The sequence below is a fragment of the Agrobacterium sp. LAD9 genome, assembly GCF_003031125.1.
Classification (GTDB): Bacteria; Pseudomonadota; Alphaproteobacteria; order Rhizobiales; family Rhizobiaceae; genus Agrobacterium; species Agrobacterium radiobacter.
This window is the reverse complement of record NZ_PHGS01000002.1, coordinates 226,078-336,930: the sequence shown is the minus strand read 5'-3', so window position 1 is coordinate 336,930 and position 110,853 is coordinate 226,078. Positions and strand designations below refer to the sequence as shown.

Below are 110,853 nucleotides of genomic sequence, written 5' to 3'. Positions count from 1 at the left end.
TTATCAGAGAGAACCTTCACCCGCTCGGCATAAAGCGCATCGAAACGCGCATCCGTCAAAACGCTCCAGTGCGAGGATTGCAGATCGTGCAGTCGGTCGAGCTGATTTTCGCTTTCGAAGGACGGGGAACAGTCCGGCATGGACTGGAAACGGGTCATCACGTCCCGCAGGCCGGCCTTGACGTAAGGCTCCAGCATGCTGCGATAGCTGCGCAGGAAATCGGATTGCGTCTCATCGAGGCCGGCAAAACGCAACCGTCCCGCCAGGCTTCCGCCTGCCGACCTGCGCGCTTGATCTGATGGCAAGTCCTGCCCCAACCGACGTCCCCAATAACATGACGGCCGGTAAAACCCGGCCAAATTGGCCAAGGTTCAGAACGCCAGCACCCTAAAGGGGATTTTTGAACGAACATACCCATCGCGGACGATGCGGCATCGACGCTTGCCAGACCTTCTTGAACCAAGAAACGAAAATACCGGATCGGCACCGGTACGGCAGTGCGGCGTCATGCCTGGAAGGGGAGAGAACCCCATTCCGCCGTGGAAATACCATCAATCTTTATGGTTAATTCCTTGCTTGAAAGTTAAGAAACACAGGCGTCGGCGTCAAACGGTAAAATTTGTAAAAGCTTTTAGCCAATGCCGCCCTCACTTTGCCGCAAACGGGCAAAAACGAAAAGGAATCGGACGCTGCGGGCGGTTTTTCCCGCCTGCGCGCTGGACAAGCATGTCCGGCTTCCCCTAAAACAAATCAACAGGATATTCGCTCAACGGTGATGCTTTAAAGAGACCTTTACGATCAAGGAGATGCCAACTTGCCATGGATGGAGAAAGGCCGCAGTTCAAGGCGCCATCCGCAAGTGCTGATCGGTCTCGTGGTCGCGAGCCTGCTCGTCATGATCGGCTTTCAGGCGCCCTCCGGCATAAAGCCCCTTTCCAAAACCAGCCGCCTCGAGCGATTGCAGAGCGTCGATCCGGGCCGTTCCATTTCTCTTCGCGAAAAAGCTTGCGATAGCGGCAACGATGTCGGCTGCAGGACCGGCGATGCCGGTTCGGGCCTTCGCTACAGCGAGTTCGCTTCATTCACCCTGAACATCAGGGATCACGCCGAAGTCTCGCTCGCTGCTGTTGCCATCGTGCCACAAACTTCCCGAGACTTTGCCAGCGTGGTTCCACGCGCGCCTCCGCATATTATGTATTAGTCATTCCGGCGGTCATCATCATCGGGTTCATTGCGAACCTTGAGGGATCGGAGGCGTCGGAAACCCGCCGTAGGCTCCCATTCCAGAGAGAAAACCGCCGCCGCATATGACACTTGCAATCATTCTCCCATTTATTGTCGCATTGCCCTTCGTTGGCGCGCTCCTGACGGCTTTCATGCCGCGCGAGGGTGTAGCCGCAGCCCCCGCCTCCGTCGCGGGCGCAGTCGCCCTTTTCGGGCTTGTCAGCAGCATCTTTCTTTATACGAGCGTCAGTGGCGGCGCGGTTCTTAAATATGATGTGGAATGGCTGCCCCAGCTCGGCCTGAACTTTACCCTGCGGCTGGACGGGTTCGCCTGGATTTTCTCAATGCTGATTACCGGCATCGGCCTGCTGGTGGTGCTGTACGCCCGTTACTACATGTCGGCTGAAGATCCGATCCCGCGTTTTTTCGCCTTCTTCCTCGCCTTCATGGGCTCAATGCTCGGCGTGGTCCTCTCTGGCAACGTCATCCTGCTGTCGATCTTCTGGGAAATGACGAGTATCTTCTCGTTCCTGCTGATCGGCTACTGGCACCAGAATGCCGGCGCTCGCGACGGTGCGCGCATGGCGCTGACCGTGACCGGCATCGGCGGCTTCAGCCTTCTGGCTGGGCTGCTGATCCTCGGCCATATGGCGGGAAGCTACGATCTCGACAAGATCATCGAGGCTGGTGCCGCCATTCGCGCCCATTCCCTCTATTTGCCGGCGCTTATCCTCATTCTCGGCGGCGCGCTGACCAAGAGCGCGCAGTTTCCATTTCATTTCTGGCTGCCCAACGCCATGGCGGCGCCCACACCCGTTTCCGCCTATCTGCACTCCGCCACCATGGTGAAAGCAGGGGTATTTCTGCTCGCACGGTTCTGGCCGGTACTGGCAGGCACGCCGGAATGGTTCTGGCTGGTGGGTGCGGCCGGCATCATCACGCTGCTGCTCGGCGCTTATTTCGCCATGTTCCAGCAGGATCTGAAGGGGCTGCTGGCCTATTCCACCATCAGCCACCTCGGCCTCATCACCACGCTGCTCAGCCTCGGCAGCCCGCTTGCGGCGGTTGCGGCCATCTTCCACATGGTCAACCACGCCACCTTCAAGGCTTCGCTTTTCATGGCGGCCGGCATTATCGACCATGAGACCGGCACCCGCGACATGCGGCGGCTGAGCGGGCTTTATACCTATATGCCCGCGACCGCGACGCTCGCCATGGCGGCGAGTGCGGCCATGGCCGGCGTGCCTTTGTTCAACGGCTTCCTCTCCAAGGAAATGTTCTTTGCCGAGGCCGTCGAAACCCATGCCGACTCGCTGCTCGACCGCGCGCTACCCTATGTCGCGACGCTGTCGGGCGCATTCGCCGTCGCCTATTCGCTGCGCTTCATCCACACTGTCTTCTTCGGTCCCAAGCCCGTTGACCTGCCGAACCCCAATCCGCACGAGCCGCCGCGCTGGATGCGTTTCCCGATCGAGTTCCTGGTTTTCGCCTGCCTGATCGTCGGCATCGTTCCGAGCCTGTCCATCGGCCCGTTCCTGCATTCGGCCGTGCTTTCCGTTCTCGGCCCGCAGACACCCGTCTACAGCCTGTCGATCTGGCACGGTTTCAACCTGCCGCTCATCATGAGTATTGCGGCGCTGATCGGTGGCGTTACCATCTATGTCCTGCTTGGCGGTTATTTCTCGCGCTGCGACGACGGCCCGCCGGTCTTCCGGCATTTGCGGGGACAGCGCATCTTCGAGCGCATTCTCGTCACCGTGTCCTGGAAATGGGCGCGGTGGCTGGAAAGCACGCTCGGCACGCGGCGTCTGCAGCCGCAGCTGAGGCTTCTGATCCTTGTCGCGCTTCTTGCCGGTTTCTCGCCGCTCTTCCTCTCGGAATTCTCCCTGTCGCTGCCGCGCGTGACGACCTTCGATCCGATCTTCGCCATCCTCTGGCTGATCGGCATGATAGCGGCCATGGGTGCCGCCTGGCAGGCGAAATATCACCGCCTCGCCGCCCTCGTGATGCTTGGCGTCTCGGGGCTCGTCACCTGCCTTACCTTCGTCTGGCTTTCCGCACCGGATCTCGCCATCACCCAGCTGCTGGTGGAAATCGTCACCACGGTTCTCATCCTGCTTGGCCTCAGATGGCTGCCAAAACGCTTTGAGAAGGTCGACAGCAGCAATGAATTCCCGGCGCAGCTTCGCCGCGCCCGTGACTTCCTGCTGGCGGCCGCAAGCGGCATTGGCATGTCCGTCATCGCCTATGCCGTGATGACCCTGCCCGTGCCGAACGCGATTGCGACCTATTTCCTGGAGCGCGCCTATACGGAAGGCGGCGGCACCAATGTCGTCAACGTCATCCTTGTCGACTTCCGCGGCTTCGATACATTCGGCGAAATCGCTGTTCTGGCGATCGTGGCGCTTACCGTCTTTGCGCTGCTTCGCCGTTTCCGCCCTGCCCATGAAAGCATCGGGGTGCCGGAACAGCAGCAGATGCAGAACGCCTTCGATGCGGAAAGACCCGACCGCAGCAATGGGGACACGGTTCGCGACTATCTCTACGTGCCATCAATCGTGATGCAGTGGATGTTCCCTGTCATCATCACCTTCTCGATCTTCCTGTTCATGCGCGGCCACGATATGCCGGGCGGCGGCTTTGCGGCCGGCATCACCATGGCGATTGGCTTCCTGCTGCAATATCTCGCTGGCGGCGCACGCTGGGCGGAAGACCGCATCCGCATCCTGCCGTTGCGCTGGATGGGCTTCGGCCTTCTGATGGCGGCGGCGACGGGTATCGGCTCGTGGTATTTCGGCTACCCGTTCCTGACCTCCTATTTCCAATATACGGAGATCCCCTATATCGGCAAAATGCCGACAGCTTCGGCCTTGCTGTTCGACCTCGGCGTCTTCTCGCTGGTCGTCGGCTCCACCGTTCTTATCCTGATAGCACTGGCACACCAATCGTTGCGTAACTACCGCGTTCGCACGTCTGAAGCCGCAAAAGCGGAGGACGTGTAATGGAACTCATTCTTGCAATCGGCATCGGCATCATGACCGGCTCCGGCGTCTGGCTGGTGCTTCGCCCACGAACCTACCAGGTCATTGTCGGGCTCTCGCTGCTGTCCTATGCCGTCAATCTCTTCATCTTCGGTGTCGGCGGCATCAAGACCAATGCGCCGCCGGTGCTGGTGAACGGTGTCGACAGCTCAACGCTGGCCGACCCCGTGCCGCAGGCGCTGGTGCTGACGGCCATCGTCATCGGCTTTGCCACCACCGCATTGTTCCTCGTCGTGCTGCTCGCCGCCCGCGGCCTCACCGGCACCGACCATGTGGACGGGAGGGAGTCGAAATGATGTCGTTCCCCTTCCACATCGTCATCGCCCCCATTCTGGTGCCGCTGATCACCGCAGCCCTGCTGCTGTTCTTCGACGAGCGCCAGCGCGTGGCAAAAGCCGCCATCAGCCTCACCTCCACCGTGCTGTTGCTGGTGGTCGCGATCCTGCTGTTCCGCGAGGTGAACTCGACGGTCAATACCGAGATCGCCGCCGTGGTTTCGAGCGGCGTCTACCTGCTCGGCAATTGGCCGGCCCCCTTCGGCATCGTGCTCGTCGCCGACCGTCTTTCCGGCCTGATGGTGCTGTTGACGGCGCTGCTTGCCATTCCGTCTTTGATTTATTCCATGGCCAAGTGGCACAAGTCCGGTGCGCATTTCCATTCGCTGTTCCAGATGATGCTGATGGGCGTCAATGGCGCGTTCCTGACAGGCGACCTCTTCAATCTCTTCGTTTTCTTCGAAGTGATGCTGGCGGCCTCTTATGGGTTGTTGCTGCACGGTTCCGGCCAGCAGCGCGTCAAGGCGGGGCTGCATTATATCGCCATCAACCTCGTTGCGGCGCTGTTCTTCCTGATCGGCGTCAGCCTCATCTATGGCGTTACCGGCACGCTGAACATGGGTGACCTCGCCCATCGTATCGAAGGCCTCAATTCCGACCAGCGTATGCTGCTGGAAACCGGAGCGGCGGTTCTGGGCGTCGCGTTCCTGGTCAAGGCCGGCATGTGGCCGCTGAATTTCTGGCTGCCTTCCGCCTATGGCGCGGCGTCGGCCCCGGTCGGCGGGCTGTTTGCGATCATGAGCAAGGTGGGCATTTATGTCATCGCCCGCCTGTCCTTCCTGCTTTTCGGGCAGACGGCCGGCGAATCCGCCGGTTTCGGCCATGATGCCCTGCTTGTCGGCGGCATCGCCACCATCATCTTCGGGGCCATCGGCGTTCTTGCGTCGCAGGCGCTGGGGCGGCTCGCCGGCTTTTCGGTTCTCGTCTCATCGGGAACGCTTCTTGCCGCCATGGGCACCGGCAATCCGACGGTTGCGGCCGGTGCGCTCTATTACATGGTCAGTTCCACCCTCACCATCAGCGCCTTCTTCATGCTGATCGAGCTGGTGGAACGCGGGCAGGATGCGGGCGCGAACGTTCTTGCCGTGACCATGGAGGCCTATGGCGAGGGCGAAGACGAGGATGAGGAGGAAGAAGTCGGCGTGACCATGCCCGCCACCATGGCAGTGCTCGGCGCGTGTTTTGCCGCCTGCGGCATTCTTCTCGCCGGCCTGCCGCCGCTCTCAGGCTTCATCGCCAAATTCTCGATGCTGACCGCCATTCTCAACCCTTCCGGGCTTGGCGCCAATGACAGCGTTTCCACGCTTTCCTGGTGGCTTGTCTTCCTGATCGTCTTTGCCGGTTTCGCCTCGCTGATCTCGATGACGCGCGCCGGCATCCGCACCTTCTGGGCCTCCATCGAAGGAACCGTGCCGCGCGTGCTCGTCATCGAAATCGCGCCGATCATGCTGCTGCTCGGCCTGACGCTTGCCATGACCGTGCAGGCAGGACCAGTGATGCGTTACATGCAGGAAACGGCGCGTATTCTCGATCTGCCGGCAAGCTATATTCAGGGTGTCATTTCCGCCCCGAGAGCGGGAACGAACCCGGAGGCGGAACCATGATGAGCCGTATCCTGCCTTATCCGCTGCTGACGATCTCGCTGATCTTCTTCTGGATGACGATCAACAGCTTTTCGCCGGGGCACCTGCTGCTTGGCACCTGTGTCGCGCTTATCGCCTCCTGGGCGATGGCGTCGCTGAGGCCAGCCAAGCCGCGCATCCGCAACTGGCACAGGCTGGTGCAGCTGATCTTCATCGTGCTTTATGATATCGTCAGGTCCAACCTCTCGGTCGTGAGGATCATCCTGTTCGAGCGCGAAAAGAACCGCAAATCCGGCTTCCTCGCGGTGCCGCTCGATATTCGCGACCCCATGGCGCTGGCCGTTCTCGCGACGATCCTGACCTCGACGCCGGGAAGCGCATGGCTCGAATACAATTCCAGCCAGGGCACGCTTCTGATTCACGTTCTCGATGATGTGGATGAGGCCGCCTGGATAAGCCTCATCAAGAACCGTTATGAAAAACTGCTGATGGAGATATTCGAATGAGTTCGATTATCCTTTTCTGGTCCTTTTCGCTGGCACAGTTCATGCTCGCCATCGCAATGACGATATCAGTCTATCGCATCGCCATCGGCCCGCGCGCGCAGGACCGCGTGCTGGGCGTGGATACGCTTTATGTCAACGCCATGCTGCTTCTCCTGACCTTCGGTCTGCGCACCGGCAACGACATCTATTTCGAGGCATCGCTGCTGATCGCCATTCTGGGCTTCGTCTCCACCGTCGCCCTTTCCAAATTCCTGATGCGCGGCGAGGTGATCGAATGAACGAGGTACACGAATTTCCGCTCTGGGCCGCCATTGCCGTGGCCTTCTTCGTGCTGCTCGGCGCCTCGCTGACGCTGATCGGCACCATCGGCTTTGCCAGGCTCAACAGCTTCTATGAGCGCCTGCACGCGCCAACCCTCGGCACCAGCTGGGGCACCGGCGGCATCGTCATGGCCTCGATCATCTATTTCTCAGTGTCCGGCGACCGCTTCGCCTTCCACGAAATCTTCATCGGCATTTTCATGACGGTGACGACCCCGGTTTCCCTGATGCTGCTCGGCCGGGCGGCACTTTATCGGGACCGGGCGGAGCAGAATTCGGATAACCGGGAGCATTTGTAATTCGCCCAGATCAAGACCATTTCGGAGCGATGACCTTGCGAAAAGTGAGGGAAATTCTTCTGCTTCGGTCTGTCCTAACTCCATTCACGATATCCGATTTGCGAGCCGGAATTTCATGAGTCCAGCCGTAGCGGCCGGAATCTCTCAGCAAGACGCCGGAGCGAGGTTGAAGCAAAACACCGCACGCGGCTGGTCCGCGCACATCGCGGAAAACCATCTCACATGCGGATAGAAGGCTTATCGACACGATCGTATCGTCAAAGCAGGGAGCACAGTCGATGTGTGCGCCGATGCCCTGGCCCGGAAGATACTCGTTCGCAATCACCTGGTCCGGCAAATTTCGGCAATATCCTTCCGTAACCAATCGCTCAGCGAAGATACCGAGCCACTGTGGCAATGGCCCGAGATAGGCATCTGGGGTAACAGTGCGCGCTTTATAGTCGTAGCGATAACCGAAATGCTGCACACGGCGCTTCAACTCAGTGCTCCAAGCACCGTTATCCAATATGGCTGCGAGGGTGGCTTCCTCTTCGGGGGAGACGAAAGCGTCGAAATACATGACGCCTGGCGGCAAAGTGGATGCACCGACATGATTCATTTGCGAGCGCCCTCCATCGACTTGAAATAAACAAGCTCGGCAGATGGCTACATCGGAACCGTCAAAAGCATATGATAGGGAGAGCCGATGACCGGAGGGCCCCGCCTTGTGAATGGGCAAGCCACCACATAACCAATTCACTAGATAATTGATTTGAGAGAAATGGTGCCCGGAGGCGGATTTGAACCACCGACACGCGGATTTTCAATCCTAATGTCTGTCTCATAGCCCATTTCCAAGTTTGTTGACACGCATCGAATTTACGACAGCTCACCGCATCAAAACACAGCAAAATCATATCGTTGTCAACAATTACGCGCCTCTTGCGTGTTTCACCGAGCTGGATCAGGCTAGTTGTCACCTGCCCTTGTCAACCAATTTGGAAGCGGTATAGGAGCGGTATAGATTTTGGGTGACGGTATAGAGTAAGGTGTAGGCGGTATGGCGACTGAGAAGCTGGTGATCACGGACAAGGAGATCGGGCGCGCGAAGAAGATGGCGGAGGCTGGAGAGACACCTGACCGCAAGCCCTTCATTTTCACCGACGAGAAGTTCACAGGCCTGCGCTTGATGGTTCAGGCTAAGAAGGCGTCCTGGATCGTGCGCTGGGGCGACAACTCCGTGACGATCGGATACGTCCACCCAGTAGGTGACCGCACGATCACGGCACCAAAGACCGTCCGCGACCTTGCGGCGACAGTCATGGGGATCCTCAAGGACGATCCGGCGAAGGCGAGGCCATTCCTCGATGCGCACTGGTCCGGACAGAGCAAGAGTGCCGCGCTGCAGGCCGTCCACAAGACCGCTGACACATGGACGCTACGCGAGTGCGTCGAGCAGACAATCGCCGGAAAGACGGCCTCTGACGCAAAGAACCGGATCACCGACAACACTGTGAAAGATTACCGCGGAACTTTTGGGCGGGAGTGCTTCCAGAAGATTCTGGACAAGCCAGCAGTTCTCGTCACGCGCGGCGACATCGAGTCCGTCCGTGACTGGGTGAAAAAGAATGTTGGCGCATCTCCCGCGACTAAAGTCATCACCTATACTCGTGCTGTCTTCACCTACTGCGCTCGCAATCACGCAGGGCAAAGCGGCCTCGAGAAAGTGGATTCGTGGTGGATGTTCTTGAATGCTCCCTACGAAATCAAACCGCGCAGCCGACGGCCCGACGTTGAGGCAATCGTGAAGACGATGATCATCGCTGAGGAATACCTCGGCAAGCGGTTGCCCGGCCGTGCGGTAGACAAATCGGGCGTGAATCCAGGCACTCTGGCAGGCCTTTGGTGGCTAGTCCTGACATGCCAGCGTGCGACGGCAGGGATGTCGTTGCTAGCTCATGACGTGGTCACGGATCCGGAGTCGAACGAGTTCCTGCTCGCTGTGTGGGCTGAGGACATTATGAAAGCGGGGATGGCACACGTCCTGCCCATCCCAGACCGTGCATGGTCGCATGTCAACGCACTCATCAAGCAAGGCAAGCACGCGAACACGGAGGGTCACGACTGGGCCTTTCCTTCCGAGAAAGTGGAAGGGGTGCATGCGACGGCATCCGGCGTTTACAGAATCCTGTACCGCCTAGCTGGTCGCGATAAAGCGCACAAGCCACGCGGAGACCTCAAGGGCAAGAAAGTGCCGAAGGCAAAGGAAGCTCGGCGCGACCTGCTGGCCGAGGTCGGAATCGATTGGTGGAGCCTTCACGATCTTCGCAGGACGATCACGGCCGTTCTCGACGAGCATGGTTTGCCCGGCGGCGCGACCGTGATCCTGGCACACGACATTCATGAAAAGGAAGCTCTTGCCGTGACGGCATCCGAACGCGAACGCGAAGACTTCCAACGCCTTCGCACCGCCCGGATCACCAAAATGGCCTACGGCGGCAGTCAGTACATCAAGCTGAAGAAGGAAGCGATGAAGATCTGGACGGACGTCGTTCTCGACGAATACGAACGCCAGAAGGCAGAGAAATCAGCCCTTCTCGAAGCCGCCGAGTAATCACCGCCCTATGCCAGTGCCCGATGATCCAAACTCGTCGGGCACTGGGTGTCAGTTTTAGTGTTTCACCGATGTCTCGTCGGCATCGTCCTCATCGCAACCAGCTTGCAGCTCCTGCATCATGTCGAGACCGGCACCATAATCCGCCAAGAAATGCGCCATGGCCTCCTCCGCGCTGTCGAACAGAAACCCGACCGGATTCCCGGACCACTCCACGACATCGACAATATACTTGTGCCGCACGCAGCGCACGCGCGCACTCTCGCCGGCATCGATAAGCCTCCCTTCACGACCGCAACATTCGCATGTGACCAACGACTTCGCACGAGCCTCCTCCCGGATCCGCATCTCAGAGCGCCACGGATGCGGGAGCTTGCGCTCCGGAGGCAGATGATCGTCGAGCGGGACATCGCCGCTAACGTACGTCGCCGACAGCTTCAGAGCACCGTCGGCGCGCTCTGCCGATACGATCTCGAAGCACCACTCTTCCGGCAGCGCCTTGGCCTCTTCAATGGCTGCGTCGAGGATGTGCTGCCAGCCATGTGCGACGGAAATATTCGACATTGTCCACCTTTAGGTCGGTTATTTTCAACATCAATCGTCTGGATCATGATCCGTAGTGTGGTGTTTGGGCCGCGGTCGCACCGGATCCATGTTCTTCAGCAACTCCACAGTCTCCGCCCCATAACCTGACATCACTGCGCGACCTGTCGCGAGCAAGTTCTCGATGCTGTCGGCGTCGTTGTTCCAAGACCACGGATCCGCCCAGCGACCATCGTCTTCGCGGAACTCCCCCATGACGGGCGCATGCTTGTCGCACACGGTCTTGGCGAACCCCGACAGCCGCAGCCGACCCGGCTCTCCACAGATCTCGCACATCGACAAGCTGCGCAGCCGCACCTCTTCGCGGAGCCGTTCGACTTCGGATCGGCAGCCGCGCTGGTCGTAGTCGCAGGCAATGTGCACGACAAGGCAGCCGAACTTCTCCTTCGCACCCACAACTTGAGCGCGCCACACCTCCGGATACGAACGAACTCGCTCGGCAGCGTGCTGGAGCAGTCCGAGCCATCCCATGCCGACGGCGAAGTTGGCGTCGGTCGAGATCGCATCGGCGTTGTCGTGTCTGAGCCGTGCGAGTGCCGTTCCGCTCGCTTCGGCGAGCGCGGTTCGGATCCTCTGCCACGCCTCGTATCCTGCCAGCTCGCGGAGACATCCATGGTCTTCCGCAGACAGCTCCGTCAAATATGCGAACTCGTCGGCGATGTAGGCGTCCCACTCCGCGTCAACGAAATGCGTGTGGTCGGCAGCATAGGTCTGCGCAACTTCCGTGATGCGATCCAGATAAGCACCGCGGAGCCATGCCTTCCGTTCGTCTGTAATCATGCGCTCATCCTTTTCCCGAGCCTCACCCATCCCTCGTCCGTCCGCGCCATCGATTTCTCCCGGTGCAAATACAGCAGCCGGGTCCACACACGGACGCAGTCATGCTCTGGATGATAAACGGTCCCGCCGAGTTGCCAGAATGCCGGCGAGGATCCGGTCTGGAACAGGGTCAAGCTCCAAGGCTGCAGCATGGGCGCCGCGAACATCTCCTCGTCCGACGGCTCCGATTCGCGGCACATGCGGAATTCCCTCGGCGGCAGGAGAGCGCCGCCTGGAGAGGTGAGTTCCAGCAGTCGGCGGCCGAGATGGAAGAGCGTTCCCGTATACCGAACGAGGTGCCAGCCGACGCGGCGGCAGGTCTCGTCATCGTCGGTCCAGTCGATGGACAGCGCGCGCTCGATGTCCGGATCGCGCAGGATTGCTTCGCAGAGCAGGCTCTCGCGATCCATCGATACGATGGAGACACGGCGGGGTACGCCAAGGCTGTTGCGGCGACGTCGAAGTGCTGGTGCTGTCATGCCCATTCCGGCGGCTCCGTGGGTACAAATGCATCGACATCCGGGTCGTAGACGATCCAGCCGTCGGCGGTCTGTCGATAGTCCCGCGGTTCAGGCTCTTCCGGGATCGCCATCGCTCCGTTCTGCCACGCGTGGTCGTCGCACGTCACAGTCATGTAACCGCGACGGTCGCGGTACCGTCCACGCTTCCCGCAAAGTTCGCACGTGTGCAGAGACCGTGCTTCCGCCAGCCGATGGGCATCAGTGACGGCTTTGACCGATGACAGCGTTTCGCCATAAGATCCATCGTAAATGCGTAGCGTGCCCCATTTTTCCTTGACCTGCCGGAGCTCGTAGACACCGCCTTCCGGCATCTCTCTGTCAACGACGGCGAAATAGTCGTCTAGGATCGACGCCCAGCCCTCATGACACTCAAAGAGGAATCCCGGCCGCAAGAGCCGCGGATATTCCGCTTTCAGATCTTTCCACGTCTTCATCGTCATCTCCATCGAGCTGGCGGCTCGCTCGGCACCATTGCATCCGTGATTTCATCGTATCGGTACCAGTCGTCGCGGACCTGCATGTAGCCGTGCATCGGCCCCTGCTGCCGGGTTCCCCAAGAGCGTTGGTCTTCGCTGGCGTGCTCATCGCAGAGAGTGCGCCACCACGCGTATTTGCCCGGCGGCGGTCTTCGCAGGAACCCGGGGGAGCCGCAGACTTCACACGTCGACGACGATTTGATTTCAGCCTTCGCCTTGGCCAGACGCGCAGCGGTGACTTCGGTGTCGGACCAGATACGCAGCGTGCCGAATTTCTCTTTCAGCTCGTGAACGGTCGGGGATGGATCGTGCGGTAGTGCCTCGACGACGAAATCGCGGACGAGGCCGAGCCAGCCGATACCGACGTCCACGTATTTCGCCGTATCGAAAACACCCGGGAAATCCGCGAGAAGATCGTCGAGCTTGATCCGGGGGAAATCATGCACCGGCATCGGCGTTCTCCATTTCGCATTCATCGCACGTGATCTCCTTGCGCGCCCCGCGGTCGCGGCCGTGGTTGGATCCGCACGACATGCAGGTCGTCAGCGACCGCGTGACAAAACCTTGCACCAGACGATCCAGACGGAGGCGTTCGGCGGGATCGAGGTCGCCGTCGGCGAGACGGACGTGCAGCCACCCGCGGTCGGACGTCATCTCGGTGACGGCAATGTTCGGGAAATGCTTCATCAGCACCAGGCGCAAGTCGGTCACGAGATCGAACCATCCGAGCGGAAGGCGGTCACAGCTCATTGAGGCGCTCCTGTACTTCTTCGAGGATTCGGTAGACGACCTTCTTGTCAGCGGGCGTGATGTCGTCGGAAACGCGCGCGTCCACGACGACGAGGCCATCGGCACGTTCGACGATGCTGAAAACGCGGCAGGCATGGTGGAAGTCGGCCAGCTCCGCGAAGAGGTCATCGACGATCGGTTGGAGGTCGGCGCGAAGCTGGAGGTGCGCGGCGGCGGGGACGGCGGATCCGAAGTGCTCGACGAGGCGGCGGTACCAAGTTTCCTCAGACATCGGTCATTCCTTTCGTGAGTTCGCGGAACGTGCGCGGCGTGAAGGCGACATCGGGCAAGTCCACTCCGACATCACGAGATCGCCCTTCGGCCGGCAGCCGACCATGCGCGTGTCCGAAGAAGTGCCAGGATCCCTTGCCGCGCCCCTGCCAGCATCGCTGCGCGTAGTGCGACAGGACGATGTGCTGCCCCTCGTCCTTGACGAACATGATCGCCTCAGGACGCGCAGACCATTCGAGGCCGGCAAGGGTCGGATGTAGATCGCCGTCGCGGCGGACGTCGTGGTTCCCATAGACGAGGAACTTGCGCCCGCAGAGACGGCTGAAGATCGAACGGATGCGTTCTGGATTGTTAAGCCCGAGGCCGAAGTCTCCGACGTGATAGACCACGTCATCGTCGGAAACGACTGCGTTCCAGCGCTCGATCATGGCCTCATCGTGCTGCTCAATGGATTCGAACGGGCGGGGCTGCATCGAGAGGATGCGACCATGGTTGAAGTGAGTGTCGGCGATATAGAACTTGCGGACGAAGGACATGCTGGACTCCAAGAAGATGGCAAACGAAAGCGACTCCGCGCGAGGCGGTCATGCGGCTATTCGGGCTATCTTCAGTCCAGTCATGGTCGGCGTTTCCCTCGATTTCCGGAGTCATATCAGGACCCGGAGTCGTTGTGAGCCCCGCCGATGCAAGAAGGCGCCGGCGAGGTTAATGGAAAGCGATCGACATCATGGATATGTCCGTGATCAATATCCGCCGAGACGAAGCCATCTCAGATCCAACTCCTCATCGTAGCCGGCAGCCTTGAAGTGCTTGCGCAGCGCGGTGTGAAGTTCTTCCCTAGTTTTCCAAGCGAGCGAGAATTTCGCCGTAGTCACTCGCTCGATCTCTTCGATGACGATCCCCGAATAGCGCTTGAGTTCGGCCGCCGCGTCCCACGCCGCTTTGCGTTCAATCTGTTCCGGGGTGAAGCTCGGCTCCTTATGGGGAGCAGCAACTGTCGCGGACGTTGCCCCCCGCTGACCGCGCGGGTTGAACCCGCCTCCAGCGTAGACAGCATCTACAGTCGTCTTGGGCAGCATGGCCGTCTCGTCATCGATCATCGACGGCATGAAACGCTCGTCGCGGGTCATCATCCGGATGGCTGCGCCTTCCATGCGGTTGGGCCAGCCGTCAGCCAGAGCGTTCGCCCATGACGAGCGCCATACCATCCACTCGGGCTGACGAAAGCCAGATGCGATCTTCTCCACAGATGCCACAAGGATACCATCCATGACTTCATCGGCGGCTGCGATGTTCGGCCAACGCCCTTCGCGAATACCTCGCGCGATGGATTCGAACTGGCAACGCGTATCGTCGGTCGGCCGGCTCAGAGTGTAGCACCTGAAATTCCTGACCATCATCTTCCCTTCCTCTCTGGCCTCGTCGGAAAGGAGGAAGCGCAACTTGGGGCGGATCTCGCTGAGGTCGGCGGGACGCTGTATTGTCTTCGGAACGGCTCTCTCATTGCGTCTCATGCTACGTACTCCACTCGATCAACATACTTTTCGATGCTGTTCATGATTGTTTCGATATCGGCTGCGGTCGCGGGCTTCTTGAATTCCATGAAATCAAGATTGCCTTTGATCCACCAACGGACCTTGATCACTTTCGTCCCGTCACCCTGCCAGCCGCGGTAGCGATCGATGACTTCGAGCACCATGTCGTCGATCGTCCTCATCGAGAGCGTGTCGTCGAGGTCGATCCAGATCTCGGAAGCGACGTCGAAGCTGATTGTCTCGGGAGCCGCTGGCGAATCCATCTCGGCAACTGGCTGTTGCACGACTACCGGCTTCGCATTGTCGCCCCACACACGTTCGCGCCGCGCGGTCTCCCCAACGTTGGCAATCTCCTTGCGTTCGGCTTTCGAGCGCAGGACGAGGTCAGGATTGTCGGCTTCCTCCATCGCCCACGCCCAAGCGGCTGCGTCGGCGCCACGCTTGGCGATCTCCTGACGCAGCCGATCCCCACGATATCGGCGGGAAGCGTAGCCTTCTGACAGGGGCTGCTCATCCAGCATTTCCTGTAGGCAGGCCGTCCAGAGACCGAACAGGACGCTGTGCGAGAGATCCGTGAAATCCGCAACGAAGTATCCAGAGGCTTTCAGCCAGATGTCCTGACGGACGCGGAACTCGGGAGCATCGACACCGCCGAACTGGCGAATGCCGGCGGCATCGAACAGGATCCGCGACTGATGATGGGATGAAGGATTCAGGGTCAGAACGAACTGCACCTCGATGATCGGGTTGCCGCGGGTCTTGGCAGGCTCCGCGTTGATCGACAGGGTGAAAGCTTGGACATCCTTAAACTGGTCGACCGCGATATCGAGGACCCGCTCTTTCAGCTTGCCGCCGCGGACACGGCCATCCTTCTCGCGCGGGAAGCAGACCCAGTCTGCGACCTGATCGACGGATGCGGTCACGGTCACCGTGTTGTCGCCGCCCTTGATCCAACGGCGGCCGGTGGCCTTCAGCTCGGCGACGAGGGCCTTGTAGAGCCGGGCGACAAACTTTGATCGCATTGCTGGCAGAGCCGCGACCTCGACGTAGGCGTATTCCGTCTGCGCTGTCAGCGCGGTTTTGATCGGAGCTGGAAGCGCGAAGTGGACGATATCTTCGGCATCCCGGCGCTCGATCCACGACACCAGGAGCGGAACCTGTTCATACACACCAAAGCTGACGGCGTTCCGGAGTAGACGGGACAGGCTGTCCTTGACGGCGTCGCGTCGCGCCTCAGAGCCGAGGTATCGGAGAATGTGGCGCATCGGGACTGCATGAGTCTCGTCCTGCAACTCAGCGTCCGCATGCAATGCCACCGTCATCAGAAGCTCGTGGAGCATGCCGTCGTCCGACGTTAGCGTGGACTCGCGGTCGTATGTCACGCCGAGGAGCAGCTCGAGGGGCCGCGGCGTCTCCGGGGCAACAACCGTAAGTGCTGCCGGCTTGTCGAGAGCCTTGACGATGTCGCCCCTGTTCACTGGTCGAAAATTGCGTCTGTGAAAATTCATCTGTCGTCCTCCGCTACAATTATGGTTGTCGCCGGCGGAGCGTGACGCAAGGTCTTAGACCCAAGAATTTCTGATTTGGGTTCAGAAGGGGAATATCTCGTAGTGACGTTATGAACCCACGTTTTCTTGATTTGGGTCGAAAACATAAGTCATTAGAATTTCTCCACTATCATCCGTTAGTGACGTTCTCGACCCATCGGAATCGGCGTTTGGGTTCAAGAGCCACGCGAAAACCGGGATTCTTGGGTTTAAGACGTGTCGGGCGCGGGGGTCGTTTTGGGATTCTTGGGTTTAAAACATTGTGGACGTTCGCCGTGTCCAGCGGGGCTAAAGGCTCGTCTGTTTTGTCAACAATGGCACAATCCTAGAAGAGTATGCGTACGCGGGTGCGCGCGGGCGCACGACCTTGGAGTTGATCCTGACGGATCTCGTGGGCGCTACACTACCGTTTCGCTCGAACAGCTCCGCAGTTTCATTAAGAGCGTTGTGCCGAGCGTTTTGTGGCTTGCAAGTCCAACGCCGATCTTGGTCTCGTAGTGACGGAGAGAGGCCATGCCGAGAACCAGGAGTACCGAGCCGCGGCTAGTGCGGCAGCAGGAGCGTCAGCGAAAGTACCGGGCGAAGCTGCGTGCCGTCGGCCGCCCAGAGGCGAGCCAAGTTGACATCGCAGTGGCCGCTTCTACCGCCCGAGCGGTGCGGTGGCTTATTTCCCGGGTGAAGTCGGGGAAGATCGGCAACAGCGATCCTCGACGTCATCTTCTCGATAGGATCGTTACAGATGCGACCAAGCTTCTTGTCGATTCCGGATGTTCGGCGGACGAAGCTACGGCGAAGATTTCCGCTCGTTTCCAGAGTGAACGAAAGCCTCGTCTTCCCCCCATTACTTCTTAAAAAAGAATCGGATTCTTCGGCGTTTCAGCGGGAGGCACATAGTGACGCGCACACCATCATCCCCACGGCTCAAGTTCCGTGTCCCTATGAAGCGGGATCCGCGTAGCCGGCAAGCAGCCGAAGCCCTGCTCGTCCTCGGCGCTGTCGCCGCTGAAGATGCGGACTATGCGAAGCAACGGAACGGACGAGGATTTAACAAGGCAGACTCCACCAAAGGCCATGCTCTTGCGAAAGTCAGCCTCGCGGCGGCTCTCGGAGATGAGCAGCTCTTCGCCGAGATTCTTCGAATGTCGGCTCGATATCGGCGTCAAGCATCGCTCTTAGCGCAAGGCACTTTGCTCTGACACGAGACAAGTTGCGGATATCCAATTCCGACCTGCGGGTTCGCCGGCGATTGAATCTTTCAGCCACTTCGCTGGATGATGGGTTAATCCGGGAGAGTGATCATGGCCGAGAAGAACGCCGACATCCACACACTTGCACCACGTCTGAGCTATGTCGAAGACCAGGCGCAATGGCTTATGGACAACCGCAGTTCCGGCGGCGAAGGCGGTGAGGATCCCTCTCCAAAGCTCCGAAAACTGTGGTTCGGTCTCCTCGATGGCACATACACTACGGGCTACGACGAACCTTGGAACGCTCAATCTATCTATGAGGCCGAAGGCATATCGATGCACGTCGGTCTTTATGGTTTCGATACTCAAGCGGCAATCAATTGCCTGGATGGCGCGGGATTTTACGGTCACGTCTTCCGTGCAAACGATGTTCGCTGGACACAGACCGTTACCACTGGCGCTCGCCCGCTGGTCGAAGACGTATTCAGTGCAGGCAGCACTGACTTCGTCACCGCCTTCCGCACGAAGTCCACGTCTCTATGCCGTGCGATCTGGCACACCGACGCAGACTCGATCGGCACCAGCCGCGAGACATCGATCATCGGGCGGCTTGAGAAACTCGAGGAGGACGTTCAAGACCTCCGAGACGACCTAACCGCCCTTGAGACCTACGTGGACACGCAAGTCGCCCGCCTCGATCAGCGCATCAACGAATTGTCGTGACATGACCGACCTCACCCCGCGACAGGCCATCTACGCATTCCTCGGCGGCGACCCCGTCGAGCCGCAGGTCCTGCGCGCGGCGGTGGCCCAATACGTCTGTGCGTACGATTCCATCACCGACCTCGCCTCGGACGCCGTCAACGATCCCGGGTGTCAGTCATCCGTCGACGAACTCGCCTCGGAAATCCTGATGCAGCAGGTCATGCTTGAGGAGTATCTGGTGCTCACCACCGCCGCGACCGCGCTGCCTGATCTCGTCCGCAGCCGTCGCGCTGCCGTCAGAAGCGCGCCATGAATCCCCTTGCGTCAACGACGGCCGGCACCAATCATCATCGTACCGCGGAATTCTTCTGTCGGTTTCCTTCGACTTGGCCCCTGGCTGCGCCTGTCCCGCGCGCCGGGGCTTCTTTTTTCATGAGGTAGGACATGGCCAGGAAGGGTGACTTCGATTTCGAATTCGATCTCAAAGGATTCGAGCGCAGCCTGACTAGGATCGAAAAGAAGGTGCTGCCGCAGGCGCAAGCAGGATTCCTCAACGGGTTGGCCTTCGGCGCGCGCCGCAGCCTCCTGTCATATGCCGAAAAGGCGATCGAGGGGTCTCCGAACTCCTGGACGAAACGAGGATTCGTCGTGAAGAAGGCGACGACAACAGATCCCGAATACAGTGTCGAGATCCTGCCCGAGCAGGCCAAGTATATGACCTACCTCGTCAGCGGCGGCGAGCGGCGTGCTGGTGATCCCGGTGCGACGAAATACGACGTCCGCGTCGATAGCGCGCCGGAATCGAAGAACAGATTTGGCAACGCCCAGAGGCACTACCTCGGCAGGATTTCCAAGAAGGCGAAGCGCGAGAAGGACAAGCGACTGAAGCTCAAGGCCCGCCGTGACAAGCTGCGCGCATCCGGGAAGTCCGTGGAAGTCGCAACCTGGGCAGCGAACGCGAAGTCCACAGACACGGGCGTCTTCTTCGGACGCATCCGGAACACGCGCGGATACTGGCAGAGACCTCAGCAGCGTGGGGGCAAGCTGAAGCTTCTGGTGCGCTTCGCCGAAGCCGCAAAGTATGACCCGACATTCAAATGGGACGCCACCATCGAATCCTACATCCGCGCAGCCGATTTGAATAAGATGTATTCGGCCGAAATCACCCGCGCCCTGCGCAAGCTCAACGGCGACTGATCTCGCCGGCTGTGTTTACGGGCTCGAAACGGTCCCACATTATTCCATGGAGATATCCATAGAATAAAGGTGACGAGATGGCGGGTCCGCGACAGGGAATGGGATTCATAGAGCTATTCGCTGGCGCTGGCGGCATGGGTCTGGGTTTGGAGGCCGCCGGCATGGACCACATGCTCTCCTTCGAACTCGAGGAAGAGCCTCACAGCGTTCTCGTGCATGCAGGGAAGGAAGCGATCCGCCTTGATCTCAAGGATGTCGCCGAAGCGTGTTTTGCGATGAAAGAGCAGCCTGACCTCATCGTGGGCGGCCCACCCTGCCAGGATTTTTCGAAAGCGGGCTTAAGGATCCCGGGTGAACGCGCGGAGATGACGCAGATCTTCGCGCAGATTATCTGCGTGCTGCGACCGCAGTGGTTCATGTTCGAAAATGTTCCTGAAGCGGCCAAGTCCTCCGAGTATCGATATGCCCGAGGCTTATGGAAACGCCATGGCTATGGCTTAACGGAGGTCATCGAAGACGCCAGCTTGCACGGCGTGCCTCAGCGGCGAAATCGCTTCTTCTGCATCGGCAGGCTCAATGAGCGCGACGGCTTTTTGAAGTCCGCCATCGTCGCCGCCCGCTCGAAGAAGCCGACCGTCATGCGCGATATTCTGAACCCGCGAGAGTACCCCGAAGACAAGGAACTGCTCGACAGAGGCTACTTCTTCGCGCGACCGTGGAGCGGAAAAAAAGACGTGCCAGGCGGACGCGGCGTGCTCTCCATAGATGAGACCTGCTACACGCTCACGCACACTACGCACGAAGGGCCGGGGCCGTCTTATGTAGCGCATCCGAAAGACGCGATACCAGCTCGCGAAGCATTGCTGCTCGCTCCTTCGCAGGTGGCGAGAGTCCAAGGCTTCGCGGCGGACTACGACTTCCGCAGAAAGAAATTCGCATATGCGCGGGAAGGACTGTCAAAAAAGGCGGTAGCGCTGATGATCGCAAACGCAGTGCCCGTGACACTTGCACAGGCACTCGGCAAGTGCATCTCCGATCGGCATCACGGCCATTCGATCCCGACCTTGGACAAGGGCTTCACCGCGTTCCTGCTGCTGCCAGATCCCGAGACAGGCAAGAAGCGGTCGCCTGCGGCCGTCTACAATATCCGCACGAGAGTCAACGCCGCGCGGCGCATGCTCGAAGGGAGGATGTATGCCAACATCGCGTTGGAAATCCAGGCCCTGGAAGCGAGCGACGGCTTCGACGCCCTCAGCGTCCGCGAGCAGTCAGATCTTCGCGCAGCCCTTCGGCTCCATCATGAATATTGCGCAACCCTGCCAGCATCGCCGTATGCGCCCACGCCGCAGCCTGTACCCGATTTCGGACGGACTGACCGACGCAAGCCCAAGAAGCTTCGTATCCGCCGGAAAAAGAAGGGCGATGCGCTGCTGCCGACGACGGAGCGCAAAGTGCTACCGCTCGGCCCTGCAAAGTCGTTGAACCTGAACGCGGGTGGAGACAAATTCGAGCGCTCCTCAGGCATCCCGGACGACATCTTCAAGCTACTGCTCGAAGGATACGACGACGAAGCTTGATCCCTTCGCCGCCGGCACAAACAATCTTCCTACGACAAAGGAGGATTGTCATGCACGCAGCCATCAACATCGAACGCTTCCCCGCCTGGGCCATTCGCGCCAACGTTCAATCGGCGCCAAGGATCGACTGGCTTCAGATCGGGCTCGAGCACGATATCCGCAAGATGGTCGACCTCTGGCAGCGGTACCTGTTCGAGCAGGTGACGACGCAGTGCGATCTTCTCGCGCTGCCGGACGACAATGGGGTCATGTGGCAGCTCTATCGCCGCCTCGTTGCCAACGAGCTGCGTCAGGATCTCGTCCGCGTCCGTGATGGCTATGTCTCAATCGAGAAGAGTCACCTGCACGAGCTCCGGGAGGGCTTCGCGCTGCTCGCGGAATTCCTCGAAGATGACCATCCGCCCCATCTGCATGTTTGGGATGAGGACGCCTGGGATTACGTCCGTCGGGTCGATGCGCCTGCACCAGTCGTGGATCGCCGGGAAGCCAGAGCGCTGTATGCTCAGATCGATCGCATCAACGGATTGGCGGCCGACAACGTAGTATTTCTGCGGGGAGACGTCTAATGGCTCCTCGCAAGTCGAAATCCACACCTGAACTCGGCGTCGTCGCCGAACCTGCTTCGCCGCAGCCGGCCATTCACTTCGTTCCGAACCCGATCACGATCGCTGGGCAGACACCACGCACAAGAGACCAGATCGCGCTACGTGATGCCGTCAGGAAGGCGCTGACGGAAGTCGAAATCCTCGTCGCCGACTTCATTGCGGAGAAGAAGCTCGAACGGCTTTCTGATGCCGATATAGACGAGTTGTTCGTGGTCGAGCTTCCGATCCAGTTGCGGTATCGGACCGATGGCGGCAGGATCCGGGTGTCCTATGAAGCCGCCATCGTCGACCGTCAGGCGTAAGCGAGCTACCTAACAGGGATCGCCCCGAACTCCGGTAGCAACTCCACCTGCGGCCAAGAGGAGAGCTTCACTACCGTATAGCGATCCACCTGCTCTGGGTGCGGCACTGGCTCGACGACCAGTGTATTCGTGAAGCGGACAGTCCATTCTTGATTGCCTCTGCAGAAAGCGTCCGCTTCCCGCTTTGCCGTCTCCAACGCATCTTCAAGCCGTTGAAAGCTCGCCCGCGCTCTGCCGACATGGCGGCCGCCAACCAGACCATGCACATCGAGCTTCCACGGCAGATCGGATGCATTCGTCCCGCCGTAGATCTGCACCTGGATCCAGTCAGGGAATTGATGCCCCAATAGCTTTGAAAAGATTCCCGGACGCCCGGGGCGTCGCTCAACAGAGAACTCCCTAAGCCGCACCTCGTACGTGCCATGCCGTTTCCATATCTGCGCCGGCGAGTTTTCGAACGCAATGCGCTCCGCTTCTTCGCGTTTTGCCCGTTCTCGGCGCTCATGCTCGTCGGCGATCTTCTTTCGCCGCTCGGCGGCAGCCAGCTCGGCCGCCGTCAGCGATCCCTCCAGCTCCGCAGCCGCCTCAGGATACAGTTCGAGATAGCACTGTCGCGCGACGCTCTGAGCTTCGTCGATCGTGACCTTGAAGAACTCCTTGCCGTGCTTCTTCTTCGAGAGCACCGCATGGATCCTCTGCTCGATGGCGCGTGCGCTTCCAAGGACTGGCAGCGACCACTCAACACGGAATGCGGTCGGCACCCCTGTCACGCCAGACAGCTCGGCAGCGCGCTTGGCTGGATCCCCGTTCGTGAAACCGATCTTCAGCACTCCAGGCATCGACTTGTTCGATAGGACATAGACGTGTCCCTTGACCTTCTCGGAGAGATCAGAGGGAACGGTCAGGCGAAGGCTATCGGGGACCATGGCGTTGTATGGCATCCGACTGCCGCGGCGGAGCTTCTTCTCCTCGTAGTCAAACGATATTCTGTCTCCGTCGGAAAAAGGGCAGAACTCTTCCGGCGAGAACAGCGTGAACCTTTCGCCACCCACGAGGCAGCTATGCGCCCAGTCTCCGCTCTTCGCGATACGGCTGGTCACGCCGGTAGCCACGCCGTCCCTCTGCTTGTACTTCTGGTTTCGGCGGGATTTCGAGAAATCCCATGCTGGTGTGGTATCGGTCATCTCATGCGTTTCTGTAGTCGTATGCCATCTTGATCAGCGTGCGCAGCGTGTCACGCTTCTTGTCGACATCACCCTTCACGAGCCTCAGGCGATAGTTGCCCCAGCGACCATTATATTCGAGTGTCTCGATGCCAGCCTGCTCGATGAGCTGGTCCGTTTCCTCGACACGCGGCAGTTTTACCTCGAAAACGACATGTGCCTTTTTCGGCCTGAACGTCACGAAGTTGCTGACGATGCCATCCAAGGCCAGACCTATATAGAACTTGTTGTATTTCGGCTGATACGGCCCCGTGGTCTCCTGCACCAATTCCACCATCTGATCGACCATTTTCATGGTCTCCTGGCTGCCCTTTATCGTGAGCCAGTAGTTCCGATCAGTTGGTGCCGCAGCGGCGTCTTCATCCTCATCGACAAGACCTCGGACGAGCTCATCCATCACCTTGGTAAAGACGAGCGTCATCTCGCCGCCGACCTTCAGCGCCTGGACCTGGATCGCGATCAACGGGATCGTACCGTTGAATAAGGAGATGACGTTGAGAAAGCGGCTGGTGATATCCTCGGCAACGATGACAGCGCAATGCTCATACTGCGGGTATCGCTTCCGCTCGATGTCCCAGTATTCGATGGTGCGGATGATGTGGGACTCGTCCGTCGGCCCAAGCTGTAACTCGACCTCGTAACGGCGGCTCGTGTCCGGGTCCTGCAAGAGCAAATCGAGACGGCCAGCCTTCGGATGGATTCGTTCCTGCGCGCGCAGCACAAGGTCGCCGAGACCGAGGATTGACGGATCTTCCGCGATGAGTTGCTGGATCCACTTTTCGCTCATCTCCGGATGATTTCGCATCATCACCCGTTCGGCCTTTGCGTATTTCATTCTGCCTCACACCCCTTGAAATCAATTATTTCAGCACCACGGCTGCCGCCTGCCAGTCCATGTCCGGGCCAGCCCTTCGGACACCAGAATGTCTCCAAGGCTGCGGTCATCGCGCACCAGGACACGCAGCTTGCGCCCATACTTGTCTTCATCCCGCCCCGGCCATGCTTGCATCTGGAAAGGCCCCGCATTGACGAGCTGCAGCATGCGTTTAGTGGCCTTCGCGCCTAGCGCTGCCTCCGACGCGCATTTGGGCTCTCCAACCTCGGGCGTGTCGATGTCCGCAACTCGGATCTTCACGCCTTCGTGCCAGATCGTGTCGCCATCAACGACGCAGTGCACTCGGACGGACCCGGAGCACATAGAATAGGGCCTGAAAGCGACGGGCTGCGCGGCAGTCGCCGCGGGTGTCGGCTGCATGCCAGTGAGATAGCTGTAGCCGGCACCGCCAGAAAAGGCAGCCAGCATCGATAGCATCACGATCTTCCCGAACGACATCATCCCCTCCCTGTTCGACGAAGGCGACCATACGTCATGCAAGTTGAGATCATAGGAACGGGTTGCATAAAGTTTTACGTATTCGCCTTTGCACGATTGCTCAGTGCCTCCGCAAGGAATTTCTGCCAGTCCAACGTCTCACGATAGATCATCTCGTAGACGTATCCGTCAGGATTAGATTGCAATTTGCTGTCCTGAAAGATCTTGTCGGCGAACTTTAGCAGTGCCGGATTCAGAATGCTCAAGTCGGCGTAGCGCGGCGCAAATTTGGCAACGCAGTATTCGAAGAACGCCGCCTTTGCCTGTTCCGGCGGAAGATCCTTGAACGGTACTGTTTCGAGATCCAGCCCGCCAAAAAAGGATTCGTCAGGCTGCTGCTCGCCAGTCAGGATCACGGCCGCGGTGCGGAACAGTGCTAGCTGCGTGGCAAACGGCGCACCTTTGGCGTCCGCAGATGCGGTATTGAAGGCGTGCTCCCAGTGCATATTGGCGTCGGCTCGCAGTGCGTCCATCAATGCACGTGCCTCGTCATCAGGCATGGCCTGGAACCGTAGCTTGTTCCGCGAAAACTCTGCTTCAAGCTTTCGGCGGCTGTCTTCGACACTGAGCTTTCCCGACGGCAGCGCCGGCGTGGACGGAGCGGACTTCTTTCCCGACATAAGGAAGAAGAGAACCACGATGACTACGACAGCTATGATTATCCACGTCATCAAGCGTTACCTTCCTGCAGTGCGGTCTCAATAATTGCTACGTTTGAAATTTTCAGGCCGTGCGCAGCGAGCCACGCGACTAGCGGAGCGGTGATGTCGGAATCTCCGCGCTTCCTTGCCTCCGCCGCCTGCACGATGCACTTCCGGATAGCCTGCAGTTCGCTGAGGAGTTGAGGCAGCAGCTTGTCTTTGTCTATGGGCAGTCCCGAGGCCGTCATCCCGGATATCGTCTCGCGCGCCAGCACGTCGAAGATCTTCTTCTCTGTCGTCTTGTACTCGATGCCGGTGATCCACACGCCCCTGTCACCAGTCTTGCGGATGCCCACGAGGCCGAGCGATGTCAGCAATGCCCGCTCCCGGATGAAGGATTCGAGGCCGGGCTGCAGGGTCCAAGGGGTTCCGTCTGGATTCTCAAGCCGAATGCCTTGCGGCTGCGATTTCGCCAGATCCTTTTCGATGATCTTTGCGCGCTCTTCGACCTCAATCGCAAGCACCTCTGCACTTTCGCGCAGTTTCTGGTGGCCGGCTTCGAGTTCCTCTTTGGTCGGTGACACGTACACAGGCTTTTCGGATGCCGTGGCGCTGCCAACGGGGCCGATGCCTATGATGACAAGTGCGGCGGCCGCGACCAGCGCCAGCACCCACCCGTATCCGCGGAATCCCTCGTCTTCGATCTGCATGTAGAGAACGACGAGAATGATGGCAGCGGCAGCCAGTGCGGCGTAACGCTGATGTTTGGATAGATTTACTTTCATCGCAGATAATCCAAGCGGCAGTTGGCGACACGTTCGGCTGCGGCCACTGGATCAGAGAGCACCTTATCGATCCATTCGTTCTGCTCTGACGACACCGTCGCCACTTTCACCATCGCACGACCATCGTTCTCGAATATCGCCTGCGGCAGGGAGCCTTTGTCCTTCCATTCCTTCATGATGTCGATCATCGCCATCGTATGGGGCATGAAGGCCATCAGCTTCGTGATGTCGGTTCCCGCCTCCCGGATGTCCGTAGCCAGAGTGACCAGCGCGATCTGCGTTGCGGTCGCGAACTCATTGTATCCGCTGCCAAGGCTGATGAGCGAAAACGCAGCGCCATAGGCCGTCAGATCGTAGCCAAGATGGTGCGCGATCTTCCTGACGTTCTCCAGACGCTCCGCGTTCACGTCATCATCTGATGGAGCATCGGCCTGAAGCAGCCGCCGCCCTTTGTCAGTGGCGAAGAAGAACGTCGTGTCGTCCTCTCCGCGCAGCCGTTTGAAGAAACCCGCAGGCTGGCGCGCACTATCAACGACCTCGCCGGCTACCAGATGCGCGATGGGATCGGTGAGTTCCCGTTCGGCAACCCCGACCGCCACGGCAAGTTCGTTCCAGGTCAGTGGTGCAACGCGCATACGCTGGCCTCGTACAGAGACTTCCAGGCGGCGCTCAGGATGGCCGGCAGCGATTGCAGCGAGCAACCGTTTCTCGAGTGCGTTAATTGGAGGCGGATAGCTCATGACCGCCTCACGCCTTGCTGACGGCAGCGACCGAAAGCTCCGTGATATCATAGAACGTCTTCAGGATTCTGTAGCCGTTGAGGACGCCGAAAAGTCCTGCAATCAGACCGCCCCATGAAAATCCTACGGTAAAGAGCTGGACTAGCGACCAGATCCCGACGAACCCGATGACATACAGCGAATAGGCGTACGGGATTAGACCACCGAAGCCGGAGAACGCCTTCGCCCAACTTCTCCCGGGTCCGCCTTCGATGCTCTTCATATATGCGACGATGCAGGCAGCCGACACGATCCCGCCGACGACCAGGATGGTACCGTTCGGCCACGATGGCCACACGCCCTCCTGGTAAATCCGATAGATGCCGTAGATGATAACGAGCAAGATTGCGAACAACGGCTTGCCGAGCATTTCTGCGCTACGCGCGGCATCTGCATGCTGCGTTGCTGACTCTGTCATCTGATTCCCCCTGACCCCTCAAGTAGTTGCCGAACACTACTTAGAGACAACTTCTGCGGCAAGGCATTTCCGCCGGCGTTTGCGCCAGTCGTCGGCAGCGCACACCATTCTCCATAGGCACCAAGCACAAGGAGGGTGGCATGAGCATTATTGAGTGGGTACCAACACTGTTGAGATGGGAAGACCACATCTATGGCTCTTACGGCTACATCGAAAGCGATCCCGTCAACCCGTGCGTGGAAATCCAATGTGACCATAGTGGCGAGCACCGGATCCATATCGGCGTGCACAGCCAGTCATCCGATGGAGAGACACCCTTCTTCAGATGGATACTGACCCACGAGGGGATCTTTCGACACCAGGAAGACGCAAAGCGGCATGCACCTGCCATCGTTGCGCAATGGCTATGGCAGAACGCAACCAAAGCAGCCTGACCCACGAGCCGCCTCCGGGCGGCTTTTCCATGTCATCGAATCCTGCCGGCGTTTGCGCCGTGCCCCGCCTGCGCACACCATTCTCATGGGCACCTGAACGAGGGAGGATGTGATGCCGGTACTGAACTTGAACGAAGGCGAAAGGAACCTGCTGGTGACCGCTTTGGCACATGACCGCGCGAGGCGAATGCACGAGTGGGAGCAGATTCAATATGACAACAGCAGGATCAACCCGGATGGGGATCGCTGGGTCATCGACGGGGTAGTGGATGCGATCACCGATCTCCGGAGGAAGATCGAGGTTGTCGATCAAGCTCAGGGATCGAATACCGCTTGGCATCACGAGCACGGTTGGCTGCCGAGCGCACTTCACAAGCTTGCGGAATCACGCGAGTTCGAATCTGCTGGGCCTTATGGAGGTTTCGGAAGGGCTGAGGTGTCGTCTGTCGAGAATGTGGGTGACCAGATGTCGCCCGGCACATGGACGACGCTCCCTGATGACTTCGATGCAAACGACACGTTGTTCTCGTGTTTCGACGGCTCCGAATACGACAGGATCGAGATTAGCGTGAACGGCGCATGGCGGAACCGCTATCGAGTCCGCAAAAGTGAATCCGATAAGTTCCTGAAGGATCTCGCGAAGGTTTTCATCGATCGAGATTGAGGCCGCTAGCCTCTGCAGCACACGACCGCCGCCCGGCTCGCCAGCTCGGCGGCGATTTTCGTTCTCGAGCGCTGCCGGAACTTCGGCACTGTCACGACTCACTTCCGACACGTAAAATTCCCGACAAAGGAGTTCCCGATGTCGTCACGCCCCACAACGCCACCGCCCGGATGGGCACTCGACACGCTCTCGACATACCTCGACGAGTTCCGCGGGAACCAGTGGGCGACGTTCCACAACAAGCGTCCGGAGGTTCGCGACCTCATTGCCATTGATGCCCTGTTCGATCGGCTGCTGAATGGCGCGAAGGACCCGGATCCGCAGATGCCGATGACGTTCCTGCTGCGCGCACATGCCGCCTATCGTGCTGCTGTCGGCCTAGTCATGGGCGGACAGCTCTACGAGGCGCAGGCGCTGCTGCGGCTCTGCCTCGAGCACGCATCCTATGGATTCTTCATCGGAGGCGATACTGCACGCTGGACACGCTGGATGAAGAGGAACGACGACGAGAAGTCGAGGAAGGTTGTCCGCGAGGAATTCACGGCCGGAGCCATCCGACGCGCCATCAAGAAGGCCGACGCGAAGATCGGCGGTCACTTCGAATTCCTGTACGAGCGCTTGATCGATTTCGGCGCGCACCCGAATGAGCAGGGTTTTTTCCATGAGCACGAAGCTCCGGAAGGAACCTGGCGAGACGCACATCCTGTCGATCTATCTGCACGACGACGGCGTGCCGCTGGACTTTGCGCTGAAGAGCACGGCTCAGATCGGGATCTGCGCCTTGCAGATCGCGTACCTGATCTATCCGACTCGCATGCAGCTCCAGGGAATCCTGCAGGATCTGGATGGCATCACGGCGCGGTACTGACAGCAGTTCAGGTCTTGCTCACGAGGGGAGCGTCCAACCGGAAATACCGAAGTGGTCGTTCACTATCTCTTCTAATGCCGCTTGGAAGGTCGCCTCGTCATGCAGGAGGTCGACAAGCTTGCGAGCCTCGTCCAGTTGGTCAGCGCCATGGAGCGCCAATGCGCCCATCACGACTGCCCTGCTGCTATCTGTCTTTCGGATAGGTCCCCCAAAGCTGACGTGTTTGTTCTGGGCTAGCGAGAACCAGATCCCATTGATTGCGCTGTCAAAGTCATACGAGAACTGCCGAGATGAAGATCCGGAAGGTACGATCCGCAGTGCGGGATCGACGCAGTGCACTCCGCCGCTAAGAACGAACGCGAGCATCCTGCCCCCGGTTATGAAATGCAGGGCCTCGCGTTCGGCACATGACCAGCCGTATATCCTGCATCCGTCCTTCTTGTGCGAGATACCCTTGAAACCGATGCAGTCTGACAGGTCGAAATCGGTATCGACCATGAATTCCGATGTGTATTTGTGATTCCAGTACCAAGTGCCATCACGATAGCGGACTGGTCCTTTATCTACTGCAGGGTCGTAGGGGGTCAGGAACGTCAGGTGGCTGACGTCTTTTTTAGTGACGAGCAGCCTGTACGCAGGATTGGTGTAGGACATCGCCTCCACCCAATACATGCGCCGGCCTTCGATGATCTTCTCCCATGGGAACGTGAACTGTACCGTTCCGTAGATCGAACCATTCGTCCAGGTGTTTGCCGACAGCCAGACCACCTGGTGGCGCGTCTTGTTCATGCGGCTCTCATCATAAACGATGCCTGCACGGATTTTTCCGTCCTCAAGGATGCGCCGAGCGGCGGCGGGATGAACTACATGATTGATCTCTTCCAGGACGGAGACGTCGTTCTCCCGTTCCCCGGTCTTCGGCATCTTTATCTTATATGCGTCCCACTCATTCATCACCGCCTCCTTGTTCGAAGCTCGGCTATCACTGCGTGCAGGAGAAAGGAAGCCGTCACGTCAATTTCCGCCGGCGTTTGCGTCGAGCATCGGCGGCGCACACCATGATCCTGTAACCGTAGGAGGATGGAATGAAGATCGTAACGCACACAGAGATGCTCGCGCTCCCACCCGGAACGGTGTTCTCGTTTATCGGCGAGCGCGATGGTGGCCCGCGAGGCGAGCTGCTTGGCAGCCTGTACGTCAAGGGCGAGACCCTCAGACACAACAACGACGGCAAGCCTTTCGATTTCCTGATCCTCAACATGCTGCCGGAGTTGTCGAATTCGGGCGATATCGATCCAAAGATGTCGCATCTGGCAGTCGGTCAGCGCGAGGGGACTTTCGACGAGACCCGGCAGTTCATGGTGTGGTCTGCGGACGCCTGCAGGCGCCTGGCTCAGGCGTTGCACGAACCCAACAAAGCCTACGCGCGTGCGTTCGGCGCGGATGACATCCCCGTCGGGTCTGACAGCCTTGAGGTCATCAACGACTACGGGACGATCACCGCGATCCCCAAAGCTGCGAACCGTACCGAGGCCGATTTTCGCGATTCCTATATCGACGCGAAGGGATACGTCACCTTCCGCGATGGGGGTGCCGCATGAGCGCGACCACGTGGACACCAGAGCACCATGCTCAGATCGACATCGCTGCCGGTAAGCCGGGAGATGTCCATCGACAGCAGTTTGCGGCCACCATTCGTGCGCAACTCTCTGGCGATAATGATGCGTTCCTGCCGCCTTACAGGTGGTTTCAGGCGTACCACGCAGAGATGGCGAGGCTGGGATACGAATACGGCAGCCGGATCCCTACCCCTTCCTTCGATACCGAGATCGTCTTCCGGAAGATCATGTCCGATGCCGAGAAGGCTGCGGCGTGGGCTTCGATTGAGGAACGGATCGCGAAAGAGGCTGCCGCAGTCTGGGATTACGTCGAATCGGTGCTGCCGGTGGGAGACGATGCATGACCCAGTCACCTGAAGAATGGACAATCGCCGCCCTCGCAAACCGCAAGCCCGGCATCGAGATCGCGCCGCTTCGGCCGGCTGCGCTCCAGCCGTATCAGGAGGCTTTCCTCCGGGAGATGATTGCTGAAGAGCATGATGAGGTCACCGTGATGGTGCCGTCGAACGACAGCTACAACTACCAGAGGGGTGTCGAGTCCTACATGGAAAAGCTGTCGGTGGATCGTCTGAAGGAGATGGCCGGGCAGATCGATGCGGCCGTCGCTGCGGAGGCGGAACTCGACAGGAGAATGGACGCGTTCGCTGAATGGGCTAAGGACACCCCCTTCGTGGATGAGGTCGATTCCAAGGCGTGCCGCAGGCGTGTGATCGGCCCCGATGGTCTATGGATGTGGGAAGTCGGAGGTGCGGCATGAGCGACAACATGGCCAAACTGCTTGCGCTCGCCGCCCTTCCTCCCGGCTCACTCGTCACGGAAGACATGCTGCCGGTATCGTCAAAACCTGTCGCCGAGGCGCGGAAAGAACCTGTCGTCTACGTGTCGAATGGACTCGTGCGCTGGGTCGATGACGGGCAGTCATATCTCATTGCCTACCTAGGCAATGTTGTCGTCACCGAGTTCTACGGCGACAGCGATCATATATCATGGTCTCCTGACTGCCTCCTGCGTGAGGGCGATCACTACTACACGGACCGCAAGGCATCGTCGCTTAACGAGGCCAAGATGCAGGTCGAGGCCTACGTGGCAGCGTGGATGGCTGATGCCGGTGTCGTGAAGGCAGGTGCGGTATGACAATCGCGTGGCAGCAGACTTCCGACACCACCTGGCGCGGCAGCCTCAATGGCTACGAGATTGCGGGCATCGACCAATGGGGCGATGGCTTGGCAGCATGGCTTTGCATTGAGATACCGGAGGCAAGCTACTCCTGTGATAGCCTCGACGAGCCATGCATCGATCTCGAACATGGCAAGCGTGTTGCTGCCGAGATGCTCGACAAATGGGTTCAGGAGGGTTTGGCAGATCCTTGCGACAACTATCGACGCCGCGCTCGGCTAGCACTCAAAGTCTTCGGTTGACATCGCCCGGAGGCTCCTGAGGCCGTCACCCCGGTGCGGGTAATTCGCGACCCCAGGCTGTCACTCCTTCCAAAAAATTTTCCAGAGCTTCAACATCAGCACCCCCTCAGCCGATGAATTGAATCTTGCAGCGGCGGACCTCCCAATAAGCCTGAGTTTAATGGGAGTTTTTATTTCATGGCCCGCAGGAAGACCGCCGATCCGATCATAAAGGATGCGGAAACTGACGTTGAAACTACCGTATCCGTCAGCATCCCCCCGGATGAAACAGCACCCCCGGCATCGAAACGAGAAGCCGCCAAGCTCCGCACGGTTTCCGTGAAGCAGTGCTCGCTCCTCCTGAACCGGGATCGCAACACAATTCAGAAATGGCTGGATCAAGGATGCCCGTTCGTCACCCAAGCTGACCGAAATCTAGGGATCGCATGGGAGTTGGACGTCGCCGAAGTCGTCAGATGGCTAGAGGAGCGCGCAGCCAAATCCGCAGCGGAGAAGTTCGGCGACAGCGAGGACGGGAAGATGACGGAGGACGAGGCGAAACGGCGGCGAGCCGTCGCCCAGGCCGTTGTTGCGGAGCTGGACATGCTGGAGCGACTGAAGGCTGTGATCCCGGTTTCAGACGCTCTCGACCTGTGGATCAAGGACTACTCAAAGATCAAAGCGAAGGCCATGTCTCTCCCGGATAAGATCGCAGTCGCCGTAGATCCATCGCTCGCGGACCATGTGAGAGCGATAGCCGACAAGGCTATGCGTGAGGTTCTTGGCAGTCTGAAGACTGAGAAGTCGCTCACTGATTGGAGCTGACATGCTCAATGCCGACCACGGTCTTATTGCGGGTTCACTTCCTATCGACTTTACGCGGGGCATCGCCGCGCTCCGAGAGGGTATCGCGACGTTGCGGGATGACGCTCTGCAGCCTGCGCCCTGGATGGATCCTGAAACATGGATGCATGAAAACATTGACCTCCCTCCCACAAAGACCGAACGCGCCGGCAAGATTGTACTGACCGGGTATCAGAGGGAGTTCCTGAGGCTGTACTTCGATCCCGAGACGTCCGAGATCGACGCGACCAAAGGGACACGTGTCGGCATGTCGCTGCTTCTGTCGGCGCTGGCAGCTTACATCCTTGCCTATCTCGGCGAGAGCGTCACCATTGCGCAGCCGACTGACGAGGATGCTCAAGACTACTACAAGGAGCGCATCGAGCCGCTTTTCGAGATCTGCCCAGCCCTCGGTGCGCTACGGCGCAGACCGAAGCGCGGGGAAAGCCAAGACACCTGGAACCTTATCGAGTTCGCCAACGGTGCGGTTTTGCGACTCGTCGGCGCTGCCAGCGATGACAACTTCCGACGCTACGGATCCAAGCACAATTGGGGAGATGAGTACTCCGCGAATGCATGGAAGATGAAGGCCGGGTCGCAGGGCAGCAAGGCAGACCTCTTCATGGAGCGTGGTGGCGAATTTTCGCGCCCAAAGCTTGTGCTGATCTCGTCTCCAACGACAAGAGGCGACTGCAACACCACGGAACGCTATGACAAGTCCGACAAGCAAGAACCTTGGAATGCTTGCCCCCATTGTAGAGAGATGCAGGTATTCGAATGGGGTGAACGCGACACGCCCTACGGCTTCAAGCTGACCCGCGATGCCAAAGGCTTTGTGACTGAGGTCCATTACGAATGCCGCTATTGCCACGAGCCTATCCGCGAGCACGACCATTTCGAGACACCCCTGACGATCAACGGCAGGGAATGCTTCACGCATAAGGAATTCATAGACGCCACGACAGAATACCGACCATCGGATTCTTGGCAGGTCCCTGGTCGCCGCGGGATGTATATTCCGCAATGGCTGTCGGAGAATGGGCAGGCTGCCTGGAAGCTCCTAGGGCAGAGCTTCCTGAACAAACACAAGGATCCGGAAGAGCGGAAGACGTGGGTCAACAACGTCATGGGCATCGCCTACGACGACATGTCGACGACGGCGCTGTCGTCGTCGGAACTCACGCGCATGTGCCGGCCCTATCCCGCCGAGGTGCCGGATGATGTCGTCGTCCTCGTCATGGGTGTCGATACCCAGACGAACAAAGAGGGCAACCATCTCGAAGAACTGGCATCGCGCGAGGCCACTGTGGTCGGCTTCAACCGCTACGGACAGGCTCGTGTCATCGGCCACTGGATCGTCGAGGGCGCACCCGGGGATCCGTCCGCTGACAACCGCCTGCGCGGTCTCATCAATCGCCGCTTCAGGAAACGCGACGGCAAGGAACTGGCCATCATTGCGACCGCCATCGACCTCGGTGGCCACTACGCGGACGAGACCAGGGCTTTCGCGGCCAGCTTCCCGAAGAGCCGGAACGTGTGGGCGATCAAGGGTCGGAACAACACCAAGGGCACTCGCTCGGCGACGATCTGGCCTCGTAAGGTTTCGAGATCCTCCAAGACCGGATCCCAGTTCTACGTCATCGATTCCCAGCTCGCGCGCGATGCCGTCTTCCGTCTCGTTCAGATGCGCGGTGACACCGCCATGTGGGTGCCGGACGCGCTGCTCGGCATCATGCCCGACTACCTCGACAAGCTCATGTGTGAGGAACGGAAGAAGCTCAAGACCGGGTGGTACTGGCAGCCGAAGAAGAGCTGCCGCGCCGAAGAGGTCTGGATGTGCCTGGCATATGCCTACGCAGCGCTGAAGGGACTGCAGGCTTCCTACAAAGGGTGGCGCGACTTGAATCTTGCAGCGGACACCCTTGGAATCCCCAAAGTACCGCACGATCCAGTGACTGGGGAATTGTACGCCGACTATGTCGGTGACGACCTCTCCGCCCACGCGATCGAGCGCACGAAGAATCTCCTTTTGATCGCAGACGCCGCCAAAGTGGCACCAGCGTCTGCCATCGTGAGGAAGGCGAAAGCGCAGGCTGCGGAGCAGAGGGCTGCTCCCGATACAGTTCAGGAAGCGCCGCCGCCGAAACAGGTGAAGCGGAGAACCGTGCGGCAGATCAAGCCGACGCGGTGGGGATGAGAGGCAGCATGAACGTGAAGATCCGCAAGTACCGTTTCTGGGAGCCATTGATGCTTCAGGAAGCGATCGTCGAACTGGAGAAGGCCATCGCCATGGGAACCGCGTCCGTGTCGACGCAAGGCCCCGGCGGCGGAACCGTCACATGGACGAGCCGCGACAACTACGAGGCCATTCTCAAGGATCTCTACGCTGCCTACGATGCCAAAGTCGAAGGCATCTCCCGTCCCGCTGCCATTCAGCAGTTCCGCATCGTTCCGCGCAGGGGGCTGTGATCATGGCCGCGAAATCGACCAGCAGCACCCGAAACTCCTCGACCAAGCCAAAGGCGCAGCCTGTGCCAAGATCCCGCGGCCTTTCTCGCATGCGCGTACTGTCGCAGGCGCGATCTGCGCTCTTCGACAACCAGGCAGCATTCCGGACGAGCGGCGGCACCTTTTTTGAGGCAGCGTCGTTCGCCGCTCGCCTGCAGCCTGCGCACGGCTCGGGGCCGAACGCGGCAAACACCGAGATCGAGCGCGTCCGGAACAGGAGCCGTCGGACATACGTCAATGACGCCTTCTATCGACAGGCGTGCAGGCAGCTCGCGAACAACGTCGTTCATTATGGCATCAAGCCGTCGAACGTGCAGGATCCTGTCCTTTTGAAGCTCTGGAACCAGTGGACGCGGGAATCCGATGCGCGTGGCCAGCTCGACTTCTATGGTCAGCAGTGGCTGACATGCCTCGTTGCCGGGCGCGATGGCGAAGGATTCGGCCGCTTCAGGCCCCGCAAGCCGGGGGACATGAAATCTGGGATCAACTTCCAGGTTCAGCTCCTTGAGGCCGATTACGTCCCTCTCGACAAGACGGAGATCGCGCCGACCGGGAATATCATCGTATCGGGCGTCGAGCGCAATCTTATCGAGCGGGTCGTCGCATATCACATGTACGACTATCACCCGCGCGACGTCGTTCTCGCGCAAGGCAACGGCGGTCTGCCGAAGCGCGTCCCGGCTTCGGACGTTCTGCATGTCTATATGCCAGACCGCTTCTCGGATACCCGCGGATATCCCCATGGTGCTGCTGCCCTCAATACCTCGGACAATCACAAGACCTTCTCGGACGCGCATCTGGAATCGAAGAAGTCGCAGTCCATGAACGTGGCCTTCGTCACGACGCCTGGTGTCGAAGAGGATCCTGCGTTCACGCCTGATGGTGTAGGCGACGACGGTGTCGGATACATCGGCTACGAGCCGAACACACTCACCGTCCTGCCTGCCGGCCACGATATCAAGTTTTCGTCACCTTCGGCTGTCGATCCGAACTTCGGCGCGTACAAGCGCGAGACCCTGTCGGAAATCGCAGTCGCCTTCGGCCTCGCCGTTGAGCATGTGACGCTGAACTTCGACAAGCTTGGAGACCGTCAGTATCGCGCTGTCATGCTCGAGTGCCAGCGCTATTTCGAGTCCCTGCAGTACCACATGATGGTTCGCCAGTTCTCGCAGCCGATCTGGGAGCGTTTTGTCGATGAGGCCTACCTGTCCGGCCTTTGGAAGCCAGCGGCTGGCAAGACTGTCGACGACTACAAGCAGATCAGTTGGATGAATCCGGCACGCGGTCACATACATCCGGTCCAGGAGATCGCCGCGTTCGCGGAGGCTGTCCGCAACGGCTTCACCAGCCGCAAGCGCGTTGCCGCCTCGTTTGGCGAAGACATCGAGGAGATCGATGCCGAGAACGCCCGGGATCAGGAAAGGGCGAAGATGCTCGGCCTCCAATACGGCGCATATCCTGCTCTTGAAGGCATGGACTTCGGCACGGTGCTGGCGACCAGCCAGATCGAAGATGCTCAATCACCCGGAGGCAATGTCGCCGGGCAAACAGCGCCAGCCTTGGATAGTGCGTGAAAACGCCCGAAGAAGATAGTCGAAAAGCCTGCAAATTATCACGGATAACTCCGTGATGATATTTTTATCACCATGATAACAAACGACTATTTTGCATGACATTGGCGATTGACGGCTTCAAAAGGTCCGGTACTCCTGCGGCATCTGATCAACCAAAGGAGGCACGTCAGATGTTTATGGTAGACATGCACCAGCACGAGGGTGAGCGTTATTTCATCCTCATCGACAGCCAGCAGCCTGAGCGCAACCGCATCGAGAAGGTATCGGATGAGCGTTTCGCTGAGTTCCTGCAGAAGATCCTCGACACGGACATTCCATTGTCGGAGATCGAAGAGGAGTATGCGGCATGAGCTACCGTCTCACGATGCCCCTCGTCGACATCGACCAGCCGTTCACCGCCGTCGGCGACCTGGAGGATGCTCTGGCATCTCTCCACGCTCGCGCCATCTGGTTCCTGTCCACCCGCTCCAACGCCGAAGTCAACGAAGAGTACGACGATCTCGGCGCATATATCTGGACGGTGCAGAAGGACGACGAATACGCGGCGCACTTCGCGCTCGCGGAACGCCGCCATGCTCTGTCGCACTATCCCGAGGACGCGCTTTGGATTCCCTTCGATGGAGCTTGGAAGCTCCGCGACGTAGAGGCGGCAGTAAAATCCGACAACTGGATTGCAGGGTTCATGGTTGTCGGCGTGGATCAGTATCTCGCGAAGTTCACGACAGGCAGCATTCACTAACAGCTCAACGCCCTTTGAAGCCCCCGATGTCGGGGGCTTCCATTTTTCTTCGTAATCGTTCTCGAATCTTGCAGACGGCCAGGTGACCCTCGCTCTCAGAGTAATCTGAGACGAGAGCGAATGCCCGCAAAGACCCCGACATCGCCGACACCTGACCAGCGCGCGCCGCGTCCTGGCTCCGTCCGCGCGTTCGTCGGCCCTCCGACCTCAGTCGACGAGGAAACGAGGTCATTCGACATCGTTATCACGACGGAACATCCCGTTAGACGCTTCCTTCCTGATCCTCGTCAGCCGCATCCGATACCTGACGGCATGGATTGTTCCTACATCGAAGTCGACGAAGTCCTCGTCGCCGCAGGTGTCGATCTTTCCCGCGCCCCCCGCATGCCGCTCATCGACTGCCATGACACGTACTCCGGCATCGAGAAGATTCTCGGCAAGATCGACGACGTGCGCGTCGAGGGCGATGCCGTCGTCGGCCGCGCTTCACTGGCTCGCAAGCATGCCGATTTGCTGCCGGACATCGTTGATGGCTACTTCGGTCAGATCTCGGCCGGCTACGACTACGACCTGCGCCGCGACACCGAGTTGGTCGAGCGCGAAGGCGATGTGCCGCTGCTGCTCGTCAAGAGATGGCTCCTGACCGAAGGCAGTCTCGTGCCCGTCGGAGCCGACCCCAATTCCTTCATCCGCAGTCTCCATGGATCCGCGCCTTTGCCGTCCGTCCGGAATGCGGAATCCCCGAAACGCCAGGAGATTAAGAACATGGACATCGAAGAGATTGTCGCCGCTGCGGAAGCTGCGGTTGCCGCAGCCGAAGAGGCCATCGGAGCCGCAGAAGATGCAGTTCCTGCCGACCTCGTTGAGCGCATCCGCGCACTGCGCGGAGCACGCGCCGAAGATGACACCACGGCTGCCGCCGAGGAAGAGAAAACCGACGGCGAGCGTGCCGAAGGCGACGCCCCGACCGACGAAGAAAAGCAGGAAGTCGAAGCCGTCCGGAGCATCGCGAAGGGATACGGACTCGAAAAGGTCGTGACCGACATGCGCGCTCTCGGTGCCCGTGCGGCCGACATCAAGTCCGCCGTCGCAAAGACGATCGCCGAACGCGGCGCGCCTGTCGCTGACGCAGCGGTCACGGTCAAGCCCGCCGCTCGATCTGCCGTCGAATCCTTCAGCCCTTCCGCCGTCTACGCGGCTCGCAGCAACAAGCAGCGCTAAGCGCCAAACACCAGGAGAAACATCCATGCCTACAGTTCTTACTCAAGGCGCTCTCGACGAAGCCTTTCTGCACCGCGAAGCCGAAGGTGGCATCAGCCGTGATGTCGTGACGCTCGTAGCCGGCACGTACGCATCCGGATCCGTCGTCGTCTCGGACGAAGGCGGAAACTACGCTCTCGCGACGCAGACTCTTGTGGATGCCGACGTCGACGGTGATGCGAAGTACGGCATCATCTGCCGCAACGTCACCGGCGCCGCCGCCTTCAAGGCGACCGCCATCGTGCGCCACGCCTCCGTCAAGTCCAGCGAACTCGTCACCGGAGCGGGCCTCACCGTCGCCGAGGCGGCTCCGCTGCTGGCGAAGGAACACGTCATCGTCCGCGAGACGCGCTGATCTCGTCTCCAGAACAAAAAGTGAACAGGAGTTTTCACAATGAACCTCGCTAACGTCTTCAAGAGCGACATCTTCAGCTTCATGTCGCTGACAGCCGCTATCAACATCCTGCCTCCCCGGGCGACGACCGTCGACGGCTTCGCGACTTTCGCGGAATCCGGCATCAACACCGCGACCGTCTCTATCGAAGAGAAGGACGGCAAAATCGGCATCGTGAAGTCGCAGCCTCGCGGCTACATTGGCCGCGGACAGTCGAACAAGAAGCGCCGTATCCGAAAGTTCGACGTTCCGCACTATCCTGAGTTCGATGCCATTATGGCGAGCGAAGTCCAGAGCGTGCGCCAGTTCGGCTCCGACAACGCGATGGAAAGCGTCGAATCCAGGCTCGCTGAGAAGCGTTCCGACCTTGTCGATCTCCTGAACACCACGATCGATGCCGGCAAGTGGGGAGCAGTCCAGGGCGTACTCTACGATGCCGACGGCAGCATCCTCTACGACTGGTTCGACGAGTTCGGCGTAGATCGCAACGAGTTCACGATTGACCTCAGCGACGCTGGTCTCGACCTTCGTGATGCCGTCATCAAGATGAAGCGCGCTGCGGAGAAGGAGCTGGGTGGCTACACCTTCTCGAAGTTCACCCTCGCGCTGCCAGCGCCCGTCTTCGACAAGTTCGTCGCTCACCCCTGGAACAAGGATGCCTATGACCGTTGGCTGGACGGCGCGCAGCGTCGCGACGACCTACGTCCTGGCTTCCCGATGGCCGACAACGTCGAAGTGAAGTCAGTCGACATCACCGATCTCGGCAACGGCCTCAAGACGATCCCGGATGATGAGGGCTTCCTCATCCCGAACGCGAACGGCCTCCTGAAGGTGAACTATTCGCCTGCTGACACCCTCGAAGCCGCGAACACTATTGGGCTGCCCTATTACATGGGTTCTGAACTGATGCCGTTCGGCAAGGGCGTGGACCTGATCGCCGAGACCAACTTCCTGGCATACGCAGAGAAGCCGCGCGCGATCGTCAGAGTCGTCTTCATCTAACGGTGAAGACCACACCGCAGCCGGCTTTCCTCCTTGTGTCGGCTGCGCACCACCATTTCCTTTCATTCCCGGAGCCGCGACATGGCCAATACAATCCCGACCGCCGTCAGTTCGCTCGGCGACAGCTTTGAGTGCATCGTCCTCGATTCCGCTCGCGTCTCCACGCTTTCAGTCGCTTCGACATCCGCCGACACCGTCCACGAGCTCGGCGAGACGACGACGCTTGGGATGATCTACGCGGCCAGTAGCGTTGAAGTCGTGCGCGCCGATGCCTGGGATGCGGCGAGATCGTGGACTCTCCTCGCCGGATACCATCCTTTCAATTTGGCCGGCGGCGAGAGGACGCTGCGCTTCCGTGCCGTCGACACCGCGACCGCTGTCAAGATCCTGGAGAACTGACATGATGCAGCCATCTCTCATCATCGGCGGATCCAGCGGTGGTGCAACCTCTGGCGCGCTCGTTCGCAAGCGCGTTCTCACAGTCAATGGCGGCCAGCCTTTCCTACGCATCACGGAATCTCTTGATCTTGGCTCGTGGCCAGACACATGGCTCGCACTCGTGCAAGCCGACTACGGTGGTCCGCTGGCGCTTACCAAGGATATCGTCCAAGCTGACCTCTTTTTTGTCGGCGGTGGCGGAGGTGGTGCTTTGTCCCCCGATCCAGCCGTCTACGGCGGCTTCCCAGGTGGCACTTACAGTTTCCAGTCCACACTGGCAGATATGAAGCAGGAGTTTTACCTATTCGTAGGCGCAGGCGGCCCAGGCGCACACATTCCAGATCCCGAGGAGGAGTGGGACGATGGGGCAGCCCGGCCCGGGTCCTCCTCGCAGTTCTACAATTACTCGCAATATACGTTCAACGACCCTCATGCCGTCGGCGGATACCAAGGCAGCGCATCTGAACCCGAAATGAGGTCTTTTTGGCAAGAGATGCTGGCGTTCGCCGATCTCCGTACCCCTGATCCAACGACTTCCTCCTTCTCCGGCCTTTACGGGAATCAAAACGGACCTGGACAAGGCGGGAGCATCAAAGCCAGCAGTTCCCATCTTGGCGGATACGCTTATGCAGCCGACCCTCTTCGGCAAGTACAGTCTGGTTTTGGCGAGGGAGAGAACGGCCAAGATGGACCCGATAATCGCTTTGGCGCCTGCGGCTCCGGTGGCTGCACCAATAGGACAGGCACAGGGGATGGTGGCAACGGTGGTACGCCGGGCGGTGGTGGAGGCGCTTGCAACAACATGGTCGATGGGCGTGGCGGCGATGGTGGCCGCGGCGAGATCCAGATTCAATTTTCGCTTTTGGAGGTAGCGTGATGCCCGCAGATTTCATCGCCATAAATGACACCACGGGCTTCGTCGTCGGGATTTTCGTCGGGTGCCCTACCGTGCCAGGACTCAGCTTCATTGAGAGGACGTCCGACAATCGGTGGATTCGCGAAGGATTCCGTCTCGTCGATGGCGCCTTTGTCGACGCTCGGGCAACATATGTGGTTGCCGACAAATTCTTAGGGGTCGGCTGATGACAGCCCGCATCTTCGCCCCACTCCCCCGGATATTCATGCGAACCTTCTCGGAGCCGGCACCCGCTACGTGGATCCGGCATCGGGATGATGGCACTACCGCATCCGATCCGCTTCAGGTCATTTTCAACGCGTCGTCGGAGGTGGCTGACGCGGACGGCATCACGATGATGTACGGCGTTCCGATCGCCCGCTGCGCCATGGCCGATGCCCTGCGTCTCGAACCTAGCCGCGCAGCCGGGAAGCCAGAGAACACCTTTCTCAACGAAGGGCGCGATGAGCTGGTCATCGGAGATCGGTCGTTCGACATCGAATCTTGCAGGAGCGACGGCTACGGTATGCTGACCATCGTCCTCAAGGGATAGCCGATCCGCATGCCGCACGTCCGCACACAGCTCAGAAATGCCGTAAAAACGAGGCTCTCGACCGTGCCTTCGATCAAGGGCGCGCACAACATGAGCAGACACGGGCGCGACTTCCAGACGAGCAACTTTCCGGTTGGCCTCGTTGCAGTCACCGAAGCCTCAACGCCGAATCCTGGGCATCCGACCGTCGGAGATCGTCCCGTCACTCGCCGCTACCGTGTCGACATCCAGATCGGTGTTCACGAGGACGAGGCAGATGCCGAAGACATCATTGAGTCCGCCTGCTGTGACGTCGAGAAGGCGTTCGTAAAGCCGGACTTCGGCTTCGGCGGGGTCAACAAGTGGATCTACACCGGAACGACGGCGATCGATGGCCAGCCGACCTCGAGTGGAATGCTCCTCGTCGAGACCATGACCTACACCTGCGAGATCCAAACGCTGGATAGCGCGCCCGACATCAACCTATACGCCTGAATTCTTTGGGAGAACAAAATGGCAACATATCCAGTAAAACAGCTCACGAAGATGCAGAGGATGATGGGCTGCATCAACCTCTTCCGGAGGCACGGCGACAAGTCGTGGCTTAAGTGGGGGCCGTCCGCGAGCGTTGACTTCGAACCGAACATCACCACGCAACCCGTCTACACAAACGAATTTGGAGACCGCCGCCTTCTGCGCAACATCACCACGCTGAAGGAAGGCACCGTCAATATCAACGAGCTGTCGGCCTTCACGGATCTGACGTATGCAGCCACCTTCGTCGCCGAGCAGAAGTATCTTGAGCAGGAGGCCGTGGCCAACGGCACCTTGATCATCGAAGACGCGGTCGTGCCGGGCATCTACCAAATTCCCGGAGTTAACGGTGCGGTGACGGGCATCTCTGACGGTGCCGATGTCGACTTCGTCGAGAACACGCACTTCACGTTCCACTCCGCTACCAACCTGATCGAAGTCACGTCCAAGCCCGCAGGTGCCGACGCGGATCTCGCGATCGCGTACACGCTCCCGGAGATCACGGCGGCCGCCGGCATTCTGAATCTTGAGGTGATGTCGGCATCCGGTACGCGCGGCGAGTTCATGAGCATCGGGATGATTGCCGACAGCGACAACGGTGTTCCGATGACCCTGTATCTCCCTGACGTCGAATTCCGCCCGTCCGGAGCGATCTCTTCCGGAGACACCGAGAACGTGAACACCGTCGGACTGACTGGATCCGTCTACACCACCGCCGACAAGGGGTACGGCACGCTCACCGGCCAGCGGAAAATCGTCAACGCCTAATCCATCAGGAGCCGGGTTACTCCGGCTCCTTGCATGCATGCAAGGAGGAACGCATGTCTAATATTCCAGAACATCTCGATATTCTCTCGCCGGAAGACCTTCTGGCCGCGATTCAGCACCAGAAGATCACCGTCACGGTGCAGGGAAAGACCTTCCAGGTTCGCGCGCCGACAATCACGGAAATCTGCGAGATCTTCGGAAAATACCAGGATCTCCTCGAGCTTCTCGATCCGGCCCGTCGTGACGACACCGAAGCCGACAAGCAGGATGCCCTCATTTATCTGTTCCGTAGAGCGCCACGTGCCGTCGCCGCATTTTCTGCGTGCGCGCTGGATCGACCTGGCAATGCTCAATACGAGGAAGCGCTTCTCGGCAAGCCGGATGATTTCAGGCTCGCTCTGTGGTTCGCAGCGGTCGAAACGCTTTTGCGCGAGCATGGGACGCTCCAGAGTTTTTTTATGATGATCGCCAGCCAGCTCCAGGCGCTCGGGTTGACCCGCGTGTCAGCGCTGCTGTTGCCGATCTTGGAATCGATGTTGACGACCCTAACGCCGGAGACGGCAGCGCTGCCCCAGTCGCCCGGAAAGCGAAAGACCGCTGGACGCAAGGCGGACTGAACCTCGACGGCGCGCTCGTCCGCATAGTCAAGCTTGCCGTCGAATTCGAATGCCGGACAGGCCGTAGCGCCGGAGATCTGACGCTGGGCCAGCTTGCCGCGAGAACGGCGACGCTGCGGCAGATGGATAAGCTCCGGACATTTGAGATAGCCAAGGCAGTAGCGACGGCGATGTCCGGAAACGAGAAAGCATGGAACGCGCTGACCGAGTGAGATAGAGAATGGCAACGACACCCGAGATCAAAACCAGATTCACCCTCGACGGCCTCCGACAGGCCGCCAGTGGGCTGCGCGGTTTTGCCCGGACGGTCTCGGATTCGCTATCCGATGCGCGCCGGCGTGGTGGTGTCGTGTTCGACCCGATGGGACGTGGCCTCGATGCCGTTGAACGCAAGACGAAGGTCGTAGCCAAGGAGCTTACCCGCCTCGGCGCTGCCGGCACATTCCGGGGCATCCGTGTGGGCGCGCTCGGTGCCAGTGTTGCCGTCGGTGGCCTCGCAACCAAGATGTCGTCGCTGTCGGCTGCGGCGCTCAAGGCCGCGAAGGATTCAGCGGCCAGCCTGAAGTCCATCAGCATCGACGCTCAGCGTATTGGTGGATCCACGAGCGATGTCGCTGTCCTTGGTTACGCCGCCGACCTGACAGGCACCGACCGCGACGAGCTCGTGACGCAGATCGCGACGATCTCGAACGAATTCTTGACGCTCAGGGAAAACATCCTGAAGGCGCAGGGGCAGTATGGCGACTTCCTCAACATGACCGCCAAAGAAGCCGCGTCAGCTGCTCGGCTGGGCAACCGTGAGGGACTGCAGGACGTCATCTCTGGTTTCACTGCCGCTGACCTGGAAGCGCGCAAAGCCTCGATCACGGATATTGAGCAGCGGATCGCGCAGATCGACGGATCGCTCAACCAAATTTACGCGTCTGGAGATCGTCGGTCTGGTCTCTTCGGCGATGCCGCCCGACTGCAGCTCGAAAAGGAGCGCCAGCAGCTCAGTGAAGCCGCCGACGAGTTCAGGAACAGCCAGTCTCCGCAAGGTCAGGCACTTTTCGAGCTTCAGAAATACGGTATCGACATCGACAAGGCATCTAGGGGCGGCGTCGAAGGACTGCTCGAGATCTCCGATGCATTCCAGAAAATCCAAGATCCGTCGGCGAAGGCACGCGTTGCGATGCGCCTTTTTGGTGAGGATGCGGGTGTCAAATTGATCCCGCTGCTCAACGGCGGACGGAAGGCGATCGACGAATATCGAAAGACTCTCGAACAATCCGGTGCCATCGCGACAAAGGATGATATCGCGAACGCCGAGGCGTACAGCCGCGCCGTCCAGAACCTGAAGACGGCGACTGCAGGCGTGCAGCTCACGATCGGCCGCGCTCTGACGCCGGATCTCACGAAAGCTTCGCAGGAACTGACGGCTTGGCTCGTCAAGAGTCGAGAAGAGATTGCGAAGGTCGCCGTTGAAGCTTTCCGGGACACGCGAGTTTTCGCGGAAGATGCGTTTTCAATCGTCAGCGGCAATACGGACGACATCAAGACGCCCTGGCTCGATACCGCCGTTAAGAAAACTGTGATCCTGCGCGATGTGTGGGCAGATGTACGGCGGCAGATCGGCCTCCTGTGGGAGGGCAAAGATGCCGACTACGGCTGGCTCAACACGCTGCGTGACGGCTTCGTCGAGGTGCGCAAGTTCGCGATGGATGCCTGGGCTGTCGTCTCCGGAGGCAATGCGGTCAACTTCAAGTGGCTGAATACCGCTCGCGATCAGGTCGTGGCATTTGCTCGACGGTTTTCTGATGCATTCGAGATGCTGAAGGGTGTCGTGAAGAGCCTCGGCGACTTCTTCAAGCCTGTCTTGGATTATCTCAACACTGACATCGCCACCCTCGGCCTGTTTCTCGGGCTGACGCGCATGGTCGGCTTGTTCTCAGTACTGACGACGGGAGCCGGACTGCTCTTCAAAGCCCTCGGCGGTGTCTTCTCCCTCGCTGGAGCCGCTTCGGGTGCAGCCGGTGGCGCTGCTGGTGCTGCGGCAGGAGCCGTTGGAGCTGCCGGGGCTACTGCAGGAGGGCTCCGCGTTGCACTCGCGGGTGTCGGCGCGGCCATCGGCGGCGTGACTTCGGCGGCGCTGCTGCTCGGTACAACGCTGGCCGGAGCGTTTATGCTCGGCCAGAAGGCTGCACAGTGGTTCTTCAGCGACTTGGACAAATCCTACGCCGCTGTTTGGAAAGCGCAGTCCGATCTCGTCCGCGCACAAGAGCAACCGTACATCAACGATCTTCTGAAGCGAAGAGACGATCGGGGGCGGTCGTTCAATCGAAAGTTTTGGGGCGACCGAAACATCGACATCGGCTTGCAGGGCATGACGACGGACGAGCGTATCGCTGCTGGTCGAGAGCAGTTCCGTAAGCGGCTGGGAGTCAACATGGATCCCTCGGCGTACAGCGGTCGCGTGTACGGTGGCGATGTCATCGGAGACAGCATCCGGCGGCAGAATGCGCAGCCTCCCAGTCAGACCATCGCGGTGCAGTTGGATGTTGCAGGCCGTAAGACCACGCTCTACGGCGACGAGGTCGAAGCCAAAAAATTCCAGCGTGACCTCGAAGTCGCGACGCGGAGTTACTGATGGCAGAATTCGAAGGACACACCAAACTGCTATGCCCGGCGCTCGGAATCGGCTGGCAGACTGCGCTTAATCTGTCGGTTGAAATGTCGCCGATCTCCGGATCAGCAAATATCACGCGCACATGGAACGGCGGTATTGTGAACTTGGCCGATCCGATGTTCCGCCTATACGCGATCCGCATCTCCAGCGGTGCCGACGACATGCGCCCGCCCGCGCTCGCGAATCTGTGGCCGGGCGAGACCTTCAGCATCGTCCCGCCTGGAGAATTGTGCGTCGTCATCCCCGTTGGCAGCAGCACAGCCCTCTTCCCCCGCAAGGTTCATGAGGCTCGTGCGCTTACGCTCGGATTTGAGGACATACCATTCACATTTTCGGGGAAGACGATCACGCTGTCGTCCGCCGCGACGGAGCCAGTGCGCGTCTTCGCACGGCTCCAGTATGAAGTGATGGTATGGGAACCATGGGATATCACCTTTAACGAAGCGGACGCGCAGTATTCGTGGCAGCTCGTGACCGAAGAAGTTGGAGGTTTCTGATGCTCCGACTCCAGTTCATCGAGTCCTTCGACGCCCCGTTCTCGCCCTTGGCTGAAGCCGGCGATGCCTATGTCGTGCTCTCAGCCGTCATCACCGAGCAGCGCAACGGTCGAAAGATTGAGCCGACCTTCCGCGTTGTCGCGAAAAATCCCGGTGTCGGGGGCTGGATGCCGATCGCGCTCCGCTATGCTGACCTATGGGAGCAACGCGACACCGATCCGGCACCAGTCCATCTCGCTCGCGGCCGTCTGGTGCCGCTGCCTACGGGGATGGCGGGATCCACAATCGAGCTGACATTCCGTTGCCTGCCGCCGTCCTCCGACGACATCCTGACCGCCGCCGCAGACGCGCTGCGCATCGGCGAGGACTTCGACTACGAACCCGATGCGCCGATCGAAGACCGCCTCGACGCCGAATACTACGACCCGCTCTGCTTCGGCCAAGGCGCCTCCGATGACCCCGAGAATGTCCTTGTCGCTCGCCCGGAAGTCTGGCGCTGGGATCGCACCACGCTCGCGCTCGGCCGCACGCACCTAGTCGATAGCGATGTTCTGCACGATATCGGCTACAACGGTATCGGCGACCCGCCGTCTCTGAGCGTCACGCACCCGCCAAAGTCGATCAGCAAGCTGCGCATCGTCGCCTCGTGGACGCAGACGGCGAAGGGTCGGCAGACGGTCTCCGAGCCGGATTCCGTGTCGACGTACACGTGGGAAGATTTCCTTGCGTCGTTTCCGCAGCCTGGCACCGCGATTGGTGCGGCGACGGGTTGGACGCTTGCGGAATCGGAAGTCGAATCCGTCCTCGACGACCTGCCCACAACGCTCAACATCAGCGGCACGAAGTTCGGCTCCGCTTCCGGCGGCCAGGTACGCCTTCAGCCGAAGACGATCAATTTCCGGCTCACGGCGGCATACGACTACAGCCAACAGCGCGAGGAGCTCCTCGATATCGTGATGCCCAGCGGCCTGCAGGAACTGCCCGACGAAGACGATGAGAGCGAAGTCATGGAAATCGTGACACTCGCTCCCCTCAATATCGATAGCAGCACGCCAGAATGGCTCTATGAGGATCCCGATACGCTCGAAGTCATGCATTACGATGTCGGCGACGAAGTCCTGGCTGCCGGAAAGGCATGGACATGTGCCACCGAACACGATGCGACCGAAGATTTCCGCGTCCGCGACTACGACGACGGCCCCGTGCTTTGGACGCAGCGGGAGAAGCGTGCGCCGATGCGTGATAGCAGGAGTTCGAAATACCTCGACCTCGACCGCGGCGTCCGCACTGTTCGGCACTGTATCCTGCGTCTCTATCGTGCCGTTCTCGAGCGCAGCCAGTGCGCGGAGACGACATTCGAGGTGCCATGGATGATCGGGCGCAACATCACCTGCGAGCATTCCTGCAGGATCGCTCACCATCGTCTTCCCGGCGGCGAACTAACTGGTAAGGTCGTCGGTATCGAACTGCTCATCGAAGAAGGCGGCCGCCGCGCGGCGCGGATCACGCTCGCGTCCGTACCAGGAACGGGTGCAGTTGTCCCCACGCCGTCGCCGGATCAGCAGCAAGCCGGCGACGTGGTTTATTCGACCAGCTATCGCGCGCCAAGCATTCCCGTCAACGCGTTCGACCTCGCTACGCTGCCGCCGCGGATCTACGCCTTCGAGAATGTCTGGTCCGCGCAGCATGCCGCCGCCGTCGCATCGTCGGATCCGGTTGGTGTGATCGGAACGATGCCGACACGGCTGAGGATTGCGTTCACGCCTCTGCGCGAGGAGGATCTCCTGACGAGGCGCATGTCGGTGTCGTGCATGGCACCCGCGCTGCCGAAACAGATCAACCTGCGTCCAGACATGGGAGACTGACGATGTCACAGAAGACGATGACGATGCTCAGCGGGTTCGTTCAGAAAAGGATCCGGAGCGAGGTCGATGGTCGGCCGAGGACGGTGACCATCGATGTCATGGCAAGGTGGGATGTCAACAACGTTTCCGGCCTCGTCATCGGCTCCGAGGGAACGATCGATGCCTCGGCATGTCAGATCCGCACTAAGATCGATTTCGTGGCGCCTACTTGAAAGTCCTCATAGGCACGTAGTGGTCGCCCCATTTCCATTCGGGAATCTCCCACTTCGGGATTCCAAGCATAACCCCGGCAAGCGCCTCATCGAATTCCATTGCTTTGTGGTACGAGGCTCTTCCAAAGTGGAGCCGAGGTCGCGGATCCGGGTAAGTGTCCTTGTTCTCGAGTTGCACCCTGAAGGGCAGTATCTCGGCGCAGTCGGCGAGAAACTCTTTGTGCTCATGGTAGTAGGCGATATTCGCGTTCGCGATGGCCTTTGTCAGGCGCCAAGAGACGACGCGATCCTCTATGATCCAGCAGACCTTCACCCCAGACCTCTCGTATCGATCCGTTCGACGGAGGAAATCGCGCAAATGCTGGCTCGATAGCTGGATTTCGAACGCGATACGGCTCCCATCGACGTTTTCGGCGAGCACGTCTGCAACCCACTCTTCTCCCAGCGAAGACGCTCCAGCCACCTCGATGTTTGCCTTGAACCCCATTGATCGCAGCGAGCGGACAACGTCGATCTTCAGGCGCGTGTGAGCATAGCTCTCCGGCTTCGGAAGGCCACCAGGGAATCCCGGATAGTGGCTGAAGAAGCGAAGACCCTTGATCGAGGTCTTCGCGGTCGCCGGCCAATTGGTTCGAGGCATCGTCATGCTGCCTTTCGGCAGTTTGCAGAGCGCATCCCACACCGTGTCAGTGACCGAGAATGCCTCGATCATCTCTCCGGTGGCAGCAAGATATGCGATCTGGCCCATGAACGCCTCAGATGTCGATGAATGCCTCGAAGTCGCCGCTCGGCAGCTTCTTGTACGTGATAGTGCCACCGCGCCGATACACAGCGGAGATCACCTGCGACCACCCGTCGCCGTGCACAAGAATAAGAGCTGCTTCACGCGGATTCTGGATTGCCGATGTCGGATCCATGCGGAACCCGGTGTAAAGGTTCGGCGCAACGTCGTCATAGGACTCAAACTCGTTGTTGGACGAAATATCTGTTCCGGGGATCACCATCGTATGCGTCCCTCCGTTCGCCAGCGCATCATTGATCGCGTCACGGTCAGCTTGGGTAAACGTCGCCAATCTCTCTTTCCCTTCTCGAATCTTGCACGATATTCGGTTCGACTTACTGGAGATCACATTACCGGCACGAGTACAACCAGACATGAGCGATGCAGCATTTCCCCCTTCCGAGATTCTTGAGCTGATCCGGGGGCAGGCCCGGCTTGAGGCGAAGATCGACAACTTTTTCTCCACCCAGACCGCGATGAAGACCGAAATCGATGGCCTCAAAGCCGATATCGGATCCGTGAAGTCCGACATCGCCGAGATGAAGGTCCAGCGTCGCATCACCAAGACCTACATCTCGATGATTTTCGCCGGCGCGAGCGTAGTTGCATGGATCGCCGGCCAACTGGTTGACCCAGTGCTGAAAAAATTCTTCGGAGCATGAGGCGTTGCAATATCTAGCGCTGTCAACGTAGTTGCAAATTGACCCTTTATTTCAATGCGTTGACGACTTGCTGCGGAGTGATCCGACGACAACCATTCCTTCAGACCGCCCGAGAAAGAGGCGGCGAAGAAGGAAGTTGAAATGAACGTATCCACCGCGTCGGCCACCACAGGTCAGTCTTCAGCAGACATCATAACCGCTATCGCCACCCTCATCTGCGAAGGCAAGAAGCCAAAAGAGATCGAAACGACCCTGGGCATCAGCGGTCGAAAATTCCGCCGCCTCCGAACCCAAATCCCAGCCGTCGAGCAGTCTGCTCCGGCAACCACAAAGTCCGCCAAGATCCAGAAATCAAAGCAGCCGTCCGAGAAAGATATCCGCGAGCGCGTGGCCACCGATGAGCTGACGGTGCCTTTCAGCAATTGGCTCGGAAAAGGCTGGTATCGCGAGGCCGGAGAGCCGCAGGACATCTACGAGACAGACCAGGATGGCGAGCAGCAGCTCGTAGGAGTAAAAGTTGATCCGGGTGTTCTGTGGCCCGAAGAATGGGAAGGTCCGCAGACGGTCGACGACATTTACATCAGCCCCAATGTTCCTGCGCCACGCCGAAGCCGGCAACGTGGCTTCATCCTCACGATGGCGCAGGCACTCACTCCCGCTCACGGCCCCTTTGTCGTTAACCTGCATGCGCTGTCGGAAGCTCTCGGCGGATACGAAATCGTCATCGGTGGTGCCACCTACGGAAAGAGCCTTTTCGCCAAGCGCGGCAAGAAAGACATTCTCGAAGTCGCGCCGTGGTCGGCCATGTTCGCCGATCTCGTGACCCGCAGCCGACGGCACCTTGCACCGTCCGTCCAGTTCTGCGCGGAAATGAATATGCGGCCGACGAAGTCGAACCCTTTGACCGGCCTCAATGGATATATCCGTGGAAAGACGTCAATCTTTGCTCATCCGAAGCGCGCGATCACTTCAGTCCCGCGGCCCCAATTCTCCGATCCGGTAACCATGTGGACGACCGGGTCATGCACAGCGCCGAACTACATCGAGCAAGAAGCCGGACTGAAGGGTCTTCAGCGGCACACGATCGGAGCCGTCATCGTCGAGATCGACGCGCAGGACAGGGTCTTCATCCGGAACATCGACGCGGATCCTGAGACAGGAAACTTCTTCGATCTTGACCTCTTCGTTACGGCTGGCAGCGTCTACACCATCGATGAGGCCATCGAAGCATCGCAAGGCCAGCTCGATCGCCCATTTCTCGGAATTCCTTGCACCCATCGTGCCGGCATCTATCCACCTTATGCTCGTGCCATGTGGGGATACGGCGGCAATCCCGAGGGCGACCGTCCTCTCATCGACCTCGTCCGCGCCCGCGGCCAGGCTTTCAACGACCTCTTCGACGGCCAGGCGATCAATCATCACGAGGACAAAAACCCGCTGGCGCTTTATCGCCGTCATGCCGAGAAGAAGCAGCTTGTGGAGCCAGAAATCGATCAGGCAGCACTCTTTCTGTCCGAAACGGCGCGGCCATGGTGCAAGAGCTACATCGTCTATTCGAACCACGACGACTTCTTGGCGCGCTGGCTGCAGCGCCCGTCTACGGAGGTCTCCGTTGAGAATTCGAAGCTATGGCACCTCGCAAATTATGAATGTCGCGCCGCCATGGACCGTGGCGAGAACTTCGACGTCTTCGAATGGGTCATCCGCCGTTCGAATCCTTCAGCCGAGTTCGAACTGGTCAACGCCGACAAGCCACTGCATGTCTACGGCACATACTACAATTTCCATGGCGATGTAGGAGCAAACGGGGCTCGCGGCACCACCGCCGGGCTGGCAAAGCTGGGCGTGAAGATCTCGAAAGCTCACGACCACGGCCTATGGTGGATCGATGATTGCATTTCCATGGGCAACTTGATCCATCGAGCCGACTACGCCAAGGGGCCGACGGGATGGGTTGGTGCCTGGCATGTGGGCCACTCTGACGGCAACAGGCAGGTAGGGTTGCTCGTCGGCGACAAGTATCGCGCCTAATCGGCCGCCGCGTTCTGCTCCACCTTCCTCGTATTCCACGTATCGACCAGAAAGGTGGCCATGGCACCCGACAAATTGACCGCGAGCTGTGCGTGTCGGGCAGCCGGCCGCACGCGGCGGGGCCCTCGACTGTGGGCGTCGGAAATCTTGTTCCGGAGGGAACCCAGCGCTTCGACCACCGACTGGCAGCTACCCAAAATCTGCTTGAACACGGTTTCAGTGTGATCGTCTGGCGCGAGCTTCAGGATCTTCGCCAGCTTCTTGTAGAGCGCCGGAAGATCGTCTTTCTCGTCATAATCCTCGCCGGCTTCGACGATTATCCATTTGCAGACATCCTCGAGAAGCGTCCTTGCAAGCGTGATCGCGCCCTCCGGGTTCGTATCGCGACGGTCGAGAGCTTGCGTCCAGCGGGCGTGGATCGTGTCCGCATCATACGCTGCCAATGCCTGCGAGATGCCCGTATCCGCTGGGCTGCCGATGGCGGCCGCCTGGACTTCGTAAACAGGACTGCCCGACATCCTGCGAACAATCGTCAGGCGAAAACCGTCGTGGCGCAGGTGGTCGTTGATAGCGGTGACCAGCTCCGCCTGCGTATCCGGGGACTGAGCGAGCGGACTGGTCACTTCTTCAAGGAAGCGGAAGAACTGCTTCTGCGAGCACGTGAGAAGCCCGACGTTTTCAAGGATCTCCCGATCATCCCAATCGCTGTTCCGAACCGTCGCCTGGAACAGATCGTCTTCAAGAGTTCGGTCGCTGTACCGCTCGGCGAAGATCGATGGCATTTTATCGAGCGGCCAGATGCGCTTCAGGAACGCCATGTGGTCGTGGTCTGTTGTCAGAACCTTCGAATTGAAGATCGCGGCGACCCGCTTCCGGGTAAGCTCCGAAACCAACGGCTTGCCATGCTCGTCCAGCTTCGACCGAGCCTCCGAGAGACTGTAGGAGTCCACTTCCTCAAGCAGCCGGGCCGCGATGGGGATTAGCTCGGCCGCCGACTTTTCGAGCAGGCGTCGTTCCGCATACTTGAACTTCGACTTGAATGACTCCTCGCGGTCGCCGTGGAGCAGACCGAGCCGAGAACAGAGGTTCGGCACCTCGTTCGCGGAATAGTCCGAAATGGCCGACGCAAGCTCTGTGCGAAGCGTCCTGACAAGGCTCACAGGATAGGATTCTGACGACGTCTGCTGCACTCCGATTCGATCTCCATCGATACTGAACCCATTCATAATCCTGATCGCTAGTCCCGCCAACCGGCGCTTTTCTTGCGCTGCGCAATGTTAGAACATAACATGAACATCAATCCTTGGAGACGAGCATGGCAGCCCCCTATCTACCAACCCCTTTCAAGTGCGCCACGGCGGTCGAGATCGAGTCCAAACTCTCGGAAGAGGTCATCCGCCACATTGATGCTCGAAATCTCTCATCCGTCGACATCAGCCGCCGATACCCGACCATCCGCCTCGATCATCTGAAGAGGCTGCGCGCTGGAGAACCTCTAAATTTTCGGATGCTCTCCGCTCTCATCGAAGCGACAGGCGCTCCAGTCAGCATCCAGGTGAACGCATGAAGACGACATACGCACGTGCCATGCGAGGCATCCGCATCTCCGAAGGCGGATACAGCAATCACCCGAAGGATCCGGGCGGAGCCACCAATTTCGGCATCATCCAGACCGTCTACGACGAATACCGATCGTCGAAGAAGCTGGTGAAGCAATCGGTCAGGCTGATCGCGGAAGCCGAAGTCAACGACATCTACAAGACCCGTTACGCCGACAAGGTGCGATACGACGATCTGCCGGCCGGCATCGACTATGCGACACTCGACGGAGCCGTGAATTCTGGTGTCAGCCGCGGCGCGAAATGGCTTCAGGCCGCCCTTGGGGTCTCTGCCGACGGCAAGGTTGGAAACCAGACAATTTCAGCAGCCGCCAAGGCCGACGCCATCGCGACCGTGAAGTCTATGGCCGCGAAGCGGATGTCCTTCCTTCGCGGCCTTACAATTTTCAGCACCTTCGGCAAGGGGTGGACTTCCCGGGTGTCGCGCGTCGAAGCGGAATCCGTGTCCATGGCCATGGAAGCGCGCGGGATCTCGGCGAGATCGCTTCCGATTGCTCTCATGGTGGAATCCGACGCCGCAGCTACCAGCAGCAAGGCCGCGAAGAATTCGGCGACCGCATCCGGAGCTGGCGCGGCAGGATCCGCAGGGACGGCAACGCAGACGACGGACTGGTCGAATCTTGCAGGGCTTGAATCCATCATTCTGATTGGAGCCACCGTCGGTCTCGTCGTGCTGGCCATCTATCTGATCCACCGCAGCCGCGTTCAGAAAGAGCGTGCCGCTGCCTACGCGGCCGTCGCCGCAGGAGTTGCCGCATGAATCCTCGGATGCTCGACCTGATCCGCACACTGATCACCATCGTCGCCACGATCCTGTTGGCCGACAGCAAGCTCTCCCCTGATGATGTCAGCACGATTGCGGGCGGAGCTACGATCCTGCTGACGCTTGGCTACGGCTTCTACGAGCGCAAGCACGAGGGCTGGCGCGTCGGCCGTAAGAAGTTTGAACCGGGCGCCGAAGTTCGCGAAGGCGGGCAGGTCTGGGTGTGCAAGGAGTGATGATGCTGACCTGGATCATGTCGTCGGTCGGCAAGACCGTGGCCAAGTGGACGGCTTTTGTGGCCATCGCGCTCGCGGTCTATTGGAAGATCTATGCCGATGGCCGGGCTGTCGAGCGCGCCAAGCAGGTCGCTGAGAAGATGGGTGCCGTGAGGGAGCGGGAGAAGATCAATGATGCCGTATCGAAGCTTCCTGATGCTGATGTACGTGACGAGCTGCGTCACTGGGTGCGCAGCGACGACTGACTGGTGCTCGTCGAATAGACCCATCCGTCCGACGGCCGAGGATGTCGAGACGATGTCCTCCGGGACGGCACGGCAGCTCCTTGAGCATAATCGTGTCGGTGCGAAGATCTGCGGCTGGCAGCCGTAGCCAGCGATTGCAATTGTCCTTCCCCATGTCTTATCAGTAGAGCTGGGACTGGGGGAACAGATGGCAGCAGAGATCAAAGCTTACGCACGTCCGCGGCAACTATATCGGTATCGATCGTTAGTGGGATTGAATCCCAACAAGTTCCGCCAAGAGCTTGACGCCATCACCGGGGCGTACGTCTACTGCCCAAGCTACGCGTCCATGAATGATCCGATGGAAGGTAGCCATCGGGAGTCGGCTCTCCTGAAAGAGAGCCAGAAGTACGACCAGACCATCCAGGAAGTACGGATGGCCATCGATACGCTCGGCATCGCGTCCTTTTCAGAGACCATGGACCATGAGCCGATGTGGGCGCACTATGCCCAGAATTTCTCAGGTATCTGTGTTGAATACAACGTGAAGAGGCTCCTCGACAGCCTTCCGGATCAACACGAATTCGTCCGCATGACTTACAACGAGCTTGCTCCGATGCTTTATCGCGACCGCGAGACGGCTGAGAACCGGGCGAAGATGATCCTGTCCTGCAAGTCGGTCAGGTGGGCTAGTGAACGCGAATGGCGACTTATCCGCCCAGCGATCGGGCCAGCACCATACAAGGCGCACCGCATCGTGACATCCGTACTCCTCGGCTCGCGCATATCGCCTGAGCACGAGGAGGTCATTCGGGAGGAACTCGGCAAACTCAAGATTCCGGTGAGGAAGATGAAGGTCGACACGTACGCAATCGCATTCGAGGCGAAGAAGAAGATCACGTTGAAGCGGTCGGCGCGGAAGCCGTAAGTTGATCTTGCATTCGTCTCCGCCGGCACACACTATCATCTTGTGTCGCGGATGAGGCGGCTTCCTTCGAAGTCCCGCGATTAGCGCACCCGCAAGGGTCTATATGGGATATGGTAAGACGCACGGCCTCAGTACCATCTGAGGGTGGACAAAGGCCCCGGAGATTTCTCTCCGGGGCCTTTTATGTTTCAGAACATTCCCGCTGCCCTGCGTTCTCGCGCTGTTCGATCTCCTCCCCGAACTCGATGTCAGCAATTGCGGCTTCAAGCCGCTCGACCTGCGATATCGTCACCTGCGTCATCCATGGCCGATATTCGGTGCTGAAATTCCACAGCGAATATCGGTCGCAATCGGCGATTTCACATAGGACTGCATCGACATCGTCGCTTCCGATGAACTCGAACTGATCGCGAAGCTGCCAGGCAGCAGTTCTCCACCTGCTCCGGAGGGCGGCGGCCGCGTCGAGCGGAGGCACGGTAACACTTGGGAAGATAGCCCAGGTCACGCGCACGCTGCCGCCCATCTTGTCGGCGACTTCCTGTATCCGGATCGGATGTGGATGCCGATTGCGGACGAGCCCGGTGCGGTCGTGGGCGGTGTAGACAGGTGTCAGGTGCGCGCCCTTGTCGCCGCCGATCTCACAGCGGTACGGCCACGCTGCCGACTCCCAGTAAGCATCCGCCGCGAGGTCGCGGATCCGGTCGAGCGTAGCGGATGGTATACGGCGGTGAGCAGCAGTCGCGACACCACGCGAGTATGCGATGAGCGTCGTCGGCGATAGGCTCAGCTTGGCCGCAACATGAGCACGGTCGCAGCCGTATTGCGCAAGCATGTTTTCGGCTTCGCGGAAAGTCGACACGATCTCGTCGTCCGTAAGGTGATAGAGCGCGCGTGGTCGCGTCTCGCAGACGGCAGTCTGTAGTTCCATTACATTTCTCCTTGCTGGCGGCACTCGGGATGCCGTTACAGAAATGCTGTATCCGTCGGCTGATACTCGCAAGAGCGGAAATCCGAAAAATCAATTATCAACAATTGGTTAGACAAGCATCACTCGTAATTTCGGGGCGCTGTCCACGGATTTTTCCATGGATATTTTCAGCCGTTTGTCGCTTTCAGCCGCCGGCGGAATCCTGGGTCATCTGACAAAGGAGGTCAAAATGGAAAAGAAGAAGAAATCGATATGGGCGTTGCTGAATCCGCTGGAGTGGCTTAACGCCGCCTTCCAGCTCCTCGCAGCCGTCTTCGGGCCGCTACTGCGCTGGCTCGGCATGCTGTCTCCGCCGTCGACGGAAGGATTCGAAAATCTCACGAAAGCCGACGTTGAAGATGCGAAGAAGCTCGCCGAGGAGACGGAAGCTGCCGTCGACGCGATCACCCAGAAGATGTCGCCAGCCGAGGTAGTTCGCGCATACGCCAAGGCTGATGTCACCGGCCGCGCGAGCATGGATCTCTCCGCGCTCGATCTGGATCAGCAGGACTGGCTTCTGAAGCTATCGGAAGAAGACCTCAGCAAGCTCGGCATGTCGACGACATCGGCCTGCGCAAGGAGTCTGGAGGCGAAGGAAGTGAGACCAGCGTATCCGAAGGCGACTGCAGAAATAGAAAAGGCCGAGATCTATGCGATCCCGACCGAGGAAGACGTCGAAGAGGCGAAACGGCAGCAGATCGCGGCGCTGTTCCGCCAAGTCCAGCGAGAGCTATTTCACGCTCCCGGAGTTCCCAACCTCCATCCGAAGCATGTTCCCGCTACGCTGCACTGATAGCCAGTCAGCTCGCATTTTGAAGCCGCCCGAGGTCACAGCCGGGCGGCTTTCGATTTCGAAGCGGCGCAGAGCTTCGAACAGCTCGGGAAGCTCATGCATTACGTCGCCGAACTGCGCGACCAGGCCTTCATTCGACATATCCGGGATCACACTCATGCTGCACCTCGCGAGCGATCAATGAATGCCTGCCGCTGCTGGAGAGCCACACGCAGACGACGAACTTCGGCTTCAAGGGATGCGACATGACGCACCGCTCGCATGGCAACGCGTCCGAGATCGTCAGCACGACCACGTGCCTCTGCTAGCTCACATGCATACTGATACGCAGCACGACGTTCTGCGCGCTCTTCGGCAGCCTGTCGACCCGCAGCGTGCGCGTCAGCAAGCGATCCTACGATGCCGGCCGTGAGGAGGCCGAGTTCGAGGCCGGCACGGCCTGCCGGATTCTTACTGTCGAAAATCGTCATGCCCATGAACGCGATACCTCCTGATGAACTAGGACGATATCGGTACACGGACCCGGAGTCGCTGTGAGCCCTAAATCTGCCGGCAGAGTAAATTGAATACGATCGACACCATGGACTCATCCATGGTGTCAACGTGGCAGCTTTCGCAACGATGCCGAGTTGCTCTTCCGCTCTCTGCAGACAGTGCATCGCAGACATCGTTCTACGCGAGAGAGGATGGCCTTGATCCCCAATACACGCCGGATGTCCCTGCGTTCGACCTGTCCATATCGACGGCAGCGTGGACACCAGCCAACGATGACATACCATTCCGGAAGGCGGTCGAGCGTCTCGTACATCGACAGCGGCTCGCTACGGCGGCTGCCTTCGCCGACAGTGTAGCCGATCTTGTCCGGCTGCAGCAGGTCGATGCCGCGACGGTGCTTCATCAAACGCGCTCGTACTGCGGCTTCCAACCGCGGCCGATCCCTTTCGACATCAGCGACGACGCGATGAAGAGCTGGTCACGCAAGAAATCGGCATCGGCGAGCAGACTGCGGATTGCGACGAGAGGGTCACCGCCGGCGGCGTTGAGGACGGACACGGCGAGATCGACCTCGGGGGTCGACTGAGTGCCAGTTTCCGTCTCCGGGATATCGAGAGCGAGTTGCTGGATCATGAGTTCTCCTAGGAATGTTATCCGCGTCAACGAATTTGTTCCTATTTTGTTCTCATTCGACTGGGAGTCAAGCGGAGTGATTTGAACTGATGTCAGGCCGATGGGTTCGCAGCCCCAGGTGCGCTCCCAGGGTTGAGTTTGCTCCTCGATGGTCCTGCAAGCTTTGTCAGATCGAGCATGTAATAGATATGTTCATCGGTGAGATCGATGCCGGCGTACCAATCGCGTTCGCCCTCCGCTTTAAAGAGAACTCCGCTCACCTCGGGCCACTCTTTGTGCAGCTTGTTCACGCAGTCTGCGTTGTTATGCTTCAGCGCGTTTGCGAGACGATGAACACGTCCGAATTTCGGAGGTATCGTGTAACCGAGGCCCTCTGACGCCTTAGTCAGCTTCTCGTGGTTTCCATTAGGAAGCTTGGCATATACCCGGATGCTGCGCTCCCAATAATGATAGATCGTGATAGCGAATGCCTTCCTGAGTTCTGCATATGCCTCCTGTAAGGCCTCCATCTTGTAGTTATAAATATCTCCCGGGTCGAAGAGCGTTGATCCGTCTTCTGCGTACTGGATCTCGATTTCGTAATCGCCCGACTGGTTGTCCCAGGCTTCGTTCTCTTCCCGGATCTGATTTTGGATACCCTTGGCGGCTGCTGTAAAACTGTCACGTAGGCAATCGATGCCGGACTCGTACATGAAGCCGCGCACGTTGAAACTGAATCTCACGCCAGTCTTCTCGTTGCCTATGATAGCCATGAAACCGCTCCCTGTTGCAGAAGCAAAGGAGCAGTCGGCAGATTGCGCGTCAATCGAGAACGATCTCGAATCTTGCAGATCACCGTGCTGAGATGGCAGCGGTATAGAAAACGGTATGGCCTGATGCGGCAAGTCTGTGGACAAACGCTGATACCGCCTGATGAAACTAAAAACGGTATGGAAACGGTATAACACGTGACACGCACTTGAATTTACCGCGCGTTAGCTACCGCATGGCTTTGTAAGTTATTGTACTTGCTGGATAAAAATGGTGCCCGGAGGCGGATTTGAACCACCGACACGCGGATTTTCAATCCGCTGCTCTACCAACTGAGCTATCCGGGCACTTCAGGTCCTTGAAGAACCTCCGCTTTTGGCGGGCGGGGCCGTTTGGTGCCCCGAAAGTGAGCGGGGTTATAACATCTTGTTCGGACATGGCAAGCGCCATCGCGAAGTTTTTTGACAGTTTTTTCACGGCGCCTGTGGATGGCTGGAATGCGTGTCCGGCAGAGGCCGGATCCTGGCTGGAAATCCACTCTCCGCCATCAGCCGGGCCCTGATCGGCATTCGACGGGCGGACGCGTTCGGAAAGGGTCGCAAGGTTACGAGAGAGCGCAGCGTAGAGCGGCTACGCCCCTTCACTGCGCCGCGCAGCAAGGCCAAGCGCGAAAGGCACCACGGCCACCAGCGCCGCCATGACGGGCGAAGACGCGAAGATGCGGCTGGCAAGCGAGGTGACGGCGACGGAGCGCACCACCGTCATCAGACGGGAATTCTCCCGGTCGCGCTCATGGTGGGCCTGTGCGGGCCTGTGACGGGAATGTTGGGCCGCCTCCAGCCGTTTGACATCGCGGCGGATCTTGTCGACCTGTTTGCGAAGCTCGTCCAGTTCGGCGCGTAGCGCCGGGTCGATGATATTGGCGGCACGCGTTCTCCTCGCTGCGGGTTTTGCCACCTTTGCTTCGGCGGCCACAGCCTCGGCCTCTTCGTCCAGTTCGGCCAGTTCGTCGTCAAGGTCGGATGGCTTGTCGAAACCGTGGGATCGCAGTGGTGCTTTCATCGCTGTCTCCTGAGGCGTGCTGAATTGCGGCGGCGGGCGTCTTTCGCCCGGTCACGCCCTTTCAACGCCTCAGCCGGGCAAAGGATGCACGGAAAGCAGGGAGAGCGGCATAAAAAACAGGCCCCCGAAGGGCCTGTTCAGTAATCTCTCCTGAAACCTTACGCCGCCTTGGCAGCGCTGGCGTAAGGATCGAAACGACCGTAGAAGGTTTCGCCCTTGGCGGCCATGTCCTTCAGGAGCGGCGTCGGCTTGAAGCGTGGGCCATAGGCCTCGCTGAGCTTTTCGGCCAGAGCGACGAAAGTCTTCACGCCCATGCCGTCGATATAGGACAGCGCGCCGCCGGTATAGGGCGCAAAGCCGAAACCGAGGATGGAGCCGACATCCGCCTCACGCGGATCGGTGACGATGCCTTCTTCCACCGTGCGCGCCGCTTCCAGCGCCACGGTGACGAGGAAGCGCTGTTTCAGCACCTCCATATCCACGTCCTCAGGCTTCTGCTGCGGATAGAGATTCTTCAGGCCGGGCCAGAGGGACTTCTTGGCGGGCTTCGGCGGATAGTCGTAAAAGCCCTTGGCGTTCTTGCGGCCGAAACGGCCTTCGCCTTCCACCAGTTTCTTCACCAGCTCCATATGGCGCGGATCGACGGCCTTTTCGCCGAGATCGGCGACGGTGGCTTTGAGGATCTTGTAGGAAAGATCGATCGCCACCTCGTCATTCAGCGCCAGCGGGCCGACCGGCATGCCGGCGAATTTCGCGGCATTTTCAATCATGGCGGCGGGTACGCCTTCGATCAGCATGTCGTAGCTTTCGGCCATGTAGCGCAGCACGCAGCGATTGACGAAGAAGCCGCGCGTATCGTTGACGACGATCGGCGTCTTCCTGATCTTCGCCACGTAATCGAGCGCGACGGCCAGCGCCTTGTCACCGGTTTCCTTGCCGAGGATCACTTCCGTCAGCATCATCTTCTCGACCGGCGAGAAGAAGTGAATGCCGATGAAATCGGTCGGGCGCTTCGAGTTCTTCGCAAGCCCGGTGATCGGCAAAGTGGAGGTGTTGGAGGCGAAGATCGCGCCTTGGGGCAACACGGCTTCCACGGCCTCGATGACGGCCTTCTTCACGTCGCGGTCTTCGAAGACAGCCTCGATGACGAGATCGGCATCGGCGAGCGCCTTGTAATCCGCCGTCGGAGTAACGAGGTCGAGCAGGGCCTTGCCCTCATCCTGCGTCAGCCTGCCCTTGCCGATGGCCGCCTTGACGCTTTCTTCGCAATGGCCCTTGCCCTTGTCCGCCGCTTCCTGATCGCGATCGACCAGCGTGACGGGGATGCCGGCTGCGGCGGTAACATAAGCGACAGCTGCGCCCATGAAGCCCGCGCCGACGACGCCCACCTTCTTGAACTCCGTCTTCGGCTGGCCGGCCGGGCGGCGCGCGCCCTTGCCCAGTTCCTGCATGGAAATGAACAGCGAGCGGATCATGCCGAAGGCTTCCTTCGAGCGAAGGATTTCGGTGAAATAACGCTGCTCCACCTTAAGCGCCGTATCGAAGGGCAATTGCAGGCCTTCATACACACATTTGAGGATGGCAAGCGCGGCCGGATAGTTGCCGGCGCTTTCACGACGCAGGATGGCGGGAGCGGCAGGCCACAGCTGGGCTGCGGCAGGCGTCCAGATGCCGCCGCCAGGGGCCTTGAAGCCCTTTTCATCCCAGGGCGCGACCGGCTTCAGGCCGTCCTTGATCATCTGCTTTGCGGTGGCGACCAGCTGATCCGGCTCGACCACCTGATGCACCAGACCCATGGCCTTGGCGCGCGCGCCGGTCAGCGACTGGCCCGTCGTCATCATCTGCAGTGCCGATTGCGCATCCGTCAGGCGCGGCACGCGCTGAGTGCCGCCGGCGCCGGGGAAGATGCCGACCTTGACTTCCGGCAGGGCGATCTTGAGGCTCTTGGCGCTGGAGGCCACGCGGCCGTGGCAGGCGAGCGAGAGTTCGAAGGCGCCGCCCATGCAGGTGCCGTTGATGGCGGAAACCCAGGGCTTGCCATTGGTCTCGATCTTGCGGAACAGGCCCGTCATGCGGCCGACCAGTTCGAACAGTTTTGCCGCCGCCTCATCCGGGTTCTTCGCCTTCTCGTCATTATAGAAGGAGAACATCGACTTGATCATCGAAAGATCGGCGCCGCCGGAAAAGGTGCTCTTGCCTGACGTGAAAACCACGCCCTTGACGGCGCTGTCGGCGACGGTGGCGTCAACAATGGCGTTCAGCTCGTCCATCACTTCAGAGGTGAAGACGTTCATGGATTTTTCCGGCATGTCCCAAGTAACGAGGGCAATGCCGTCTGCGTCCGTCTCGATGGTGAAATTGGTATAAGTGCTCATTTGGGATTCCTCTTCCCTGAATCTTAATGGCCGCTTCGCTTTCTCCGTCATCCTCGGGCTTGACCCGAGGATCTAAGCACCGGGGATAGATCCTCGGGTCAAGCCCGAGGATGACGGAGGAACCGTTGCGGTATCAGCCGAAGCCTCTCAAACCCGCTCGATAACCGTCGCGGTGCCCATGCCTGCGCCGATGCAGAGCGTGACGAGCGCGGTGTTCAGATCGCGCCGCTCCAGCTCATCCAGCACAGTGCCGAGGATCATCGCACCTGTTGCACCCAGCGGATGGCCCATGGCGATTGCGCCGCCATTGACGTTCATCCGCTCGTGGTCGATATCGAAAGCCTGCATGTAACGCAGCACGACGGCAGCGAAGGCTTCGTTGAGCTCGAAAAGATCGATATCGGCAAGCTTCATGCCGGTCTTTTTCAGGAGCTTTTCGGTTACATCCACCGGGCCGGTCAGCATCAGCGCCGGATCGGAGCCGATATTGGCGAAAGCCTTGATGCGGGCGCGCGGCTTTACGCCCATCGCCTCGCCGCCAGCCCTGGAGCCAACCAGCACAGCCGCCGCGCCATCGACGATACCAGATGAATTGCCGGCGTGATGGACGTAGTTGATCCGCTCCACTTCCGGATGCGCCATGATACCGACGGCTTCGAAGCCGCCCATTTCACCCGGCATCTGGAAGGAGGGGTTGAGGGAAGCCAGCGCCTGCATGTCCGTGCCGGGGCGCATATGCTCGTCGCGGTCGAGGATCGTCAGACCGTTTGAGTCCTTCACCGGAATGACTGATTTGTTGAAATAGCCCTTTTCCCAGGCATGCGCCGCACGCCTCTGGCTCTCGACGGCATAGGCATCGACATCGTCACGAGAGAAACCATACTTTGTGGCGATGAGATCGGCCGAAACGCCCTGCGGCATGAAGAAGGCCGGGAAATTGACCGAAGGGTCCATGTACCAGGCACCGCCCGACATGCCCATGCCGACGCGCGACATGCTTTCCACGCCGCCGGCGATGACGATATCGTCCGATCCCGCCTTGACCTTGCCGGCCGCGAAGTTGATGGCATCAAGACCCGAGGCGCAGAAGCGCGAGATTTGCATGCCCGGCGCCCTGTTGGAATAACCGGCCTCGAAGGCGGCGGCTTTCGGGATCACCGCGCCGGCATCCATGACAGGATCGACGCAGCCCATGATGATGTCGTCGACAGCAGAGGTGTCGAGCCCATTGCGGTCGCGGATGGCTTCCAGTGTCTTGGCAGCAAGGCGAACGGAGGGCACCTCATGCAGGCTGCCATCCTTCTTGCCGCGTCCGCGCGGGGTGCGGACATGGTCGTAGATATAAACGTCGGTCATAAACTCTCTCCCTGCGGCGTGTTTACCGCCAACCTTCTCAGAATGCTTCCGCAGCCAGTTCCATCATGGTGTCCGCGCCGGTTTCGATGCGGGCCTTGCGCAGCGCCGTTTCCGGCATGATGCGCTCCATATAAAACTTCGCCGTGACAAGCTTGGTCTTGAGGTAATCCTCGTCCGAAGCGCTGCCGGCCGCAAGCGCTTCGCTCGCGGCTTTCGCCATGCGCGCCTGCATGTAACCCAGCACCACGATGCCGAAGAGGTGCATGTAGTCGGTCGAACCGGCACCGGCATTGTCGGGCTTGGCCATGGCGTTCTGCATGAACCACATGGTTGCGGCCTGCAGGTCGTTCAAACCCTTCTTCAGACCCTTGGTGTAAAGGGCAAGCTTTTCGTCGGCGCGGTTTTCCTCGCAGAAATCGCCGATTTCCTTGAAGAGCGCCATCACGGCACGGCCGCCATTCATGCCGAGCTTGCGGCCCACCAGATCGAGCGCCTGAATGCCGTTGGCGCCCTCATAGATCATGGTGATACGGGCATCGCGGACATATTGACTCATGCCATGTTCCTCGATGTAGCCGTGACCACCGAAGACCTGCTGCGCCATGACAGCATGGTCAAAGCCCTTGTCGGTCAGCACACCCTTGAGGATCGGCGTAACGAGGCCAAGCAGATCGTCTGCCGCCTGCCGCTGCTTTTCGTCAGCGGCGCGGTGGGCGATATCGGATTGCAGCGCGGTCCACAGAAGGAAAGCGCGGCCGGCCTCGTTGTAAGCCTTGATGGTCATCAGCGTGCGGCGGATATCGGGATGCACGATGATCGGATCGGCCTTCTTGTCCGGGAACTTGGCGCCGGAAAGCGAGCGGCCCTGAATACGTTCACGGGCATATTCGACCGCGTTCTGATAGGCGATTTCACCAACGGAGAGACCCTGCAAGCCGACGCCGAGGCGGGCCTCGTTCATCATCACGAACATGGCCGAAAGGCCCTTGTTCTCCGCGCCCAGCAGATAACCCGTCGCGTCATCATAGTTCATGACGCAGGTGGCGTTGCCGTGGATGCCCATCTTGTGTTCGATTGCGCCGCAAGTGACGCCGTTACGCTCGCCAAGCGTGCCGTCTTCCTTCACGAGGAATTTCGGCACGATGAAGAGCGAAATGCCCTTGGTGCCTTCCGGCGCACCTTCGATGCGGGCAATCACCAGATGGACGATATTGTCAGTCATGGAATGTTCGCCGGCGGAGATGAAGATCTTCTGGCCGGAAATCTTATAGCTGCCGTCGCCCTGCGGAACCGCCTTGGTGCGCAGCAGGCCGAGATCGGTGCCGCAATGGGGTTCTGTGAGGTTCATGGTGCCGGACCAGGAGCCTTCGACCATCTTCGGCAGATAGGTTTCCTTCTGCTCCTGCGTGCCATGCACGAGAACGGCGGCAATCGCACCCTGCGTGAGGCCCGGATACATCATCAGCGACAGGTTGGCCGACGACATATATTCGCCGATAGCTGCATGCAGCGTATAGGGCAGGCCCTGCCCGCCGAACTCCGGCGGAACGGCAAGGCCGATCCAGCCGCCTTCACAATAGGCGTCATAAGCGTCCTTGAAACCATCGGGCACGGAGACCGAACCGTCATCGGCGCGCTTGCAGCCTTGGCTGTCGCCGGAAAGGTTGAGCGGGAAAAGCCGCTCCTCGGCAAGCTTTGCGGCCTCGCCGGTGATCGCCTCGATCATGTCGGGGGTTGCATCCTCAAAGCCGGGCAGGTTGTTATACCGCTCCAAGCCGAGAACGTCGTTCAGGATAAAAAGCGTGTCTTTAACTGGGGCCTTGTAAACAGGCATTACCGATGTTCCTCCGCATCGTGGGCGCCGGCGATAATCCGGCCGATATGGGATGACAATATTTGACGTGCGCGTAAACGTCAAACAAATTTCGGCGGAATATCGCCTCCCCTTTTCCGCGGAATGGATGGCCGGCGCTGCTCATGGCTCTCACGCGCCGCAAAAGTTAAAAAATTCCAACCATAGTTAACCACTTCTTTACCACGTTTCGTGAATTCTCCCGAAAGAGGTAACTGCTTCGTACTCCGGCGCATTTTCCTCAACGGGGGCAAATACCGGCTCTGGAATTGCTGCATGTTGCGGCGACGGCGTGTTCAGGCAGGCAACGTCGCGACAGATAACCGGGCACGGCGGGCGGAAGCGAAGCGAGCGAAAAGATGAACGGATTGCGATCGAAAAACCAACAGCCAAGCGACAGATCGTCTCTTGATGCTCTCAATCGCACCATTGAAGGCCTTGAAGCCCGTATCGAAGGGTTGATGAGCCAGAAGTTCCCGCGCGACCCTCGGGGTGCGAGCGCTCAGGTCGAGCCCAAAACCGAAGCTTATGCCGCGCCCCGCGAGCCACGCGCCAGCGTTACCCCGCCGCAGCTCGACCCCGTCAACGAAATCCGCCAGCGCCAGCGCCTCCTCGAAGCAAGCTTCCAGCGCCCGCAGGAACCCACCGCCCGCCCGGAACGGACGATTACCAGACCGCTCGCGCCGGAATACCGTCCGAGGGACGCGCAGCAGACCGCCGCCGCTCCCGCCCCGCGTGCGCGTTCCATCCCGTCCTATCAGGAACCGCAGCGCAACGACGCGGCACTGCAGGAGATTGCGCAGGCGCTCGTCAATCTGCGGCATGAGCTGAAGCACGATATTGCCGAGGGCGTTGCGCGCGAAGCGCAGGGCCTGCGCGCCGAAATCCGCAATATTCGCGCAGTAGCGGAAGACCAGCAGTTCATTGGCGACCTGCGCGAAGACATCGCACGGCTGGCCGGCAGCATCGACCAGCTCGGCAATCTGGCATCGCCTGACGCCTATGGGCTGCGCGATGAGTTCGAGGACCTGCGCCTGACGATCGACCAGCTTGCACGCGAAGATAGCGTGCACCGGATCGAAAGCCGCTGGAACAATGTGGAAGACACGCTGCGTGGTTTCGACGCCGGCGCGCTACAGGATGAGATCGTTTCGCTCGCCTATCGTCTTGATGACATCAAGACGCAGCTTGGCGGCATGAGCAACAATCCGGCCGTGCGCGTGCTCGAAGACAAGCTGATCGCGATTGCCAGCGCCGTGGAGCAGCTCGGCAAACATATGAAGCCGAACGAGGCCGCCTTTACCGAGCAATTTTCCGGCCTCGACCAGCGGCTGGACGAAATCAGCCGCGCCATAGCCGCCACCGGCGCGCGCGCCAATGCGCAGGCAACGGACAATGCGCTGGCGCAGCGGCTGGAAAACCGGCTGAATGGCCTTTCCGAACAGCTCGGCGACATCAACCGCCTTGCCGCCGCCAAGCCGGAACCGACACTCGATCTCACCGCGCGTCTTGAAGCGCTGGCCGGCAAGATCGATGAGCTCAGCACCGCCCGCGACGCCGCCCAGCTGCACGAGCGGCTGGACCAGCTCTCCCTGCTTCTGGAGCGTTCGCAGCGCCCCTCGCAACAGGCGGAACTGACATCTTTCCTGAGCGACATTTCCCGCAAGATCGATGCGCTGGATCACGGCGTCGTCAATGACGGTCTGGCCGAACGGCTCGATACGCTCTCTCGCCGGATCGAGGACCTCGATTATCGTTACAGCCAGCCGCAGGCCGCATCCGGGCTCAGCGAAAGCGCCTTTTCGCGTCTGGAAGAGCGGCTCGGCAATATTGCCGCCCGCCTGGACGAGACCGCCCACGCCGCGCCCGCCGACAGCCATGCGCTGGCCAGCCTCGAAAACCAGATCGCCCATCTCTCCACGCTGATCAGCCAGCCGGTGCAGATGCAGGCGACAGGCATGTCGCCGGAACTCGACGCCCGTATGGCGGCGATCGAAGACTACATGGCGTCGAACGATGAATATATCATCGAAGCGGCGCGGCAGGCTGCCGAAGCCGTTCTGGATGCCTATACCCGCAACAATCTCTCGGCCGGCACAAACATCGTCGACATGACGATGCTGAGCGATCTTGCGACCGACCTGCGCAACCTCGAAGCGCTGAGCCGCAATACCGAAGAGCGCACGCACCGTACCTTCGAAGCGCTGCACGAAACGCTGGTGCAGATTGCCGGCCGACTCGACAGCCTCGACAACGCCCCCGCTTATCGTAACGAAGCTCCCCGCAACGTCGCGCAGCAGATGGTCGCCCCCGCCCGCGAAGAAGCGCCCATGCCGGCCGCCATCTTCCCGGAGGAAGGCTATATTGCCGAAGAACAGGCCATTCTCGACGATAGCAGCGAAAACGACGCGGCAACGATCGTACCACCTGCTGCCGCAAAGCCCGCAAAAGCGGAAAAGAAAAGCCTGCTTGCAGGCCTGACGAAGCGTTTCAAGACTGGCACGGCGAAGACCGCCAAAACAGCTGAAGAGCCCATATCCGCCTCCTCCACCCGCACCCAGGTCGAGCCCGCTCCCTCGCTCGATCCGATCGATGTGCTGTCCGCAGGTCAGGAGAACGAACTTCTGGAGCCGGGTTCGGGTGCGCCCGATATCAAGAAAATCCTGGAACGCGTGCGCGCTAGCCAGGTGGCCGCCAGCGGCAAGGCTGCGGATGCGGAAGGACGGACGGATTTCATCGCCGCCGCCCGCCGCGCAGCGCAGGCCGCCGCCATGGAAACATCGCCGGAAAAGCTTGAAACCGGCAAGAAGAGCCGCAAGGCCGACACCTCGGCACTTTCCCGCTATCGCCGCCCGCTGCTGCTTGGCATCGGCGCCATTCTTCTTGCCATGATGGCCATGCCGCTCGTCAAGACGCTGATCGGCGGCGCGGAAGCCCCCGCACCGGTCATCGAGCAGAAGATGGACAATGGCCCGCTTTCAGCACTTCCCGACACCGGCGAAAAGGCCGTAACCATTCCGTCCGGTCTCGCCATCGATCCGGAACAGTCGGCATCGGCCGACAGCATCGAAAATACCGCACCGGCGCAAAATACCATTGATAACCGCACCATAGGCGGTGCGCCGCTGCCGGACGAGCCGCCGGTTGCCGATGTTCCCGCTGTGGATCCCGCAAATTCCGGCGCCGTCGCGCAGAACGAAGCTCCGAAACCGGCCGAAACCGCTGCCCCGGTTGCTCCTGCCCAGGACGCCATCGCGGTTCCCGCTGGCATCGAGCCCGCATCGCTTGCCGAAGCCGCCGCCAAGGGCGATACGCAGGCGCTGTTCGAGATCGCAGCGCGCTACACCGACGGCCGCGGCGTTGCCGCCGACCGTGTGGAAGCGGCAAAGTGGTACAAGCTGGCTGCTGATCGTGGTCTTGCGCCCGCGCAATATCGTCTTGCCAATCTTTACGAGAAGGCGAACGGCGTCGAACGTAACCTTGCCGAAGCCAAGCGCTATTACACGCTGGCAGCCGAACAGGGCAATGCCGGCGCGATGCACAATCTCGCGGTCCTGCAGGCCTCCGACGCGGCCGGTCAGCCGGATTTCGCCGCCGCCGCACAATGGTTCATCAAGGCCTCCGACCTCGGTGTGCGCGACAGCCAGTTCAACCTCGCCATTCTCTACGCCCGCGGCAGCGGCGTGAAGCAGGATATCGAAGAATCCTACAAGTGGTTCGCGATCGCCGCCAGAGACGGTGACGCGGACGCCGCCCAGAAGCGCGACGAAGTGGCAGGGGCCCTGAACCCGCAGCAGCTTCAGAGTGCGAAGGCCAAGGTGGACGCCTGGAAGGTCAAGCCGCTTTCGGAAGACGCCAACAGCGTCAACCCGCCCGAGGAATGGGCCGGCAAGGAGGGTGTGAAGACCGCCTCCGTGGACATGGAAAAGGCGATCCGCAACATTCAGGCGATCCTGAACAAGAACGGTTTCGACGCCGGCCAGCCCGACGGCAAGCTTGGCAAGAACACCGTAACCGCCATCAGGGACTTCCAGAAGTCCGTGGGTCAGACACCCGACGGGCGCATCACCAACGAACTGGTGACCGCGCTTCTCGCCCGCAACAAGTAAGCGTTCTGGAACTGGCGAAGCGGCCCCCCTTGGTCGCTTCCGGGCAACCCGGCGCAGGAATGTGGCGGCCTGCCCACGCACGACCGCTATCTTTCCAAATTATCAACGTATTTACCGTTGAATGTTGACAGGTCAGGCCCTCGCGGGCATGACGGATGAAGGTCGGGCATGCCCGGTCTTTTCAGACAGAAAGTGTAAATCGCGGCGCGGCCCCCTCACCCGGACAAGCCCTGCCGCCCGGAACCATTTGCCCGAGGTCCGAGCCGTGACTGTCTATCTGCCGATCGCAGAACTGTCGGTGAATATTTTCATCATTCTCGGCATGGGCGCGGCCGTCGGTTTTCTTTCCGGCATGTTCGGCGTGGGCGGCGGCTTTCTGATCACGCCGCTGTTGATTTTCTACAATATTCCCCCCGTGGTGGCTGTGGCGACCGGCGCAAACCAGGTGGTCGCTTCCTCCGTGTCAGGCTCGATCACGCATTTCCGGCGCGGAACGCTGGACGTGAAGCTCGGCGGCGTGCTGCTTGTGGGCGGTCTCGTGGGTGCGACGGTCGGCGTGTGGATATTCTCCTTCCTGCGCAGTATCGGCCAGCTCGATCTCATCGTTTCGCTGCTCTACGTCATCCTGCTCGGCACCGTTGGCGTGCTGATGCTGAAGGAAAGCATTTCGGCGCTTCGCCGCGCCGCCCGCAATGAAGCCGTGACGCTGCGCCGGCCGGGCCACCACAACTGGGTGCATCGCCTGCCGCTGAAAATGCGGTTCAAGAAATCGAAGATCTATCTCAGCATCATTCCCGTCGTCACACTGGGTTTCGGCATCGGCATCCTCACCTCGATCATGGGTGTCGGCGGCGGTTTCATCATGGTGCCGGCGATGATCTATCTGCTGCGCATCCCCACCAGCGTGGTTGTCGGCACCTCGCTGTTCCAGATCATTTTCGTGACCGCCTATACGACCGTCGTTCAGGCCGCGACCAACTATTCCGTCGACGTGGTGCTGGCCTTCATCCTGATGGTGGCAGGCGTCATCGGCGCGCAATATGGCGTGCGCGTCGGGCAGAAACTGCGTGGCGAACAGTTGCGCGCGCTTCTGGCGCTGCTGGTGCTTGCGGTCGCCCTTCGCCTTGCCGTAGCGCTGGTGGTGCGGCCGGAAGACCTGTTTTCGGTGGCCGTCGGGGGGTTAGGTTATTGACCCGCCATTTGCTGCTTGCCGCCCTTGCCCTGCTCTCATGTCTTGCCCTCGGGCAAACTGCTTCGGCGCAGACGCCGCCACTTGCACTGCCGCCCGGTCCGCAGCAGCGGTCCCTGCTGGAAAATATCGAAATCGGCGCATCGACGACGGAAATTCCCATTGCATCGGATTTTCGCGGGGCGGATTTCACGCTTTTCGGCGCGCTCAACAATACCGACCAGCTGCTGCTCGCCATCGGGCAATATGATATCGTCGTGACGCTGGAAGGGCCGAGCGACTATATGACCGTGCGCAAGAAGGAGCGCGTGGCGGGCATCTGGATCAATACCAGCGCCATCACCTTCACGCCGCTGCCGGAATCCTACTCCATGGCCAGCACGCGCAATATCAGCGACATCGCTTCGCCCGGCACGCTAAGGGCCATGGGGCTCGGTGTCGACCATCTGTCGCTGAAAAGCGCGGTGTTTTCCGGCGTGCCCGACAATGTCTTCGATTTTCAGGAGGCCTACCGTCGGCTCAAGCTTTCAAGCGGCATCTATCGCAATGACACGACCGGTGTGAGGCTGGAACGCACCGGCCTGTTCTGGGCGACACTTCGCCTGCCCGCCAACGTGCCGAACGGCGTGCACACCGCCCGCGCCTATCTCTTCAAGAGCGGCAAATTCATCGCCCAGCGAGAATTGAAACTGCGCGTCGTCAAGACCGGCATGGAGCAGGCGATCACCGATGCGGCGCATCAGACGCCGCTTGCCTATGGCGCGCTCTGCGTTCTGCTCGCCGTCGTGACCGGCTGGGGCGCCAGCATCATCTTCCGCAAGGACTGACCCGCTCTTCCTCCTGCAAATCGGGCGCAGGCGACCCTCTGCGTCAAAGATAGCATTCGCTTCCGTCATCGGTTTGCGGTAAAATTCAAGGCGTTACAACCACGCACACAGCTCTTGGCGGCCAGTGTGGCTGTGACCGGGATGAAAAGGAGAAATGTCATGTTCAAGCACATTCTCATTCCCACCGATGGCTCGCCGCTGGCGCAGATCGCAATCGACCAAGGGTTCGCTCTCGCCAAGGAGGCAGGCGCAAAGGTGACCGTGGTGACGGTATCGGAACCCTTTCATGTGATTGCCAGCGATGTCGAGGACATTGCCGCCATTGCCGAAGAGGAATTTCACCGTTGTGAGGAGGCGGAGCATCTGCTGCGCGATACGCAGGCACAGGCCACGTCCATGGGATTGGATTGTGAAGCGCTGCTGGCGCGGGCGGGAAGGCCCGACGAGGCGATCATCGAAGCCGCCAACAGGAGCGGCTGCGATCTCATCGCCATGGCCTCGCACCGGCGCAGGAGCTTCTTGGAAATGCTGCTCGGCAGCGTCACGGCCAAGGTGCTGAAGAATTCGAAGATACCGGTGCTGGTCTACCGGCAATAGAGCATTTCCAGTAAAAGTGCGTAGCGGTTTTACGTCCGGACAATGCGTAAAAACAAAGAGATAACGGCGACGATGCGCTCAGCCGATGAGATTTGAAAATCGCACCGAATAGATGCGATCCCTCCCCATCAGATGCGCGACAAGAGCGGCATGATCGAACAGGCCGCGCATCGCCTTGTGCCGCAAATCCAGCCCGCCGCTCATCACCCCGAATGCCGGCATCAAAAGCCGTGAACCATCGGTGGCGAAACAGGGGCGTCGCACCGTTTTCTCGCGACGGCGCACGGTTGCAGAAGGATGCAGGTGCCCCGCAATTTCGCCGGCGGCATCTCCCAGCTTCGGCTCGTGGCGGAAGACGAGATTGCCATAAAACATCTCGTCCACCGAAGAGCCCGGCAGATCGACCGTACCGTCGGGGTCGTGGTTGCCGTTGATCCATATCCACTCGCGGCCACGGGCCATCTCGCGGATGAGTTCGCGCAGCGGCAGCGGCAGATGCTCGGAACCGACGCGATCGTGGAAATTATCGCCGAGACTGACGACGATCTTCGGATCATAGCGGCTGACGAGGGAGGACAGGATTTTAAGCGTGGCGATGGTGTCATAGGGTGGCAGCATGCGGCCACGCCGGGCGAAGGCCGCGCCCTTTTCCAGATGCAGATCAGAGACGACGAGCAATGACAGGTCCGGCAGGTAGAGCCCGCCCAACGGGTCGCACCAGGCGGCGACGCCGTTGATGGCGGTTTCGCTGCCAAGGCATTCGAAGCCATTGGAAAACCTGTCGCTCAATGTCAGCCGGCTCAGCACTTTTATCGTTGTTCCTTCATTGCGTATGTCAGGACATGGCCTCGGCGATAAGCTCGTCGGCGGCCTCGGCCAGCACATCGTCCATCGCCTCGCCCGCCACCGTCTCACGGCCGATTTCCAACATGACCGGAACGGCGAGCGGCGAGACATGTTCCAGCGCGCGGTGGGTGGTGTGACCCTTGATTCGCTTCAGCATATCGCCAAGACGGCCAATGTCCAAAAGTCCAGCCGCGGCATCGCGCCGCGTCGCTTCCAGCAGGATATGATCCGGCTCATGGCTGCGAAGAACGTCATAAATAAGATCGGCAGACACCGTGACCTGACGGCCGGTCTTTTCCTTGCCGGGATGACGGCGTTCGATCAGCCCGGAAATGACGGCGCAGTTGCGGAAGGTGCGCTTCAGCATGAAGGATTCGTCCAGCCATGCTTCCAGATCGTCGCCGAGCATGTCCTCGTCCAGCAGGTCGGCCAGTGACAGGCGGCGGGATTTCAGCCGCATGCCGATATCCTCCATCGCCCAGATGGCCAGCGAATAATCGGTGGCGACGAAGCCCATGGGTTTTGCGCCCGCACGCTCCAGCCGGCGCGTCAGAAGCATGCCGAGCGTCTGGTGCGCCAAGCGTCCCTCGAAGGGATACATGACCATGAAGAAGCGCTTTCGGAAGGGGAAGGTTTCCACCAGCAGCTCGTCGCGCCTGGGAATGATCGACTTCTCCTTCTGGATCGCTAGCCAGTCGCGCACCTGATCCGGCAGCGTCTGCCAGCGGGCGGGATCGGAGAGCATGGAGCGCACCTGATCCGCGAGGTAGGTGGAAAGCGGGAACTTGCCGCCGGCATAGGAGGGTATCTTCGGGTCCATAGAAAAGGCCTGCGAGACCAGACATTCATTCTCGCGGATACCTTCGAAACGCAGCACCTTGCCGGCAAAAAGGAACGTATCGCCCTGCACCAGCTGCTCGAGAAAATATTCCTCGACCTTGCCGAGCGACATGCCGCCGCGCCCGACCGTGCCCTTGGCATTGCGCTTGACCATGCGGACATTGAGTTCCGCCGCCTCGACGATAGTGCCGAGGTTCAGCCGATATTGCTGTGCGACGGCGGGGTTGGAGACACGCCAGCGGCCGTCCTTCATCTGGCGGATGCGGGCGTAACGCTCATAGGTGCGCAGCGCGTAGCCGCCGGTGGCGGTGAAATCCACCACCCGGTCGAAGGTGGCGCGCGGCAGATCGGCATAGGGCGAGGCGCTGGTGACTTCGCGATAAAGTTCATCCGCATCGAAGGGTTCGGCGCAGGCCATGCCGAGCACATGCTGGGCGAGAACATCGAGCGCGCCTTCGGCAATCGGCGGCGTATCCTGCGCGCCGATGTAATTGGCATCCAGTGCTGCCCGGCACTCCATCACCTCGAAACGGTTGGCGGGAACGAGGATCGCCTTTGACGGCTCGTCCATGCGGTGATTGGCGCGGCCGATGCGCTGGGCCAGGCGGCTTGCGCCCTTCGGCGCACCGACATGCACAACGAGATCGACATCGCCCCAGTCTATGCCGAGATCGAGCGTCGAGGTGGCGACGACGGCGCGCAGCCGGTTTTCGGCCATGGCGGCCTCCACCCTGCGACGCTGAGCAGCATCCAGCGAACCGTGATGCAGGGCAATCGGCAGATTGTCGTCATTGATGGTCCAGAGTTCCTGGAAGATCAGCTCCGCCTGCGAGCGGGTATTGACGAAGATCAGCGTCGTCTGGTGGTCCTTCAGCACAGAGTACAAATCCTTCATGGCGTAACGCGCCGAATGGCCGGACCATGGGATGCGCTCTTCCGTGTTCAGGATGGAAATATCCGGTTTTGCGCCGCCCTCGACGGTGATGAGGCCAGCGGGTGGCTCGCCCTGCCCCTGCGGTGCAAGATAACCACGCAAATCCATCGGCTCCGCCACCGTGGCGGAAAGGCCGATAAAGCGCACATCGGGTGCGTGCCGGCGCACACGGGCAAGCGCCAGCGACAGCAGGTGGCCACGTTTGGAGGTGACGAGTGAATGTAACTCGTCGAGCACCACATATTTCAGGTCACGGAAAAAGCGCTCGGCCTCCTTGTTGGCGAGCAGCAGCGAGACCTGTTCCGGTGTCGTCAGCAGAATATCCGGCGGTTTGACCTTCTGGCGCTGGCGTTTGCCCTGCGGCGTATCGCCTGTACGAGTTTCGATGGAAATCGGCAGGCCCATTTCGGAAACGGGCCTGGTGAGGTTGCGCTCGATATCGACCGCAAGCGCCTTGAGCGGCGAGATATAGAGCGTGTGCACGCCGACAAAGCCCGAGCCCGGCGGCACCTTGCCGCGTTCCGCGAGATCGGTGAGCGAGGCCATGAAGCCGCCCAGCGTCTTGCCGGCGCCCGTGGGCGCAATCAGCAACATGTTCTCGCCGCCCAGCGCCCGCGCCATCAGCTCCAATTGATGGGCGCGCGGAGACCACCCCTTTTGCGCAAACCATTTCTGGAATGGAAGGGGCAAGGAACCGACATGCGTGCCGGAGATGGGAGACTCAGCGTGTTTCACGCTTTCAAGGTAGTGAGAAACCTTGAAAAAAGAAGAGCGGAACAGGACCGCTTGACAGGAATGCATAATCGTGGATAAATTATATCCACGATACTTAAGCGAACCACAAAAGAGCAAAACGGATGAAACTCGGCGACGGCGTTGAACAGGCCATTCACAGCGTAGGCATGCTGGCGGGACTTTCCGAAGGCGGCGTGCTTTCAGCGGCGGCGCTTGCGGAATTTCACGGCGTTTCCACGAGCTATCTCTTGAAACACCTGCAATCGCTGTCGAGCGCCGGAATAGTCGCCACCGTGCCGGGGCCGAAGGGCGGCTATCGTCTTGCCCGGACGACCGACAGGATTACGCTGCTCGATATCGTTCTTGCGGTGGAGGGGCCGCAGCCTGCCTTTCGCTGTGCGGAAATTCGCCAGCGGGGCCCCAACCTCTTGCCGGGACGTTATTTCACCAAGCCCTGCGGCATCAATGCCGCGATGCTGAAAGCGGAGAAGGCCTATCGGGCGGAACTCGCCAAAACCAGCATGGCCGATATTCTGGGCGACCTTGCCGCCAATGACGACGGTGGCATTGCCGCACGCGGCTGTGCCTTTCTGGCGCTGAACGAGCGCAAGACGGCGGCGCGCTAAGACCCAAAAGAACCAATCACCCGAAATACCGGAAGCGTCACCGCTTTCCGGAACGATGACGCATACCCTTAAACAGACCCAACCAATGGAGAGAGACCCATGAAAACCCGTTTGAACTATGCCAAAGCATCCCCCGAAGCCTTCAAGGCCGTTATGGCTCTGGAAAATTACGTTCAGAGCAGCGGGCTTGAGCGCCGCTTCGTTCACCTCATCAAGCTGCGTGCCTCGATCATCAACGGCTGCGCTTTCTGTGTGGACATGCATGTGAAGGAAAGCCGTCATGACGGCCTTTCCGAACAATGGATCAACCTGATGAGCGTATGGCGGGAATCCCCCGTCTATACCGAACAGGAACGGGCGTTGCTCGGCTGGGTGGACGCGGTGACGAAGATTGCTGAAACCGGCGCTCCGGATGACGCCTTCGAGACGCTGAAGGCGCATTTCTCCGATGAGGACATCGTGAAGATCACCGTCGCCATCGGCGCGATCAACACCTGGAACCGCATCGCCGTCGGTTTCCGCTCGCAGCATCCGGTGGATGCGGCTGCGAAGGCGGCCTGACCTCTTAACCCCAGAACGGGCGGCCGCTACATGGCGATGTAGCGGTCGTTCCTGTGATTGATGGCAAGCGTGAGGTTCATGACCAACGCGCCAAGGATGGAGCAGAGGATGACGAAAGGTGTGGCCACGAAGAACGAGCAGGCCAGCACCATGCCGTCAAAGGCGAGCTGCACGAGGCCCGCGCGCCAGCCGAAACGATCCTGCAGATAAAGCGCCAAGATGCCGAAACCGCCGAGGCTGGTGCGATGGCGAAACAGCGCCAGCATGCCGGCCGCAACCGTCAGCCCGCCAAAAAGCGCTGCGGCAACCGGATTGATACTCTGAAAGGCGAAAAAGCCGGGCATATATTCGGAAAGCAGCGCCGTCATCGCGATAGCGCAGAAGGTCTTGACCGTGAAGGCGAGGCCGAGGCGGCGGAAGGCGAGATAATAGAACGGCAGATTGGCAAGGAAAAACACCACGCCGAAGCTGAAGCCGGTGGAATAATGCGCCAGGAAGGCAAGCCCCACCACGCCGCCCGTCAAAAGGCCCGCGGACGAAAACAGCGTGACGCCCAGCGAAACCAGCATGCTGCCCGCCAGAACGCCCTGCGCGTCTTCCAGCAGCGAATGACGATCCGGCGCGGAGGCCCAAAGGTTCAGGCGCCTGCGCGCAGTCGTATCGTCCATGCCTTTTCCCCTGATTTTCAGGCCTTGCCGAGCTATTGCACTCAAGCAGGACGGATTTCAAGCATGCTTATTCAGCGCACGACGATATATCTGTCCGAGCGGTGATTGATGGCCAGAAACATGTTGAGGACAAAAGCGCCGACAATCGAATAGGCGACCGTGGCCGGATCGATGACGAGGAAGGCGCAGAGCATCACGAAGGCGTCGAAGGCCAGCTGGATCAGACCGGCGCGGATGCCGAAACGGTCCTGAATATAGATGGCGAGAATGCCGATACCGCCTAGGCTGGCACGGTGACGATAGAGCGCCAGCAATCCGTAGCCCAGAAGCAGACCGCCGAGCAGCGCCGCCCAGAGCGGATTGATACTGTCAATCACCATCCAGCGCGCCTCCACTTCCGTTAGCACCGAAACAAGGCCGATGGCGATGAAGGTCTTGAAGGAAAAGGCAAGACCGAGACGGCGGAAGGACAGATAATAGAACGGCAGATTAACGAGAAAGAACAGAAGGCCGAAGCTGATGCCGAAGGCATAATGAAGGAGGAAGGCGACGCCCGCGGTGCCGCCGGTCAGAAGGCCGACCTTGTTGAGGAGATAAAAGCCGAGCGCCGAGACGATGGCGCCGGTGACGATGCCCTGCACGTCTTCCACCGGCGCATGTCTGGCCGGATCGGAACTCCACATGCCGTAAACGCTTCTCGTTATGCTCACGCTTTTTTCCTCTGGTTCAGATATATTTTGCACCGCAAAAAACAACCGATCAAGATGGATAAGTAAGCAAGACTGACCTATCGTGAAAAAGGCAAGAAACGGAATGTTCAGGCTTTCGCGCGGGCAAGAAAAAGAATGCCGGAAAGGGGTTTTCCGGCATCCTTGCGAATGGTGGTTTTACGGATTTCGAGGAGGGAAAAACCCGTCCGCTCAAGAAGGTCGGTCACATAGCTTTTGGAATGGGCGTAACGAAGGGATTCCCGCAGGATAAAACCGTCCTCATCCCCCGCATCCTCCACCGAGAAGGCAAAAAAGCCTGAAGGCCTGAGCAGGGCGGAAACGAGCGGCATGACGGTTTCGAGGCTGCCGAGATACATCATCACATCGGCGGCGGCGACGAGATCGGCGCGGTATTGCGCCAGGGTGGATGTGAAAAGTCCCGAGGCCTCCGCTTCCAGCGAAAGATCAGCCTGACCCAGATAATCGTAAAGCCCCTTTTCCTCCGCCTTGGCCAGCATGTTCTGGGAAATATCGAAACCCTCAAGCCGTTTTGCGAGGGTGCGGATTTCGACACCGAGGAGACCGGTACCGCAGCCGATATCGACAATGGTATCGAAGACGCCGCCATCCGCCACCTTGCCTATCAGTTCCGCCAGCTTTTGCGGCACGCTGTAGTCAAGCTTCTCCACAAGCGAGGTTTCGAAACGGTCGGCATAATCGTCGAACAGCCCTTCCACATAACGGCTCGGCGGCTGCTCGGGTGTTTCCGCGGCGCCGAGAACCGCGAGCTTCAGTTCGGCTGCAAACAGCCCTTCCGTATCCAGTTCAGCGACTTTCTCGTAAGCCGCCACGGCTTTTGCCGTCTCCCCCGCCTTTTCATGATATTCCCCGAAGCGAAACCAACCCGCCGTCCACCGTGGCGCAAGTTCAAGCGCCTGTTCCATGAGTTCGGCGGCGGCGGGATAGTCACCGCCCTCCGCCAACATGCGGGCATAGTCCGCCCGGCGGTCGGCAATGACGTCACCGGAAGAAAACTGGTTTGGGGCCATCAATTATTTCCTGAGAAGATGCTGGCTGTCATTTATCAAGCCATAAAAAAACTCAAGTCCTATTTCATGGCCCCTGCGTGGAATTGACGGATATGGCGCGATATAATGCGCGAAAACTTGCATCGAAGCGGTGCGCCCCATATGTCAGGATAAAACAGGAGACTTGCTGATGGCCGGTGAGGTCAACAAAATGCTGGGTGATACGGTGGCCCGCACCGTGGTGAAACTACTCGTCGTTTCATTGCTCGTCGGCTTTCTGATGGCGATCTTCGGATTGACACCGTGGAACATCATCTATGGCGCGCGCGATTTCGTGGTCGATCTGTGGCGCAGCGGTTTCCATGCGCTCGGCGCAATCGGCGACTATCTGATCCTTGGCGCAACGATCGTCATTCCCGTTTTTATCATCCTGCGCCTCCTGAGCTATCGCCGCTGATATGACCGATTCCACGTTTCAAACGCTTTCACGGCGCGGCTTCGTGCTGCTTTCCGCTGGTTCCGTTCTTTCCGCCTGCGTTTCCATGCCCACCAACAAGGGCATGCCATCGGGCACCCGCGACGAAACGGCGGCGGCACTTCCCATGGTCAATGACCTGCGCCGCACGAAGGGGCTTTCCCCGCTTTCCATCAATGGTCCAGCAAGCGGTGCTGCCGCCTATCAGGCCGGCCGCATGGTCAAGGCGCAGAAGATGGCGCATCTGATCGGCCTGACCGACAGTTTCCTTATCCGCATGAAGGACGGCAATGTCCCGCTTCCGGCGGCGGAAAACGTGGCTGCAGGGCAAGACAGTGTCGAGCGGGTGGTGAAGGCCTGGATCGGCTCCAAACACCATCTCGAAAATATGCTCGGGCCCTATAATGGTCTCGGCGTCGCGGTGGCCTATGACGCCGCCAGCCGCAACCGACCCTATTGGGCCATGGTGCTCTGCGCCTGAGAATGGGCGGAGACTAGGGTACCCCCGCGCCCTCATGCCTGCGCTCGTCACAGGAATCCAGTCGAAGCGCGTCTGCGCGGCGGAGAGACTTCTTTCAGCCCAAGGACTTGGGCTGGCTGGATTCCTGTGACAAGCACAGGGATGAGGGTAGAGAAACCCCACCCAGGTCGTACTCAACCGAGCTTACGGTCGGCCCAGCGATCCACCGCGCTGTCGCGCAGTTCACGGATCGACTCCACGCCCTCGCGGGCGACCAGCTTCGACAGTCCCTTGACGATGGCCGATGGCAGGCCGGGACCTTCATAGACCATGCAGGAATAAAGCTGCACGAGATCGGCCCCTGCCCTCACCTTTTCCAGCGCCGTTTCCGCGGAGGAAATACCGCCAACGCCGATAATCGGCAGATTGGCGCCGACGCGACGGCGCATCTTGGCGAGAACGGTGGTGGAAAGCTCGAATAGCGGCTTGCCGGACAGGCCGCCGGCCTCGCCCTTATGCGGACCGGGGCGCAGGCCTTCGCGGGAGAGCGTGGTGTTGGAGACAATCAGTCCGTCGAGATCATGGGCCAGCGCCTCTTCGGCAACATCATCCAGCCCCTCTTCGGTCAGATCGGGCGCGATCTTGAGGAAGACCGGAATGCGTTTGCCGAAACGTTCGGCTTCCGCCTTGCGGCGTTCCAGCACCGCCGTGAGAAGGGCGGCAAGGCTTTCGCGCGCCTGCAGGTCGCGCAGACCGGGCGTATTGGGCGAGGAAATATTGACGGTGAAATAGGACGCAACCGAATAAAACGCCTCGATGCCCTGCACATAATCGGCGATGCGGTCTTCGCTATCCTTGTTGGCGCCGATATTGACGCCGACGATGCCGCGCAGACGCGCCTGCTTCAGACGCTCCAGCGCAGCGGCATGACCTTCATTGTTGAAGCCGAGGCGGTTGATGACGCCCTCATCTTCGACCAGGCGGAAGATGCGCGGCTTGGGATTGCCGGATTGCGCCTTCGGCGTGACGGTGCCGATTTCGGTGAAGCCGAAACCGAGCCTCAGAAGCGGCCCCGGCACTTCCGCATTCTTGTCGTAACCGGCCGCCATGCCGAGCGGATTGGGGAACACGAGACCCACCACGGTCTGCTGCAGACGCGGATCGTGCGGCACCATGCAGGTGGGCAGAAAGCCGCTTTTCAGCGCCGCGATGGACAGGCCATGCGCCTTTTCCGGATCGACGAGAAACAAGCCCTTGCGGCCGACAGAGGAAAATAATCCGCTCATCACAAAATCTCCGGAAACTGGTGCTGGCCGTCGTGGCCGAGTGAAAGCGGCGTTTCCCAAAGCACCGCGGTCAAGGGAAGAGACGCGTAGAGATGCGGGAAAAGATCGCCGCCTCTGGAGGGTTCATAGACCAGCTTGTCGCCAAGGGCCGCGCCATCGACTGCAATCAGAAGCAGATCGAACTGGCCGGAAAAATGCCGTGCGGTGGTCTCGGCCACCTGTTTTGCCGTTGAAAAATGAATGAAACCATCGGTCAGATCGATGGCTGCGCCTTCGAAGACGCCCTTCGCCCTGGCCGCACTCCACAACGTTTCCGGCACGATTTTATAGATGATCGCGGGCGTTTCCTGCATGGGGCTCTCCAAGGCTTTCCAGCACTTTCCTGTCCGGGCGGTTTGCCGCAAAGCATGGCAATTGTCCACAGTTTCCACGGCATTTTTATTGCGGAAGCCCTGAAAGACCGCCTGTCCACAAGCTTTTCCTTGTAATGCGGGAGCGATTGGCGCAACCTTTGGCAAAGGAGCCGGAAGCGTTCGACCGCCGGCAAATGGAGTGCGCCAGTACCCAAAAAAGAACCGCATAACGCCCTTGGGAGGGGGCCAGAATGTCGGAACTTGTCATTATCATAGCAGATGACCACCCGCTTTTTCGCGGCGCCCTGAAACAGGCCGTATCCGGCCTCGACGGGCAGCAGACCATTGTTGAAGCCGGAGATTTCGAGGCTGCCCGAAGTGCAGCCGCAGCGCGCAACGACGCCGATCTCATGCTGCTCGACCTCGCCATGCCGGGGGTCAGCGGATTTTCAGGCCTGATGGCGCTGAGAGCGGAATTTTCCAGCCTGCCGATCGTCATCGTTTCGGCAACGGACGATGCGACCACCGTTCGCCGATCCATCGAACTCGGCGCTTCCGGTTTCATTTCCAAGTCCTCTGGTATCGATGATATCAGAGACGGCATCCGCGCGGTTCTGGAAGGTGATCTCTGGATACCGTCAGGTCATCAGGGCGATAAGGAACAGGATCCTGACGTGGCCGATCTCATCGGCCGGCTCAGAACACTGACGCCGCAGCAAAGCCGGGTTCTGGGCATGCTGGCCGAAGGGTTGCTGAACAAGCAGATCGCCTATGAGCTCAATGTTTCCGAAGCCACCATCAAGGCGCATGTCTCCGCGATCCTGCTGAAGCTCAAGGTCGACAGCCGCACGCAGGCGGTGATCCAGTTGGCCAAGATAAATACGTCGGCCATGGTGGCGTAGAGCAAGGATTTTATTCCTTTCCTTGCTTTACTCCTGACCGGATATGGTCTAGATTCCGGTCAATATACGACAGGAGCTTTCCGCTATCGGCTCCACTTGCGGGCTTTCTATCATGCTTTCACACGAGACGATCTGGAGCGCCATCGATACGCTTGCTAAACGCCATCAGCTGACGCCTTCGGCATTGGCGAAGCGCGCCGGTCTCGATCCCACCTCGTTCAACAAATCGAAACGTTTCGGGCCGGATGGCCGCAAACGCTGGCCTTCGACGGAATCCGTCTCCAAGGTGCTGGAAGCGACGGGGGCAAGCGTCGACCAGTTTTTCGGTTATGCTTTCGGCAGGGCGCAGACGATGCAGCCTTCGGGCGCGGACAACGCCATTCCCCTGCTCGGTTTCGCCCAGGCAGGCTCCGGCGGCTTTTTCGATGATGGCGGTTTTCCGGCCGGTCAGGGCTGGGATGTGGTGGAATTCCCCTCCTCTCCCGAGCGCAAACAGGGCGTCTATGCGCTGGAAGTACAGGGCGAGAGCATGATGCCGCTTTACCGTGACGGCGACATCCTCATCGTGGAGCCGGGCGCACAGGTGCGGCGCGGTGACCGCGTGGTGCTGAAAAGCCGCGACGGCGAAGTGATGGCCAAGGTGCTGGCGCGGCAAAGCCCCAAGAACATCGAGCTTCTTTCGCTCAACCCGGAACATCCCAACCGCAACTTCGACATGGCCGATGTGGAGTGGATTGCCCGCATCATCTGGGCCAGCCAGTAGCCCGCAATTGCGGATACGGGCCTGCCGTTTCAGCCGTTGCAGCTCGGGAAACGCGCCGAGAATTTCCTCTACAGGCCGAGCGCCGTTGCCGCGGCATCGACCGTCATGATCTTCGCACCACCGGATACCGCCCTGCGGACGAGGCTCTGAAATCTGTCTTCAGGACAACCGTAAAAGCTTGGTGTGCGCGAAACATCATGGGTGAAGATGATGAGCCAGCCGCCTTTTTGCAAAACATCTTCCAGCCAGTGGTCGGCGGCGTCGAGGTAGTTCTGATCCGCACGCAACTCGACTGCGGCAAGATTATACGGGTCGACGCTGCCCCTGTTGATGCCAGGCATGATGCCGCGCGCAGTCCTGAACCGGCGCCGCAGCAGCGGCTGCATGACCGGTGAGGCCATGCCGAAGGGAACGGAGAAATTGCGCCCGTGGCGGCCTCCATCGAATGATCCGAGCACGGTGTCATTGCGATCGAGATCCGCCTCGAGCCCCCGTCGTGAAAAGCTCGAAAGTTTGCGATGGGAAAAAGTGTGGCAGGCAAGTTCATGGCCGGCCGCTGCCAGTTCCGAACAGCCTTTTGTGGAAATCATCTGCTGCTGTTCATCGTATTTGTCGATGAACACGCCGGCGATATAAAACGTCCCGCAGACGTCCTCGTTTTCCAGAATGCGCGCACCCGCCGTCCAGGCGCTTGCCGGCACATCGTCGAATGTGAAGGACACGATCGGTTCGGATGTTTCGATCCGTGCCGCCGGTCCCGGAAAATAGCGCACCAGCCGGTTATTGATCCGGTCTGCAAAAGTCCCGATTTTTTGCGTCATACAAAGCCCCCCGGCCTGTCTGCAAATTATTGCCCCTGTTCAAGTATGTCGTAAGCCTGATGCCTCAAACAATAGATTGCGATCAGCAGAGAAGACCAGATAGGCCCGGTTCCGGTAAAGAAATTACTCTCAAGACACGAAGAAAGCAGCGCATACACCCAAATTCGTGCAAAAAGTCGGGTCAGGCCCGGATCAGTACCCTTGTCCACTGCGGTGCGGAAATCGTTCGCGGGGATGATGACTAGCCAGATGACGGTGAGAATGAAGGCCGGCAAGCCGCCATTCAGCAGGCTTTCGATATAGCCATTATGGGCATGGAAGGCTGTAACGGCCCAGGTGCCGGCTATATCGGCCTGCGACAGGAGCCGGTCGCTCGCCCAGAATGCCTGGAACCCCTGCCCGAAGATCGGCGATTGCGCGAAAGTGTCGAAGGACAGCCGCCATATGTCCGTGCGGCCGGTGAAGGTGGAATCGATGCCCAGGCTTTCGACAAAATTCTGTATGCTCGGGAAATAAGTGGAGCCAACCGCGGATATGTTGATGAAGGCGAGAAGACCGCCGATCATCAACAGCGTGCGGTGGGCATGCCTTTCCATGACCCAGATCAGCGCCACGGTGACGGGCAAAAGCATGGCCGCGGTTTTTCCATTGGTCTTCCACAGGAAGAAACCGGCCAGCAGCGTGATGGCGATGCCGCCCAACGTCGACCAGGCGTTACGCAGGTAAAGCCCGATCATGAAAAGAATGATCATGGCCGGAGCGGCGGCGTTCTTGTGGTTGAAAATGCCGCGCCAGTCTCCCGCGAGCGCTTTCTCATCTAGATCATAGGGCTGATGGATCGAGCGTGAGCTGAGGAAGATCACCCCCAGATAGCACAACGCCAGGAGAATGATGGCGAAGATGGCCATCATCCGGTCGAACTGCCGCCGGTCCCGCGGCATGACGACGAGAACGCTGGTGATGAAGCACAGAAGTGCCGTGAAGACCAGACGTTGCAGCGACGTGCCGGGCTGGGTTCCAACCACGGAGCATATCGCCAGCCAGAAGAACAGCAGCAGAATGGGCAGTCGCGGCCGCAGCAGAAGCCCCGTCAGGCGGTGGCGCAGTGCAAAAACGCCGAGGATCAACGCGATCACGAGGCCGGTCAGCTGGTTTGCGGCGGCGTGCGGCACCGGCGGCGCTGCCAGATTTTCGAAAGGGGCGACGGAAATCCAGATATAGAGCATGGTGGCGACGAAAAAAATCGCGTCGCGCCGGCCGCCGGCAAGTGATATGGCGCTGCCCTGTGCAGAAATGGGCTGCGTATCAGCCAAACGCGGCATGGTCGCCTGCACCTGATATGGATGATCGGATCATTGGCCTGCCTCGTGACGAACAACGAAACCCTTCTGAAACAGGGCCATGTCCAAATAACCATAAACAGTCATTATCATCATTATTATGCAATTGCTTTAACCCTCTCTTACCTCAAGAGGGATAAGACAGGATAAACTGCCATTCATTCGGGTCGCGGACCTTCACATTATTGGCCGGTTGCGGCTTTTTCAGTTCGCCAGATTTTAAAAACAGCGCAGTCATTTTTGAATTCCCCCGGCAATGCCGGAAAACATGGAGAATGAGGTGTCGTTCAATACGCCGCGGCTCGGCCATCTAGTCAGACTGGGATTGACCTACATGGCGTCAGGCGGAGCGCTCCTCATGTCCAGCGCCGCCCAGCTTTTGACCTTCGCGCTGCTTGCCCGCCATCTCGGTGTCGAACAATTCGCGCTTTACGCATCCATCACGGCCGTCACCAATCTCGGCGTCCAGATCTGCGGTATCGGTTCACAGGAATCGCTGATCCGCCGTGTCGCGCAGGATCGCAGCATGTTTCCCGTCATGCTCGGCCACAGCTATCTCCTGAGCGCCGCGACAGGCGTGGTGCTGACAATCATCGGCATGGTGACGATCCCGGTATTTTTCCCGACCTCGGAAACCCTGCTGCACACGCTGATCACCACCTTCCTGATCCTGTTTACGAACCTCGTCCTCCTGAAAGTCATCTCGCTTTCCACGCAGAGCTTCATCGCCCATTCCAACTTCGCCTCCGCCAACAAGCTGGAAGTGATGTTTGCCGTCGCCCGCACCATTGCCGCGGTAGTAGCCTGCCTCATCTTCAAGGTGGAAACCGTGGAGGCCTGGGCGCTGTGGAACCTCGCAGCCCACACGATTGCGGCCATGATTTCGGTGAAGGCGATCGCGAGACTCGGCCGCCCGGTGTTCCGCATCGTGCGCGAGGAAATCCGCATCGGCATCCTGTTCTCCACCCAGTTCCTGTTCAAGGCCGTGCGCGGCAATGCCGATATTCTCGTTCTCGGCGCCATTGCCAGCGCCGAGGTGCTGGGCAGTTATTCCATCGCCCGGCGCATTCTCGACAGTTCCTATCTCTCCGTCGAGGCCCTCAACCGGCTGATCTATCCGGGTTCGGCCTCCGCCGCCCTGCAGGGCATCACCAAGACCATAGAACGCGCCTATAATGTGCTGAAGGCTGCACTTTTCATCGCGACCGGCAGTGCGCTCGTCATTTTCATCATCGCACCCTTCCTGCCGCTTTTGTTCGGCGATGAATATGTCTCGCTGCCCGTCATCACCCGCGTGCTTTGCTGGGCGGTTCTGCCCATGGCCGTTGCCGCCACCGCGCTTGAGGCGCTGGGCGCATCCGGACGGCAGGATATTCGCGCGAAGATCTGGAACAGCGGCAATCTCATCGGCTCCGTCGTCGTCGCCTTCTTCACCTGGTCCTTCAGCATTTCGGGAACGATCGGCAGCTATTTCATGGTGGAAACCGCCATCGCCGCCGCCGTGTGGATCGCGCTGCTGCGCCTGCGCCGAAACGAAGAGGTTTTCGCGCCGGCCAAATAAGAGCGGGCGTCAGAACCGATCTGGTGGCCGGCTCTCTCTAATAGAGCCCGTAAGGGAAATAACGCCGGTATATTTCTTCCAGCCGGCCGTTGCGGGAAAGGGCCGCCAGCGCCTGATCGAAAGCCGGAACAAGCACGTTGTCGGGATCGACTGTCATGATGGACAGGCCTTCGCCGAGAAACCTGTCGGACATATAGGGACCACCGAAGAGCGCGCAGCAACCTTCGGACGCGCTTCCCGAAACCCAGAAAGGCAGGCGCAGACCGTCGGCGAAGATGGCGTCCACCTTGCCTTTCTTCAACGCGTCATACATGGGTTCATAGCCCTCGAAACCCTCGGCCGCGGCCTTTGGAAAGAAGGCTTTCAGCATCTGTTCGTGCCGAGAACCGGCAACCACACCCACCTTCTTTCCAGAAAGCGCATCAGCGCCGGAGCCGGTGAATTTCGCCGCCTTGTTCACCGCAAGACGGGCAGGCATCAACAGATAGGGCCGCGAGAAGGTGAAACTCTTGCGCAGATCGGCAGTGGTGGCGAGGCCGGAAATGACCGCTTCGCCCTCCCCCATTTCAAGCGCCGCCTCCAGCTCGTCAAACGGCAGCGCCTGCACCTGGCATTTGCTTTCGACCTTCAACTGGGCGCAGATTTCACGCACCAGATCGACATGGAAACCTGCAAGCCGGCCTTCCTGATCGGTAAAATTGAACGGCGGAAAATCGACCGACATCAGAAATCTGATGCGGGGAACTGAAGAAAGGTCGCCGCCCGGAAATCGCTCCTGCGCATCGAACAACACCGGCATCCGGTTTCCCTCCGACAATCCCTCCGCACGAACTTCACCAATAAAACCAGTCAATTGTAAAGCGAGAGCTAAAGTAAAACCGATACCTATATTCCGCGTTACATTCGTCATTCTCATCTATACTATCCGTGACAGAAAGTGGGGCGGCACCATGACGGCGGCGGCGATGCATGGATTATTTTAGGCAATATACACGAGATTCGTTTTGTACGACGCCGGCGACACGAAAAATTGCATTTTCCCGTACCAGCGATGATCCGCTTTGGGCCGCTTCCGAACAGGACCAGGCCGAACAAGCCCGCTTTCTCTCTTCGCTGGGATTTGGCAAGCCCTATATCGAGGCATTCGAACAGCGGGCGCTGGAAAATGGCTCGACTGTAGAAGACGAATTGCTGGCAAGCAGTCTCGTAACGGCGGATGCCTATTTCAGCGCTTTCGCCAGATTGCTGCGGTTGCCATTTCTTCCGGAAATAAGCCCGGGCCGGGTGGTGGACCTGAACCGACTGGACACTCAACTTGCCGAACCAAGGTTGCTGCGGCTGACACCGCTGCACGGCACGCCGACGCTGCTGATCGTGCCGGAACTGGCGCGGATGGCGTCTCTGAAAAACATGCTGGATCAGCGCCCGCGTCTTCTCGACGAATTTGCCGTAACCACACCGCAAGCCATGCGCAACGCAATCTGGAAAGCGGGCGAGGCCCGCCGCCTGGCGGAAACCCAGCAGCGGCTTTTCAACATGGCGCCACACCATTCCGCCAGGATCACGCTGCACGGCCAGCAGGGTTTCTGCAGTGGCGTTCTCGTTACCCTGCTCATTCTGTCGCTGCTGTTTTATACGGAAGCGGCATTTGCCTATCTGCATGTTACCCTGACGCTTCTTTACCTCTTTACCCTGCTTTTCAGGCTGTTCGCCCTCGTCCATGCACCCACGGAAAACGACGCAAAAACTGTCTCACCTCTCCGGCAGGAAAACGAACTGCCTGTCTATACCGTTCTGGTGGCGCTTTACCGGGAAGAGGCCGTCGTCGGGCAGCTCATCGGCGCATTGGAACGTCTGGACTGGCCCAGATCCCGACTGGACATCAAGCTTGTCTGCGAGGCTGACGACGACGCAACGATCGAGGCGATCCGGCGGATAAACCCCGGCCCGCATATAGAGGTTGTCAGGGTGCCGCCTTCCCTGCCGCGCACCAAACCCAAAGCCCTCACCTATGCGCTTTCCGGCGCGCGCGGCGCATTCGTTGTGGTCTATGATGCCGAGGACCGGCCCCATCCGCAGCAATTGCGTGAAGCCTATACCACCTTCCGCAATGAGCCAGACGAGGTGGCCTGCCTGCAGGCGCCGCTTATCATCAGCAATGCCTCTTCCTCCTGGCTCAGCGCCTGTTTCGCCTTGGAATATTCCGGCCTCTTCCGCTGCATGTTACCTGCGCTTGCCGCACACGGCTTGCCGCTGCCGCTTGGCGGCACCTCCAATCATTTCCGGACCGCCGTGCTGCGGCGGGCCGGCGCCTGGGATCCCTATAATGTAACTGAGGACGCCGATCTCGGACTCAGGCTGCATCGGCTCGGTTATCGTTGCGGCGTCATCCGACGACAGACGCTGGAGGACGCGCCGACCTCGCTACCCGTGTGGCTGAACCAGCGAACACGCTGGTACAAGGGTTGGCTGCAAAGCTGGCTGGTGATGACCCGTGCGCCTTTTGCGACCGCGCGCGACATGGGATGGTTTGCCTATATGGTTTTTCAGCTGCTGATCGGCGGCATGCTTCTGTCGTCGCTTGCCCATCCCCTGCTTTTCGTTTCCCTGGCATTCATGACTATCGCCATCCGGGAAAACGGTGCTGATCTGCTACTCACCTGGCAAGGTCTGCTGTTTTTTATCGATGTGCTGAATATCGCTGGGAGCTACACGATCTTCGTGCTGATGGGCCGAAGCAGAATGATCGCCTATGAAAGACGACATGTCGGAAGGCGATGGCTGGCGATGCCCGCATATTGGCTGATGTTATCAGTCGCGGCCTGGCGGGCCGCGGTGGAGCTCAAAACCAAACCCTTCACATGGAACAAGACACCACACGCGCCGGTCGTCAAAAAAACCGACTGACCCGGCATTTTCGAAAACAGTCAAAATAGTTTTGGTGCTTCTTTCGGCCAACCGCGGCGACGCTTCATGGTTTCAGCGACATGCTGTTATCCGCAAAGCCGCTTCAGGCCTTGCATTACCGGTGTCATCAATAATAGAAGCCAATGCCTTGCCGAACGAAGCTCCTCCTTCGGCAAGGTCCGTCATTTCATCCTGAAGGCGACCGAACCGCTCTACTTGGCAACGAGCTTGTTCTTGATCAGGCCGACGATGATCTGCACGATCAGACCACCGACACCGCCGCCAACGAGCTGACCGGCAAGAGCGCCGATATCCACGCCGCCAGCTGCTGCACCTCCGGCCGCGCCAAGCAGTGATCCGAGCACGGTTCCGCCGCCGAGGCCGCCAATGGCGCCGGCAATCAGGTTGCCGAGCGAACCAAGATCGGAGTCCTTCACTATCTTTCCACCGGCCGTGCCGCCTACCGCACCGCCAACGATTTGGGCCAATATCGAAGCAAGATCCATGTCATCCTCCTCAGTCGTTTCCTCGACCATTCGAGGAAACAAAGCCTCTTATTCATGTCTGCGCAGGTTGAACCGAACCGGTGTGGCCGGCCTTCTCTTCCTCGCCGAAAATTTTCCAGATCACGGCCCCGATGGCGCCGCCAAGGATCGGAGCGAGCCAGAACAGCCAGAGCTGCTGCAGCGCCCATCCGCCGACGAACAGCGCCTGTCCTGTCGAGCGGGCCGGATTGACGGATGTGTTGGTGACCGGAATGGAAATCAGATGAATAAGGGTAAGGGCAAGACCGATGGCGATCGGCGCGAAGCCGGCCGGAACCCTGCCATGCGTCGACCCCAGAATGACGATAAGAAAAAATGCCGTCAGAATGACTTCGATCAGCAGCGCCGATACGAGAGAATATCCGCCCGGCGAATGTTCGCCATAACCATTGGCGGCAAAACCGCCAATGTCAGCCCCTGCCTTGCCGGTGAGGATGACATAAAGCGCCGCAGCCGCGACGATCGCCCCCAGAACCTGCGCCACGATATAAGGCACGAGGCTTGCCGCCGGGAATTTACCGGCAACCGTGAGGCCAACTGAAACAGCCGGATTGAAGTGACCGCCTGAAATGCCGCCAACCGCGTAGGCCATGGTCAGAACCGTCAGACCAAAAGCGAAAGCGACACCAAGGAAGCCGATGCCGAGTTCGGGAAAGGCGGCGGCAAAAACCGCGCTGCCGCATCCTCCGAATACGAGCCAAAAGGTTCCCAGAAATTCCGAAAGAAGTTTGCGACTCATAACACTTTCCCTATGTTACGACTGCATCAACTATTACGTGCAATTTAATCGTAGTCAAGCTAAATTGTGTACTACTCCCAAAAGCCGGCTCCACGACGATCCGGCCAAGACCGTATCCCCACCATTTCAGGCTGTTCCGCGGAAAATAGTGGCTTCAGCCCACCTCTTCCGGCAGCCTTGGAAGAGAGCCCGGCTCTATCTCATTCGTGAGCCAGACACCATTTTTGGCCTGAAAGAAACGATGGCCTCCCTGATGCAGCGCCAGGGCGGAGATCGTCAGAATAACAGGTTTTCCGTGCCTTTCTCCAACTCTTCTCGCTGTTTCTTTATCAGCGGAGAGATGGACATATTGCCGGTTCTGCGGGAGCAATCCCTTTTCCCTGATGCTGCCGAGAAAACGGGTGGCTGTGCCGTGATAGAGCAAAACGGGTGGCTCTACAGGCTCGAGACCGAGATCCACCACCACCGAATGGCCCTGATTGGCCCGGATGAATTGCCCATCGGCAGAAATGGCGAACCGCTTCTTGTCGCTGGTATCGACAATCTCAAGCAGCAACTCATGCGTAAGGGGAATATCGGCTCTTGCTATCAACTCGTCGATATTGGCCCACCCTTCCGCGTCGAGTTCGATACTGATCGCATCCGGTTTGTGACGAAGGACATAGCTTAGAAATTTACTGATCTCGCTGAGGGACTGCGCCATCGGGATGCGGCTTTCTCTTATGACCTTTAAGATTCCGGCACATGGATCGCGGCATCGCTGGAGCGGGTGAAGGGAATCGAACCCTCGTATTCAGCTTGGGAAGCTGCTGCTCTACCATTGAGCTACACCCGCGCCGCGCATAAGACATCGGATAGTTCGCAGCGGGTGTCAAGCACCCGCCGGGTTCGTTATTCGGCGCGAAAATGCTTGGAGAGCTTCAGTCCCTGCGCCTGATAGTTGGAGCCGAGGCCGCTGCCATAGAGGCCTTCCGGTTTCTGCAGCATGTGCTCGTAAACCAGCCGGCCGACGATCTGGCCGTGTTCCAGAATGAAGGGCACCTCGTGGCTGCGCACTTCGAGCACGGCGCGGCTGCCGGTGCCGCCCGCCTGCGCATGGCCGAAGCCCGGATCGAAGAAGCCGGCGTAATGCACGCGGAATTCGCCCACCAATGGGTCGAATGGCGTCATTTCAGCCGCGTAAAGCGGCGGAACGTGGACAGCTTCGCGTGAGACGAGAATATAGAATTCATCCGGGTCGAGGATCAATTCAGCGCGGCCGCGTGCATAAAGCGGTTCCCAGAAATCGAGAACATCGTGCTGGGCCTTCTTGTCGACATCCACCACCGCCGTGTGATGTTTGCCACGATAACCGATCAGCCCGTCTTCGCCGAAACCCTTGAGGTCGATCGAAAGCGCGATGCCGCCGCCGGTCACGTTGGGCGTGTCGCTTGCGACCAGCATTTCCGTCTCGTGCAGCTTCAGCAATTCACTTTCGTTGAGCAGCGAATGGCCGATGCGGAAGCGGATCTGCGACAGGCGTGAGCCGCGGCGCACCACGATGGGGAATGTGCGGGGGCTGATTTCCAGATAGAGCGGGCCGGCATAACCGGCCGGTATCTTGTCGAATTCCTGCGCGTTATCGGTCATGACACGGGTGAAGATATCAAGGCGACCCGTCGAGCTTTTCGGATTGGCCGAGGCAGACATGTCCGCCGGCAGCGCAAGGCTTTCCATCAAGGGAACGATATAAACGCAACCGGTTTCCAGCACCGCGCCCTGGGTGAGGTCGATCTCGTGCAGGCTGAGACGATTGAGCTTGTCGAGGACGTGGGTTCCGGGGCCGGGCATAAAGCTGGCGCGCACGCGATAGGCCTTCGAGCCGAGCCTGAGATCAAGGCTGGCGGGCTGCACCTGATCAGCATCGAGATCGGCCTCGCTCTTCAGCTTGCCGCCTGCAAACAGCGCCTTGATCGCGCCATCCGCCAAAATGCCCGTGGTTCTCGTCATGGTCATCATTCCTTTTTACGGCGACAAAACCAAAAGGAAAGCATTGACGCAAGCCGGTAACGGCAGTATGGCAAGCTTATCCCGTGGTGATTTGGCCGGTCGGCTTGCAGCCACGTTAAACAAGTGGCTAAAAAGACCGGGTGCTAGGAACCGGTCTGCTTTTGCGGCCGGTTTTTTTGTTTTGAAGGTGATCACATGAGCAATAAATGGCGCCCGGCAACCCAGCTCGTTCACGGCGGTACGCTACGCTCCCCTTACGGTGAAACGTCGGAAGCGATCTATCTGACCCAGGGTTTCGTATACGAAAACTCCGAAGCAGCCGAAGCGCGCTTCAAGGGTGAAACGGACGGGTTCATCTACGCCCGTTATGCGAGCCCTACCAACGACATGTTCGAAAAGCGCATGTGCCTGCTGGAAGGCGCTGAAGACGCCCGCGCACTTGCGTCGGGCATGGCCGCCGTCACCGCCGCCATCATGTGCCAGCTGCGCGCCGGCGACCATATCGTTGCTGCCCGCGCCCTCTTCGGCTCCTGCCGCTGGGTGGTCGAAACGCTCGCGCCGAAATACGGCATCGAATGCACGCTGATCGACGGACGCGATCTTGGCAATTGGGAAAAGGCTATCCAGCCGAACACCAAGCTGTTCTTCCTCGAAAGCCCGACCAATCCGACGCTCGAAGTGGTGGATATTGCTGGCGTGGCAAAGCTCGCCAACCAGATTGGCGCCAAGGTGGTGGTCGACAATGTCTTTGCGACGCCGCTTTTCCAGAAGCCGCTCGAACTCGGCGCCCATATCGTCGTTTATTCGGCCACCAAACATATTGACGGTCAGGGCCGCTGCCTCGGCGGCGTGATCCTTTCCGACAAGAAGTGGATCGAAGAAGAGCTGCAGGATTATTTCCGCCATACCGGCCCGGCCATGTCGCCGTTCAATGCCTGGACGCTGCTGAAAGGCATCGAGACCCTGCCGCTGCGTGTGAAGCAGCAGACGGCCAATGCCGGCAAAATCGCCGATTTTCTCGCCGATAACGGCAAGGTCGCCAAGGTCATCTATCCCGGCCGCGCCGACCATCCGCAGGCCGACATCATCGCACGGCAGATGTCCGGCGGCTCGACGCTGGTGGCTTTCGAACTGAAGGGTGGCAAGGAAGCGGCCTTCAAGCTGCAGAACGCGCTTGAGATCGTGAAGATTTCCAACAATCTCGGCGACGCCAAGAGCCTTATCACCCATCCCGGCACGACGACGCACAAGAACCTCTCCGACGAGGCGCGTGCTGAACTCGGTATTTCCGGCGGCACCCTGCGCCTTTCCTGCGGCATCGAGGATACCGACGATCTGCTGGAAGATCTGGCGAAGGGTCTGGCGGCCGTTTCGGCCTGAAAATTCAATCGGCAAATCGCCATGGCCTGACCGCGTGTCGGGCCATGGTTCGCCGGTGCGGTCCGAAAAGACCCTATCAGGCAACCAATATTTACCTTTCCCGTTATCCCTAACGGTGGAAAGCAGCGCAACAGGAGATGCCCCCTGCCCGTCAAGTCATTCATTTTCTTGACGATAGCCAGAACCTATAGTGTAGGATGTGGCGGCAGGCATAATATCGAGGTGTGGCGCGTATGTATCGTGCTCTGACAAGGGATATCGAGGTAACGGTCGACCCGTATTATCTCGAGGAACAATCCGACCCGGATGACGATCGTTACGTCTGGGGCTACAAAGTCGTGATCGCGAACAACTCCAATATTCCGGTAACCCTCGTCAATCGCTATTGGCACATCACCGATCAGAACGGACAGGTCGATGAGGTCTATGGGCCTGGCGTAGTGGGTGAGAAGCCACATCTTAAACCCGGCGACAGCTACGAATACTCTTCGGGTTGCCCGCTGGACACACCCTCGGGCCTGATGTTCGGGCATTATGAAATGGAAACGGAAAATGGCGAGGTGTTCAACGTCACCATACCCGCCTTTTCGCTGGATTCACCGGGCCTGATGCGGGTTCTGAACTAACCACTCGCCCGGCAATGAAAAAGCCGAACCCTTTGTGGGGCACGGCTCTCTATTCAGGCATTTTCAAATTCGCTGACATCGTAGCGATAGGTGGTGGAGCAGAACTCGCAGGTCACGGCAATGGCGCCGTCTTCCTCGCTCGCCTTGATCTCTTCGGCGGTGAAGCCTGACAGCACACCCTTGATCTTGTCCCGCGAGCAGCTGCAACGGTCGAAAACCGCCTGCGCATCATAGATGCGCACGCCGCTCTCATGGAAAAGCCTGAAGAGCAGGCGTTCCACCGGCACCTGCGGATCAGTCAGCTCGTCGGTATCCACCGTGTTCAACAGCGTGACGGCTTCCGTCCAGGCATCATCCTCCTGCACCTCGTGACCGCTTTCATCGCCGTCGCCGCCATGCAGGTCGCGCATACGCAGCCGCTCGGGCGCCTGCGGCAGGAACTGCGCGATAACGCCGCCCGCACGCCAGCCATGACGCGGCTTGCCTTCGCCATCACGGTCGAAGAACTCGGCAACGCCCAGCCGCACGCGGGTGGGCAGCTGTTCCGACTGACGGAAATAAACCCCGGCAATGTCTTCCAGCGACGAGCCATCGAGCGGCACGATGCCCTGATAAGGCTGCATGCCCACGCCCTGATCGATCGTGAAGGCCAGAATGCCGGTGCCGAGCAATCGCTCCGGTGAGGTTGCGCCTTCCGCAATCGCCGCCGCCAGCCGCTCCTCGTCGAAACGGGCGTAAGCGCGCATGCTTTCAGGCGCGGTAAAATCCGCGACCAGCAGGTCAACCGGGCCGTCGCCCTTGGTCTGGAGGGTCAGCTTGCCGGAAAACTTGAGCGACGTGCCGATCAGCGCCGTCAGAACAGTCGCTTCCGCCAGCAGGCGGGCGACCGCGGCAGGATAATCGTGCCGCTCGAGAATGGTATTCAGCAGCGGCCCAACCTGTACGGCGCGGCCGCGCACATCCAGACCTTCGACCTGAAAGGGCACAACCTTGTCGTCGCCAGCAAAATCGAGATCGTCCAGTTCAACCGTTACATCTGCCATGTCATACTCCTTGGCGCAGCCGTGGCGCCGCTACCGTCCAAAAGTCCGGCTTTTAAAATGTGCTTTTTCCGCTTGTCGCACAGAGACCCGGGAAGAGAAACCGCTTCCGGGAAAAACGTGCAAATCGTGATGATGGCCCGCCAGCAAAACCGACGAGCCTCTTCGAAGTCCCACAGATGGTAATCTATGCGAGCAAGTTCAAGCACCCGGCGTGAGGTGTGTCAGGCCGGGGGATTGCTCAGATGGCGCCCATGCACCAGGCAATGATGGACTTCTGCGCGTGGAGGCGGTTTTCCGCCTCGTCGAAGACCACGGATTGCGGACCGTCGATCACGGCATCCGTCACTTCTTCACCGCGATGGGCCGGCAGGCAATGCATGAACAGCGCGTCTTTTTCCGCCTTGGCCATCAGGGCTTCGTTGACCTGATAGGGCTGGAAGATGTTGTGGCCGCGCGCCTTGTGTTCCTGGTTCATGGACACCCAGGTATCGGTGACGACGCAATCGGCCCCGGCCACGGCCTTGTCGGCATCGTGGCACAACATGATCTCGCCGCCATTGTTGCGGGCCCAGTTCAGGAACTTGTCATGCGGTTCGGAACCCATCGGCACCGCCATTGTCATGCGGTAACCGAAGCGGGCCGAGCCTTCCACGAAGGAATGCAGGACGTTGTTGCCGTCACCCGTCCAGGCAATGGTCTTGCCTTTGACCGGGCCGCGATGTTCCTCGAAGGTCATGATGTCAGCCATGATCTGGCAGGGATGCGTATCGTCAGTCAGGGCGTTGATAACAGGCACGGTTGCGTGCTCGGCAAGCTCCAGCAGGCGCGAATGATCCGTCGTGCGGATCATGATGGCGTCGACATAACGCGACAATACCTTGGCCGTATCGCCGATCGTTTCGGCACGACCGAGCTGCATTTCAGTACCAGAGAGGAAAAGAGTCTCGCCACCAAGCTGGCGCATGCCGACATCAAAGGAGACGCGGGTGCGGGTGGAGGGCTTTTCGAAGATCATTGCCAGCATCTTGCCGGCAAGCGGCTTTTCCGCCGTCCCGGCCTTGGTTGCGGCCTTGCGCGCGCGGGCATCGTCGAGAATTGCCCGCAGGTCCTGCGAGCTGACGGCCGACAGGTCAAGAAAATGTTTAGGTGAAGCCATTTCAAACGTCCCATGCTCGCGAGCCTCCGGGAAGAGGCCCGCCCTTTATTGTTTCCTCAGGCGATTTTTGCCTGTTTCGCTGTCAGGGAAGCGGCGGCCGCTTCCACGCGTGCCAGCCCCTCACGGGCTTCTTCCGCCGTGGTAACGAGCGGCGGCAGGAGACGGATGACGTTATCGCCCGCGGGCACGCCGAGCAGATGCTCGCCGCGCATGGCCTGCAGCAGTTCGCCCGACGGGACCTTCGCCTTGATGCCGAGAAGCAGGCCTTCGCCGCGAATTTCCTCGATGACATCAGGATAACGATCCTTCAGCGAAGCAAGGCCCTGGCGGAAGACCAGCGCGACATCACGGACCTTCTCCAGAAAGCCCTCGGAGAGGACGACATCGAGCACGGCATTGCCCACAGCCATGGCCAGCGGGTTGCCGCCATAGGTGGTGCCGTGCACGCCCGCCGTCATGCCGGAAGCGGCATCCGCCGTCGCAAGGCATGCGCCGAGCGGGAAACCGCCGCCGATACCCTTGGCCACCGCCATGATATCGGGCGCGACACCCGTCTGCTCATAGGCAAACAGCTTGCCCGTGCGGCCGACGCCGGTCTGGACCTCATCGAAAATCAGCAGCATGCCATGCTCATCGCAGAGCGACCGCAGCAGCTGCAGGAATTCCTTGCTGGGCGCACGGATGCCGCCCTCGCCCTGAATGGGCTCGATCAGAAGTGCAGCCGTCTCGGCCGTGATGGCGGCTTTCAGCGCATCAACGTCACCGAAGGGCACCTGGTCGAAACCTTCGACCTTGGGACCGAAACCTTCGAGATATTTCTGCTGGCCGCCGGCGGCGATCGTCGCCAGCGTACGCCCATGAAAGGCGCCTTCGAAGGTGATGATCCGGAACTTTTCCGGATGCCCCTTGGAATAATGATAACGGCGCGCGGTCTTGATCGCGCATTCCAGCGCTTCCGCACCGGAATTGGTGAAGAAGACCTTGTCTGCGAAGGTCGCTTCCGTCAGGCGCTTGGCGAGCTTTTCCTGGCCCGGCACTTCATAGAGGTTCGAGACGTGCCAGACCTTCTCGGCCTGGGTCTTGATCGCTTCCACGAGGTGCGGATGGGCGTGGCCCAGCGAATTGACCGCTACGCCGGCCGCAAAATCCAGATATCGTTCGCCGCTCTCCGTGAACAGCCAGACGCCCTCGCCTCGCTCGAAGCGCAGGGGGGCTCTTGCAAACGTATCGAACAATGGCGCGGCGGCTTCGGCCATGGCTGTATCACTCCTTGCGCAGATGCGCTGTCAGACGGTTGTCAATAGGCTCTGGGGGTTATCCCTCGCCTGAAAATCAAAAATGCCGCCTCGCGGCGGCAGGGGCACTATTGTCACTTCGCCTGCCGATGTCAACAAAAGTCCGTATTTCCCGGGCTTCTCAAGCCCTAGTAGGTGGCGGCCTGCGAGGCCCAAGGTGTTGCCTTTCAGACTCAACTCGCCAGCAAGTTGGGGAAAACCGGAAAATCGATTCGAGATGAATCCCGCGACTCTTGCCACGGAGTCTGCGTGGCACTAGGTTAATCGCTAATTACTAGACTGCATTGCGGCGGAACTAGTCACCAAAAATCCGGCAGAAACCACGCTCGCGGCACGCCCGCGAGACGGAGAAGGATTCTGCCGACATTATACGCGACGAGCGGAGAAGCGGCATGAACTGGACAGACGAACGAGTCGAGAAACTCAAGAAATTATGGTCCGAGGGCCTTAGCGCCAGCCAGATTGCAGCGCAGCTCGGCGGCGTTAGCCGTAATGCCGTGATCGGCAAGGTCCATCGCCTCAATCTGCCGGGACGCGTCAAGGCTGGCGGTCCGGTCACTTCGGCGCGCTCCGCGCCCAAGCGCACCGCTGCACCTGCCCCACGCGCGACAACCTTTGCAGGCCGCGTCAATGCAGCGCCGGCGCGGATTCTCACCCGTTCGAACGCGGCAACCGCGCTGAATGAGGAGATCGACATCGAGACCGCACAGGTTCTCGATTACGTTCCTTCCAAAAACGTGGTCTCGCCGATTTCCCGTCGCCTGACGCTGACGGAACTGACGGAGCGCACCTGCAAGTGGCCGGTCGGCGATCCGCTGAAGGATGATTTCCATTTCTGCGGTTGTGAAGCGCTGGAATCTTCGCCCTATTGCAAGTTCCATGCGAAACTCGCCTATCAGCCGGTAAGCGAGCGCCGCAAGGCTTGAGTGTTGCGGCACGCATTCGACACTCAAAAACTACGGGCCTTCGGGCCCGTTTTTTTTATGACAAAATTCAGGCGGTTCCGGGGGTCAACTCACGGGCGAAGCGCCGAACCCTATCTTCCATCGCTGTCAAACCCGACCCACAATCCCGATTGAGCGGGCGGGATTTCAGCCAATTGTCCGTCATCCCATCAAGAAGGATGAAGCTGTCGCGTTTGGGAGTGCCCAAAAAACCGAAAGGCCCGACACCATTCCGGTTTCGGGCCTTTCGGTTTTTGGCGGGATGTTGTCCCGAGTGTGACTCGTCGGTCGAGTCTCGCTCAGGCTTCCATCGAATATCCGGCGCCGCGCACGGTACGGATGACATCCTGCATATGCGAAAAATTGAGCGCTTTGCGCAGGCGTCCGACATGCACGTCGACGGTGCGCTCATCCACATAGATATCGTGACCCCACACGCCATCCAGCAATTGCGAGCGGGAGAAAACCCGGCCTGGAGAGGTCATCAGGAATTCCAGCAGGCGGAACTCCGTCGGGCCGAGGCGCACTTCGCGGCTCTTGCGGTGAACGCGATGGGTCTCGCGATCCAGCTCGATATCACCGCATTTCAGCACCGAGGAGAGAACCTCGGGACGGGCCCGGCGCAGCATGGCCTTGACCCGGGCCATGAGTTCTGGCGTCGAAAACGGCTTGACGACATAGTCGTCGGCGCCGGTGGCAAGGCCGCGAACCCGTTCGCTTTCTTCGCCGCGCGCCGTCAGCATGATGATGGGCAGGCGTTCTGTTTCCGGCCGCATTCTGAGCCGACGGCACAGTTCTATACCGGAAACGCCGGGAAGCATCCAATCCAGGATAAGAAGGTCCGGAATACGTTCCTGCAGCCTGATTTCTGCTTCGTCTCCACGGGGTATCGTGTCGACGTCATATCCCTCAGCCTCGAGATTGTAACGAAGGAGGACGCTCAGCGCTTCCTCGTCTTCCACAACTGCAATCTTGGGCACCATATGCTAACTCCGCAAGCCGCTGCTCGTCTGTTACTCGGTCACCGAACCGAGCGTGTTGGAACTGTCGTCCTTCGGACGCTCACCTTCCGGCTGGCTGCCGGTGGTCATGTAATAGATCGTCTCGGCGATATTGGTGGCGTGGTCGCCGATACGCTCGATGTTCTTGGCGCAGAACAGAAGATGCGTGCAGGTGGTGATGTTGCGCGGATCTTCCATCATGTAGGTCAGAAGCTCACGGAAGAGCGACGTATACATGGCGTCGATTTCCTCATCGCGCTCGCGGATGGCATTGGCCTTCTCGGCGGAACGCGTGGAATAGACGTCGAGGACTTCCTTGAGCTGCACCAGCGCAAGCTCCGACAGGTGCTCTATGCCGCGGGCGAGCTTGCGCGGTACACCGGTTCCGGCAACCGCGATCACACGCTTGGCAGTGTTCTTGCCAAGGTCGCCAACGCGTTCAAGGTCGCCGGCGATACGCAGCGTGCCTATGATCTCGCGAAGGTCGGCCGCCATCGGCTGGCGTCTGGCGATGGTGACGATGGCCTTGTCGCCGATCTCGCGCTCGGAATGATCGAGGATCGCGTCATCGGAAATGACCTTCTGAGCGAGCGCGGCGTCGGAATTGACGAGCGCACGCACGGCATCGGCGCACATCTGTTCCGCGAGACCGCCCATTTCGGCGATGCGGCGCGTCAGGAATTTCAGTTCGTCGTCATAGGCCGACAGAATATGCGAATGGGTCGTTGTCTGTGTCATGGTCTAGTCCTCCGGCTTGGCCTGCATGCGCGTACCCGGAAGCGGGCACGGCAGAGGCACCAGTCTTGTTCGGTTTCGATAAAGCGCCGGCCGGGATCAGCCGAAGCGGCCCATGATGTAGTCCTGCGTGCGCTGGTCGTCCGGATTGGTGAACATCTTGTCGGTTTCGTTTTCTTCGACAAGATGACCAAGGTGGAACATGGCAGTGCGCTGGGAAACACGCGCCGCCTGCTGCATGGAGTGCGTGACGATGACGATCGTGTAATTGGTACGCAGCTCGTGGATCAATTCCTCGACCTTGGCGGTCGCGATCGGGTCCAGCGCCGAGCAGGGCTCGTCCATCAGGATCACTTCCGGGCTGACGGCAACCGCGCGCGCGATGCACAGGCGCTGCTGCTGACCGCCGGAAAGGCCGGTGCCGGACTCCAGCAGGCGATCCTTCACTTCGTTCCAGAGACCCGCCTTCTGCAGGCTGTGCTCGACGATCTGGTCCATATCCGCCTTGTTGCGGGCAAGGCCGTGGATACGCGGGCCATAAGCGATGTTCTCGTAGATCGACTTCGGGAAGGGGTTCGGCTTCTGGAACACCATGCCGACGCGGGCGCGCAATTCCACGACGTCGATCGCCTGATCGTAGATATCGTCGGTATCGAGCGTGATCTTGCCGGTGACCCGGCAACCGTCGATCGTGTCGTTCATACGGTTCAGGGTGCGCAGGAAGGTGGATTTACCGCAGCCGGACGGGCCGATAAGCGCGGTCACCGTATTTTCCCGAACGTTGAGGTTCACGTCGTAAAGCGCGCGCTTTTCGCCGTAATAAACCGAAACGTCCTTGCCGATCATCTTGTATGAGACTTCATTCATTTTCTTGTCCAGCGCCTTTTCAACTGCTGCTTCCGACAACATGTTCATTGCTCAATCTCCCTCTACCAGCGCCGCTCGAAGCGGCGACGCAACAGGATTGCGCCAACATTCATGACGATGAGGAACAAAAGCAGGATGATGATAGCGCCGGATGTCCTTTCGACAAAGGCGCGCTCGGCTTCGTTCGCCCACATGTAAATCTGCACCGGCAGGGCCGTGGACGGATCCATCGGCGTTGTCGGGTAATTCGCAACGAATGCCACCATGCCGATCAGGAGCAGCGGCGCCGTTTCGCCCAGCGCGTGGGCGAGACCGATGATGGTGCCGGTCAGAATGCCGGGCATGGCGAGCGGCAGCACATGGTGGAAGATCGTCTGCATCTTGGAAGCGCCGAGGCCGAGGGCTGCGGCGCGGATAGACGGCGGCACGGCTTTCAGGGCAGCGCGGGTCGCGATGATGATCGTCGGCAGGGTCATCAGCGTCAGGACAAGACCGCCGACCAGCGAAGCCGAGCGCGGAAAGCCCATGAAGTTGATGAAGACGGAGAGGCCGAGCAGACCGTAAACGATCGAAGGAACAGCCGCGAGATTGTTGATATTCACCTCGATAAGATCCGTCAGACGGTTCTTCGGGGCGAATTCCTCGAGATAGATCGAGGCCGCGACGCCGATCGGCAATGACAGCACCAGCACGATCAGCATCATGTAGAAGGAACCGATCAGCGCCACGCCGACACCCGCCGCTTCCGGACGGCTCGAAGCGCCGTTGACGAAAATGCCGGTGTTGAAATGTTTGCCGAGCTGGCCGCTTTCGGCGAGCTGGTTCATCCAGCCGAGCTGCTGGTTCGAGATACGGCGATTGGCTTCATCGGCGGTCATATCGACCTGGCCCTTGAAGGCGCTGTCGACGTCGCCCGAGGCCAGAAGCGTGACCGTGCGCGTGGTGCCGATGACGGTGGGATCGGCGACGACGATGTCGCGAAGCTGCGTGCGCACGCTGTCGGAGATCAAGAGGTTGACGGCACGAAGACCGGCGCGGTCCGTCGGCGCAACACCAAGGACCTTGGCGACCGCGTCACGGGCAACAACGGGATAATTGGCCGTCATCAGCTTCGCCGGATTGGTGGCGCGCTCATTTTTCGGATCGATGATCTGTTCGGAGAACTCGACCGGAACGGTGATCATCGTCTGCTGGAAGGCGGTGTAACCCTTGGAAACCACCGAGAAAAGCAGCAGGAAGAGAAAGATGAGGCCGAAGGAAATCGCTGCCATGCCGTAAGCACGGAAGCGGCGTTCGGCGGCATAACGGCGCTTGATGCCGATATCACGGCGCGTGGCCCTGTTCGCGGCGTTCGCGCCGGCTGCGGGAGAGACGATGTCGGTCATTCATATTGCTCCCGGTATTTGCGCACGATGTAAAGCGCGTAGATATTCAGGCAAAGCGTGATGGCGAAAAGCGTGATGCCGAGCGCAAAGGCGACCAGCGTCTGCGGCGAGGTGAATTCAAGGTCGCCGGTCAGCTGGCTGACGATCTTGACCGTCACGGTGGTCATGGGCTCGAATGGATTGAGCTGCAGGCGGGCCGCAACGCCGGCCGCGAGAACCACGATCATGGTTTCGCCGATGGCGCGCGATGCCGTCATCAGCACGGCGCCGACGATGCCGGGAAGAGCGGCGGGAACGATGACCCTCTTGATGGTTTCGGACCGCGTGGCGCCGAGACCGAGAGAACCGTCACGCAGCGAGCGTGGCACGGCGGTGATGATATCGTCCGACAGCGACGAGACATAGGGGATCAGCATGATGCCCATGACGAAGCCGGCGGTGATGACGCTCTGCGCCTGAATGAAGTTGGCGTAATTACCCGTCGCCAGACCATTGATCTGCGTAGAAATGTCTCTGAGGAAAGGACCAACCGTCGTCAGCGCGAAGAAGCCGTAGACGATGGTGGGGATGCCGGCAAGCACTTCGAGCAGCGGCTTTGCCACGGAGCGCAGACGCGGCGAGGCATATTCGGACATATAGATCGCCGAAAACAGACCCACGGGAACCGCGACCAGCATGGCGACGAAGCCGATGTAAAGCGTACCTGCGAGCAGCGGGATCAGGCCGAACTGGCCGGAGGAGTCGGTCGCACCGGCTGCCGCAAAACGCGGATCCCATACCGTTCCGAAGAAGAACTGGTGCGCCGGGACCATGGTGAAGAACTGGATCGCCTCCGTCAGCATCGACAGGACGATACCGATGGTCGTGAGGATAGCGATGGACGAGGCGACGAGCAGGGCCGCGAGAATGACCTTCTCGACCTGGTTACGCGCCCGGAAGCGCGGCGCGATCGCACGCAGCGCATAGGCGCCGCCGCCGAGCGCGGCCAGCAGCACGACGGCAATCATCGCGATGCGGCTGGTGGAGGTCATGCCGTTGAGCGTCTGGGCGGCATCGACCATGAAGCGCTCGGGATCACCGGCGATCGCCACACCCTTCGATGCCAGAAGAGGCCTGACCGCAGCCGTATCGGCCTCAACCTGAGCGGTTTCTTCCGGCGTCAGCCGCTGAAGACCGCGGGCGATGGAGGTCACCATACCATAGGTCAGGCTCTGCTGCGCTTCGGATTGCGCCCGCACGTCCTCGGGGAAATTACCGCGCACCGCCGATGTGACGAACAGGGGGCTGATAACGAGCCAGGCACAGAGAATGAACGCCGCGGGCAAAACAGCCCAGACGACCGCGTAAGAGCCGTGATAACCGGCACGGGAATGCATGCTGGAGGGGCGACCACCAGACAGGGCAACGGCGCGGCGGCTGCCGAGCAGATAGCTGCCGATGCCGATGAGCGCCAGTATCAGCAAAAGGATCGATGTGTTCATTAGAGTTCCCTCGGCGTGCCTCAAGAGCACGGTGCGATATCGGGCAAATCAAAAAGTCATCAAAACGAGACCGCTGGACCATCCCATGATGCCTGCCGCCTGACTGTATCATCGTCTGGCAAGCGTCAAGGTTGATACATCCTATCCATCTGTAATCCATCGACAATCATGTGGATGGCGATGAGTAGGAACTGTCAACCGCGGATAACGGCCTCAGCGAAGCGGAATGAGGGGCACGGCAGAGCCGCACCCCTCTTTCTATTACATCGTGGAACCGGCCGAGAACTTCGAGCGGATTTCTTCGCGCTCTGCGTCCGGGGCGGCAACCAGGCCGTAGTTGGCGAGCGGGGAATCCGGGCCGATCATCTCGTCGGAAACGAAGAACTCGACATATTCCTTAAGGCCCGGGATAACGCCCAGGTGAGCCTTCTTCACGTAGAAGAACAGCGGGCGGGAAACCGGGTACTTACCGCTGGCAACGGTTTCGGTGGACGGAACGACGCCCGAAACGGTTGCGACCTTCAGACGGTCAGCGTTGTTTTCATAGAAAGCCAGGCCGAAAACGCCAAGGCCGGTCTTGTTGGCATCGATACGAGCGAGCGTTTCGGTGTAGTCGCCGTCAATGTCGACAGCTGCGCCGTCCTTACGGACTGCAACGCACTTTGCAGCAGCCTGCTTAGCGTCGGTGATGAGCGTCTTGATGACGTCGGTCGCCTTGGCTTCCTTGCAGCCGTCAGCCATGATCTTCTCTTCGAAGACTTCGCGCGTGCCGTGCTTGGAACCCGGGATGTAAGCGGCGATCGCTACGTCAGGCAGTTCCTTGTTGATTTCCGACCACTTCTTGTAGGGGTTGGCAACGAGCTTGCCGTCCTTGACGACTTCAGCAGCGAGCGCGAGGTAAAGATCCTTCGGCTCGAGCTTGATGTCCTTGTTGGAAGAGTCCATCGCAAAGACGATACCGTCGTAACCGATCTTCACTTCCTGAACGTCGGTGACGCCAGCAGCCTTACAGGCAGCCAGTTCGTCGCTCTTGATCTTGCGCGAAGCGTTTGCAATGTCGATGGTGCCTTCGCCCACGCCCGAGCAGAATGCCTTCAGACCACCGCCCGTGCCGCCGGACTCAACAACCGGAGCCTTGAAGTTCGGGAAGGTTTCGGCAAAAGTCTCGGCAACGATCTTGGCGTAGGGCAGAACCGTGGAGGAACCGGCAACCTGGATCTGGTCGCGAGCAGCGGCGGCGCCAGCGAAGGCGACAGAAGCCACCAGAGCTGCTGCGGAAAATTTAACGATGTTCATTTGTCTCTCCCGTCGTGGGCTTTGTTGTGGACGCAGCCGATAGCGACACTCGCTCTTAGCTTGCGCTCGGCGACCTTTTCTTAACCACCGTAGCCACATCCTTTTATGTCACTTTGACGAAAGATTTGTGACAGTCTAAATTACTGATTTAATTTATAAATATTCACGACGTTAAAAGCAGATGCATATTTTATGTCAGAATCTCACGGTGAAGTCCGTGCCGCTGCCCAATTCCGATTTAATGATGAGGCGGGCGCGGTGGCGAGTGAGGATGTGCTTGACGATGGCAAGCCCGAGTCCCGTGCCCTTTTTCGAGCGGCTGTCGGCGACGCTGACACGATAAAAACGTTCCGTCAGGCGCGGCACATGTTCGGCGGGAATGCCCGGCCCCTTGTCGATGACACTCACCTCCACCGGCTTGCCGGGTTCGGCGCGCAGCCAGACATCCACGACCTTGCCTTCCTGACCATATTTGCAAGCATTTTCAACTAGGTTCTGGAATACCTGCACCAGTTCGTCGCGATCCCCCTGCACTTCCGCCGGCCGGTCCGGCAGGTGCAGCGTGATGGTTACATCAAGCTCGTCGGCAAGGGGCAGCAGCGTATCGCGCACATGGCCGATGACGGGAACGAGATTGACTTTCTGGTCGGGCGCGATGTTTGCGCGCAGTTCCAGCCGCGAAAGGGACATGAGATCGTCCACCAGCCTGCTCATGCGGGTTGCCTGATCCAGCATGATGGCAAGGAAACGCTCTTGTGCCTTCGGGTCGTTGCGCGCCGGCCCCTGCATGGTTTCGATGAAACCGCGGAGCGAGGCGAGCGGGGTGCGCAATTCATGGCTCGCATTGGCGACGAAGTCGCTACGCATGCGGTCGATGCGACGAAGCTCCGAAACGTCGCGGAACGACAGGATGTAGAACGGCGGACTGGCCCCCTCTCCTACATCCGCACGGGCGATGCGGACGATAAAGACCCGTTCGGAAGGAAAGCGCTCCGAATGTTCGACCTGGTTGGGTTGGCCGGTGGTGATGGTTTCGCGAATGACATCCAGCAGGCCGGGAGAGCGCAGCCGGGCGGAAATATGTGCACCGGCAAGCAGCTGGCCGAAGGCGCGTTCGGCCGCACCGTTCTGAAACAGCACGCTGGCGTTCTTGTCGAGAATGAAAACGGGGGTATCCAGAACCGCGAGGCCCGCCCTTACGCCCGAAATGACGTTTTCGCCGGGCACTTCCGGCTCATCCGTCTCCGCCGCCGCAACTCCGTCCTTTGCGGAGGCGGCCGCCGGGCCCTCCGCAACGGCCAGAATGGCAATGACGGCGCAAAGCCAAAGGGCGGCGGGCATATAGGGTGTATGGAGTTCCGCAACGGCCACGATGGCGAGCATGCTGACGATGAGAACGGGCAACCAGTTCCGGCCGAGCTTCCTTCCCAAAAGCCTTAATCCACCATCGCCTTTCATGACTGCCATTTCAGCCTGCTCTTTCCATTCTCATCTGACAGCGCATCGAAATCTCATAGGCCAGCTTCATGACAGAGATTCATCATCGCGCATTTTCCACAACGTATATGCGCAAAATCGACGCGGCAATCGCTCCCGCCGCGGCATCCCGGTCAACCGGTCCTGTTTCACTTGAATTCTGGCAATGGATGTGAACTCATTGGCGGCGAGTTGCCTTTACACAACAACATCTGGAGGAACCCATGGGCGAAGAAACGAAGAAGCGGACAGTCGAGATCACCATTGGCGGCAAACTGCGCAGCTTCGACATCGACAATCCGGTTCTTCCTGAATGGGTTGAGGAAAAGAAACTTTCCGCCGGCAATTTTCCCTACGACAAGAAGATGAAGCGGGAGGAGTACGACACCGCTCTCGAGGCGCTGCAGGTGGAACTGGTCAAGGTTCAGTTCTGGCTGCAGGCGACGGGAAAAAGGGTCATGGCGGTTTTCGAAGGCCGCGATGCCGCGGGCAAGGGCGGCGCGATCTTCGCGGCCCGGGCCTATCTCAACCCCCGCTATGCCCGCGTGGTGGCGCTGACCAAACCCACGGAAACCGAGCGCGGCCAATGGTATTTCCAGCGCTACATCTCGCATTTTCCGACCGCCGGCGAATTCGTTCTCTTCGACCGCTCATGGTATAACCGCGCCGGGGTCGAGCCGGTCATGGGTTTCTGCACGCCGGAAGAACACAAGCTCTTCCTCAAGGAAACGCCGCGTCTGGAAAAGATGCTGGCCCATGAAGACATAAATCTTTTCAAATTCTGGCTCGACATCGGTCGCGAAACGCAGATCGAGCGCTTCCATGATCGCCGCCACAGCCCGCTGAAGTGCTGGAAGCTTTCGGATATGGACATAGCCGCGCTGACGAAATGGGACGACTATACGCAAAAGCGCGACGAGATGCTGGAAAAGACCCACACCGATGCCGCCCCCTGGACCGTGGTGCGCGCCAACGACAAGCGCCGCACGCGGGTGAACCTCATCCGTCACATTCTTCTTACGCTCGACTATGAGGGCAAAGACGAGAAGGCGATCGGCGAAATCGACGACAAGATATTGGGATCAGGACCGGATTTTCTCAAATGAGACCGGAAGACGATGACAGGCGCCGCCACTCGAGGCGCCTGTCGTTTTTCCGTTACTGGCCCGGCAGAATGCGCACGGAATAAAGATTAACCGGGCGGCCGCTGCCGTCGATATCGCTGTTGATGAAGATCTTCCCCGGCGCATTGGGGGCGAGAGATCGTTCGAATGTCGTGTTCAGCAGCATGT

The 110,853-nt window shown here is 59.6% G+C and carries 124 protein-coding genes, 2 tRNA genes and 1 riboswitch (2 of these 127 cut by a window edge); of the genes, 66 read left to right on the top strand and 60 right to left on the bottom strand.

Annotation, left to right across the window (positions count from 1 at the left end):
* Positions 1–305, bottom strand: partial view of a globin-coupled sensor protein gene (locus DA915_RS02485; RefSeq protein ID WP_256387706.1) — the beginning only. 1,291 nt of this gene lie to the left of the window's left edge; 305 of the gene's 1,596 nt are visible here — the first part of the coding sequence; it begins with the start codon at positions 303–305; the stop codon falls past the left edge of the window.
* A 518-nt stretch (positions 306–823) separates the two neighbouring features.
* Between DA915_RS02485 and DA915_RS02480 the strand changes: the two genes are divergently transcribed.
* The 7 genes from DA915_RS02480 (at position 824) to mnhG (ending at position 7,308) form a co-directional block, all read left to right on the top strand.
* Entirely contained in the window at positions 824–1,201 is a 378-nt protein-coding gene (locus tag DA915_RS02480; RefSeq protein WP_107675070.1) for a hypothetical protein, read from the top strand.
* Between the two features lie 106 nt (positions 1,202–1,307).
* Positions 1,308–4,226 carry a monovalent cation/H+ antiporter subunit A gene (locus tag DA915_RS02475; RefSeq protein ID WP_107675069.1) on the top strand — a complete coding sequence of 973 codons (2,919 nt, stop codon included), beginning with the start codon at positions 1,308–1,310 and terminating at the stop codon, positions 4,224–4,226.
* Positions 4,226–4,561 (top strand): Na+/H+ antiporter subunit C, encoded by a 336-nt coding sequence (locus tag DA915_RS02470; RefSeq protein ID WP_003503487.1) that lies wholly within the window; start codon positions 4,226–4,228, stop codon positions 4,559–4,561. Before DA915_RS02475 ends, DA915_RS02470 begins: the two co-directional genes overlap by 1 nt.
* Positions 4,558–6,204 (top strand): monovalent cation/H+ antiporter subunit D, encoded by a 1,647-nt coding sequence (locus DA915_RS02465; RefSeq protein ID WP_060722882.1) that lies wholly within the window; start codon positions 4,558–4,560, stop codon positions 6,202–6,204. The genes DA915_RS02470 and DA915_RS02465 overlap by 4 nt, the downstream gene beginning before the upstream one ends.
* Entirely contained in the window at positions 6,201–6,689 is a 489-nt protein-coding gene (locus DA915_RS02460) for a Na+/H+ antiporter subunit E (protein WP_003503489.1), read from the top strand. The genes DA915_RS02465 and DA915_RS02460 overlap by 4 nt, the downstream gene beginning before the upstream one ends.
* Positions 6,686–6,967 (top strand): K+/H+ antiporter subunit F, encoded by a 282-nt coding sequence (locus tag DA915_RS02455; RefSeq protein WP_003503490.1) that lies wholly within the window; start codon positions 6,686–6,688, stop codon positions 6,965–6,967. The genes DA915_RS02460 and DA915_RS02455 overlap by 4 nt, the downstream gene beginning before the upstream one ends.
* Entirely contained in the window at positions 6,964–7,308 is a 345-nt protein-coding gene (gene mnhG, locus DA915_RS02450) for a monovalent cation/H(+) antiporter subunit G (RefSeq protein WP_060727013.1), read from the top strand. The genes DA915_RS02455 and mnhG overlap by 4 nt, the downstream gene beginning before the upstream one ends.
* Positions 7,309–7,318: 10 nt before the next feature.
* On the opposite strand, the gene DA915_RS02445 is transcribed toward mnhG, so the two are convergent.
* Complete coding sequence (locus DA915_RS02445) at positions 7,319–7,906, bottom strand: alpha-ketoglutarate-dependent dioxygenase AlkB (RefSeq protein WP_107675068.1); 588 nt, start codon at positions 7,904–7,906, stop codon at positions 7,319–7,321.
* 441 nt (positions 7,907–8,347) lie between these two features.
* Here DA915_RS02445 and DA915_RS02440 point away from each other — a divergent pair, with 441 nt between their 5' ends.
* Positions 8,348–9,901 (top strand): hypothetical protein, encoded by a 1,554-nt coding sequence (locus DA915_RS02440; protein WP_107675067.1) that lies wholly within the window; start codon positions 8,348–8,350, stop codon positions 9,899–9,901.
* A 57-nt stretch (positions 9,902–9,958) separates the two neighbouring features.
* Here DA915_RS02440 and DA915_RS02435 read toward each other — a convergent pair whose 3' ends face one another.
* The 10 genes from DA915_RS02435 to DA915_RS02390 form a co-directional block, all read right to left on the bottom strand.
* Positions 9,959–10,465, bottom strand: coding sequence for a hypothetical protein (locus DA915_RS02435; protein ID WP_107675066.1), 507 nt, complete (start codon positions 10,463–10,465; stop codon positions 9,959–9,961).
* Positions 10,466–10,495: 30 nt separating this feature from the next.
* Positions 10,496–11,284, bottom strand: coding sequence for a hypothetical protein (locus DA915_RS02430; protein WP_107675065.1), 789 nt, complete (start codon positions 11,282–11,284; stop codon positions 10,496–10,498).
* Positions 11,281–11,802 carry a hypothetical protein gene (locus tag DA915_RS02425; RefSeq protein WP_153064515.1) on the bottom strand — a complete coding sequence of 174 codons (522 nt, stop codon included), beginning with the start codon at positions 11,800–11,802 and terminating at the stop codon, positions 11,281–11,283. Before DA915_RS02425 ends, DA915_RS02430 begins: the two co-directional genes overlap by 4 nt.
* Positions 11,799–12,278 (bottom strand): hypothetical protein, encoded by a 480-nt coding sequence (locus tag DA915_RS02420; protein WP_107675063.1) that lies wholly within the window; start codon positions 12,276–12,278, stop codon positions 11,799–11,801. Before DA915_RS02420 ends, DA915_RS02425 begins: the two co-directional genes overlap by 4 nt.
* 2 nt (positions 12,279–12,280) lie before the next feature.
* Positions 12,281–12,772, bottom strand: coding sequence for a hypothetical protein (locus DA915_RS02415; protein WP_107675062.1), 492 nt, complete (start codon positions 12,770–12,772; stop codon positions 12,281–12,283).
* Positions 12,759–13,070, bottom strand: coding sequence for a hypothetical protein (locus DA915_RS02410; RefSeq protein ID WP_107675061.1), 312 nt, complete (start codon positions 13,068–13,070; stop codon positions 12,759–12,761). Before DA915_RS02410 ends, DA915_RS02415 begins: the two co-directional genes overlap by 14 nt.
* Entirely contained in the window at positions 13,060–13,341 is a 282-nt protein-coding gene (locus DA915_RS02405) for a hypothetical protein (protein ID WP_107675060.1), read from the bottom strand. Before DA915_RS02405 ends, DA915_RS02410 begins: the two co-directional genes overlap by 11 nt.
* Complete coding sequence (locus DA915_RS02400; RefSeq protein ID WP_107675059.1) at positions 13,334–13,876, bottom strand: hypothetical protein; 543 nt, start codon at positions 13,874–13,876, stop codon at positions 13,334–13,336. Before DA915_RS02400 ends, DA915_RS02405 begins: the two co-directional genes overlap by 8 nt.
* A gap of 207 nt (positions 13,877–14,083) precedes the next feature.
* Entirely contained in the window at positions 14,084–14,854 is a 771-nt protein-coding gene (locus DA915_RS02395; RefSeq protein ID WP_107675058.1) for a hypothetical protein, read from the bottom strand.
* The gene (locus tag DA915_RS02390; protein WP_107675057.1) at positions 14,851–16,383 is read right to left on the bottom strand and encodes a RepB family plasmid replication initiator protein; all 1,533 of its coding nucleotides are present in this window, start codon (positions 16,381–16,383) and stop codon (positions 14,851–14,853) included. The genes DA915_RS02395 and DA915_RS02390 overlap by 4 nt, the downstream gene beginning before the upstream one ends.
* Before the next feature lie 1,337 nt (positions 16,384–17,720).
* Between DA915_RS02390 and DA915_RS02375 the strand changes: the two genes are divergently transcribed.
* The 6 genes from DA915_RS02375 to DA915_RS02350 all read left to right on the top strand — a co-directional run bounded on the left by DA915_RS02375 (position 17,721) and on the right by DA915_RS02350 (position 21,995).
* On the top strand, positions 17,721–18,332 hold the full coding sequence (locus tag DA915_RS02375; RefSeq protein ID WP_107675054.1) for a hypothetical protein: 612 nt from the start codon (positions 17,721–17,723) through the stop codon (positions 18,330–18,332).
* Position 18,333: 1 nt separating this feature from the next.
* Positions 18,334–18,627 carry a hypothetical protein gene (locus DA915_RS02370; RefSeq protein WP_107675053.1) on the top strand — a complete coding sequence of 98 codons (294 nt, stop codon included), beginning with the start codon at positions 18,334–18,336 and terminating at the stop codon, positions 18,625–18,627.
* 131 nt (positions 18,628–18,758) lie between these two features.
* Positions 18,759–19,511, top strand: coding sequence for a hypothetical protein (locus tag DA915_RS02365; RefSeq protein WP_107675052.1), 753 nt, complete (start codon positions 18,759–18,761; stop codon positions 19,509–19,511).
* A gap of 77 nt (positions 19,512–19,588) precedes the next feature.
* Positions 19,589–21,088, top strand: a complete 1,500-nt coding sequence (locus DA915_RS02360; RefSeq protein WP_107675051.1) for a DNA cytosine methyltransferase — start codon at positions 19,589–19,591, stop codon at positions 21,086–21,088.
* 50 nt (positions 21,089–21,138) lie between these two features.
* On the top strand, positions 21,139–21,654 hold the full coding sequence (locus DA915_RS02355) for a hypothetical protein (RefSeq protein WP_107675050.1): 516 nt from the start codon (positions 21,139–21,141) through the stop codon (positions 21,652–21,654).
* Complete coding sequence (locus DA915_RS02350; RefSeq protein WP_107675049.1) at positions 21,654–21,995, top strand: hypothetical protein; 342 nt, start codon at positions 21,654–21,656, stop codon at positions 21,993–21,995. The genes DA915_RS02355 and DA915_RS02350 overlap by 1 nt, the downstream gene beginning before the upstream one ends.
* 5 nt (positions 21,996–22,000) lie before the next feature.
* Here the strand turns inward: DA915_RS02350 and DA915_RS02345 are convergent, their stop codons facing one another.
* The 7 genes from DA915_RS02345 to DA915_RS02315 all read right to left on the bottom strand — a co-directional run bounded on the left by DA915_RS02345 (position 22,001) and on the right by DA915_RS02315 (position 27,213).
* On the bottom strand, positions 22,001–23,179 hold the full coding sequence (locus DA915_RS02345) for a GIY-YIG nuclease family protein (protein ID WP_107675048.1): 1,179 nt from the start codon (positions 23,177–23,179) through the stop codon (positions 22,001–22,003).
* Between the two features lies 1 nt (position 23,180).
* Positions 23,181–24,053, bottom strand: a complete 873-nt coding sequence (locus tag DA915_RS02340; RefSeq protein ID WP_107675047.1) for a hypothetical protein — start codon at positions 24,051–24,053, stop codon at positions 23,181–23,183.
* A gap of 30 nt (positions 24,054–24,083) precedes the next feature.
* The gene (locus tag DA915_RS02335) at positions 24,084–24,551 is read right to left on the bottom strand and encodes a thermonuclease family protein (protein WP_107675046.1); all 468 of its coding nucleotides are present in this window, start codon (positions 24,549–24,551) and stop codon (positions 24,084–24,086) included.
* Between the two features lie 74 nt (positions 24,552–24,625).
* Complete coding sequence (locus DA915_RS02330) at positions 24,626–25,261, bottom strand: hypothetical protein (RefSeq protein WP_107675045.1); 636 nt, start codon at positions 25,259–25,261, stop codon at positions 24,626–24,628.
* Positions 25,261–25,941, bottom strand: coding sequence for a hypothetical protein (locus DA915_RS02325; protein ID WP_153064514.1), 681 nt, complete (start codon positions 25,939–25,941; stop codon positions 25,261–25,263). The genes DA915_RS02330 and DA915_RS02325 overlap by 1 nt, the downstream gene beginning before the upstream one ends.
* A gap of 71 nt (positions 25,942–26,012) precedes the next feature.
* Positions 26,013–26,756, bottom strand: coding sequence for a hypothetical protein (locus tag DA915_RS02320; RefSeq protein ID WP_153064513.1), 744 nt, complete (start codon positions 26,754–26,756; stop codon positions 26,013–26,015).
* 7 nt (positions 26,757–26,763) lie between these two features.
* On the bottom strand, positions 26,764–27,213 hold the full coding sequence (locus DA915_RS02315) for a hypothetical protein (protein WP_153064512.1): 450 nt from the start codon (positions 27,211–27,213) through the stop codon (positions 26,764–26,766).
* Between the two features lie 140 nt (positions 27,214–27,353).
* Between DA915_RS02315 and DA915_RS02310 the strand changes: the two genes are divergently transcribed.
* Positions 27,354–27,647 carry a hypothetical protein gene (locus DA915_RS02310; protein ID WP_107675041.1) on the top strand — a complete coding sequence of 98 codons (294 nt, stop codon included), beginning with the start codon at positions 27,354–27,356 and terminating at the stop codon, positions 27,645–27,647.
* Between the two features lie 112 nt (positions 27,648–27,759).
* Positions 27,760–28,311 carry a hypothetical protein gene (locus DA915_RS02305; RefSeq protein ID WP_107675040.1) on the top strand — a complete coding sequence of 184 codons (552 nt, stop codon included), beginning with the start codon at positions 27,760–27,762 and terminating at the stop codon, positions 28,309–28,311.
* 378 nt (positions 28,312–28,689) lie between these two features.
* On the opposite strand, the gene DA915_RS02300 is transcribed toward DA915_RS02305, so the two are convergent.
* The gene (locus DA915_RS02300) at positions 28,690–28,974 is read right to left on the bottom strand and encodes a hypothetical protein (protein WP_107675039.1); all 285 of its coding nucleotides are present in this window, start codon (positions 28,972–28,974) and stop codon (positions 28,690–28,692) included.
* On the opposite strand from DA915_RS02300, the gene DA915_RS02295 reads away from it, so the two are divergent.
* Complete coding sequence (locus tag DA915_RS02295; RefSeq protein ID WP_107675038.1) at positions 28,973–29,179, top strand: hypothetical protein; 207 nt, start codon at positions 28,973–28,975, stop codon at positions 29,177–29,179. The genes DA915_RS02300 and DA915_RS02295 overlap by 2 nt on opposite strands.
* An 18-nt stretch (positions 29,180–29,197) precedes the next feature.
* On the opposite strand, the gene DA915_RS02290 is transcribed toward DA915_RS02295, so the two are convergent.
* Positions 29,198–30,133: a hypothetical protein gene (locus DA915_RS02290; protein WP_107675037.1), complete on the bottom strand. Its 936-nt coding sequence runs from the start codon at positions 30,131–30,133 to the stop codon at positions 29,198–29,200.
* A gap of 131 nt (positions 30,134–30,264) precedes the next feature.
* On the opposite strand from DA915_RS02290, the gene DA915_RS02285 reads away from it, so the two are divergent.
* From DA915_RS02285 to DA915_RS02170, 25 genes are all read left to right on the top strand, one after another.
* Complete coding sequence (locus DA915_RS02285) at positions 30,265–30,780, top strand: hypothetical protein (protein WP_107675036.1); 516 nt, start codon at positions 30,265–30,267, stop codon at positions 30,778–30,780.
* Positions 30,777–31,142 carry a hypothetical protein gene (locus DA915_RS02280; protein WP_107675035.1) on the top strand — a complete coding sequence of 122 codons (366 nt, stop codon included), beginning with the start codon at positions 30,777–30,779 and terminating at the stop codon, positions 31,140–31,142. The genes DA915_RS02285 and DA915_RS02280 overlap by 4 nt, the downstream gene beginning before the upstream one ends.
* Positions 31,139–31,555, top strand: coding sequence for a hypothetical protein (locus tag DA915_RS02275; protein ID WP_107675034.1), 417 nt, complete (start codon positions 31,139–31,141; stop codon positions 31,553–31,555). The genes DA915_RS02280 and DA915_RS02275 overlap by 4 nt, the downstream gene beginning before the upstream one ends.
* Entirely contained in the window at positions 31,552–31,932 is a 381-nt protein-coding gene (locus DA915_RS02270; RefSeq protein ID WP_107675033.1) for a hypothetical protein, read from the top strand. The genes DA915_RS02275 and DA915_RS02270 overlap by 4 nt, the downstream gene beginning before the upstream one ends.
* Positions 31,929–32,216, top strand: coding sequence for a hypothetical protein (locus DA915_RS02265; RefSeq protein ID WP_107675032.1), 288 nt, complete (start codon positions 31,929–31,931; stop codon positions 32,214–32,216). Before DA915_RS02270 ends, DA915_RS02265 begins: the two co-directional genes overlap by 4 nt.
* 177 nt (positions 32,217–32,393) lie before the next feature.
* On the top strand, positions 32,394–33,020 hold the full coding sequence (locus DA915_RS02260; protein WP_107675031.1) for a terminase small subunit: 627 nt from the start codon (positions 32,394–32,396) through the stop codon (positions 33,018–33,020).
* A 1-nt stretch (position 33,021) separates the two neighbouring features.
* A complete protein-coding gene (locus tag DA915_RS02255) occupies positions 33,022–35,235 on the top strand; it encodes a terminase gpA endonuclease subunit (protein WP_107675030.1) in 2,214 nt (737 codons plus the stop codon).
* A gap of 8 nt (positions 35,236–35,243) precedes the next feature.
* Complete coding sequence (locus tag DA915_RS28790; protein WP_192886384.1) at positions 35,244–35,507, top strand: hypothetical protein; 264 nt, start codon at positions 35,244–35,246, stop codon at positions 35,505–35,507.
* 2 nt (positions 35,508–35,509) lie between these two features.
* Positions 35,510–37,120 (top strand): phage portal protein, encoded by a 1,611-nt coding sequence (locus DA915_RS02250; protein ID WP_192886383.1) that lies wholly within the window; start codon positions 35,510–35,512, stop codon positions 37,118–37,120.
* Between the two features lie 170 nt (positions 37,121–37,290).
* Positions 37,291–37,470 carry a hypothetical protein gene (locus tag DA915_RS02245; RefSeq protein ID WP_153064511.1) on the top strand — a complete coding sequence of 60 codons (180 nt, stop codon included), beginning with the start codon at positions 37,291–37,293 and terminating at the stop codon, positions 37,468–37,470.
* The gene (locus DA915_RS02240; RefSeq protein ID WP_107675027.1) at positions 37,467–37,859 is read left to right on the top strand and encodes a hypothetical protein; all 393 of its coding nucleotides are present in this window, start codon (positions 37,467–37,469) and stop codon (positions 37,857–37,859) included. The genes DA915_RS02245 and DA915_RS02240 overlap by 4 nt, the downstream gene beginning before the upstream one ends.
* A gap of 120 nt (positions 37,860–37,979) precedes the next feature.
* On the top strand, positions 37,980–39,080 hold the full coding sequence (locus DA915_RS02235) for a hypothetical protein (RefSeq protein ID WP_107675026.1): 1,101 nt from the start codon (positions 37,980–37,982) through the stop codon (positions 39,078–39,080).
* A gap of 25 nt (positions 39,081–39,105) precedes the next feature.
* Positions 39,106–39,474 (top strand): head decoration protein, encoded by a 369-nt coding sequence (locus DA915_RS02230; RefSeq protein WP_107675025.1) that lies wholly within the window; start codon positions 39,106–39,108, stop codon positions 39,472–39,474.
* Positions 39,475–39,513: 39 nt separating this feature from the next.
* On the top strand, positions 39,514–40,515 hold the full coding sequence (locus DA915_RS02225) for a major capsid protein (RefSeq protein WP_107675024.1): 1,002 nt from the start codon (positions 39,514–39,516) through the stop codon (positions 40,513–40,515).
* 81 nt (positions 40,516–40,596) lie between these two features.
* The gene (locus DA915_RS02220) at positions 40,597–40,914 is read left to right on the top strand and encodes a hypothetical protein (RefSeq protein WP_107675023.1); all 318 of its coding nucleotides are present in this window, start codon (positions 40,597–40,599) and stop codon (positions 40,912–40,914) included.
* 1 nt (position 40,915) lies between these two features.
* Positions 40,916–41,830, top strand: coding sequence for a glycine-rich domain-containing protein (locus DA915_RS02215; RefSeq protein WP_107675022.1), 915 nt, complete (start codon positions 40,916–40,918; stop codon positions 41,828–41,830).
* Positions 41,830–42,036, top strand: a complete 207-nt coding sequence (locus tag DA915_RS02210; protein WP_107675021.1) for a hypothetical protein — start codon at positions 41,830–41,832, stop codon at positions 42,034–42,036. Before DA915_RS02215 ends, DA915_RS02210 begins: the two co-directional genes overlap by 1 nt.
* Positions 42,036–42,401, top strand: a complete 366-nt coding sequence (locus tag DA915_RS02205; RefSeq protein ID WP_107675020.1) for a hypothetical protein — start codon at positions 42,036–42,038, stop codon at positions 42,399–42,401. Before DA915_RS02210 ends, DA915_RS02205 begins: the two co-directional genes overlap by 1 nt.
* Before the next feature lie 9 nt (positions 42,402–42,410).
* Positions 42,411–42,875, top strand: coding sequence for a hypothetical protein (locus DA915_RS02200; protein WP_107675019.1), 465 nt, complete (start codon positions 42,411–42,413; stop codon positions 42,873–42,875).
* Positions 42,876–42,893: 18 nt separating this feature from the next.
* Positions 42,894–43,682: a hypothetical protein gene (locus tag DA915_RS02195; RefSeq protein ID WP_107675018.1), complete on the top strand. Its 789-nt coding sequence runs from the start codon at positions 42,894–42,896 to the stop codon at positions 43,680–43,682.
* 53 nt (positions 43,683–43,735) lie between these two features.
* Complete coding sequence (locus tag DA915_RS02190) at positions 43,736–44,299, top strand: hypothetical protein (RefSeq protein ID WP_107675017.1); 564 nt, start codon at positions 43,736–43,738, stop codon at positions 44,297–44,299.
* Positions 44,300–44,519: 220 nt separating this feature from the next.
* Positions 44,520–46,925 carry a hypothetical protein gene (locus DA915_RS28785; RefSeq protein ID WP_192886382.1) on the top strand — a complete coding sequence of 802 codons (2,406 nt, stop codon included), beginning with the start codon at positions 44,520–44,522 and terminating at the stop codon, positions 46,923–46,925.
* Positions 46,925–47,461 carry a hypothetical protein gene (locus tag DA915_RS02180; RefSeq protein ID WP_107675016.1) on the top strand — a complete coding sequence of 179 codons (537 nt, stop codon included), beginning with the start codon at positions 46,925–46,927 and terminating at the stop codon, positions 47,459–47,461. Before DA915_RS28785 ends, DA915_RS02180 begins: the two co-directional genes overlap by 1 nt.
* Positions 47,461–49,326: a hypothetical protein gene (locus DA915_RS02175; RefSeq protein WP_107675015.1), complete on the top strand. Its 1,866-nt coding sequence runs from the start codon at positions 47,461–47,463 to the stop codon at positions 49,324–49,326. Before DA915_RS02180 ends, DA915_RS02175 begins: the two co-directional genes overlap by 1 nt.
* Before the next feature lie 2 nt (positions 49,327–49,328).
* Entirely contained in the window at positions 49,329–49,538 is a 210-nt protein-coding gene (locus DA915_RS02170) for a hypothetical protein (RefSeq protein WP_107675014.1), read from the top strand.
* Here the strand turns inward: DA915_RS02170 and DA915_RS02165 are convergent.
* The gene (locus tag DA915_RS02165; RefSeq protein WP_107675013.1) at positions 49,531–50,286 is read right to left on the bottom strand and encodes a hypothetical protein; all 756 of its coding nucleotides are present in this window, start codon (positions 50,284–50,286) and stop codon (positions 49,531–49,533) included. The genes DA915_RS02170 and DA915_RS02165 overlap by 8 nt on opposite strands.
* Positions 50,287–50,293: 7 nt before the next feature.
* Positions 50,294–50,611 (bottom strand): hypothetical protein, encoded by a 318-nt coding sequence (locus DA915_RS02160; protein ID WP_107675012.1) that lies wholly within the window; start codon positions 50,609–50,611, stop codon positions 50,294–50,296.
* 82 nt (positions 50,612–50,693) lie between these two features.
* Here DA915_RS02160 and DA915_RS02155 point away from each other — a divergent pair, with 82 nt between their 5' ends.
* Both DA915_RS02155 and DA915_RS02150 read left to right on the top strand, forming a co-directional pair.
* Positions 50,694–50,981 carry a hypothetical protein gene (locus DA915_RS02155; protein ID WP_107675011.1) on the top strand — a complete coding sequence of 96 codons (288 nt, stop codon included), beginning with the start codon at positions 50,694–50,696 and terminating at the stop codon, positions 50,979–50,981.
* 141 nt (positions 50,982–51,122) lie between these two features.
* Complete coding sequence (locus DA915_RS02150) at positions 51,123–53,012, top strand: hypothetical protein (RefSeq protein WP_107675010.1); 1,890 nt, start codon at positions 51,123–51,125, stop codon at positions 53,010–53,012.
* On the opposite strand, the gene DA915_RS02145 is transcribed toward DA915_RS02150, so the two are convergent.
* Positions 53,009–54,202, bottom strand: a complete 1,194-nt coding sequence (locus tag DA915_RS02145) for an abortive infection family protein (RefSeq protein ID WP_244600686.1) — start codon at positions 54,200–54,202, stop codon at positions 53,009–53,011. The two genes, DA915_RS02150 and DA915_RS02145, sit on opposite strands and share 4 nt — an antisense overlap.
* Positions 54,203–54,327: 125 nt before the next feature.
* On the opposite strand from DA915_RS02145, the gene DA915_RS02140 reads away from it, so the two are divergent.
* The 5 genes from DA915_RS02140 to DA915_RS02120 all read left to right on the top strand — a co-directional run bounded on the left by DA915_RS02140 (position 54,328) and on the right by DA915_RS02120 (position 56,782).
* Positions 54,328–54,579 carry a hypothetical protein gene (locus tag DA915_RS02140; protein ID WP_107675008.1) on the top strand — a complete coding sequence of 84 codons (252 nt, stop codon included), beginning with the start codon at positions 54,328–54,330 and terminating at the stop codon, positions 54,577–54,579.
* Positions 54,576–55,391, top strand: coding sequence for a glycoside hydrolase family 108 protein (locus DA915_RS02135; protein WP_107675007.1), 816 nt, complete (start codon positions 54,576–54,578; stop codon positions 55,389–55,391). The genes DA915_RS02140 and DA915_RS02135 overlap by 4 nt, the downstream gene beginning before the upstream one ends.
* Positions 55,388–55,630, top strand: a complete 243-nt coding sequence (locus DA915_RS02130) for a hypothetical protein (RefSeq protein WP_107675006.1) — start codon at positions 55,388–55,390, stop codon at positions 55,628–55,630. The genes DA915_RS02135 and DA915_RS02130 overlap by 4 nt, the downstream gene beginning before the upstream one ends.
* Positions 55,630–55,875 (top strand): hypothetical protein, encoded by a 246-nt coding sequence (locus tag DA915_RS02125; protein ID WP_107675005.1) that lies wholly within the window; start codon positions 55,630–55,632, stop codon positions 55,873–55,875. The genes DA915_RS02130 and DA915_RS02125 overlap by 1 nt, the downstream gene beginning before the upstream one ends.
* Before the next feature lie 187 nt (positions 55,876–56,062).
* Positions 56,063–56,782, top strand: a complete 720-nt coding sequence (locus DA915_RS02120) for a DUF2971 domain-containing protein (RefSeq protein WP_107675004.1) — start codon at positions 56,063–56,065, stop codon at positions 56,780–56,782.
* 181 nt (positions 56,783–56,963) lie between these two features.
* Here DA915_RS02120 and DA915_RS02115 read toward each other — a convergent pair whose 3' ends face one another.
* A complete protein-coding gene (locus DA915_RS02115; protein ID WP_107675003.1) occupies positions 56,964–57,710 on the bottom strand; it encodes a hypothetical protein in 747 nt (248 codons plus the stop codon).
* 157 nt (positions 57,711–57,867) lie between these two features.
* Between DA915_RS02115 and DA915_RS02110 the strand changes: the two genes are divergently transcribed.
* Positions 57,868–58,542, top strand: a complete 675-nt coding sequence (locus DA915_RS02110) for a hypothetical protein (RefSeq protein ID WP_107675002.1) — start codon at positions 57,868–57,870, stop codon at positions 58,540–58,542.
* 155 nt (positions 58,543–58,697) lie between these two features.
* Here the strand turns inward: DA915_RS02110 and DA915_RS02105 are convergent, their stop codons facing one another.
* The 9 genes from DA915_RS02105 to DA915_RS02065 form a co-directional block, all read right to left on the bottom strand.
* Positions 58,698–59,018 carry a hypothetical protein gene (locus DA915_RS02105; protein ID WP_107675001.1) on the bottom strand — a complete coding sequence of 107 codons (321 nt, stop codon included), beginning with the start codon at positions 59,016–59,018 and terminating at the stop codon, positions 58,698–58,700.
* 122 nt (positions 59,019–59,140) lie between these two features.
* Entirely contained in the window at positions 59,141–59,440 is a 300-nt protein-coding gene (locus tag DA915_RS28610) for a hypothetical protein (protein ID WP_153064509.1), read from the bottom strand.
* Positions 59,440–59,670: a hypothetical protein gene (locus tag DA915_RS02100; protein WP_107675000.1), complete on the bottom strand. Its 231-nt coding sequence runs from the start codon at positions 59,668–59,670 to the stop codon at positions 59,440–59,442. Before DA915_RS02100 ends, DA915_RS28610 begins: the two co-directional genes overlap by 1 nt.
* A 92-nt stretch (positions 59,671–59,762) precedes the next feature.
* Positions 59,763–60,422 carry a hypothetical protein gene (locus DA915_RS02095; RefSeq protein WP_107674999.1) on the bottom strand — a complete coding sequence of 220 codons (660 nt, stop codon included), beginning with the start codon at positions 60,420–60,422 and terminating at the stop codon, positions 59,763–59,765.
* A 269-nt stretch (positions 60,423–60,691) separates the two neighbouring features.
* Positions 60,692–60,767, bottom strand: a tRNA-Phe gene (locus DA915_RS02090).
* A 283-nt stretch (positions 60,768–61,050) separates the two neighbouring features.
* Entirely contained in the window at positions 61,051–61,482 is a 432-nt protein-coding gene (locus tag DA915_RS02080; protein ID WP_107674998.1) for a hypothetical protein, read from the bottom strand.
* A 158-nt stretch (positions 61,483–61,640) separates the two neighbouring features.
* A complete protein-coding gene (locus DA915_RS02075) occupies positions 61,641–63,857 on the bottom strand; it encodes a 3-hydroxyacyl-CoA dehydrogenase NAD-binding domain-containing protein (RefSeq protein ID WP_107674997.1) in 2,217 nt (738 codons plus the stop codon).
* A gap of 147 nt (positions 63,858–64,004) precedes the next feature.
* A complete protein-coding gene (locus DA915_RS02070) occupies positions 64,005–65,213 on the bottom strand; it encodes an acetyl-CoA C-acetyltransferase (protein WP_060722877.1) in 1,209 nt (402 codons plus the stop codon).
* A gap of 37 nt (positions 65,214–65,250) precedes the next feature.
* The gene (locus DA915_RS02065; RefSeq protein ID WP_003503500.1) at positions 65,251–67,047 is read right to left on the bottom strand and encodes an acyl-CoA dehydrogenase C-terminal domain-containing protein; all 1,797 of its coding nucleotides are present in this window, start codon (positions 67,045–67,047) and stop codon (positions 65,251–65,253) included.
* Between the two features lie 377 nt (positions 67,048–67,424).
* On the opposite strand from DA915_RS02065, the gene podJ reads away from it, so the two are divergent.
* From podJ to DA915_RS02040, 4 genes are all read left to right on the top strand, one after another.
* Positions 67,425–71,174, top strand: a complete 3,750-nt coding sequence (podJ, locus tag DA915_RS02055) for a cell division protein PodJ (protein WP_107674996.1) — start codon at positions 67,425–67,427, stop codon at positions 71,172–71,174.
* A gap of 265 nt (positions 71,175–71,439) precedes the next feature.
* Positions 71,440–72,366 carry a sulfite exporter TauE/SafE family protein gene (locus DA915_RS02050; protein ID WP_107675141.1) on the top strand — a complete coding sequence of 309 codons (927 nt, stop codon included), beginning with the start codon at positions 71,440–71,442 and terminating at the stop codon, positions 72,364–72,366.
* Positions 72,363–73,190, top strand: a complete 828-nt coding sequence (locus tag DA915_RS02045; RefSeq protein ID WP_060727028.1) for a TIGR02186 family protein — start codon at positions 72,363–72,365, stop codon at positions 73,188–73,190. The genes DA915_RS02050 and DA915_RS02045 overlap by 4 nt, the downstream gene beginning before the upstream one ends.
* Before the next feature lie 159 nt (positions 73,191–73,349).
* Positions 73,350–73,787: a universal stress protein gene (locus tag DA915_RS02040; RefSeq protein ID WP_003503507.1), complete on the top strand. Its 438-nt coding sequence runs from the start codon at positions 73,350–73,352 to the stop codon at positions 73,785–73,787.
* 78 nt (positions 73,788–73,865) lie between these two features.
* Here the strand turns inward: DA915_RS02040 and pdeM are convergent, their stop codons facing one another.
* The gene (gene pdeM / locus DA915_RS02035; RefSeq protein WP_003503509.1) at positions 73,866–74,594 is read right to left on the bottom strand and encodes a ligase-associated DNA damage response endonuclease PdeM; all 729 of its coding nucleotides are present in this window, start codon (positions 74,592–74,594) and stop codon (positions 73,866–73,868) included.
* A gap of 28 nt (positions 74,595–74,622) precedes the next feature.
* The gene (locus tag DA915_RS02030) at positions 74,623–77,208 is read right to left on the bottom strand and encodes a ligase-associated DNA damage response DEXH box helicase (RefSeq protein ID WP_244600685.1); all 2,586 of its coding nucleotides are present in this window, start codon (positions 77,206–77,208) and stop codon (positions 74,623–74,625) included.
* Positions 77,209–77,264: 56 nt separating this feature from the next.
* On the opposite strand from DA915_RS02030, the gene DA915_RS02025 reads away from it, so the two are divergent.
* Together DA915_RS02025 and DA915_RS02020 are read left to right on the top strand one after the other, a co-directional pair.
* Positions 77,265–77,768: an Rrf2 family transcriptional regulator gene (locus DA915_RS02025; RefSeq protein WP_107674995.1), complete on the top strand. Its 504-nt coding sequence runs from the start codon at positions 77,265–77,267 to the stop codon at positions 77,766–77,768.
* A gap of 99 nt (positions 77,769–77,867) precedes the next feature.
* Positions 77,868–78,329 (top strand): carboxymuconolactone decarboxylase family protein, encoded by a 462-nt coding sequence (locus tag DA915_RS02020; RefSeq protein ID WP_003503512.1) that lies wholly within the window; start codon positions 77,868–77,870, stop codon positions 78,327–78,329.
* 26 nt (positions 78,330–78,355) lie between these two features.
* Here the strand turns inward: DA915_RS02020 and DA915_RS02015 are convergent, their stop codons facing one another.
* From DA915_RS02015 to DA915_RS02005, 3 genes are all read right to left on the bottom strand, one after another.
* Entirely contained in the window at positions 78,356–78,997 is a 642-nt protein-coding gene (locus DA915_RS02015; RefSeq protein WP_020010974.1) for a YitT family protein, read from the bottom strand.
* A gap of 71 nt (positions 78,998–79,068) precedes the next feature.
* Positions 79,069–79,680, bottom strand: coding sequence for a YitT family protein (locus DA915_RS02010; RefSeq protein ID WP_080864317.1), 612 nt, complete (start codon positions 79,678–79,680; stop codon positions 79,069–79,071).
* A 134-nt stretch (positions 79,681–79,814) separates the two neighbouring features.
* Entirely contained in the window at positions 79,815–80,756 is a 942-nt protein-coding gene (locus DA915_RS02005) for a class I SAM-dependent methyltransferase (protein WP_162709020.1), read from the bottom strand.
* A 169-nt stretch (positions 80,757–80,925) separates the two neighbouring features.
* On the opposite strand from DA915_RS02005, the gene DA915_RS02000 reads away from it, so the two are divergent.
* Both DA915_RS02000 and DA915_RS01995 read left to right on the top strand, forming a co-directional pair.
* Positions 80,926–81,192: a DUF6460 domain-containing protein gene (locus DA915_RS02000; RefSeq protein WP_003493739.1), complete on the top strand. Its 267-nt coding sequence runs from the start codon at positions 80,926–80,928 to the stop codon at positions 81,190–81,192.
* 1 nt (position 81,193) lies between these two features.
* Positions 81,194–81,691, top strand: a complete 498-nt coding sequence (locus tag DA915_RS01995; RefSeq protein WP_003503518.1) for a CAP domain-containing protein — start codon at positions 81,194–81,196, stop codon at positions 81,689–81,691.
* Between the two features lie 173 nt (positions 81,692–81,864).
* Here DA915_RS01995 and DA915_RS01990 read toward each other — a convergent pair whose 3' ends face one another.
* Together DA915_RS01990 and DA915_RS01985 are read right to left on the bottom strand one after the other, a co-directional pair.
* The gene (locus tag DA915_RS01990) at positions 81,865–82,956 is read right to left on the bottom strand and encodes a quinone-dependent dihydroorotate dehydrogenase (protein ID WP_107674994.1); all 1,092 of its coding nucleotides are present in this window, start codon (positions 82,954–82,956) and stop codon (positions 81,865–81,867) included.
* Entirely contained in the window at positions 82,956–83,309 is a 354-nt protein-coding gene (locus tag DA915_RS01985) for a DUF952 domain-containing protein (protein WP_107674993.1), read from the bottom strand. Before DA915_RS01985 ends, DA915_RS01990 begins: the two co-directional genes overlap by 1 nt.
* A 251-nt stretch (positions 83,310–83,560) precedes the next feature.
* On the opposite strand from DA915_RS01985, the gene DA915_RS01980 reads away from it, so the two are divergent.
* Entirely contained in the window at positions 83,561–84,211 is a 651-nt protein-coding gene (locus tag DA915_RS01980) for a response regulator transcription factor (RefSeq protein WP_003503525.1), read from the top strand.
* 112 nt (positions 84,212–84,323) lie between these two features.
* Positions 84,324–84,974 (top strand): helix-turn-helix transcriptional regulator, encoded by a 651-nt coding sequence (locus tag DA915_RS01975; RefSeq protein WP_107674992.1) that lies wholly within the window; start codon positions 84,324–84,326, stop codon positions 84,972–84,974.
* 68 nt (positions 84,975–85,042) lie between these two features.
* Here DA915_RS01975 and DA915_RS01970 read toward each other — a convergent pair whose 3' ends face one another.
* Together DA915_RS01970 and uppY are read right to left on the bottom strand one after the other, a co-directional pair.
* Positions 85,043–85,795, bottom strand: a complete 753-nt coding sequence (locus DA915_RS01970) for a polysaccharide deacetylase family protein (RefSeq protein ID WP_107674991.1) — start codon at positions 85,793–85,795, stop codon at positions 85,043–85,045.
* A 26-nt stretch (positions 85,796–85,821) separates the two neighbouring features.
* Positions 85,822–87,117, bottom strand: a complete 1,296-nt coding sequence (gene uppY, locus DA915_RS01965) for a Wzy-type polysaccharide biosynthesis protein UppY (RefSeq protein ID WP_060727034.1) — start codon at positions 87,115–87,117, stop codon at positions 85,822–85,824.
* 286 nt (positions 87,118–87,403) lie between these two features.
* On the opposite strand from uppY, the gene uppX reads away from it, so the two are divergent.
* Positions 87,404–88,696, top strand: coding sequence for a Wzx-type polysaccharide biosynthesis protein UppX (gene uppX / locus DA915_RS01960; protein ID WP_162695475.1), 1,293 nt, complete (start codon positions 87,404–87,406; stop codon positions 88,694–88,696).
* A gap of 37 nt (positions 88,697–88,733) precedes the next feature.
* On the opposite strand, the gene DA915_RS01955 is transcribed toward uppX, so the two are convergent.
* Positions 88,734–89,495: a transporter substrate-binding domain-containing protein gene (locus DA915_RS01955; protein WP_003503535.1), complete on the bottom strand. Its 762-nt coding sequence runs from the start codon at positions 89,493–89,495 to the stop codon at positions 88,734–88,736.
* 170 nt (positions 89,496–89,665) lie between these two features.
* Here DA915_RS01955 and DA915_RS01950 point away from each other — a divergent pair, with 170 nt between their 5' ends.
* Positions 89,666–91,603: a glycosyltransferase family 2 protein gene (locus tag DA915_RS01950; protein WP_192886381.1), complete on the top strand. Its 1,938-nt coding sequence runs from the start codon at positions 89,666–89,668 to the stop codon at positions 91,601–91,603.
* 212 nt (positions 91,604–91,815) lie between these two features.
* Here the strand turns inward: DA915_RS01950 and DA915_RS01945 are convergent, their stop codons facing one another.
* The 5 genes from DA915_RS01945 to DA915_RS01925 all read right to left on the bottom strand — a co-directional run bounded on the left by DA915_RS01945 (position 91,816) and on the right by DA915_RS01925 (position 94,876).
* A complete protein-coding gene (locus tag DA915_RS01945; RefSeq protein WP_035212595.1) occupies positions 91,816–92,109 on the bottom strand; it encodes a hypothetical protein in 294 nt (97 codons plus the stop codon).
* Positions 92,110–92,161: 52 nt separating this feature from the next.
* The gene (aqpZ, locus tag DA915_RS01940; protein WP_003503541.1) at positions 92,162–92,887 is read right to left on the bottom strand and encodes an aquaporin Z; all 726 of its coding nucleotides are present in this window, start codon (positions 92,885–92,887) and stop codon (positions 92,162–92,164) included.
* Positions 92,888–93,041: 154 nt separating this feature from the next.
* Positions 93,042–93,590 carry an RNA 2'-phosphotransferase gene (locus tag DA915_RS01935; protein ID WP_107674990.1) on the bottom strand — a complete coding sequence of 183 codons (549 nt, stop codon included), beginning with the start codon at positions 93,588–93,590 and terminating at the stop codon, positions 93,042–93,044.
* 58 nt (positions 93,591–93,648) lie between these two features.
* A tRNA-Gly gene (locus DA915_RS01930) sits at positions 93,649–93,722 on the bottom strand.
* 56 nt (positions 93,723–93,778) lie between these two features.
* Positions 93,779–94,876 (bottom strand): 2'-deoxycytidine 5'-triphosphate deaminase, encoded by a 1,098-nt coding sequence (locus tag DA915_RS01925; RefSeq protein ID WP_107675136.1) that lies wholly within the window; start codon positions 94,874–94,876, stop codon positions 93,779–93,781.
* A 73-nt stretch (positions 94,877–94,949) separates the two neighbouring features.
* A riboswitch (SAM riboswitch) is annotated at positions 94,950–95,028 on the top strand.
* A gap of 43 nt (positions 95,029–95,071) precedes the next feature.
* Here DA915_RS01925 and DA915_RS01920 point away from each other — a divergent pair.
* Together DA915_RS01920 and apaG are read left to right on the top strand one after the other, a co-directional pair.
* Positions 95,072–96,256, top strand: a complete 1,185-nt coding sequence (locus DA915_RS01920; RefSeq protein ID WP_003503544.1) for an O-succinylhomoserine sulfhydrylase — start codon at positions 95,072–95,074, stop codon at positions 96,254–96,256.
* A 233-nt stretch (positions 96,257–96,489) separates the two neighbouring features.
* Positions 96,490–96,882 (top strand): Co2+/Mg2+ efflux protein ApaG, encoded by a 393-nt coding sequence (gene apaG, locus DA915_RS01915; protein ID WP_107674989.1) that lies wholly within the window; start codon positions 96,490–96,492, stop codon positions 96,880–96,882.
* 53 nt (positions 96,883–96,935) lie between these two features.
* On the opposite strand, the gene DA915_RS01910 is transcribed toward apaG, so the two are convergent.
* The 3 genes from DA915_RS01910 to DA915_RS01900 form a co-directional block, all read right to left on the bottom strand.
* On the bottom strand, positions 96,936–97,925 hold the full coding sequence (locus DA915_RS01910) for an Hsp33 family molecular chaperone (RefSeq protein ID WP_107674988.1): 990 nt from the start codon (positions 97,923–97,925) through the stop codon (positions 96,936–96,938).
* Between the two features lie 238 nt (positions 97,926–98,163).
* Entirely contained in the window at positions 98,164–99,081 is a 918-nt protein-coding gene (gene argF, locus DA915_RS01905) for an ornithine carbamoyltransferase (protein ID WP_003503550.1), read from the bottom strand.
* 56 nt (positions 99,082–99,137) lie between these two features.
* The gene (locus DA915_RS01900) at positions 99,138–100,337 is read right to left on the bottom strand and encodes an aspartate aminotransferase family protein (RefSeq protein ID WP_003503552.1); all 1,200 of its coding nucleotides are present in this window, start codon (positions 100,335–100,337) and stop codon (positions 99,138–99,140) included.
* A 431-nt stretch (positions 100,338–100,768) separates the two neighbouring features.
* On the opposite strand from DA915_RS01900, the gene DA915_RS01890 reads away from it, so the two are divergent.
* Entirely contained in the window at positions 100,769–101,302 is a 534-nt protein-coding gene (locus DA915_RS01890) for a GcrA family cell cycle regulator (protein ID WP_003503553.1), read from the top strand.
* 317 nt (positions 101,303–101,619) lie between these two features.
* On the opposite strand, the gene phoB is transcribed toward DA915_RS01890, so the two are convergent.
* From phoB to phoR, 7 genes are all read right to left on the bottom strand, one after another.
* The gene (phoB, locus tag DA915_RS01885) at positions 101,620–102,303 is read right to left on the bottom strand and encodes a phosphate regulon transcriptional regulator PhoB (protein ID WP_003493692.1); all 684 of its coding nucleotides are present in this window, start codon (positions 102,301–102,303) and stop codon (positions 101,620–101,622) included.
* Between the two features lie 30 nt (positions 102,304–102,333).
* Complete coding sequence (gene phoU / locus DA915_RS01880; RefSeq protein ID WP_003503555.1) at positions 102,334–103,059, bottom strand: phosphate signaling complex protein PhoU; 726 nt, start codon at positions 103,057–103,059, stop codon at positions 102,334–102,336.
* A 96-nt stretch (positions 103,060–103,155) separates the two neighbouring features.
* Complete coding sequence (gene pstB / locus DA915_RS01875; protein ID WP_003503557.1) at positions 103,156–103,971, bottom strand: phosphate ABC transporter ATP-binding protein PstB; 816 nt, start codon at positions 103,969–103,971, stop codon at positions 103,156–103,158.
* A 14-nt stretch (positions 103,972–103,985) separates the two neighbouring features.
* Positions 103,986–105,308: a phosphate ABC transporter permease PstA gene (gene pstA / locus DA915_RS01870; RefSeq protein ID WP_107674987.1), complete on the bottom strand. Its 1,323-nt coding sequence runs from the start codon at positions 105,306–105,308 to the stop codon at positions 103,986–103,988.
* Positions 105,305–106,789 carry a phosphate ABC transporter permease subunit PstC gene (gene pstC / locus DA915_RS01865; protein ID WP_003503565.1) on the bottom strand — a complete coding sequence of 495 codons (1,485 nt, stop codon included), beginning with the start codon at positions 106,787–106,789 and terminating at the stop codon, positions 105,305–105,307. The genes pstA and pstC overlap by 4 nt, the downstream gene beginning before the upstream one ends.
* A 261-nt stretch (positions 106,790–107,050) precedes the next feature.
* The gene (locus DA915_RS01860; RefSeq protein ID WP_060722859.1) at positions 107,051–108,085 is read right to left on the bottom strand and encodes a substrate-binding domain-containing protein; all 1,035 of its coding nucleotides are present in this window, start codon (positions 108,083–108,085) and stop codon (positions 107,051–107,053) included.
* A gap of 195 nt (positions 108,086–108,280) precedes the next feature.
* Positions 108,281–109,543: a phosphate regulon sensor histidine kinase PhoR gene (phoR, locus tag DA915_RS01855; protein WP_050816415.1), complete on the bottom strand. Its 1,263-nt coding sequence runs from the start codon at positions 109,541–109,543 to the stop codon at positions 108,281–108,283.
* Positions 109,544–109,785: 242 nt separating this feature from the next.
* Between phoR and ppk2 the strand changes: the two genes are divergently transcribed.
* Positions 109,786–110,667, top strand: coding sequence for a polyphosphate kinase 2 (gene ppk2, locus DA915_RS01850; protein WP_060727038.1), 882 nt, complete (start codon positions 109,786–109,788; stop codon positions 110,665–110,667).
* Positions 110,668–110,719: 52 nt separating this feature from the next.
* On the opposite strand, the gene DA915_RS01845 is transcribed toward ppk2, so the two are convergent.
* Positions 110,720–110,853: the final stretch of a hypothetical protein gene (locus tag DA915_RS01845; RefSeq protein ID WP_107674986.1), read on the bottom strand. It continues 1,012 nt past the right edge of the window; only the last 134 of its 1,146 coding nucleotides appear in the window; its start codon lies beyond the right edge, outside the window; it ends in the stop codon at positions 110,720–110,722.

Coding starts and splice junctions, on each gene's coding strand:
- DA915_RS02480 (WP_107675070.1), top strand. CDS start 824: ATGGAGAAAGGCCGCAGTTCAAGGCGCCATCCGCAAGTGCTGATCGGT.
- DA915_RS02475 (WP_107675069.1), top strand. CDS start 1,308: ATGACACTTGCAATCATTCTCCCATTTATTGTCGCATTGCCCTTCGTT.
- DA915_RS02470 (WP_003503487.1), top strand. CDS start 4,226: ATGGAACTCATTCTTGCAATCGGCATCGGCATCATGACCGGCTCCGGC.
- DA915_RS02465 (WP_060722882.1), top strand. CDS start 4,558: ATGATGTCGTTCCCCTTCCACATCGTCATCGCCCCCATTCTGGTGCCG.
- DA915_RS02460 (WP_003503489.1), top strand. CDS start 6,201: ATGATGAGCCGTATCCTGCCTTATCCGCTGCTGACGATCTCGCTGATC.
- DA915_RS02455 (WP_003503490.1), top strand. CDS start 6,686: ATGAGTTCGATTATCCTTTTCTGGTCCTTTTCGCTGGCACAGTTCATG.
- mnhG (WP_060727013.1), top strand. CDS start 6,964: ATGAACGAGGTACACGAATTTCCGCTCTGGGCCGCCATTGCCGTGGCC.
- DA915_RS02445 (WP_107675068.1), bottom strand. CDS start 7,906: ATGAATCATGTCGGTGCATCCACTTTGCCGCCAGGCGTCATGTATTTC.
- DA915_RS02440 (WP_107675067.1), top strand. CDS start 8,348: ATGGCGACTGAGAAGCTGGTGATCACGGACAAGGAGATCGGGCGCGCG.
- DA915_RS02435 (WP_107675066.1), bottom strand. CDS start 10,465: ATGTCGAATATTTCCGTCGCACATGGCTGGCAGCACATCCTCGACGCA.
- DA915_RS02430 (WP_107675065.1), bottom strand. CDS start 11,284: ATGATTACAGACGAACGGAAGGCATGGCTCCGCGGTGCTTATCTGGAT.
- DA915_RS02425 (WP_153064515.1), bottom strand. CDS start 11,802: ATGACAGCACCAGCACTTCGACGTCGCCGCAACAGCCTTGGCGTACCC.
- DA915_RS02420 (WP_107675063.1), bottom strand. CDS start 12,278: ATGAAGACGTGGAAAGATCTGAAAGCGGAATATCCGCGGCTCTTGCGG.
- DA915_RS02415 (WP_107675062.1), bottom strand. CDS start 12,772: ATGCCGGTGCATGATTTCCCCCGGATCAAGCTCGACGATCTTCTCGCG.
- DA915_RS02410 (WP_107675061.1), bottom strand. CDS start 13,070: ATGAGCTGTGACCGCCTTCCGCTCGGATGGTTCGATCTCGTGACCGAC.
- DA915_RS02405 (WP_107675060.1), bottom strand. CDS start 13,341: ATGTCTGAGGAAACTTGGTACCGCCGCCTCGTCGAGCACTTCGGATCC.
- DA915_RS02400 (WP_107675059.1), bottom strand. CDS start 13,876: ATGTCCTTCGTCCGCAAGTTCTATATCGCCGACACTCACTTCAACCAT.
- DA915_RS02395 (WP_107675058.1), bottom strand. CDS start 14,854: ATGAGACGCAATGAGAGAGCCGTTCCGAAGACAATACAGCGTCCCGCC.
- DA915_RS02390 (WP_107675057.1), bottom strand. CDS start 16,383: ATGAATTTTCACAGACGCAATTTTCGACCAGTGAACAGGGGCGACATC.
- DA915_RS02375 (WP_107675054.1), top strand. CDS start 17,721: ATGGCCGAGAAGAACGCCGACATCCACACACTTGCACCACGTCTGAGC.
- DA915_RS02370 (WP_107675053.1), top strand. CDS start 18,334: ATGACCGACCTCACCCCGCGACAGGCCATCTACGCATTCCTCGGCGGC.
- DA915_RS02365 (WP_107675052.1), top strand. CDS start 18,759: ATGGCCAGGAAGGGTGACTTCGATTTCGAATTCGATCTCAAAGGATTC.
- DA915_RS02360 (WP_107675051.1), top strand. CDS start 19,589: ATGGCGGGTCCGCGACAGGGAATGGGATTCATAGAGCTATTCGCTGGC.
- DA915_RS02355 (WP_107675050.1), top strand. CDS start 21,139: ATGCACGCAGCCATCAACATCGAACGCTTCCCCGCCTGGGCCATTCGC.
- DA915_RS02350 (WP_107675049.1), top strand. CDS start 21,654: ATGGCTCCTCGCAAGTCGAAATCCACACCTGAACTCGGCGTCGTCGCC.
- DA915_RS02345 (WP_107675048.1), bottom strand. CDS start 23,179: ATGACCGATACCACACCAGCATGGGATTTCTCGAAATCCCGCCGAAAC.
- DA915_RS02340 (WP_107675047.1), bottom strand. CDS start 24,053: ATGAAATACGCAAAGGCCGAACGGGTGATGATGCGAAATCATCCGGAG.
- DA915_RS02335 (WP_107675046.1), bottom strand. CDS start 24,551: ATGTCGTTCGGGAAGATCGTGATGCTATCGATGCTGGCTGCCTTTTCT.
- DA915_RS02330 (WP_107675045.1), bottom strand. CDS start 25,261: ATGACGTGGATAATCATAGCTGTCGTAGTCATCGTGGTTCTCTTCTTC.
- DA915_RS02325 (WP_153064514.1), bottom strand. CDS start 25,941: ATGCAGATCGAAGACGAGGGATTCCGCGGATACGGGTGGGTGCTGGCG.
- DA915_RS02320 (WP_153064513.1), bottom strand. CDS start 26,756: ATGAGCTATCCGCCTCCAATTAACGCACTCGAGAAACGGTTGCTCGCT.
- DA915_RS02315 (WP_153064512.1), bottom strand. CDS start 27,213: ATGACAGAGTCAGCAACGCAGCATGCAGATGCCGCGCGTAGCGCAGAA.
- DA915_RS02310 (WP_107675041.1), top strand. CDS start 27,354: ATGAGCATTATTGAGTGGGTACCAACACTGTTGAGATGGGAAGACCAC.
- DA915_RS02305 (WP_107675040.1), top strand. CDS start 27,760: ATGCCGGTACTGAACTTGAACGAAGGCGAAAGGAACCTGCTGGTGACC.
- DA915_RS02295 (WP_107675038.1), top strand. CDS start 28,973: ATGAGCACGAAGCTCCGGAAGGAACCTGGCGAGACGCACATCCTGTCG.
- DA915_RS02300 (WP_107675039.1), bottom strand. CDS start 28,974: ATGGAAAAAACCCTGCTCATTCGGGTGCGCGCCGAAATCGATCAAGCG.
- DA915_RS02290 (WP_107675037.1), bottom strand. CDS start 30,133: ATGAATGAGTGGGACGCATATAAGATAAAGATGCCGAAGACCGGGGAA.
- DA915_RS02285 (WP_107675036.1), top strand. CDS start 30,265: ATGAAGATCGTAACGCACACAGAGATGCTCGCGCTCCCACCCGGAACG.
- DA915_RS02280 (WP_107675035.1), top strand. CDS start 30,777: ATGAGCGCGACCACGTGGACACCAGAGCACCATGCTCAGATCGACATC.
- DA915_RS02275 (WP_107675034.1), top strand. CDS start 31,139: ATGACCCAGTCACCTGAAGAATGGACAATCGCCGCCCTCGCAAACCGC.
- DA915_RS02270 (WP_107675033.1), top strand. CDS start 31,552: ATGAGCGACAACATGGCCAAACTGCTTGCGCTCGCCGCCCTTCCTCCC.
- DA915_RS02265 (WP_107675032.1), top strand. CDS start 31,929: ATGACAATCGCGTGGCAGCAGACTTCCGACACCACCTGGCGCGGCAGC.
- DA915_RS02260 (WP_107675031.1), top strand. CDS start 32,394: ATGGCCCGCAGGAAGACCGCCGATCCGATCATAAAGGATGCGGAAACT.
- DA915_RS02255 (WP_107675030.1), top strand. CDS start 33,022: ATGCTCAATGCCGACCACGGTCTTATTGCGGGTTCACTTCCTATCGAC.
- DA915_RS28790 (WP_192886384.1), top strand. CDS start 35,244: ATGAACGTGAAGATCCGCAAGTACCGTTTCTGGGAGCCATTGATGCTT.
- DA915_RS02250 (WP_192886383.1), top strand. CDS start 35,510: ATGGCCGCGAAATCGACCAGCAGCACCCGAAACTCCTCGACCAAGCCA.
- DA915_RS02245 (WP_153064511.1), top strand. CDS start 37,291: ATGTTTATGGTAGACATGCACCAGCACGAGGGTGAGCGTTATTTCATC.
- DA915_RS02240 (WP_107675027.1), top strand. CDS start 37,467: ATGAGCTACCGTCTCACGATGCCCCTCGTCGACATCGACCAGCCGTTC.
- DA915_RS02235 (WP_107675026.1), top strand. CDS start 37,980: ATGCCCGCAAAGACCCCGACATCGCCGACACCTGACCAGCGCGCGCCG.
- DA915_RS02230 (WP_107675025.1), top strand. CDS start 39,106: ATGCCTACAGTTCTTACTCAAGGCGCTCTCGACGAAGCCTTTCTGCAC.
- DA915_RS02225 (WP_107675024.1), top strand. CDS start 39,514: ATGAACCTCGCTAACGTCTTCAAGAGCGACATCTTCAGCTTCATGTCG.
- DA915_RS02220 (WP_107675023.1), top strand. CDS start 40,597: ATGGCCAATACAATCCCGACCGCCGTCAGTTCGCTCGGCGACAGCTTT.
- DA915_RS02215 (WP_107675022.1), top strand. CDS start 40,916: ATGATGCAGCCATCTCTCATCATCGGCGGATCCAGCGGTGGTGCAACC.
- DA915_RS02210 (WP_107675021.1), top strand. CDS start 41,830: ATGCCCGCAGATTTCATCGCCATAAATGACACCACGGGCTTCGTCGTC.
- DA915_RS02205 (WP_107675020.1), top strand. CDS start 42,036: ATGACAGCCCGCATCTTCGCCCCACTCCCCCGGATATTCATGCGAACC.
- DA915_RS02200 (WP_107675019.1), top strand. CDS start 42,411: ATGCCGCACGTCCGCACACAGCTCAGAAATGCCGTAAAAACGAGGCTC.
- DA915_RS02195 (WP_107675018.1), top strand. CDS start 42,894: ATGGCAACATATCCAGTAAAACAGCTCACGAAGATGCAGAGGATGATG.
- DA915_RS02190 (WP_107675017.1), top strand. CDS start 43,736: ATGTCTAATATTCCAGAACATCTCGATATTCTCTCGCCGGAAGACCTT.
- DA915_RS28785 (WP_192886382.1), top strand. CDS start 44,520: ATGGCAACGACACCCGAGATCAAAACCAGATTCACCCTCGACGGCCTC.
- DA915_RS02180 (WP_107675016.1), top strand. CDS start 46,925: ATGGCAGAATTCGAAGGACACACCAAACTGCTATGCCCGGCGCTCGGA.
- DA915_RS02175 (WP_107675015.1), top strand. CDS start 47,461: ATGCTCCGACTCCAGTTCATCGAGTCCTTCGACGCCCCGTTCTCGCCC.
- DA915_RS02170 (WP_107675014.1), top strand. CDS start 49,329: ATGTCACAGAAGACGATGACGATGCTCAGCGGGTTCGTTCAGAAAAGG.
- DA915_RS02165 (WP_107675013.1), bottom strand. CDS start 50,286: ATGGGCCAGATCGCATATCTTGCTGCCACCGGAGAGATGATCGAGGCA.
- DA915_RS02155 (WP_107675011.1), top strand. CDS start 50,694: ATGAGCGATGCAGCATTTCCCCCTTCCGAGATTCTTGAGCTGATCCGG.
- DA915_RS02150 (WP_107675010.1), top strand. CDS start 51,123: ATGAACGTATCCACCGCGTCGGCCACCACAGGTCAGTCTTCAGCAGAC.
- DA915_RS02140 (WP_107675008.1), top strand. CDS start 54,328: ATGGCAGCCCCCTATCTACCAACCCCTTTCAAGTGCGCCACGGCGGTC.
- DA915_RS02135 (WP_107675007.1), top strand. CDS start 54,576: ATGAAGACGACATACGCACGTGCCATGCGAGGCATCCGCATCTCCGAA.
- DA915_RS02130 (WP_107675006.1), top strand. CDS start 55,388: ATGAATCCTCGGATGCTCGACCTGATCCGCACACTGATCACCATCGTC.
- DA915_RS02125 (WP_107675005.1), top strand. CDS start 55,630: ATGATGCTGACCTGGATCATGTCGTCGGTCGGCAAGACCGTGGCCAAG.
- DA915_RS02120 (WP_107675004.1), top strand. CDS start 56,063: ATGGCAGCAGAGATCAAAGCTTACGCACGTCCGCGGCAACTATATCGG.
- DA915_RS02115 (WP_107675003.1), bottom strand. CDS start 57,710: ATGGAACTACAGACTGCCGTCTGCGAGACGCGACCACGCGCGCTCTAT.
- DA915_RS02110 (WP_107675002.1), top strand. CDS start 57,868: ATGGATATTTTCAGCCGTTTGTCGCTTTCAGCCGCCGGCGGAATCCTG.
- DA915_RS02105 (WP_107675001.1), bottom strand. CDS start 59,018: ATGGGCATGACGATTTTCGACAGTAAGAATCCGGCAGGCCGTGCCGGC.
- DA915_RS28610 (WP_153064509.1), bottom strand. CDS start 59,440: ATGAAGCACCGTCGCGGCATCGACCTGCTGCAGCCGGACAAGATCGGC.
- DA915_RS02100 (WP_107675000.1), bottom strand. CDS start 59,670: ATGATCCAGCAACTCGCTCTCGATATCCCGGAGACGGAAACTGGCACT.
- DA915_RS02095 (WP_107674999.1), bottom strand. CDS start 60,422: ATGGCTATCATAGGCAACGAGAAGACTGGCGTGAGATTCAGTTTCAAC.
- DA915_RS02080 (WP_107674998.1), bottom strand. CDS start 61,482: ATGAAAGCACCACTGCGATCCCACGGTTTCGACAAGCCATCCGACCTT.
- DA915_RS02075 (WP_107674997.1), bottom strand. CDS start 63,857: ATGAGCACTTATACCAATTTCACCATCGAGACGGACGCAGACGGCATT.
- DA915_RS02070 (WP_060722877.1), bottom strand. CDS start 65,213: ATGACCGACGTTTATATCTACGACCATGTCCGCACCCCGCGCGGACGC.
- DA915_RS02065 (WP_003503500.1), bottom strand. CDS start 67,047: ATGCCTGTTTACAAGGCCCCAGTTAAAGACACGCTTTTTATCCTGAAC.
- podJ (WP_107674996.1), top strand. CDS start 67,425: ATGAACGGATTGCGATCGAAAAACCAACAGCCAAGCGACAGATCGTCT.
- DA915_RS02040 (WP_003503507.1), top strand. CDS start 73,350: ATGTTCAAGCACATTCTCATTCCCACCGATGGCTCGCCGCTGGCGCAG.
- DA915_RS02030 (WP_244600685.1), bottom strand. CDS start 77,208: ATGCATTCCTGTCAAGCGGTCCTGTTCCGCTCTTCTTTTTTCAAGGTT.
- DA915_RS02025 (WP_107674995.1), top strand. CDS start 77,265: ATGAAACTCGGCGACGGCGTTGAACAGGCCATTCACAGCGTAGGCATG.
- DA915_RS02020 (WP_003503512.1), top strand. CDS start 77,868: ATGAAAACCCGTTTGAACTATGCCAAAGCATCCCCCGAAGCCTTCAAG.
- DA915_RS02015 (WP_020010974.1), bottom strand. CDS start 78,997: ATGGACGATACGACTGCGCGCAGGCGCCTGAACCTTTGGGCCTCCGCG.
- DA915_RS02010 (WP_080864317.1), bottom strand. CDS start 79,680: ATGTGGAGTTCCGATCCGGCCAGACATGCGCCGGTGGAAGACGTGCAG.
- DA915_RS02005 (WP_162709020.1), bottom strand. CDS start 80,756: ATGGCCCCAAACCAGTTTTCTTCCGGTGACGTCATTGCCGACCGCCGG.
- DA915_RS02000 (WP_003493739.1), top strand. CDS start 80,926: ATGGCCGGTGAGGTCAACAAAATGCTGGGTGATACGGTGGCCCGCACC.
- DA915_RS01995 (WP_003503518.1), top strand. CDS start 81,194: ATGACCGATTCCACGTTTCAAACGCTTTCACGGCGCGGCTTCGTGCTG.
- DA915_RS01990 (WP_107674994.1), bottom strand. CDS start 82,956: ATGAGCGGATTATTTTCCTCTGTCGGCCGCAAGGGCTTGTTTCTCGTC.
- DA915_RS01985 (WP_107674993.1), bottom strand. CDS start 83,309: ATGCAGGAAACGCCCGCGATCATCTATAAAATCGTGCCGGAAACGTTG.
- DA915_RS01980 (WP_003503525.1), top strand. CDS start 83,561: ATGTCGGAACTTGTCATTATCATAGCAGATGACCACCCGCTTTTTCGC.
- DA915_RS01975 (WP_107674992.1), top strand. CDS start 84,324: ATGCTTTCACACGAGACGATCTGGAGCGCCATCGATACGCTTGCTAAA.
- DA915_RS01970 (WP_107674991.1), bottom strand. CDS start 85,795: ATGACGCAAAAAATCGGGACTTTTGCAGACCGGATCAATAACCGGCTG.
- uppY (WP_060727034.1), bottom strand. CDS start 87,117: ATGCCGCGTTTGGCTGATACGCAGCCCATTTCTGCACAGGGCAGCGCC.
- uppX (WP_162695475.1), top strand. CDS start 87,404: ATGGAGAATGAGGTGTCGTTCAATACGCCGCGGCTCGGCCATCTAGTC.
- DA915_RS01955 (WP_003503535.1), bottom strand. CDS start 89,495: ATGCCGGTGTTGTTCGATGCGCAGGAGCGATTTCCGGGCGGCGACCTT.
- DA915_RS01950 (WP_192886381.1), top strand. CDS start 89,666: ATGGATTATTTTAGGCAATATACACGAGATTCGTTTTGTACGACGCCG.
- DA915_RS01945 (WP_035212595.1), bottom strand. CDS start 92,109: ATGGATCTTGCTTCGATATTGGCCCAAATCGTTGGCGGTGCGGTAGGC.
- aqpZ (WP_003503541.1), bottom strand. CDS start 92,887: ATGAGTCGCAAACTTCTTTCGGAATTTCTGGGAACCTTTTGGCTCGTA.
- DA915_RS01935 (WP_107674990.1), bottom strand. CDS start 93,590: ATGGCGCAGTCCCTCAGCGAGATCAGTAAATTTCTAAGCTATGTCCTT.
- DA915_RS01925 (WP_107675136.1), bottom strand. CDS start 94,876: ATGACGAGAACCACGGGCATTTTGGCGGATGGCGCGATCAAGGCGCTG.
- DA915_RS01920 (WP_003503544.1), top strand. CDS start 95,072: ATGAGCAATAAATGGCGCCCGGCAACCCAGCTCGTTCACGGCGGTACG.
- apaG (WP_107674989.1), top strand. CDS start 96,490: ATGTATCGTGCTCTGACAAGGGATATCGAGGTAACGGTCGACCCGTAT.
- DA915_RS01910 (WP_107674988.1), bottom strand. CDS start 97,925: ATGGCAGATGTAACGGTTGAACTGGACGATCTCGATTTTGCTGGCGAC.
- argF (WP_003503550.1), bottom strand. CDS start 99,081: ATGGCTTCACCTAAACATTTTCTTGACCTGTCGGCCGTCAGCTCGCAG.
- DA915_RS01900 (WP_003503552.1), bottom strand. CDS start 100,337: ATGGCCGAAGCCGCCGCGCCATTGTTCGATACGTTTGCAAGAGCCCCC.
- DA915_RS01890 (WP_003503553.1), top strand. CDS start 100,769: ATGAACTGGACAGACGAACGAGTCGAGAAACTCAAGAAATTATGGTCC.
- phoB (WP_003493692.1), bottom strand. CDS start 102,303: ATGGTGCCCAAGATTGCAGTTGTGGAAGACGAGGAAGCGCTGAGCGTC.
- phoU (WP_003503555.1), bottom strand. CDS start 103,059: ATGACACAGACAACGACCCATTCGCATATTCTGTCGGCCTATGACGAC.
- pstB (WP_003503557.1), bottom strand. CDS start 103,971: ATGAACATGTTGTCGGAAGCAGCAGTTGAAAAGGCGCTGGACAAGAAA.
- pstA (WP_107674987.1), bottom strand. CDS start 105,308: ATGACCGACATCGTCTCTCCCGCAGCCGGCGCGAACGCCGCGAACAGG.
- pstC (WP_003503565.1), bottom strand. CDS start 106,789: ATGAACACATCGATCCTTTTGCTGATACTGGCGCTCATCGGCATCGGC.
- DA915_RS01860 (WP_060722859.1), bottom strand. CDS start 108,085: ATGAACATCGTTAAATTTTCCGCAGCAGCTCTGGTGGCTTCTGTCGCC.
- phoR (WP_050816415.1), bottom strand. CDS start 109,543: ATGAAAGGCGATGGTGGATTAAGGCTTTTGGGAAGGAAGCTCGGCCGG.
- ppk2 (WP_060727038.1), top strand. CDS start 109,786: ATGGGCGAAGAAACGAAGAAGCGGACAGTCGAGATCACCATTGGCGGC.